Origin of the sequence: Cohnella sp. (genome assembly GCF_041641335.1) — a bacterium.
Taxonomy (GTDB): domain Bacteria; phylum Bacillota; class Bacilli; order Paenibacillales; family Paenibacillaceae; genus Cohnella.
Genome location: NZ_JBEPYQ010000015.1, coordinates 1 through 90,883, shown reverse-complemented (window position 1 = coordinate 90,883; position 90,883 = coordinate 1). Strand labels below are relative to the sequence as shown.

74 protein-coding genes, 1 rRNA gene and 2 pseudogenes are annotated in these 90,883 nt (G+C 57.9%); 68 read left to right on the top strand and 9 right to left on the bottom strand.

Annotation, left to right across the window (positions count from 1 at the left end):
* The 6 genes from rrf to ACESLM_RS07100 form a co-directional block, all read left to right on the top strand.
* Positions 1 to 95, top strand: a 5S ribosomal RNA gene (gene rrf, locus ACESLM_RS07125); the annotation flags it as partial.
* Between the two features lie 221 nt (positions 96 to 316).
* Entirely contained in the window at positions 317 to 1,690 is a 1,374-nt protein-coding gene (locus ACESLM_RS07120) for an ABC transporter substrate-binding protein (protein WP_372630865.1), read from the top strand.
* A gap of 108 nt (positions 1,691 to 1,798) precedes the next feature.
* Entirely contained in the window at positions 1,799 to 2,566 is a 768-nt protein-coding gene (locus ACESLM_RS07115; protein ID WP_372630864.1) for a polysaccharide deacetylase family protein, read from the top strand.
* Between the two features lie 164 nt (positions 2,567 to 2,730).
* Entirely contained in the window at positions 2,731 to 4,182 is a 1,452-nt protein-coding gene (locus ACESLM_RS07110) for an ABC transporter substrate-binding protein (RefSeq protein WP_372630863.1), read from the top strand.
* A 184-nt stretch (positions 4,183 to 4,366) separates the two neighbouring features.
* Positions 4,367 to 4,804 carry an NfeD family protein gene (locus tag ACESLM_RS07105; protein WP_372630862.1) on the top strand — a complete coding sequence of 146 codons (438 nt, stop codon included), beginning with the start codon at positions 4,367 to 4,369 and terminating at the stop codon, positions 4,802 to 4,804.
* Positions 4,801 to 5,724: an SPFH domain-containing protein gene (locus tag ACESLM_RS07100; protein ID WP_372630861.1), complete on the top strand. Its 924-nt coding sequence runs from the start codon at positions 4,801 to 4,803 to the stop codon at positions 5,722 to 5,724. The genes ACESLM_RS07105 and ACESLM_RS07100 overlap by 4 nt, the downstream gene beginning before the upstream one ends.
* A gap of 62 nt (positions 5,725 to 5,786) precedes the next feature.
* On the opposite strand, the gene ACESLM_RS07095 is transcribed toward ACESLM_RS07100, so the two are convergent.
* Positions 5,787 to 6,302 (bottom strand): C40 family peptidase, encoded by a 516-nt coding sequence (locus ACESLM_RS07095; RefSeq protein ID WP_372630860.1) that lies wholly within the window; start codon positions 6,300 to 6,302, stop codon positions 5,787 to 5,789.
* A gap of 241 nt (positions 6,303 to 6,543) precedes the next feature.
* Between ACESLM_RS07095 and ACESLM_RS07090 the strand changes: the two genes are divergently transcribed.
* The 11 genes from ACESLM_RS07090 to ACESLM_RS07040 all read left to right on the top strand — a co-directional run bounded on the left by ACESLM_RS07090 (position 6,544) and on the right by ACESLM_RS07040 (position 17,397).
* On the top strand, positions 6,544 to 7,155 hold the full coding sequence (locus ACESLM_RS07090) for a guanylate kinase (protein WP_372630859.1): 612 nt from the start codon (positions 6,544 to 6,546) through the stop codon (positions 7,153 to 7,155).
* 147 nt (positions 7,156 to 7,302) lie between these two features.
* Positions 7,303 to 8,448, top strand: a complete 1,146-nt coding sequence (locus ACESLM_RS07085) for a nucleotide-binding protein (protein WP_372630858.1) — start codon at positions 7,303 to 7,305, stop codon at positions 8,446 to 8,448.
* Complete coding sequence (locus tag ACESLM_RS07080) at positions 8,411 to 9,652, top strand: TadA family conjugal transfer-associated ATPase (protein WP_372630857.1); 1,242 nt, start codon at positions 8,411 to 8,413, stop codon at positions 9,650 to 9,652. Before ACESLM_RS07085 ends, ACESLM_RS07080 begins: the two co-directional genes overlap by 38 nt.
* Entirely contained in the window at positions 9,649 to 10,389 is a 741-nt protein-coding gene (locus tag ACESLM_RS07075; RefSeq protein ID WP_372630856.1) for a type II secretion system F family protein, read from the top strand. Before ACESLM_RS07080 ends, ACESLM_RS07075 begins: the two co-directional genes overlap by 4 nt.
* A complete protein-coding gene (locus ACESLM_RS07070; protein WP_372630855.1) occupies positions 10,386 to 11,234 on the top strand; it encodes a type II secretion system F family protein in 849 nt (282 codons plus the stop codon). The genes ACESLM_RS07075 and ACESLM_RS07070 overlap by 4 nt, the downstream gene beginning before the upstream one ends.
* Positions 11,235 to 11,268: 34 nt before the next feature.
* Positions 11,269 to 11,469 (top strand): Flp1 family type IVb pilin, encoded by a 201-nt coding sequence (locus ACESLM_RS07065; RefSeq protein WP_372630854.1) that lies wholly within the window; start codon positions 11,269 to 11,271, stop codon positions 11,467 to 11,469.
* Between the two features lie 37 nt (positions 11,470 to 11,506).
* Entirely contained in the window at positions 11,507 to 12,193 is a 687-nt protein-coding gene (locus tag ACESLM_RS07060) for a hypothetical protein (protein WP_372630853.1), read from the top strand.
* Positions 12,190 to 14,388 carry a hypothetical protein gene (locus tag ACESLM_RS07055; protein WP_372630852.1) on the top strand — a complete coding sequence of 733 codons (2,199 nt, stop codon included), beginning with the start codon at positions 12,190 to 12,192 and terminating at the stop codon, positions 14,386 to 14,388. The genes ACESLM_RS07060 and ACESLM_RS07055 overlap by 4 nt, the downstream gene beginning before the upstream one ends.
* Positions 14,351 to 15,328 (top strand): TadE/TadG family type IV pilus assembly protein, encoded by a 978-nt coding sequence (locus ACESLM_RS07050; protein WP_372630851.1) that lies wholly within the window; start codon positions 14,351 to 14,353, stop codon positions 15,326 to 15,328. Before ACESLM_RS07055 ends, ACESLM_RS07050 begins: the two co-directional genes overlap by 38 nt.
* Complete coding sequence (locus tag ACESLM_RS07045; RefSeq protein WP_372630850.1) at positions 15,325 to 15,810, top strand: A24 family peptidase; 486 nt, start codon at positions 15,325 to 15,327, stop codon at positions 15,808 to 15,810. Before ACESLM_RS07050 ends, ACESLM_RS07045 begins: the two co-directional genes overlap by 4 nt.
* 6 nt (positions 15,811 to 15,816) lie before the next feature.
* A complete protein-coding gene (locus ACESLM_RS07040; RefSeq protein ID WP_372630849.1) occupies positions 15,817 to 17,397 on the top strand; it encodes a DUF6382 and FHA domain-containing protein in 1,581 nt (526 codons plus the stop codon).
* 48 nt (positions 17,398 to 17,445) lie between these two features.
* Here the strand turns inward: ACESLM_RS07040 and ACESLM_RS07035 are convergent, their stop codons facing one another.
* The 3 genes from ACESLM_RS07035 to ACESLM_RS07025 all read right to left on the bottom strand — a co-directional run bounded on the left by ACESLM_RS07035 (position 17,446) and on the right by ACESLM_RS07025 (position 19,307).
* Entirely contained in the window at positions 17,446 to 18,351 is a 906-nt protein-coding gene (locus ACESLM_RS07035; RefSeq protein ID WP_372630848.1) for a TIGR01777 family oxidoreductase, read from the bottom strand.
* A 24-nt stretch (positions 18,352 to 18,375) separates the two neighbouring features.
* Positions 18,376 to 18,789 carry a hypothetical protein gene (locus ACESLM_RS07030; protein ID WP_372630847.1) on the bottom strand — a complete coding sequence of 138 codons (414 nt, stop codon included), beginning with the start codon at positions 18,787 to 18,789 and terminating at the stop codon, positions 18,376 to 18,378.
* An 83-nt stretch (positions 18,790 to 18,872) separates the two neighbouring features.
* Entirely contained in the window at positions 18,873 to 19,307 is a 435-nt protein-coding gene (locus tag ACESLM_RS07025) for a DUF2621 family protein (protein WP_094045160.1), read from the bottom strand.
* Positions 19,308 to 19,443: 136 nt separating this feature from the next.
* Between ACESLM_RS07025 and ACESLM_RS07020 the strand changes: the two genes are divergently transcribed.
* The 5 genes from ACESLM_RS07020 to ACESLM_RS07000 all read left to right on the top strand — a co-directional run bounded on the left by ACESLM_RS07020 (position 19,444) and on the right by ACESLM_RS07000 (position 24,918).
* Positions 19,444 to 20,565 carry a deoxyribonuclease IV gene (locus ACESLM_RS07020; protein WP_372630846.1) on the top strand — a complete coding sequence of 374 codons (1,122 nt, stop codon included), beginning with the start codon at positions 19,444 to 19,446 and terminating at the stop codon, positions 20,563 to 20,565.
* 51 nt (positions 20,566 to 20,616) lie between these two features.
* Positions 20,617 to 21,516 carry a formyltetrahydrofolate deformylase gene (purU, locus tag ACESLM_RS07015; protein ID WP_094045164.1) on the top strand — a complete coding sequence of 300 codons (900 nt, stop codon included), beginning with the start codon at positions 20,617 to 20,619 and terminating at the stop codon, positions 21,514 to 21,516.
* Positions 21,517 to 21,629: 113 nt separating this feature from the next.
* Positions 21,630 to 23,645, top strand: coding sequence for a transketolase (tkt, locus tag ACESLM_RS07010; RefSeq protein ID WP_372630845.1), 2,016 nt, complete (start codon positions 21,630 to 21,632; stop codon positions 23,643 to 23,645).
* A 26-nt stretch (positions 23,646 to 23,671) separates the two neighbouring features.
* A complete protein-coding gene (gene ppnP, locus ACESLM_RS07005) occupies positions 23,672 to 23,986 on the top strand; it encodes a pyrimidine/purine nucleoside phosphorylase (protein ID WP_372630844.1) in 315 nt (104 codons plus the stop codon).
* Positions 23,987 to 24,081: 95 nt separating this feature from the next.
* Complete coding sequence (locus tag ACESLM_RS07000; protein WP_372630842.1) at positions 24,082 to 24,918, top strand: YitT family protein; 837 nt, start codon at positions 24,082 to 24,084, stop codon at positions 24,916 to 24,918.
* Between the two features lie 68 nt (positions 24,919 to 24,986).
* On the opposite strand, the pseudogene ACESLM_RS06995 reads toward ACESLM_RS07000, so the two are convergent.
* Together ACESLM_RS06995 and ACESLM_RS06990 are read right to left on the bottom strand one after the other, a co-directional pair.
* Positions 24,987 to 25,307 (bottom strand): annotated as a pseudogene (locus ACESLM_RS06995) (PilZ domain-containing protein); the annotation flags it as partial.
* Positions 25,308 to 25,385: 78 nt separating this feature from the next.
* A pseudogene (locus ACESLM_RS06990) lies at positions 25,386 to 26,273 on the bottom strand (NAD(P)-dependent oxidoreductase); the annotation flags it as partial.
* 163 nt (positions 26,274 to 26,436) lie between these two features.
* On the opposite strand from ACESLM_RS06990, the gene ACESLM_RS06985 reads away from it, so the two are divergent.
* Complete coding sequence (locus tag ACESLM_RS06985; protein ID WP_372630841.1) at positions 26,437 to 27,333, top strand: SPFH domain-containing protein; 897 nt, start codon at positions 26,437 to 26,439, stop codon at positions 27,331 to 27,333.
* A 6-nt stretch (positions 27,334 to 27,339) separates the two neighbouring features.
* Positions 27,340 to 27,543 carry a type II toxin-antitoxin system antitoxin gene (locus ACESLM_RS06980; RefSeq protein ID WP_372630840.1) on the top strand — a complete coding sequence of 68 codons (204 nt, stop codon included), beginning with the start codon at positions 27,340 to 27,342 and terminating at the stop codon, positions 27,541 to 27,543.
* Positions 27,544 to 27,593: 50 nt separating this feature from the next.
* On the opposite strand, the gene ACESLM_RS06975 is transcribed toward ACESLM_RS06980, so the two are convergent.
* Positions 27,594 to 28,466, bottom strand: a complete 873-nt coding sequence (locus tag ACESLM_RS06975) for a helix-turn-helix domain-containing protein (RefSeq protein WP_372630839.1) — start codon at positions 28,464 to 28,466, stop codon at positions 27,594 to 27,596.
* A gap of 199 nt (positions 28,467 to 28,665) precedes the next feature.
* On the opposite strand from ACESLM_RS06975, the gene ACESLM_RS06970 reads away from it, so the two are divergent.
* The 21 genes from ACESLM_RS06970 to ACESLM_RS06870 all read left to right on the top strand — a co-directional run bounded on the left by ACESLM_RS06970 (position 28,666) and on the right by ACESLM_RS06870 (position 55,018).
* The gene (locus tag ACESLM_RS06970; RefSeq protein WP_372630838.1) at positions 28,666 to 30,375 is read left to right on the top strand and encodes a DUF4091 domain-containing protein; all 1,710 of its coding nucleotides are present in this window, start codon (positions 28,666 to 28,668) and stop codon (positions 30,373 to 30,375) included.
* A 39-nt stretch (positions 30,376 to 30,414) separates the two neighbouring features.
* The gene (locus ACESLM_RS06965; RefSeq protein ID WP_372630837.1) at positions 30,415 to 31,614 is read left to right on the top strand and encodes a Gfo/Idh/MocA family protein; all 1,200 of its coding nucleotides are present in this window, start codon (positions 30,415 to 30,417) and stop codon (positions 31,612 to 31,614) included.
* A gap of 5 nt (positions 31,615 to 31,619) precedes the next feature.
* Complete coding sequence (locus ACESLM_RS06960; RefSeq protein ID WP_372630836.1) at positions 31,620 to 31,883, top strand: hypothetical protein; 264 nt, start codon at positions 31,620 to 31,622, stop codon at positions 31,881 to 31,883.
* A gap of 465 nt (positions 31,884 to 32,348) precedes the next feature.
* The gene (locus tag ACESLM_RS06955; RefSeq protein ID WP_372630835.1) at positions 32,349 to 33,278 is read left to right on the top strand and encodes an aldo/keto reductase; all 930 of its coding nucleotides are present in this window, start codon (positions 32,349 to 32,351) and stop codon (positions 33,276 to 33,278) included.
* A complete protein-coding gene (locus ACESLM_RS06950; protein WP_372630834.1) occupies positions 33,275 to 34,039 on the top strand; it encodes a sugar phosphate isomerase/epimerase family protein in 765 nt (254 codons plus the stop codon). The genes ACESLM_RS06955 and ACESLM_RS06950 overlap by 4 nt, the downstream gene beginning before the upstream one ends.
* 50 nt (positions 34,040 to 34,089) lie before the next feature.
* Positions 34,090 to 37,221 carry an alpha-mannosidase gene (locus ACESLM_RS06945; protein WP_372630833.1) on the top strand — a complete coding sequence of 1,044 codons (3,132 nt, stop codon included), beginning with the start codon at positions 34,090 to 34,092 and terminating at the stop codon, positions 37,219 to 37,221.
* A gap of 8 nt (positions 37,222 to 37,229) precedes the next feature.
* Complete coding sequence (locus ACESLM_RS06940; RefSeq protein WP_372630832.1) at positions 37,230 to 38,525, top strand: glycoside hydrolase family 125 protein; 1,296 nt, start codon at positions 37,230 to 37,232, stop codon at positions 38,523 to 38,525.
* Positions 38,526 to 38,542: 17 nt separating this feature from the next.
* On the top strand, positions 38,543 to 39,274 hold the full coding sequence (locus tag ACESLM_RS06935) for a glycerophosphodiester phosphodiesterase (protein WP_372630831.1): 732 nt from the start codon (positions 38,543 to 38,545) through the stop codon (positions 39,272 to 39,274).
* A 384-nt stretch (positions 39,275 to 39,658) separates the two neighbouring features.
* On the top strand, positions 39,659 to 40,606 hold the full coding sequence (locus ACESLM_RS06930) for an ABC transporter permease (protein ID WP_372630830.1): 948 nt from the start codon (positions 39,659 to 39,661) through the stop codon (positions 40,604 to 40,606).
* 81 nt (positions 40,607 to 40,687) lie between these two features.
* A complete protein-coding gene (locus ACESLM_RS06925; protein WP_372630829.1) occupies positions 40,688 to 42,415 on the top strand; it encodes an extracellular solute-binding protein in 1,728 nt (575 codons plus the stop codon).
* Between the two features lie 102 nt (positions 42,416 to 42,517).
* Complete coding sequence (locus tag ACESLM_RS06920; protein WP_372630869.1) at positions 42,518 to 43,402, top strand: carbohydrate ABC transporter permease; 885 nt, start codon at positions 42,518 to 42,520, stop codon at positions 43,400 to 43,402.
* A 26-nt stretch (positions 43,403 to 43,428) separates the two neighbouring features.
* Positions 43,429 to 44,319, top strand: coding sequence for a CehA/McbA family metallohydrolase domain-containing protein (locus ACESLM_RS06915; RefSeq protein ID WP_372630828.1), 891 nt, complete (start codon positions 43,429 to 43,431; stop codon positions 44,317 to 44,319).
* 76 nt (positions 44,320 to 44,395) lie between these two features.
* Complete coding sequence (locus ACESLM_RS06910) at positions 44,396 to 45,424, top strand: LacI family DNA-binding transcriptional regulator (RefSeq protein WP_372630827.1); 1,029 nt, start codon at positions 44,396 to 44,398, stop codon at positions 45,422 to 45,424.
* 46 nt (positions 45,425 to 45,470) lie between these two features.
* Positions 45,471 to 46,430, top strand: coding sequence for a carbohydrate kinase family protein (locus ACESLM_RS06905; protein ID WP_372630826.1), 960 nt, complete (start codon positions 45,471 to 45,473; stop codon positions 46,428 to 46,430).
* 42 nt (positions 46,431 to 46,472) lie between these two features.
* Positions 46,473 to 47,426, top strand: coding sequence for a metallophosphoesterase family protein (locus tag ACESLM_RS06900; RefSeq protein ID WP_372630825.1), 954 nt, complete (start codon positions 46,473 to 46,475; stop codon positions 47,424 to 47,426).
* Positions 47,423 to 49,018 (top strand): leucyl aminopeptidase family protein, encoded by a 1,596-nt coding sequence (locus ACESLM_RS06895; protein ID WP_372630824.1) that lies wholly within the window; start codon positions 47,423 to 47,425, stop codon positions 49,016 to 49,018. Before ACESLM_RS06900 ends, ACESLM_RS06895 begins: the two co-directional genes overlap by 4 nt.
* Positions 49,019 to 49,042: 24 nt before the next feature.
* Positions 49,043 to 50,908: a 3D-(3,5/4)-trihydroxycyclohexane-1,2-dione acylhydrolase (decyclizing) gene (gene iolD, locus ACESLM_RS06890; RefSeq protein ID WP_372630823.1), complete on the top strand. Its 1,866-nt coding sequence runs from the start codon at positions 49,043 to 49,045 to the stop codon at positions 50,906 to 50,908.
* Position 50,909: 1 nt separating this feature from the next.
* Positions 50,910 to 51,926, top strand: a complete 1,017-nt coding sequence (gene iolC, locus ACESLM_RS06885; RefSeq protein ID WP_372630822.1) for a 5-dehydro-2-deoxygluconokinase — start codon at positions 50,910 to 50,912, stop codon at positions 51,924 to 51,926.
* A gap of 20 nt (positions 51,927 to 51,946) precedes the next feature.
* The gene (locus tag ACESLM_RS06880) at positions 51,947 to 53,416 is read left to right on the top strand and encodes a CoA-acylating methylmalonate-semialdehyde dehydrogenase (protein ID WP_372630868.1); all 1,470 of its coding nucleotides are present in this window, start codon (positions 51,947 to 51,949) and stop codon (positions 53,414 to 53,416) included.
* A 40-nt stretch (positions 53,417 to 53,456) separates the two neighbouring features.
* A complete protein-coding gene (gene iolB / locus ACESLM_RS06875) occupies positions 53,457 to 54,269 on the top strand; it encodes a 5-deoxy-glucuronate isomerase (protein ID WP_372630821.1) in 813 nt (270 codons plus the stop codon).
* Positions 54,245 to 55,018 (top strand): alpha/beta hydrolase, encoded by a 774-nt coding sequence (locus ACESLM_RS06870; protein WP_372630820.1) that lies wholly within the window; start codon positions 54,245 to 54,247, stop codon positions 55,016 to 55,018. The genes iolB and ACESLM_RS06870 overlap by 25 nt, the downstream gene beginning before the upstream one ends.
* 62 nt (positions 55,019 to 55,080) lie before the next feature.
* Here the strand turns inward: ACESLM_RS06870 and ACESLM_RS06865 are convergent, their stop codons facing one another.
* Positions 55,081 to 56,589 carry a response regulator gene (locus ACESLM_RS06865; protein WP_372630819.1) on the bottom strand — a complete coding sequence of 503 codons (1,509 nt, stop codon included), beginning with the start codon at positions 56,587 to 56,589 and terminating at the stop codon, positions 55,081 to 55,083.
* Between the two features lie 5 nt (positions 56,590 to 56,594).
* Positions 56,595 to 58,307, bottom strand: a complete 1,713-nt coding sequence (locus ACESLM_RS06860) for a cache domain-containing sensor histidine kinase (protein WP_372630818.1) — start codon at positions 58,305 to 58,307, stop codon at positions 56,595 to 56,597.
* 206 nt (positions 58,308 to 58,513) lie between these two features.
* On the opposite strand from ACESLM_RS06860, the gene ACESLM_RS06855 reads away from it, so the two are divergent.
* The 23 genes from ACESLM_RS06855 to ACESLM_RS06745 all read left to right on the top strand — a co-directional run bounded on the left by ACESLM_RS06855 (position 58,514) and on the right by ACESLM_RS06745 (position 90,730).
* On the top strand, positions 58,514 to 59,854 hold the full coding sequence (locus ACESLM_RS06855; RefSeq protein WP_372630817.1) for an ABC transporter substrate-binding protein: 1,341 nt from the start codon (positions 58,514 to 58,516) through the stop codon (positions 59,852 to 59,854).
* A gap of 199 nt (positions 59,855 to 60,053) precedes the next feature.
* The gene (locus ACESLM_RS06850) at positions 60,054 to 60,893 is read left to right on the top strand and encodes a carbohydrate ABC transporter permease (protein ID WP_372630867.1); all 840 of its coding nucleotides are present in this window, start codon (positions 60,054 to 60,056) and stop codon (positions 60,891 to 60,893) included.
* Positions 60,890 to 61,699, top strand: coding sequence for a carbohydrate ABC transporter permease (locus tag ACESLM_RS06845; protein WP_372630816.1), 810 nt, complete (start codon positions 60,890 to 60,892; stop codon positions 61,697 to 61,699). The genes ACESLM_RS06850 and ACESLM_RS06845 overlap by 4 nt, the downstream gene beginning before the upstream one ends.
* Positions 61,700 to 61,853: 154 nt before the next feature.
* A complete protein-coding gene (locus tag ACESLM_RS06840) occupies positions 61,854 to 70,001 on the top strand; it encodes an NPCBM/NEW2 domain-containing protein (RefSeq protein WP_372630815.1) in 8,148 nt (2,715 codons plus the stop codon).
* Between the two features lie 222 nt (positions 70,002 to 70,223).
* Entirely contained in the window at positions 70,224 to 71,573 is a 1,350-nt protein-coding gene (locus ACESLM_RS06835; protein ID WP_372630814.1) for a glucose-6-phosphate isomerase, read from the top strand.
* A 91-nt stretch (positions 71,574 to 71,664) separates the two neighbouring features.
* Positions 71,665 to 72,618 carry a hypothetical protein gene (locus ACESLM_RS06830; protein WP_372630813.1) on the top strand — a complete coding sequence of 318 codons (954 nt, stop codon included), beginning with the start codon at positions 71,665 to 71,667 and terminating at the stop codon, positions 72,616 to 72,618.
* Positions 72,619 to 72,661: 43 nt separating this feature from the next.
* Positions 72,662 to 73,453 (top strand): tyrosine-protein phosphatase, encoded by a 792-nt coding sequence (locus ACESLM_RS06825; protein ID WP_372630812.1) that lies wholly within the window; start codon positions 72,662 to 72,664, stop codon positions 73,451 to 73,453.
* A gap of 674 nt (positions 73,454 to 74,127) precedes the next feature.
* Complete coding sequence (locus ACESLM_RS06820) at positions 74,128 to 74,466, top strand: hypothetical protein (RefSeq protein WP_372630811.1); 339 nt, start codon at positions 74,128 to 74,130, stop codon at positions 74,464 to 74,466.
* Positions 74,467 to 74,641: 175 nt separating this feature from the next.
* Entirely contained in the window at positions 74,642 to 75,391 is a 750-nt protein-coding gene (locus tag ACESLM_RS06815) for a YveK family protein (RefSeq protein ID WP_372630810.1), read from the top strand.
* Positions 75,378 to 76,064, top strand: coding sequence for a CpsD/CapB family tyrosine-protein kinase (locus tag ACESLM_RS06810; protein ID WP_372630809.1), 687 nt, complete (start codon positions 75,378 to 75,380; stop codon positions 76,062 to 76,064). The genes ACESLM_RS06815 and ACESLM_RS06810 overlap by 14 nt, the downstream gene beginning before the upstream one ends.
* Positions 76,065 to 76,495: 431 nt before the next feature.
* The gene (galU, locus tag ACESLM_RS06805; RefSeq protein WP_372630808.1) at positions 76,496 to 77,401 is read left to right on the top strand and encodes a UTP--glucose-1-phosphate uridylyltransferase GalU; all 906 of its coding nucleotides are present in this window, start codon (positions 76,496 to 76,498) and stop codon (positions 77,399 to 77,401) included.
* Between the two features lie 32 nt (positions 77,402 to 77,433).
* The gene (locus tag ACESLM_RS06800) at positions 77,434 to 78,090 is read left to right on the top strand and encodes a sugar transferase (protein WP_372630866.1); all 657 of its coding nucleotides are present in this window, start codon (positions 77,434 to 77,436) and stop codon (positions 78,088 to 78,090) included.
* 21 nt (positions 78,091 to 78,111) lie between these two features.
* Positions 78,112 to 79,230, top strand: coding sequence for a glycosyltransferase family 4 protein (locus tag ACESLM_RS06795; RefSeq protein WP_372630807.1), 1,119 nt, complete (start codon positions 78,112 to 78,114; stop codon positions 79,228 to 79,230).
* A 30-nt stretch (positions 79,231 to 79,260) separates the two neighbouring features.
* Positions 79,261 to 80,607 (top strand): hypothetical protein, encoded by a 1,347-nt coding sequence (locus tag ACESLM_RS06790; protein WP_372630806.1) that lies wholly within the window; start codon positions 79,261 to 79,263, stop codon positions 80,605 to 80,607.
* The gene (locus ACESLM_RS06785) at positions 80,604 to 81,761 is read left to right on the top strand and encodes a glycosyltransferase family 4 protein (RefSeq protein WP_372630805.1); all 1,158 of its coding nucleotides are present in this window, start codon (positions 80,604 to 80,606) and stop codon (positions 81,759 to 81,761) included. The genes ACESLM_RS06790 and ACESLM_RS06785 overlap by 4 nt, the downstream gene beginning before the upstream one ends.
* Positions 81,762 to 81,775: 14 nt before the next feature.
* Positions 81,776 to 82,897 carry a glycosyltransferase gene (locus tag ACESLM_RS06780; RefSeq protein ID WP_372630804.1) on the top strand — a complete coding sequence of 374 codons (1,122 nt, stop codon included), beginning with the start codon at positions 81,776 to 81,778 and terminating at the stop codon, positions 82,895 to 82,897.
* Positions 82,898 to 82,900: 3 nt separating this feature from the next.
* Positions 82,901 to 83,491 carry a DapH/DapD/GlmU-related protein gene (locus tag ACESLM_RS06775; protein WP_372630803.1) on the top strand — a complete coding sequence of 197 codons (591 nt, stop codon included), beginning with the start codon at positions 82,901 to 82,903 and terminating at the stop codon, positions 83,489 to 83,491.
* Positions 83,488 to 84,525: a glycosyltransferase family 4 protein gene (locus tag ACESLM_RS06770; protein ID WP_372630802.1), complete on the top strand. Its 1,038-nt coding sequence runs from the start codon at positions 83,488 to 83,490 to the stop codon at positions 84,523 to 84,525. Before ACESLM_RS06775 ends, ACESLM_RS06770 begins: the two co-directional genes overlap by 4 nt.
* Positions 84,522 to 85,421 (top strand): glycosyltransferase family 2 protein, encoded by a 900-nt coding sequence (locus tag ACESLM_RS06765; RefSeq protein WP_372630801.1) that lies wholly within the window; start codon positions 84,522 to 84,524, stop codon positions 85,419 to 85,421. Before ACESLM_RS06770 ends, ACESLM_RS06765 begins: the two co-directional genes overlap by 4 nt.
* A 4-nt stretch (positions 85,422 to 85,425) precedes the next feature.
* A complete protein-coding gene (locus tag ACESLM_RS06760) occupies positions 85,426 to 86,796 on the top strand; it encodes a lipopolysaccharide biosynthesis protein (protein ID WP_372630800.1) in 1,371 nt (456 codons plus the stop codon).
* Positions 86,786 to 87,733, top strand: coding sequence for a polysaccharide pyruvyl transferase family protein (locus ACESLM_RS06755; RefSeq protein ID WP_372630799.1), 948 nt, complete (start codon positions 86,786 to 86,788; stop codon positions 87,731 to 87,733). Before ACESLM_RS06760 ends, ACESLM_RS06755 begins: the two co-directional genes overlap by 11 nt.
* Complete coding sequence (locus ACESLM_RS06750; RefSeq protein ID WP_372630798.1) at positions 87,730 to 89,154, top strand: sugar phosphate nucleotidyltransferase; 1,425 nt, start codon at positions 87,730 to 87,732, stop codon at positions 89,152 to 89,154. The genes ACESLM_RS06755 and ACESLM_RS06750 overlap by 4 nt, the downstream gene beginning before the upstream one ends.
* Before the next feature lie 235 nt (positions 89,155 to 89,389).
* Positions 89,390 to 90,730, top strand: coding sequence for a UDP-glucose dehydrogenase family protein (locus ACESLM_RS06745; protein WP_372630797.1), 1,341 nt, complete (start codon positions 89,390 to 89,392; stop codon positions 90,728 to 90,730).
* Positions 90,731 to 90,883: the final 153 nt, after the last annotated feature.

Here is a 90,883-nt window from a genome sequence, read left to right as displayed (position 1 = left end):
TTCCACGCGTACCCATCCCGAACACGACCGTTAAGCCCTCCAGCGCCGATGGTACTTGGACCGCAGGGTCCTGGGAGAGTAGGACGTCGCCAGGCCAAGAAGAAGCACCCTTAACCGGGTGCTTTTTGCGTTAGTGGCGTTTATTGCGAGCCGGAAAGTGTGATACAATCGATCGATTTTTTATACATTCCTTCTGACTTCCCCAAAACAGCCGAAACAATGGAATTTTTGTTATATAGTAGGGGGAGCCGAAGGGGAGAATCGATTTAATCCTCCTGACGCGCGGGAATTGCCGATTAAGACGGGGGGAAACGCAATGATAAAAAAGGCAGGCACGGGTATTTTAGCTGCGGCATTAGCGTTTGGAACATTCGGATGCAGCGGAAGCGGAGAAGGAGGCGGCGATTGGGAGCCGCTGGATAGGAACACGGAAACGAAGCTTAAAGTGATGTACTGGAGCATGGAGCAGTTTCAACGGGAATACGGAATGCTGTTCCAGAACGAATTTCCCAATGTAGAAATCGAAGTCGTGAGCAGACAAGGAAAATTCAATGACACGTCCAAATCCAGAGAGCAAATTTTTAACGAGCTTGTGGATAAGGAGCAGCCTGATGTCCTGTTCCTGTTCGAACACGAATATGAAAGCATGGCGAGGAACGGAAAACTGCTGGATCTCGACGTTCCGATCCAGATGAGTTCGTACGATATGGAAGGATACAATCCGGCGATCCTTTCCCTGCTTCGCAACGAGGGCGACGGCAAGCTGTACGGGCTTAGTCCCTTTTTCACGAGCGAAGCGCTTTTCTACAATATCGATCTGTTCAACAAATATAATATCGAGCTTCCACGGGATTCGATGACGTGGGACGAAGTATTCGAGCTGGCGAAGAGGTTTCCGACGGACGGTGACGAGAAGAGCAGAATTTACGGATTTACGATAGACGGTTTCATGCATCCTCTGTTCAGTACGCTCAAAATCGGAGCTGCACAAAATCTGCGCGTATTCAATACGGAAGCAACCGAAGCCCAATTGAACAGCGAAGCATGGCGCAAAGTATTCGAAACCGTAGTGGGGGCCGTTAAATCGGGCGCATTTTATCTGCCGACGGAAGAGGAGCAACACAAGCAGATGAGAATGCTGGAAGACGATCGCTTCGTCACGGGCCGGTCGGCAATGACCTTCCAGCCTCCGCATCAGGTCGGCGCGCTCCTAAATGCTAAGAACTCCCTCAAGGACGTTACACCGGTTAACTGGGGGCTAGTCACCGCACCGGTCGATCCCAACAATCGTACGCAGAGCGGCTCATACAATTATAGCGCGGTTTTCGCGATCAATTCGCAATCCAGAAATGCCAAAGTGGCTTGGGAATTCATCAAGTATGCGAACTCGGCGGATTATGCCCAGATCAGGGCGAATTCAAGCAACGGCGAGTTATTCAGCCGAACGGAATTCAATCGTCCTCAGGACGAACGGGATATGACCGCATTTTTCAAGCTGGAACCGAAGGCGGAGCTCCGCAGCGAGTTCAAGAACCTTCCGGAGGGATTGGACTGGACCGTAAGAGAGCTGATGGCCCGGGAGCTTACGGCAGTGGTAAACGACAAAAAAACATTGGATGAAGCGATCAGGACGATGCAGGAGGAAGCGGAAGCGACGCTCGTCAACATGAAAGCCAATCAGGAAAAATAAATAGCTCAGCTTTCTTTAGCCAAGCTGTTCACGGGAGCGATCGGAACTCATATTTGTTGAACAAAACCTCCATACTATCCCTGTAATGCACAGGAGCGGAGGGAGCGCATGTCCGTATTCAAAACGGCAACGCTGATCGGAGTTTGCGTGTCGGCGGCGGTCGCTTGCGGGTACAATCAGGCGCAGGCGCAGCCGCACAAAAAGACGAGGGCATACTACGAAGAGCGGGAAGAAGTCGTATGGGAAGTGCCGATGAAGGAGAAGTTGATCGCCCTGACGTTCGACGACGGTCCCAACCCCGTCACGACTCCGAAAATTCTCGATTTGCTCGCGGCGAACGACGCCAAATCGACCTTTTTCGTAGTCGGCAAACGGATGGATCGGTATCCGGACGTCGTAAGGAGAGAAGCGAAGGAAGGTCATGAAGTCGCGAATCATACATACAATCATCTGTATCTGAACCATCGGATCAGCCAGCAGCGGCTGGAAGATGAGCTTAGCCGGACCGAAAAGCAGATCGTGAGCCTGACCGGGAAGCACAGCCTATGGTTCAGGCCGCCGGGAGGTTTCTTCAACGATTCCGTCGTTCGGATCGCGCGCGAGCGCGGCTATACGATGGTGTTATGGTCATGGCATCAGGATACGAAGGATTGGAGCTCTCCCGGAACGCGCAAAATCGTCGACAGGGTGCTGAAGAACGTCCGTAACGGCGATATCGTTTTGTTTCACGATCATGTCGAAGGGTCGATGCAGACGGTTCAAGCGCTGGAGACGATTCTTCCGGAGCTGAGGAGGCGCGGTTACAGGATGGTGACCGTGTCCGAATTGATTCAGCATAAAAAATCGAATCCGTTGTTGGGAAAACCGCAATCCTGAATAAGAACGAGCCTGCCCCGTTACGGCAGGTTCATTTTTTTATACTCTGAATCGATTTTTTACACTTAGGCATTAGATTTAGAAAATTTATGAAAATTTTAAGGAATTGACATCCAAAATTCGATATGATGGGGATGAGTGCTATCTACATAGGGGGTTGTTCCGTGAAAAAATACTTGGTTACATTACTGAGCCTCATGCTGGTGCTCGGCTTGTTAAGCGCATGCGGCGGAGGAGGCAAGAAGGAGGGGGAACTGGCACCTCTCGGCAAAGATGAAGAAGCGAAAATCAAGGTTATGTTCTGGGACAGCAATTATTTCTTTCAGGAATACGGAAATATGTTTGCGACGCAATTTCCCAATGTCGAAATCGAAGTCGCCAATATGCAGTCGATGTACAGCCAAGACGCTACGGAAACGATGGAGGAACGGTTCAACAAATTTCTGGACGAGCATAAGCCCGACGTGCTTCTGCTTCAAGGCGGGGAGTACGAGAAGCTGGCCCAGGACGGCAAGCTGTTCGCGCTCGATTCTGTCATCGAGCAGGACAAATTCGAGACGGAAGGCATTCATCCGGCTATTTTGAAGATGCTGCGGGAGCAGGGAGGCGGCAAGTTATACGGCCTGTCTCCGGAATTCTCCAGTTCGGCGCTGTTTTACAATGTCGATTTGTTCAAAAAACATGGCGTAGAACCGCCGAAGGATTCGATGAGCTGGGAAGAAGTGTTCGAGCTGGCCAAGCGTTTTCCGACGGACGGAGACAAAGATTCCAAAGTGTATGGACTATCGATGGACTCCTACTCCAGCCTCTCTAACCTGATCCAGATGATCGGCTCGGGGCAGGAGCTTAGAATGCTGAGCGCGGACGGTTCCTCGTTCAATATCGAAACGGATTCGTGGAGAAAAGTATTCCAGTCGGCGATCGATGCGGCGAAGTCGGGAGCGCTGTACGTGCCGACGGAGGAGGACAGATCGTTCAATTTCACGACGATGGAAGAAATGTATCAGAGAAATCTGTTCGTGATGGGCAGGTCGGCCATGGCGGTAAAAAGCAGCTATGAGGTTCAGCAGATTATCCAGGCCAAAGAGCAGCTCAAAAATGTAACCCCCGTCAACTGGGGGATCGTCACGGCGCCGGTCGACCCGAACAATCGGAATCAGAGCAGCTACTTCAGCTTGGGCAGCATCTTCGCGGTAAGCTCCAGCTCCGCGAATCCCCGCGCCGCATGGGAGTTCATCAAGTATATTAACGGAGATCCGTTCGCCAAGCTCAAGTCCAAATCGCTCTACGGCAGCCTGCTGAGCCGCACGAAACATAATCCGGACAAGGACGGTCGCAGCATGGAGCCGTTCTATAAGCTGGAACCGAAGGCCAATACGAACAACGAGTATACGAAAGCGCCGATCAATTTCTTCGGTGCGCTGAGCGCTCTGGTCGAGGCGGAAGTCGACGCTGCGCTGAACGACAAGAAGACGGTGGAGGAAGCGCTAGAGGCGATTCAGGAGAAAGGAGAAGCCGAATTGCTGAAGGCGAGGAAGGCGGCCGAGGAAGCAAGTCCGTCTCCGTCGGCTTCGTCCGCGAGTTCCGAATCGGAATCCCCGTCCCCGTCCCAATAGCGGCAGGAGACGGCGTACGGAATCCAAGAGAAGGGCTGCTGCGCGCAATGCATACGGACGGTTGTTTCAGGTATCCTCGGATCCTTGGAACAGCCGCTTTTTATTTTCCGAAAAGGGATTCGGCCGGTCATAACGCATGAACGCGACCGTACATATGTAAGAAGGGGAGAAAGGGGAGAGGGCGATGGAATGGTGGGCGATCTGGCTCATTGCGGCCGGGCTGTTGCTGATTGCCGAGCTGCTGACGCTGACCTATTACATGCTGTGGCTAAGCGCGGGAGCCGTGGTTGCGGCCGTCGTATCCTTGTTGGCGCCGGACGACTTTTTGCTCCAATCGTTGATCGGCGGGGTAGCCGCTCTCGCGCTAACGGGCTTGACCAAACCGCTGACGAGAAGGTTCAAGGTAGGGAAGGGTTTCCGCGATGCGCATGAGGATTTGGTCGGCAAACAAGGCGTCGTGATCGCGAAGATTTCCCCGGATCGTCCCGGCATCGTCAAGGTCGGTTCCGAAACGTGGAGCGCGGCTTCCAAGGAGGAGCTCGACCCGGATGAACGGGTAACCGTCGTCGGACGAAGCTCGACCGTACTCGAAGTTCAAAAAACGGGAGGTAATCCTGAATGATGTACGTCGTATTTTTAATCGTCATCGTGATCGTATTGGTCGTGGTGCTGTCGATCAAGATCGTGCCGCAGCAGAGGGTCGGTGTGGTCGAGAGATTGGGGAAATTCAACCGGCTGCTGACGCCCGGCGTGAATGTGCTCGTTCCGTTCATCGACAACGTTCGCGTATTCCACGACCTGAGAATCCAGCAAGCGAACGTGCCGCCGCAGACGGTCATTACCAAGGACAACGTCCAGGTGCAGATCGACACGATTATTTTCTACCAGATCGTCGCTCCGGAGCAGGCTACATATGGAATTTCCGATTATGTGTACGGAGTGCGCAACATTACGACCGCTACGCTTCGTCAAATAATAGGGAACATGGAATTGGACGAGACGTTGTCGGGAAGGGAACGAATTTCTTCCAACATTCGCCTGGCGCTGGACGAAGCGACCGAGAAATGGGGCGTTCGCATCGAGCGGGTCGAAGTGCTGGATATCAAACCGCCCGGCGACATTCAGGAAGCGATGGATAAGCAGATGAAGGCGGAGCGGAACAAGCGCGCGATCGTTCTGGAAGCGGAAGCGGCGAAGCAGGATTTGATATTGCGGTCCGAAGGGGATAAGCAGAGTAAAATCTTGAAGGCGGAAGGCGAGAAAGAGGCGCGCATTCGCCAAGCGGAAGGCTTGCGGCAGGCGCAGGAACTGGAGGCGCTGGGAGAGGCGAAGGCGATTCTGGCGGTGGCCGAGGCCGAGAAAGCGAGAATCGAGATGCTGCGGGCGGCGGGGCTCGACGAGAAAGTGCTGGCCTACCGCTCGTTCGAAGCGCTCGGGGAAATCGCCAAAGGACCGGCGAACAAGGTGTTCCTCCCTTCAAGCGTCGCGGAAACGCTGGGAAGCTTGGGAGCGATGGGCGACTTGTTCAAGTCTAAGGGGTAAGGAGGAAAAGGAGCTGTCCGCGGTTATGTAAAGCAGGATTCAGGACAGCTCCGTCCGTCCGGTTAGAGCACTCTTCTCGCTGTAATATAACGTTTGGAGTAGCTGCTCAATTTGCTGACGATAACGCCGTTGACGCTGCCGCCGATCGTGTTATGGATGAATTGCCCGTTGCCGATGTAGATGCCGACGTGATTGACTCTGCCCGGCTTGGATACGCTGAAGAAGACGAGATCGCCTTTTTTCAGATTGCTTTTGGACACGTAGACGCCTTGCTTGCTCTGCGCTTGGGAGCCCCACTTCAGGTTGACGCCTTGCTTGGCGAACACGTATTTCGTGAAGGAAGAGCAGTCGAACCACAGTTTGGAAGGATTGTTGACTCCAAATTTGTATTTGACTTTGCCTTTAAGCTGCTGGGCTGCGGAAATGACCGCATTCGCTTTCTGGGTCGACGTCGCGCTTGCCGACACCGTGGTCGCCGCATGAGCGGACGGTTGTTCCAGCGCGCCAATGCCCGTCGCAAGGACCGCGAAGCAGGTCGCGCCGATTGCGATTTTCTTGAGCCGTTGTCCGAAGTTCATGTAAGTTCCTCCTGAAGTTGTTCTAGATGACAAAATGGAGTATATCATGTTGCTTGTCCCTGTATTGAGAAATTAAGGGCATCTTAATATTGGGAATATGTGCCGTCTGCCGTCCCCCCGTCTTCGCGTTCGCAATAAGCGTTCAAATCGATCGCTTTAGCGATTGACGGTTCGAGGTTTCGTCTTCTATAATTAATAATTATCGGATAATTCTGTATATTTTAAGGGATGAACCGTTTCCATGAGGAAGGAGTGGATGCGCGTGCGGATGCGCGAAACGAATCGGAATCGAATCTTCGTCTTTACCGGACCGGACGGTTCCGGAAGAAAATCGGTTGCGGAAGCGGTCGGCCAAACCTTCGGCATGGAGAAGATCGTTTCTTACGCGACCAGGCCTCCCAGACCGGGGGAAGTGAACGGACAGGATTACGTATTCGTCAACCATGACGAATACCGGGAGCTGGAGCAGCGGGGCGAATTTCTCGAAAGCGTGGAAATCGACGGTCAGTTGTACGGCATTCGCAGCGCGGATATCGAAAGCAAGCTGGATCAGCACGATTCCGTCTATCTGATCTTGAATCATGAAGGCGCTAGCATTCTTAAACATATTTACGGGGATAAAGCGGTACGCCTGTTTCTCTACGTGGACCGGAGGACGGCGGAGGATCGTCAGCGCAATCTGGGGCTGCCGGAAGAGGTCATCGCCAAGCATCTGGGGCACTATGAACGGGAGCTGGGCTATCGCGCCTCCTGCGAGCACGCATACGAGAACTACGATCTGGCTCAGACGACCTACGAGATTACGAACACGCTGGAAACTTATTTGCAGCGGGATCTGGTCGACAAGGATTGAGCGTACTCGGAAACGCCCGTTGACGAGAATGGAAGGACATGGTATTGTAAGGCTACAAATCAATAAGCGAAAGCGGAAGCACCGCAAATTTCGACGCGTTATGCGTCGGGGTTTGCGGTTTTTTGTTTTCCGGGAAGGAGGCGGACGATGGTAAAGAGGATCGTGTTGGCGGCGGAGGAGCGAGAGTACGTCGCCAAGCTGGCAGAGTACTTGCGGGAGGAGGAGAAGGATTGGGAGGTGGCCGCTTACACGCATGTCGGAGCGTTGAAAATGGAATTGCAGAGTGGCGGGAAAATCGACGCGCTGATCGGAGAACTGGAGATGGTGAGACGTGCGCTGGCCGACGGAGGGAAAGCCGGCAAAATTATCGTTCTGGCGGACGGGAACGAAGGCGGGGAAGAGGATTGGGAGAAGCTTGTCCGCTATCAGCCTCTGCCGGCTCTGCTGAGCGGCATCCGAGGAGTGCTTGGGATGGAAGGGGCCAAGCTGGAAGGGGGATGTCAGGTGTGGACGGTATTTTCGGCCTCGGGAGGCGTCGGCAAGACGACAGCGGCGTTAAACCTTGTTCGTCAAGCGGGGGAAAGGAGGCTGCGCGTTCTCTATCTCAATCTCGAGGAGTTGAACGCGACATCGCTTCTGTTCGGCAGCGGGGAGCCGGACGCCTTATCCAGCCTCCTCTACGCTCTGCAGGCGCGTCCCGAGCAGTGGGACGAGCTGTCGCGGCGGCTGTGCCGGCATCAGTCGCAATTGCGGGCCGATTATATCGACGCTCCGGAGCATCCCGGGGAGAGGCTCGCCCTTGTTCCGGAGATTACGGCAGACCTGCTCGACAAGCTGAAACAGGCGAACCGGTACGATGTCATCGTCGTCGACCCCGATTCCGGCGCGGGGGAGTGGCATCGCAGCCTTCTTCAGCGGAGCGACCGGATCGTCTGGCTGACGCTGGACGACGCGCAAGGTTTGCTGAAGGCAGAGAAGCTGCTTCGCTACTGGGAGCCCCGTTTGGAAGGAGCGGCGCTCCATCCGACGTTCGTCATGAACCGGGCGGCGGGAGCAAGGCCCGTTAATCGCTGGACGCTGCCGGGAACGGAACCGGCGCTTACGCTTCCGTACATTCCGCAGTGGAAGGCGGTCGACCAGCCGGGAAGGCTGCTCTCGTCGCCTGCATACTCCGGGGCGGTTGAACGGCTTCTGGACATCCTGGGGGCGGGAACCGGCGGTTCGTCTGCGGAGCGCAGGAGGAGGGGAGAAGGACATGGCGGACAGCGGGCTCACGATCGAGGAGTTGGTTGAACTCCGGAACGCCGTTCGCGCCCGTATGACTTGGGACGATTCGATCACGGACGACGACTTGCGGAAGCTGATCGAAGACGAGCTGTTTCGCGGAGAGCGGGCAAGGCGAATGACGGCGGGAGAGCGCAAGGCCGCGGTGATGCGTCTATATCACTCGTTTCGAGGCTTGGATGCGCTTCAGCCGCTGCTGGAAGACCAGGAGATAACGGAAATCATGATCAATTCCCATAGAGAGATTTTTATCGAGAAGAGAGGGGAGTTAAGAGCGGTCGATCTTGGATTCGAGAGCAACGAGAGGCTGGAGGATCTCATTCAGAGCATAGTCGGGCGGGTGAACCGCATTGTCAACGAAGCTTCTCCGATCGTGGACGCGCGGCTTCCCGACGGCTCGCGGGTGCATGTCGTTCTTCCTCCGATCGCATTGAAGGGGCCGACCGTGACGATCCGTCGGTTCCCGCACCAGCCGCTTGGCATCGAAGATTTGATCGCCAAGGACGCGATCTCGAGGGAGGCGGCCGAATTTCTGCGGGACATGGTAAGGGCCAAATACAACTTATTTGTCAGCGGTGGCACCGGCTCGGGCAAGACGACGTTCCTCAACGCTTTGTCTCAGTGGATTCCCTCTCACGAAAGAGTCATTACAATCGAAGACGCCGCAGAGCTGCAGCTTCGCGGGATAGCCAATCTCGTCTCGCTGGAGACGCGCAACGCGAACAGCGAAGGCAAAGGGCAATTGGGCATTCGCGAGCTGATTCGGGCGTCGCTGCGGATGAGGCCCAACCGGATCATCGTCGGCGAAGTTCGCGGCGGGGAGGCGCTCGATATGCTGCAGGCGATGAATACCGGTCATGAAGGCTCGCTGTCCACGGGGCACGCGAACGGCGCCAAGGACATGATCTCAAGGCTGGAGACGATGGTGCTGAGCGGAGCGGATTTGCCGGTGCCCGTAGTCCGCCAGCAGATGGCTTCGGCGCTCGATATTGTCGTTCATTTGAGCCGCTTCCGGGATTCCAGCCGACGCGTAGCCGAAATATGCGAAGTGACGGGAATCGAGCAAGGCGAAGTTCGATTGAACACGCTGTTTCGCTTCGAGGAGGAAAGGGAGCGGGACGGCCGCATTGTCGGAAGCTTGCGCAGAGTCGCTCCGCTTCGCGATACGGGCAAGCTGCGCCATGCCGGACTGCTGAAGGAGGAAAGGGGATGACGGATTATTCGGTCTATCGTCTCAGCGCGAAGGAGAAGGCGTGGGCGATCTTCGTCGGCTGCACGGCCTGTTACGCGATCATATGGGTACTGTACCGGCATCCGGGTATCGCAGCCGTCGCCGCTCCGCTCGGGCTACTGTACCCAAGGCATTATGCTATCAGCCTATGTCGGCGGCGCAAGGATAAGCTGAGACAGCAGTTCAAGGACGCTCTGCAGGCACTGACCTCCTTGCTGTCCGCAGGCAGGTCCGTCGAGAACGCCTTCATGGCTCTCGAGAGCGACTTGGTGCTGCTGATCGGCGACAGCCGCTCCGATCTGATCAGAGAGCTGAGGGCGATCGTCAATCGGCTGAGCAACGGAGAGCAGCTTGAAACCGGCTTGCAGGACTTTGCGGCGCGATCCGACTTAGAGGAGGTGAGGAATTTTGCGGAAGCGATCGCGATTTGCAAGAGATCGGGAGGGGACCTCGTGGAAGTGGTCAGAAGAACATCGCTGCTCATTTCCGAGAAGATGGACGTCGAGCTGGAAGTGTCGGTACTGATCGCGCAGAAGAGATTCGAAGCGAGAATCATGATGGCGATGCCCTTCGCGTTCGTCGGAATACTTGGCTTTCTGGCTGCCGATTACATGCAGCCGATGAGAGAAGGGATGGGGATCGTCGTGCTGACGGTTTGTTTGCTCTTGTTGGCGCTTTGCAGTTGGTGGATGATGCGCATTATGGATATCAAGCTATGAGCGGATGGCTGATTCAGATCGTCTGCGCGGCGCTCCTCGTTGCCTACGCCTGCCTTGTCGCGATGTCCTGGCGCGATCTGAGAGGGCAGCGGATCAGACTGCGTACAGATCCGTTTGCGGTTGTGCTGCGGATTCCCACCGTTCAGAGAAGGGTGCTGCCGCTGCTAGATAGGGCGCGCGTCTCGTTGGCTTTGTTGAACGGAGGCTCCTGTTCGGAAAACAAGCTGATCGATTGGGCGGCTGAGGGAGCGGGACTTGCCTATGCGGCGCTGACGGGCATGAGTGTGTTGGCTTGGGCGGCGGATACGCCGGAGTTGCTCGCCGTCGGGGGGCTGCTCGGAGGAATGTTGCCCCTCCTGCGGATGAAGGAGCTTGCCGGACAAGTCGGCAAGCGCCGCCAGAGCATGGTTACGGAGCTGCCGGAGCTGTTAAGCAAGCTGCTGCTGATGGTGAACGCGGGAGAGAACGTCATGCGCGCTTTGGCCCGATCGGCCGAGAAGAGGAGAGCCGCCTCCGACGACAATCCTCTGTACGCGGAGCTGAGAGCGGCGATCGAGAGCATGAAGCGAGGAGAAAGCTTGGCGGCGGCGCTCGAAGAATGGGGAAGAAGATGCGCGATTCCCGAGGCCAAACTGTTCGCGACGACCGTGCTGATCAACGCGAGAAGAGGCGGGGATGCGTTCATTCCCGCGCTGCGGGAGTTGACCAGGCAGATGTGGGAGAAGAGGAAGGCGATCGCGAGAACGATGGGCGAGCAAGCCTCTTCGAGGCTGGCGTTTCCGTTGACAATCGTGTTTCTGTTGATCATGGTCATGGTCGGAGCTCCGGCCGTATTCATGATGTGAGAGATCAAACTGACGAATAGAAAGGATGATAGGAATGATCGGATTTTTGTATCGGTACGGACTTAACGCTTTTCGCGCCTTGCGCGACGACGAAGAGGGAATCGGGACGCTGGAGCTGGTGTTGATCGTGGCGGTGCTGATCGCTATCGTGCTCGTGTTCCGGGAAGAGATTATCGGATTTCTGAAAAGCTTGATGGAAAAAGTTGAGACCAAATCGGATGAAGTATTCGATTAACCTAAGCGAGAGAGAGCACTCGGGGAGCGGACGGGGAATGAAGGACTCGTCCGGTACGTTTACGCTCGAAGCGTCGATGCTGCTTCCCTGGGTGATGATGCTGACGTTTATGCTGCTCTTATTTGCCTTGTACATCTCGCAAGGGGCGCTGGTGTACTATAGTTCGTCCGTCATGACGGAGCGCGCCGCGTTCGGCTGGTCGAACTCATCTTCCGACCCGCTCACGGGCGGGTATCCCGCAGGCGAATACGATGGCCTATACTGGCGTCTGACCGACGATGCCCTCGTGCAGAGTCTGTTCGGACTCGCCTCGGGAGAAGCGGGAATACGAGTGGAGGTCTACCCGGGCATGGCGCCGGGGGAGGGAGGCTCCGCCGAGGACAAGCTTAAGAGCGCGGCTTATGCCGCTTCCGCCAAGCACCGCGTCGGCTCTGGGGAGCTGGGCTATCGGAACTTCAGCATTAAGCGCGAGATCGATGCGGAGCTCGTCAGCTCTTGGTTCTCGGTGCCGCTTGCCCGGTTCAAGGGAGGGGGGCCGGCCGATGCGAAGGTGTCCGCGCTCGTCGTGGAACCGGCGGAATTCGTCCGCTCGTTCGATCTGGTTCGCTACTACGCGGCCAAGCTGCGCAACGCCCCGGAAGGGAAGGAGAAATATCGCTCCCAGGCCGGCGAAGTCTTGAACAAGCGCAAATCGGCGCTCGGGAAAGGGGGGGCTGGGGGATGAAAAAGGCGCGGCGACAGGGGACGTCGGGATCCGTTTCCGTCTACTTCATAGCGGCGACGGCCTCGCTGTTCCTGCTGACCTCCCTGCTCATCGATTTCGCCCGCATTGCGGCTTTCCGCAAGCAGGCGGAGCTGTCGGTCAAGTCCGGCGTTCGTTCGGCGATGTCGTCGTTCGACCCGCTCATTTACGCCAGATACGGATTGTTTATACGGGGAGGGGAAGCCGCGAACGACGTATTCCGGACAACGCTGGAAGGAAACTCTCCGTCGGGGGATGGGGAAGCGTTTCCGTTCCTGGATACGCGCTGGGAACAGGCGGAGGTGACCGAGAGCCGGCCGCTTGCCGCCCACGACGTCTTCCGCAGGCAAGTTCTCGAAGAAATGAAGTACAAGGCGCCGATCGATCTTACGGTCGAGGTTGCTGCGCGCTTCAAAGGGTTGTCGGGCACGATGAAGGAAGCGACCCGCACGGTGGACCTGCTGGAGAAGATGCGCAAAGCCTACGATCGCAGGGAGAAGGCGTTCGACGACGCGTACGACAGCCAGAAGGAGCACGGCGCGAAGGCGGAACGGAAGGCCGAATCCGCTCTCGGCTCGGCGGGAGGAGTGGCAGGGGGCTACGACGACTATGTCTCGAAGAGAGAGGAGGACAAGTCGCGAAGGGAATCCCTTAGGGGGTGGGAGGAGGAGAAGAGCGCAAGGCTGGACAGCGGCGAAGTTCCGGAAGAGATCGAGAAGAGCAGGCCGGAAGGTCCGCGTTACGAGGCCGAAGTCGCCGCATACGAGTCTCGTGCCGTCTTGGCGGCGAGGGAGCTCGGGAAGGCGGCCGATGAAGCGCGAGCGGACTCCGAGGGCTTCGAATTCAAGGCGAAGGAGGCGCTGGGCAAAGCCAAGAGAGCGAACGAGGAGATGATGTCCATCGTGGAGCATTCGCGCGGCGCGGCCGGACCTATCGGCGGGGCGACCGAAGAAGCGATGGAAGCCGAGCATCGGCAAACGATGGAGGAGCTTCGCAGGTCCGCGGAAGATTTGATTTTGCCACCTTCTTTCTTCGAAGAGTACGAAGCCGAGATCGACCGGCAGTACTCGCAAGGGTTGTCGCTGGCAGGCGAGCTCGGCTCCTTGTCGTCCTTAATCGGCTCAGTTCCAGGTTCAACTGGAATGGGAGCGGCGTTAAGCGCAGCGGAAGCGCGGGCGAGAGAACGTCTTTCCGAGTTCTCCGGCGACTATGGGCCGGGAGGAAGAGTCGTTGCGAAGCGGCTGGAAATTTTGGTATCCCGTCGATCCTACGACGAGGAGCGCAAGCAGGAGGAGAGCAGGGCGGCATCCGAGTGGAGGAGCGCGGGGAACTTTCTCGGTTCGTTCTCCGGAAGATTAGGCTTGGACCAGGAGAAGGCAAGTTTCGAGCGGACGAGCGTGCTGTATGCAGCCAACCGGGAGTGGAATCGCGCCGAAGAGGAGGCCGGTCGAGCGCAAAGAAGCGGAGATTCTTCCCAGGGGAGAGACGAGGCGATGTCTTCGGTCAACGGTTTGCTGGACTTGCTGGAAGGAGCGGTGACGGGAGCGAGGGATCAGCTTTATTTCTCCGAGTATGCGCTTGGAAGATTGACGCATTTCGCTCCGTCGTCGGCGAAGGAATTGCTGGCCGGAGGGGAGGTTTCCCTGGATGTTCACAGCCAGGAGACCGAATACATCCTTTACGGACTGAACCATCCTTCCGGCAACATCGCGGCGGCGTACGGGGAAATTTTCGCTTTTCGCCTCGCGGTCCGAACGATGGAGGGGCTGATCGAGTGCCGGACGATGGGACATCCCTTGCTCGTCCTGGCCGCAGCCCTCGTCTACGGAATTACGCAAGCGATGGCGGATATGGGAGCTTTGCTAAGCGCCGGCAAAATCCAACTGTCGAAATACTTGAAGGCGGATACGTATTACACCGATTATTTGCGGCTGTTTCTTTTGCTGCATGGCGGGGGCGCGAATTCGACGGCAAGAACGATCGCGCTGATGGAGCACGCTTCCGGTCTCGATTTTCGCGGCGCCTACACGTATGCGAGCGGGGAAGGGACGGCAACGGTCCGATTGTGGTTTTTTCCCGGCTTGCTTAAGGCGATGGGGAAGGTTGGGAACCTGGGCGGATCGATAAAGGGGAATCGCTATGAGGCGACGTATATCGCGGATCATTCCTACGTATAGACGGCCGCGATCGGACCGGTCCGGGTCTGGCAGCGTGACGCTGGAGAGCGCGCTCGTCATGCCGATCTTCCTGCTGTTTATTCTGTTTTTGATCTTTCTCGCGCAGACGGCGGTCATCTCCATGGCGCTTCACGGCGCATTGTCGCAGACGGCGAGGCAGGCGGCTGCCGCATGGTATCCGGTGGCGCTGGCGACGGACAAAGCGAGAGGGTCGGAACTGAACCGGCAGATCGAGCAGTGGAACGACAAATGGCTAAGCGTAGCCGATTCGTTGCGCGAATACGGACAGTGGCTGCCCGCTCCGATGAACGAGTGGGCGGAGCGGGCTTCGAACGTATCGTTGTCGGTGGAGGAGCATGCCGCCAAGCTTGCGTTCGGAGAACTGATGAAGCAGTTCGCGGATCGGCGCGTGCTGAAGCTGTCCGACGTTCGGCTGACTTCCGTCGGACTTCCGGACGTTGAGGACCGCGCCGACGCTTACGTGACCTTGGAGGCGGAATATACGCTGCCGATGCGGGTTCCGTTCCTGGGGCGGAGGCTTGTCCTCCGTGAATCGGCCAGAGAGCGGGCGTGGATCGGCGGAAGTCCTTCGACCTCCCGACAAACCGAGGATGAAGGGGCCGGAGATCCGTTCGAGGTTTCGTTCGTGTCGCTCGAGCCGAACCCGGTGAAGCCGGGGCGCAAGGCGACGCTTGTCATACGGACGGCGCCTGGAGCCGTCGTCGATCTGTCCATCCTGTACAAGAGCGGCCCGAGCCAAGCGAAAAATCTCGGAAGAGCGACCGCCGACGCATCGGGACTGGCATCGTGGACATGGCACGTTTCCGGAAGGACGACGCCCGGCCAATGGGGCATGCAAGTATCGAACGGGGAAGGCGGAGTCTGGCAGCATTCGTTCGATGTCGCGGGCAAGACCGCGAACGAGGAGGAGAAGCGTTGAACTGGGGAGAGTGGCTCGTTGCCGGGACGTTGTTGGCCGCGGCTTGCTGGACGGATTTGCGCAGCATGCGGATTCCGAACGCGCTGAATGCCGTCTTCGCGGCGGGCGGTTTGGCGTATCAATTTATCGCGTATGGAGGAAGCGGATTGGCCTGGGCTTGTATCGGGTCGCTGTGCGGCATCGTGCCGCTGTACGCGATGAACCGTCTGGGCGGCATCGGCGGCGGAGACGTCAAATGGTTCGGGGCGTTCGGCACTTGGGCGGGGCCCGCGCTGACTTTCGAGCTGCTGCTGGTCTCCGTGCTGGTCGGGGGAGGAATCGCTTGCGGAATTTTGGCGCTGAGGGCGCCCGGCTTGCGAACGCTGGGAAAGAAGCTGAAGTGGCCATGGGGAGAGCATCCGGCAAGCGGGGGAAGGAAAGCGAAGTTTCCTTTTATGCTGGCGGTTGCTCCCGGATTTCTGATTTTACTGGGGAAGGGATAGAAGCGAATGAAGGCATTGCCGCTATCGGTAAGGTTCGAGCAGCGCAGAGGACATATCATGGTCGTGGAACGCGATCCGCCGTTGTCGCGCAGCGAGATCAACGAGACGCAGCTGCGCATGCTTCAGCGCTGCGAAGTGCGTTCGCTGCTTCCGCTTGAAGTGGAAGAGTGCGACGGCCGGGTCTCGCTAAGGTATTCTTTGGCCGGAACGCGGATGCTGTCGGAGGCGATGCGGGCATCCTGGTGGTCGATGAGCGAGATGATGGAGGCGTTGTGCAAGCTTGCGGATACGCTGGAGGAGTGCAGGTTGATTATGCTGGATGTCGAGCGGGTCCGGCTGCAGGACGAATTCATCTTCGCGGGGAACGAAGTTCAGGATTTGCGTTTTACTTATTTGCCTCTCGTTCTGCCTTCGCCCAATTGGAAAGACGATCTGGAGCGGTTGATCGTCAGATGGATGATGCGCGTGAAGGAGCCGGACGGGCCGATCTTCCAGCAAGTTTTGCGGTTGGTGTCCGGCGCGGAATTCGTGCCGTCGGCATTGGGGCGATTAGGCAGGGCATATTTGGCCGAAGCGTCTGGAGGAGCTGCATTTCCTTCTGCCAGCGTTCGCAAGGAGGAGCCTGGCGCTCCGCCTGTCCTATGGCCGAAGGCGGCAGCGCTTCAACAGGCCGAAGAAAATAAGCCGAGAAGCCGTTCGTGGGATCTTCTGCAGCCGGCTACCGAAGATCCGCAGCCGGTGTCCGAGCTTTGGGGAGAGCCGTCGCAGCATCGATACGACTCGGTAAGACAGAGGGACGAGGAGAACTCTGAAGAAGTTGGCGGCGGCGAACGATTCGATCCTGCCCGCTGGCGAATCATCGTCGTCTGCTCGGCATTGCTGTTGCTGGCAGCGGCTTGGAAGTTCGTGTACCTGGAACGGCCGGGCCAGCAGCAACTGCTGCTCTGCGTCTGCTTGACCTTGATCGCCGGAGCGGCGGCTATTCTGTTCTGGAATGGTCCGCCTATGCGGCTTGGACCGTTTCGTCGGGGAGAGGCATCTACCGAACCGGGACCGAGAGAGATCGAAGCCGCCTTCCGCAATCGATATGCGGCGAACGAAGCAAACGGAGCCGGCCCGGAATGGTCGCCTCCGGGGTTTGCGGCGGCAGCCAAGCCGCAGGAGCGGGATACGGGAGGCCCCCGTATTCCGGAGAGCGGCACGAATACGCCGGAGACGACGTGGATCTCCGGACAGGAGCGGACCGCTTTGCTGGATCGGCAGTCTTCACCGGAACCGGAACCGTATTGCTTGGTGTGGAAGTCGAAACACGAGCAGTTTCGAATCCCTCTGAGCGGCGATTCCCTCGTCATCGGACGATCCGAAGAGGCGGCCGACCATGTGGACGAGACGGACGGGATTTCTCGCTCCCATGTCGAGTTCGTGAAGGTGTCCGAACAGTGGAAGGTGAAAGACCTGGGCTCGCGCAACGGATCGCGGCTTAACAACAAGCCGATGGCTCCCTATGAGCTGTATGCGCTTCAGCCGGGAGATTGCCTGACGCTGGCTTGTTCGCAGTACCGTTTTCAACTGGCTGAGGGGGGCTAACCGTAACCGTCGTACAACGAAACTCCCGGATCGAGATAAAGAAAAGCCCTAGCGGGACAAGTCCCGCAGGGCCTCTTCGAGTTTAGGGAAGGCGAACTTGAATCCGTGATCGAGCAGCTTGCGGGGCATCGCCTTCTGCCCGGTCAGCACGAGCGTGCTCATCTCGCCGAGGGCGCCGCGCAGCAGGAAGCCCGGAACCGGGAACCAGTGCGGACGCTTCATGGCTTTGCCGAGCGCCCTGCCGAATTCGTCGTTGGATACCGGGTCGGGAGCGACCGCGTTCACGGGACCTTCGATCGACTTGTTATCCAGGCAGAACAAGATCAGGGAGACCATGTCCTGCAGATGAATCCAAGGCAGACCTTGCTTGCCGTCGCCTATGCGTCCCCCTCCGAACAGCCGGTACGGCAGCCGGATCAGCGGGAAAGCCCCGCCTTCCCGGGCGCAGACGAGCCCGATGCGCAGCTTGACGAGCCGCTTCGCGGGAATCAGATCCGCTGCCGCTTCCCAGCGGACGACGGTCTCGCCGAGGAAGTCGGCGGGCAGAGCGGGGGACGATTCGTCGAAGACTTGTTCGCCGGAGTGGCCGTACAGCGAAATTCCGGAAGCGTTCACGACGACTTCCGGCGGATAGCGCATGCGCTTCACGTGCTCGGCGATCCGTTCCGCGGCCTGCTCCCGGGAGCGGACGATCCGCTCCTTGGCCTTGTCGGTCCAACGCTGATTAATCGTTTCCCCGGTAAGGTTGACGATGCCGTCAAAACCCGACAGGCGATCGGGATCGGCGTCCCATTCTTCCCATGTCACGTAGCGAGGGTGGGGAAGCGCGCTGTCGTAGGGCGCGGCGGCCGTCTTCTTCCTCGTGACGATCCACACTTCGTCCCCTCTCGACAGCAGGGCGTGCGTTAAAGCTTTGCCGATAAACCCGGTTCCTCCGCACAGCAACAAGCGCATGCCGCGCCCCCTCCTCGGTAACGGTTATTCCTTGTCGATGGAGACGATCGTTTTCTGCTCGACCGTGCCCGCGTCTCCGTCTATTTTCTCAACGATATATTGGAATTTGACGGGAGTGTCCGGGTCCCAGGAGTCGACTTTCTCGGCGATTTCCGGGGTGACCTGGAATCCCGTCGGACCTTGCTCGGTCTCGATTTCAACGGAGTGGCTATCTTGAAGGCCAACGTATTTTCCCTTAGCTTCGATCCGTTCCGGAGAAGCGGACGGGCTCGGATTGTCCGAGTCGGGCGTCGGGCTCGCGGACGGACTGGCCGAGGCGGAGGGGCTGGCGGACGGAGAGGAACTCGTATTGTCGTTGCCGCTGCAAGCTGTCCCAATCAACGCCAGAGCCAACATGGCGGCTCCCAGTGTCATCGTCGTTCGGTTGCGTTTTTTCATCGTGTTGATGCACCTCCTAAGAGGTTAGACGAAGAATGTCGGCAAAGGTTTCGGTTTTTTCCGAACCTTCGCGGCGGATACGATTATTTCAGCAGGTGGCTGTAGGCGGAATAGTCGATTTGTTTCTTCTCCAGGAAGCTGATGAGACTCTTATGGTCGCGAGCCGGAGTCGCGCGTATGTAGCCCTCGATGCAGTGTTCTTTCGTCACTTCGGACGCGCCGCTCTCCACGGCAATCTGCCCGATCTTGGCTGCGATGGAATGGCTTGCAATATCGCGGAATGGAGTCGGAACCGGAGACACGAGCGTCTGCAGCATTTCCTTGGACTCGGGAGTCCACAGATCGCGGCTTCGTTCCACCCAATAATTTTGCCAATCGAGCTTGGATTTCCCGTCTCTCTGCGGGAGCACCTTGAGGAATTTGCGGAACATGAAGAAGCCGCCTATGCTCATGAACAAGACGAGCACGACCGTCCAGAACGCGATGAAATAAATAAACCAAGTTGGGGTCTCACCCATAACGATCACCTCATCTTGAAATTATACCGCATTCCTAGATTTATTTCGACGTTCGCGATACAATAGGGAAATAATTGCGACAACAAGCCCCGGACGTTCGGAAGGGGACGGAACGAATGGCGGGAGGAGCCGGAAAATGTTAAAAATCGGATCGCATGTTTCTTTCTCGGACAAGGGTTTGCTAACGGCCACGAAGGAGGCGTCCTCCTACGGATCGAGCACTTTCATGATTTATACGGGCGCGCCGCAGAACACTCGAAGGAAGCCGATCGAGGATCTGTACATTCCGCAGGGCAAGGAAGCGATGGCGGAAGCCGGCATCGGAGAGATCGTCGTGCATGCGCCTTATATCGTGAATCTGGGTTCTTATAAGGAAGATACTTATCGGTTGGCGGTCGATTTCCTTCAGGAGGAGATTCGCCGGACGCACAGCATCGGCGTCAAGAACATCGTGCTGCACCCCGGCGCGTATACGGAGAAGGACCCCGAATACGGCATCGCGCGCATTGCCGAAGGGCTGAACGAGGTGCTGGAAGGGACCAAGGAGACGGACGTGAACATCGCGCTCGAGACGATGGCAGGCAAAGGCACCGAGATCGGCCGCTCCTTCGAGGAGCTGGCGCAGATCATCGAGCGCGTCCGGCTGAACGAGCGTTTGACCGTCTGCATGGATACTTGCCACATTCACGATGCCGGCTACGATATCGTGGGCGACATCGACGGCGTGCTGCGCAAATTCGACGACATCGTCGGCCTTGACCGGATCGCGGTCGTGCACGTCAACGACAGCAAAAATCCGCTCGGAGCGGCGAAGGACCGTCATGCCCCGATCGGCTCCGGCTGGATCGGATACGAGGGGATCGCGGGAGTTGTCGGCCACGAGCTCTTGAAGGGCAAGCCTTTTATTCTCGAGACGCCGTGGATCGGCAAGAACGAACGCCCGATGTACGAAGCGGAGATCGCGATGCTCAGAGGGGACGCCGAAGAGAGATTCGGAGGCGAGTTCATGGTCGACGTCGAACGGCTGCACCATTTCTTCGATAAAGTCGGCATCGATTCCCGCCTGTACGTGCTGAGCACGTGGGAACTGCTGAAGTCCGACGCCAAAGCGAGAAAAGCCGACCCTCGCGAACCGATGGAGCGGCTGTACGATATGCTGCTGGAAAATCGCGTGTTCCCCGAAGATTACAGCGAAGAAGCAGTAAACCATCGCTTGCTCGCTTACTTGGCGGGCGAAGAGTGGCTGTCCCAACAATAACTTTCCTGCCTGGCTGCAGGCAGCGTCCATAAGAGAGGTAGAAGAAGAACGATGAGTCACACTTACCAGACGCAAGGAAACAAACGGCAGGATGACAAGAGCGTGCGGGCCCGCATGCTCATCTCCTGCCCGGACAAGGCGGGAATCGTCGCGGCGGTGTCCCAGTTCCTGTACGAGCAAGGAGCGAATATCGTCCAGTCGGATCAGTATACGATGGACCCGGAGGGCGGCATGTTCTTCATGCGGATCGAGTTCGATCTGCAGGAACTTGAGCAGCGCCTGCCTTCGCTTCAAGAGGATTTCACCCGCGTCGCCGACCGCTTCTCGATGAGATGGAGCGTCTTCCGCGCGGCACGCCGCAAGAGAATCGCGGTGTTCGTCTCCAAGGAGGACCACTGCTTGCTGGAGCTGCTCTGGCAATGGCAGGCCGGAGACCTCGACGCGGAGATCAGCATGGTCATCAGCAACCACGAGGACATGAGAGGCATCGTAGAATCGTTCGGAATTCCGTATCACTACGTGCCGGTCACGCCGGATACGAAAGCCGAAGCCGAGCAGAAGCAGCGCGAATTGACCGCCGGCAAGGTGGACCTGATCGTGCTCGCCCGCTACATGCAGATCGTGTCCCCGAAATTCATCGAGCAGTACCACAACCGGATCATTAACATCCATCACTCCTTCCTTCCGGCGTTCGTCGGGGGCAAGCCTTACCAGCAAGCTTACAATCGCGGGGTTAAGCTGATCGGGGCAACGGCACACTATGTAACGGAAGAGCTGGACGGAGGCCCGATCATCGAGCAGGACATCCAGCGCGTCAGCCATCGCGACAACGTCACCGAGCTAAAGCGGATCGGACGCCACATCGAGAGAATCGTTCTGGCCCGCGCCGTGAAGTGGCATGTGGAAGACAGGCTGCTCGTCTATCAAAACAAAACCGTCGTGTTCGTGTAAGCCGATGTGCCATTAACGAAATTCGCGTGTTACAATCAATCGAGCGCAAACCGTACGACTGCGGCGCAATCGCCGGCAGCGTACGCGAATAGACAAGAGGAGGGCTCTGTTTCATGACAGCCAGCACGAAAACGATCGATCAATTATCCGTAACGACGATCCGCACGCTTTCCATCGACGCGATCGAGAAAGCGAAGTCCGGCCACCCGGGCATGCCGATGGGAGCCGCCCCGATGGGGTATCAATTGTTCGCCAAATCGATGAAGCACAATCCGTCCAACCCGCAATGGATCGACCGCGACCGTTTCGTTCTGTCCGCGGGCCATGGCTCGATGCTGCTCTACTCCCTGCTGCACTTGAGCGGGTACGATCTTCCGATCGAAGAGTTGAAGAACTTCCGTCAATGGGGCTCCCTGACTCCGGGGCATCCCGAATTCGGCCATACGGCCGGTGTAGACGCGACGACAGGCCCGTTGGGCCAAGGCATCGCGATGGCTGTCGGCATGGCGATGGCGGAAGCGCAGCTGTCCGCTACGTATAACCGCGACGGCTTCGAGGTTATTAATCACTTTACATACTCCATCTGCGGAGACGGCGATTTGTCCGAGGGCGTCGCATCGGAAGCCGCTTCGATGGCCGGCCATCTGAAGCTGGGCAAGCTGGTCGTCCTGTACGATTCCAACGATATTTCGCTCGACGGCGAGCTTAGCCTGTCGTTCTCCGAGAACGTCGGCCAGCGCTTCGAAGCGTACGGCTGGCAATATCTTCGCGTAGAGGACGGCAACGATCTCGACGCGCTGAGCAAGGCGATCGAAGTCGCGCAAGCGGAGCTGGGCAAGCCGACGCTGATCGAAGTGAAGACGGTCATCGGCTACGGCTCCCCGAACAAGGGAGGCAAGGGCGGTCATGCAGGTCCGCACGGTTCCCCGCTCGGAACGGACGAAGCGAAGCTGACGAAGTCGTTCTACGAATGGCCTCACGAGGAATTCCACGTGCCCGAGGAAGTACGCGCTCATTTCGCGGCGATCAAGCAAGCGGGCGAACAGGCGAATGCGGCTTGGGAAGCTCAATTCGCCAAGTACAAAGCCGCTCATCCCGAGCTTGCTGCACAATTCGAGCAGGCGTTGTCCGGCACGCTCCCGGAAGGCTGGGACGCGGATCTGCCGGCGTATTCCACGGAGGACAAGCCGCTGTCTACGCGCGTCGCTTCCGGCAACGCGATCAACGGCCTGGCCAAGAACGTGCCTTATCTCGTAGGCGGCTCCGCCGACCTGGAAAGCTCGACAATGACGCATATGAAGGGACTGTCCGTCTATAAGCCGGGCAGCTACGACGGCCGCAACATCTACTTCGGCATTCGCGAATTCGCGATGGCCGCGGCGATGAACGGAATTATGCTGCACGGGGGCTTGAAAGTGTTCGGCGGCACGTTCTTCGTGTTCACCGATTACCTGCGTCCGGCCGTTCGTCTGGCGGCTCTGATGGGCTTGCCGGTCATATATGTTCTGACGCACGACAGCATCGCGGTCGGCGAAGACGGTCCGACGCACGAGCCGATCGAGCAGCTTGCTTCGATCCGCATCATTCCGAACTTGACGGTTATCCGTCCGGCCGACGGGAACGAGACTTCCGCGGCATGGGCATACGCGCTGCAGAACCGCGACAATCCGGTCGCGCTCGTACTAACTCGCCAAAACCTGCCGATCCTCGAAGGCACGGCAGCTTCCGCCCGCGACAATATCGCCAAGGGCGGCTACGTGATCTCCGAAGCGGCGAACGGCCAGCCTCAAGGCATTCTGATCGCGACGGGCTCCGAGGTGCAGCTGGCGGTCGCTTCCCAGAAAGCGCTGGCCGAGCAGGGCATCCACGTTCGCGTCGTGAGCCTGCCGAGCTTCGATCTGTTCGAGAAGCAGGACGCGAGCTACAAGGAAAGCGTGCTGCCGAAGGCGATCAAAGCCCGTCTGGCGATCGAGATGGCGCATCCGTTCGGATGGGAGCGTTACGTCGGCGATAACGGAGCGGTGCTGGGCATCTCTACGTTCGGAGCTTCCGCGCCGGGAGACCGCGTCATTAAAGAGTACGGATTTACGGTCGACAACGTCGTTGCCGAGTTCAAGAAATTGGTATAAACAGACAAGGGAGCTGGAGAGAAACGATGTCGCAGTTCAACAACGTATCCGTAGTCAAGAAAGCCAACGTGTATTTCGAAGGCAAGGTCACGAGCCGGGCGGTTCTGTTCGAGGACGGAACCAGGGTCACTCTGGGCATCATGCTCCCGGGCGAATACGAATTCGGCACGGCGCAGAAGGAAATCATGGATATTCAAGCGGGAGAGCTTTCCGTGCTGCTTCCGGGCAGCGACGAATGGCTGGACATCTCCGAGCCGACGAAGTTCGAAGTGCCGGCCAACTCCAGCTTTAAGCTCAAGGTCAAGACGGTAACGGATTACATTTGCTCGTATCTCGACTGAGCGAATTCCGTTAACGCCGGACAACCACTGCCGCCGAAGCAAGCGGCGGTGGTTGTTTTGCGTGAGCGCCGGATTCGGGTGTGGAGGCTTTAATGATGAAAAAGAGGCTGTTGGATTTCGTCATGCTCGCGGCGGGGGCGCTTCTGTTCGCGCTCTCGATCAATCTGTTCGCGATCCCGAACGAGTTCGGCGAAGGCGGCGTAACCGGGGTCACGATCATCCTCTATTATTTGTACGGGTGGTCGCCAGGCCTCGTTAGCCTGATTCTGAATTCGTTCCTGCTTATTGTCGGGTATAAATTCCTCGACCGAACGACCGTGGCGTATACGGTAATTACCGTGCTGCTGCTGTCCCTGTTTCTGTATTTGACGGAAGGTATGCGCATCGAGTCCCACGAGATCGTCGTGAACGCGATTTTCGGAGGGGTGATCGGCGGAGCGGGCATCGGCATTATCGTCCGGGCGGGCGGAACGACGGCCGGCTCGGTCATTCTGGCGCGGATCGCGCACAAGTACCTCGATTGGAACGTCAGCTATGCGCTGCTGTTCTTCGACCTGCTCGTCGTGTTCGGATCGTACTTCATTATCGGAGCCCAGGCGGTCATGCTGACGGTCGTCATGCTGTACATCGCGACGAAGGTGATGGATTTCATCATCGAAGGGCTTAATCCGAAGAAGGCGGTCACGATCATTTCTACGGAGCATGCGAAGATCGCCGACCAGGTCAATACGCTGATGGATCGGGGAGTGACGGTGCTGCACGGCCACGGATACTATACGAAGGCCGAGAAGCAGATTTTGTACATCGTCATCAGCAAGCAGGAGCTGAGCATGCTCAAGCGCATCGTGAAGGCGATCGACAAGAACGCGTTCATCACCATTCACGACGTACGCGACGTGTTCGGGGAAGGGTTTATCGAATTGTCCAAATAATTCCCATCGGGGGAAGCGCGGCAGGGCCGACAACCGTATGTCGGCCCTGCCGCGGGAGAACAAGCCGGTCAGCCTTGACCGGCGATATAATCTTGAAGCTGAAGGCGCTGATACAGCGGCAGGCCCGACAGAAGGCAGCCGTACTTGAAGGCGCCTTTCTTGCGTTCGATTCGAATGATCCGAGCGGTCATCGGCGGAAGCTGCGATTCCTGCAGGAAATGGATGACGATAAACATATCGTTCTCCAGCGGAAATTCCGATTCGATCTGGAGGCCGTCCTCCGACAGGTCGAGCAGGCGGCCGCGAACGGATTGACCGCGGAAGCCTCCGTCGCCTTCCCATTGATAGACGGACATCATAAGCGGAATGTCCAGCGGAACCCGCGTTTTCTTGCGGCGGTCCGATCCTTCCGATTGGGTCGGAGCATCCGCCGGAAGCGCGGCTTCGAGAGCCGCCGCGGAAGGTTCGCCGATCTTCCGGCCGATCCAGCTCTCGTACACGCGCGCAAGAGCCGCAAGATCGAGCTCGCCGTATCCGGCGGCTTGTCCGAGCTGGAACAGGCTCTTGGCGGACTCGAGCATCGGGGTCGAGACGCCGAGCGTGTCGGTTAGAACCGACGACAGCTTCAAGTCCTTCAGCATGAGCTCCAGCGAGAACTGTACGCTGTAGTCCTCCTCGATGATTTTCCTTCCTTTCAGATCCGCTTGTTTGCTGGCCGCTCCGCCTCCTTGCACGACGCGGAGGAAAGCGGATGCGTCGATGCCGCTCTTGGCGGCGATCGCCATGCCTTCGATCAAGCCCGCGGCGTTGATGCCGACGATCGTGTTATGGGCGAGCTTGGCGTTCGCGCCGCTGCCGCTCGGTCCCATATAGATTACTTCCCGCCCCATGGCCAGCAGCAGCTCCTCATGCTCGGCAACCGTCTTCCGGTCTCCTCCCGCCATGAAGAGCAGCGTGCCTTCGATGGCGGCCGGCTTGCTGCCGGTGACCGGCGCGTCGATGAAATCGCTGAACCGGTTCGCGGCTTCGGAGGCGAGCCGCCTGGCAAGCGCCGGAGAGATCGTGCTGCTGTCGATGATTGCCGTGCCGGGCTTCAACGCTTGAAACAGCCCGTTGTCTCCGAAGTACACTTCTTCGATCGCCTGATCGTTGCTGATCATCGTGATGACGACGTCGACGCGCTTGGCAATCTCGACGGGAGTAGCGGCGACGTCGGCTCCGAGTTCAACCAGGCGGTCGGCTTTGCCCGGAGTGCGGTTGTAGATGAGGACGGGATAATCTTTGCGCAGCAGATTGGCGGCCATCGGCTCTCCCATCGTGCCGAGGCCGATAAATCCGATCGATTTCATCTGAATCGTCTCCTTGTTCGATGTATGTCTCTATTATCCCGTTCTTTCGCCGTTAGCGGAAGAGTTCGACTGCAATTCGCCAAAATTCTTTTCGCGAGGGTGGAAATTGAATTCCATAAGTGATATCATATAAATATCAAATAAATATTAGATGTGGAGAGGTGACCCTATGACGACAACGAAAGCTTGGCATGTGAACGGATTTCTGGCGCTGCTGCTGGCGTTGGCATCTATTGTCGGAAGCGTGGTTCTGTTCGTCAATGCCGGCTCGGAGACGAGCGGCTTCCCGGGCGTTGAGCCTGAAGTAAACGGCTGGTTCATTGTCGGGGGAATTGCGCTGATACTCGTGTTCATCGTTTTGCTGACCTCGCTGACGATCGTGCAGCCCAATCAGGCGAAAATCATTACGTTTTTCGGACGGTACAAGGGGACGATTACGGAGAGCGGCCTATGGCTGGTCATCCCTTTTACGGGCAAGACGAAAGTATCGCTGAAGGTGCGAAACTTCAACAGCCAGACGCTGAAGGTGAACGACGCGGAAGGCAATCCGATCGAGATCGGCTGCGTCGTCGTGTTCAAGGTCGTCGATACGGCGAAGGCGGTATTCGACGTCGACAACTACAGCAAGTTCGTGGAAGTGCAGAGCGAGACGGCGATCCGCCATATCGCGGCTCATTACGCCTACGACACGTTCAACGACGAGCAGAAGACTTCGCTTAGAGGGAACGCGGACGAGGTATCGCAGGAGTTGACGCGCGAGCTGCAAACCCGGCTTTCCCTTGCGGGCGTCCAGGTGCTCGAGACGCGGCTTACCCATCTGGCGTACGCGCCCGAGATTGCCAGCGCGATGCTGCAGCGGCAGCAGGCGATCGCGATTATCGCGGCGAGACAGAAGATCGTGGAAGGGGCCGTGACGATGGTGGAATCCGCGCTCCAGCAGCTGAAGGACAACGGAATCGAGCTGGACGGGGAACGTCGCGCAGCAATGATCAACAATCTAATGGTCACGATCGTATCCGACCGGGCGGCGACGCCCGTGATCAACACGGGTACGATGTACGGGTAACGTGCGATGGCGAGGGAAAAGAAGGCGTTCCCGCTGCGGCTGGACGCCGAAATTCACCGCGCGGTGGAGAGGTGGGCGGAGGAGGAGTTTCGCAGCGTGAACGGGCATATCGAGTATCTGCTTCGCGAGGCGCTGCGCAGGGCCGGAAGACTCCCGACGGGGAACCGGCAAGCGCCGCCGGACTCTTCTCCGGACAATACGGACCAATAAATCGGAGCCTGCTTGCATCCATCGGGGATGGCAAGCGGGCTCCTCTTTTGTTAATCCAAATAGACGGTATCGTAAGGGTGCTCGATCGTGAGTCGCCGGAATTCTCCGGGCGTCAGCTTCAAATAGTGGCGGAAGATTTTGCCGAAATAGCTTGGGCTGTCGAACCCGCAACGGGCTCCGACCGACTGGATGCTGGCGTCGGTTCTTCGCAGCATCGTCACCGCGGCTTCGACTCTTCTTCGCTGAAGATAGGCTAGCGGCGAGTCGTTCTCCTTCCGCTGGAACAGCCTGCACAGGTAGGAGCGGGAGACGCCGCAGTGCGCCGCGATGTCTTCGAGCGAGAGCGGACGCGCGAAATTGTCGCGCATGAATCTTTTCGCCTGGCGGATCGCCGGATGCATGCCCGTTTCCTTGGCGGCGTAATTCGCGTCCGGGCGAAGAAGGGAGAGCAGCCACCTGTACAGCAGAACGGAAAGCTCCGCCGGATCCGACAATCGATCGACGGATACGGCGCGGTACATCTCCCAGAAAAGCGCGAGCGGCTGGGATTCGGCCGACAGCCGGACGACCGGCCCCTGCTTCTCGACGATTCTGTCCCACATGCGAAGCACGTCTTCCCCGCAGGCGTTCAGCCAGATGAAGGCCCAGGGCTGCGTGCCGTCCGGCGGGTAGTAGTACCGCTGCTCGCTCGGCACCCGGACGAGAAAGCCGCTCCCGACCGGAACTTCCCAGGTCTGTCCGTTCGTATCGACGCGGCCCTCCCCGCTTAACGTGTATTGGAATATCACGTGCCCCTTGTCGCTGCGGACCCGACAATCGTTGCCGTAGCCGGCTTCGGCGTCCGTCGTCCAGCCGAGCGAGTCGAGCGTCATATAAGGCAAAGCTTCGGAAGGGCGAAAGGCGAATGATCCCGGCTGCAGCATGATGAATTCTCCCGGATAACATTTTTTTATTCATTATACTATATGAACCGAAATATAAGGGATATTTCATTTTCGATTCCTACCATTGAGGTCAATATCGTTATAGAAAAGTGGAATATGTTCAGATTGTCGCCGGTATACCCGCTTGATAAGATAGAGCCATCTTCAATATGTGATCCACGAAGGAGCCTTGATGGGAATGACAGATCATCAACCGCAGTTTCAAACACGCTGTATCAGCTCGCTGGCGAAAGTGTTCGCCGACGAGGCTTTGTCGGAAGCGCCCCGCAATCGCGGGACGGCGCTATGGTCGGAGACGTATGCTTTTCAGGTCGCCTATCGTTCCGCCAGCTCCCTCTATCCGCTGCGCGTCGTCGTATCGTCCGAACTCGCGCCGTGGACGATCGTGCGTTCCGTCGGCTTGTCCCCTTCCGAGCTGCCAACGTTCGCGTATTCGGACGATTATGTGCTGAGAAAGACGCCGGGCTTGTATCCGGATCCGCTGTATCCGCTTCCCGAGGCCGGCTTGCGCGCCTATCCGGGGCAGTGGAGAGCGCTGTGGGTTACGGTCGAGCTGCCGACAAGAGCGGCATGGGAAGCGGCGGCAGGTTGTTCCGATTCCGGGGACGTTCGTACGTTTGGGCTGGACATCCGGTTCGAGGACGAAGCCGGAACGTCTCTGGGCAGCGAGCGATTCGTATTGAACGTTCTCCCTGCCGAACTGCCTGAGCAAAGACTTATTCATACAGAGTGGATGCACTGCGATTGCTTGGCCGTCTACTATAAAACGGAAATTTTCGGAGAGAAGCATTGGGAACTGATCGAGCGCTACGTGGAAAACGCGGTTCGGCACGGCATGAACATGCTGCTCACGCCGCTGTTTACGCCTCCTCTGGATACGGAGATCGGAGGGGAGCGGCCGACCGTCCAGCTCATCGACGTCGAGCGGACGCCTGAGGGGGAATACCGCTTCGGATTCGGCAAGCTGCTCAGATGGGTGGAGATGTGCGACCGCGCAGGCATTCGCTATCTGGAATTCTCCCATCTGTTCACCCAGTGGGGAGCGAAGCACGCGCCCAAGATCGTGGCGACGGTTACCGAAGGCGGAGAGACACGGGAGCAGCGGATTTTCGGCTGGGAGACGGATGCGGCCGGCGAGTCCTACCGCCACTTCCTGTCCCGGTTCCTGCCTGCGCTTGACGGCTTCATTCGCGAGCATAAGCTGGAGGACAGAAGCTACTTCCACGTCTCCGACGAGCCGAACCTGGAGCAGCTTGAAGATTATCGGAGAGCGAGCGCCATTCTGAAGGAGCACCTGGGGGCGTATCCTTTTATCGAAGCATTGTCGGATTACGGCTTCTACGAGCAAGGCCTCGTGCCGGTTCCGATTCCGGCCAACGATCACATTGACAAGTTTCTGGAGAACGGGGTTCCAGGGCTGTGGACGTATTATTGCTGCGGGCAATCGGTCGACGTGTCTAACCGTTTCTTCAACATGCCGTCGGCGCGCAATCGGATTTTGGGTTATCAGCTCTACAAGTACGGCATCAAGGGTTTCTTGCAGTGGGGCTTTAACTTTTGGCATACGCAGCATTCCCGGGAAGCGATCGATCCGTACCGGGTGACGGACGCAGGAGGCGCGTTCCCTTCCGGCGACGCGTTCGCCGTGTACCCCGGAGAGGAAGGTCCGATCGATTCGATTCGCTGGGAAGTGTTCCGCGAAGCGCTGCAGGATCTGAGAGCCTGCGAGCTGCTTGAATCGCTGGCGGGACGCCAGGAAGTGCTGGAACTGCTCGACGCGGGATTGCCGGATCAGATCACGTTCCGCAATTATCCTCGGGAGGCGTCCTGGCTGCTGGCCAAACGGGCGGAGATTAACGAACGGATTGCCAAGCGGGTTGGCGCATAAGCGTCTTCTCGGTCATAGTTCAGGGAGGAGAATGCAAGAATGAAAGAGAAAGTGATAATCGGTATGATCGGACTGGGGGCGCGCGGCGCCTCTCTGCTGGAAATGATCGTTCGCAACGCGAAAGACGTCGAGGTCGCGGCAGTATGCGATCTGTACGAGGATCGACGGGAAGCGGCTGCGGATTTGGTTGAGAAGGCGGGAGGCAAACGTCCTGTCGCGGTTGCGCGGTACGAGGACGTATTGGCGTTGGCCGACATCGACGCCGTCGTGATCGGCGCTTCCTGGGCGGCCCATCTCGACATCGCCATCGCAGCGATGGAGGCCGGCAAATACGTCGCCAGCGAAGTCGGCGGAGCGTATTCGGTTCAAGAATGCTGGAAGCTGGTTGAAACGTACGAGAGAACGAAAACGCCGGTTATGCTGATGGAAAACTGCTGTTACGGAAGAGAAGAGCTGATGGTGCTGAACATGGTGAAGCAGGGCGTCTTCGGGGAGATCGTCCACTGCGCCGGAGGTTACCATCACGATCTTCGCGGAGAAATCGCGGGCGGGGAGGAAAATCGGCACTACCGGCTGAACGAGTACATTCATCGCAATTGCGAAAACTATCCGACCCACGAGATCGGTCCGATCGCGCGGGTGCTGGATATTAACCGCGGCAACCGGATGATATCTCTCGTATCGGTGGCTTCCAAGGCAAGCGGGATGAAGGATTACATCAAGCGGGAGAAGGGCGGGGAGCATACTCTGGCGAACGTCGAGTTCGCGCAGGGCGATATCGTGACAACCGTCATTCGCTGCGCCCGCGGCGAGACGATCACGATTACGCTCGATACGACGCTGCCGAGATCGTATTCCCGGGGCTTCACGGTCAGAGGGACGAGAGGCATGTACATGGAGGACAATCAATCCATTTTCATAGACGGGCAGCACGATGAGTGCCACTTCGATTGGAAGGGCCAGTGGGGCAACGCGGAGAGCTACTATGAGCAATACGACCACCCGATCTGGAAAAAATTCGTCGAGGACGGCGTCAAAGGCGGCCACGGAGGCATGGACTGGCTCGTGTTCGAGGATTTCTTCGATTGCGCGAAAAACGGCAAGCCGACTCCGATCGATGTCTACGATATGGCGGTATGGATGAGCATCTCCGCGCTGTCCGAGGAATCGATCGCCTTGGGCGGGCATCCGGTTGCGTTTCCGGACTTTACGAACGGCAAGTGGACGACGAGGCGTTAGGAGGCATGTGCCATTCCTGGCTGCTCTATCCGGGGCTGGCGGACATTCGGCCTCCGGATTCCAACATCGTCAAATTCCAGCGCTTCTTCCATGTCTACGACGTGGACCCTAGTACGCGGGAAGCGGAGCAGCGCATCTTCATCCGGACGTCGGACGATCCGTCCGATTACGAAGCCGGCACGTCCTTGCAGAGGAGTGCCAAGGCCTACCTGGCATCCGGCCGCAAACTCGGCACCGGCTCGGGAATTTCGCTCGGGCTCCTCCGCTGAGATTGCGCCTCGTATGCGTCAAGCCCGCCCGAGCGGTGAAGCCCGGGCGAGTTTTGGCGTACTTATTTGCCGACTTCCTCCGTGACCTCGTCGATAGAGTCGCCGTGCGAGCTAATCCGCCGACTTCCTCCGTGACCTCGTCGATAGAACCGTCACGCGAGCTAATCCGCCAACTTCCTCCCGTTCCCCGGCCAATAAAGCCGCCGTACGAGCTTATCTCCCGACACCCAGTTCTCAGCGGAGAGGGGAGGGCGGCCTGCGCATTGCCTGAACATCATTAGAAATTTTCTTCTTGTCTTTCGTGAATACGGTAGACTATAATACTGGTTATAGTCTTGAAAGCGTTTATTCTGGAATCGATACCATATTCAACGGGTATCGATAAAAATATGAATCTGGAATCGATACCATACGCAACGCTGTGCCGCATCACAATTACGCACATCACACCAGGAGGGGAATCGAATGAAGTTCATCGAGGTGAACGGGATCAAGCTGTCTCGGCTCATGATCGGCACGGGCGACATCAGGAAATGGGACAGTACGGAGATGTTGGATCAGTTTGCGGCCGCGGGAGGAACGGCGATCGATACGGCCCATCAATACCGGGAGGCCGAGAAGATCGTCGGACAATGGCTGCGGGAGACGGGGAACCGCGACAAGATGGTCATTATGACGAAGGGCGCCCACCACGACGACGGCAGTCCGGGAGCGCGGGTTACGCCGGAAGCGATCCGGAAGGATCTGTCGGAAAGCCTGGAACGGCTCGGCACCGACCGCATCGACCTGTACGCGCTGCATCGGGACGATCCCTCCGTTGCGGTAGGCCCGATCGTCGAGGAGCTTAATCGGCAGCTCGAAGACGGGCGAGTGCGCGCGATCGGCGCTTCGAACTGGACTTATTTGCGAATTAAGGAAGCGAACGAATACGCCGCGACCCATGGTTTGTGCGGATTTATGTTCAACAGCGTCAATCTGAGCTTGGCGAAGGCGAACGAACCCCGATGGGAAGGCTGCGTGTCCGCGGACGAAGCGACAAGCGACTGGCACAAGGCGAATCGACTGCCCTTGCTGTCCTGGTCGGCGCAGGCGGGAGGTTTCTTCTCCGGTCTCTTCTCGCCCGAGGATCGTTCCAATGCGGAGATGGTCAGAGTCTACTACAGCGAAGACAATTGGGAGCGATATCGCAGAGCGGTCAAGCTGGCCGCGGAGAAACAGGTGACGCCGAACCAGATCGCCCTGTCGTTCGTGCTGAGCCGTCCGTTTCCGACCGGTGCCATTATCGGTCCGCGCAGCGAATCCGAGCTGAATGATTCGTTGCAGGCGATGAACATCGAGCTGACCCGGGAGCAAACGGATTGGTTGAACCTGGAGAGAGAGGAGCTGGCGGAATGAGAGAGAAGCTTGCGGCGCAGCTGTTCACGGTGCGTAACGAACTGAAGCGCGACTTTCCCGGAACGCTGAGAGAGCTGAAGGAGATGGGCTGGGCGGCCGTTCAGATCGACGGGCTGCACGGCAATGACCCAAAGGACATCGCGGCGGTCATGCGGGAACTCGGGCTTAAGGCGGCGGGCATGCATGTCGGGCTGGAACGAATGAAGAATGATCTGGAAGCCGTTCTGGAAGAAGGTCGGCTGTTCGACACGAAGGACGTCATCTGCCATTCGCTGCCGGAAAGGCTGCAGAACGAAGCGGGCTACCGCTCCGTGCGAAGCGATTTGCTCGCCGTCTCGGCCAAGGTTTCGCCGCTCGGCTTCCGGGTCGGCTACCATAATCACGATTTCGAATTCCATACCGGGATAGACGGGAAGTACGCTCTGGACTACGTGCTGGAACCGGACGCCGAACGCCCGATCTACGCGGAGATCGATACTTACTGGGTCAAGAAGGCGGACTTGGACCCGCTCGAATATATAAGCAAATACGCGGGCCGCATGCCGATCCTTCACCTCAAGGACATGACGGGGGACGACAGGCGTTACTTCGCGGAAATCGGCAGCGGCGTCATTGACTTCGCCCCGATCGTCCGCTGGGGAGAGGCAAACGGCGTCGAATGGTACGCCGTCGAGCAGGATTATTGTCCGGGCAGCCCGCTCGACAGTCTGGCCAGCAGCTTGGAATACTTGACCAAGAAAATGCCGTCGATCGAAGGGTGAGCGGCGCAGAGCTGTTACTCGATCCCGTCGAATGGAGAGGAGCTTGAACAATGCTGCTAACGGAAGCGAAAATCAAAGAACGGCTGCAGGAGCTGGAGGCGACGAGATATCGGGACGCGATCGCTATCGAGGCTTTCCGATGGACCGAGGACGAGAGCGGTGAAATCGCTCCCAAGCCTCCCCAAGAGGAAGGAAACGCGACGATTCGCCTCGGAGAAACCTGGGTCGGACGGGACAGATACGCCTGGCTGTCGCATAACGCGGCAATTCCGCCGCAATGGGCAGGGCGTAAAGTGCTCGGACGGTTCGATTTCGGCGAGACGGGAGGGGGCAACAACTCCGGATTCGAATCGCTGTTTTACTTGAACGGAGCGTCGTACCAAGGCGTCGATTCCAACCATAAGGAAGTGTTCTTCCCGCAGGAGACGATCGGTTCGGAAATCAGGATCGACATTCGGCTCTGGTCGGGACTGGAGGGCGGAGGCCCGCCTAAGCCGCGCAAGCATACGATCCAGGTGGCCGAGCTGTGCTGGCTGGACGAAGCGTCGGACGACTACTACTATACGGCACGGGCGGCGCTCGAGACGATCAAGACGCTCGACGCCAACCATCCGGACCGCGTCCGGCTCGTGAACGCGCTCGATCGTTCGTTGCTTCGGATCGATTGGTCCTACCCGCGCTCGGAAGCGTTTTACGCCTCCGTGGGCGAGGCGCGCGATTCGCTCCGCGCCGATCTGGCCGCGATCGAGAAGCATTCGCGCGTTACGGTCACCTGCATCGGCCATACGCACATCGACGTGGCGTGGCTGTGGCGTCTGAAGCACACCCGCGAGAAATGCGCCCGCTCGTTCTCGACCGTCTTGCGCCTGATGGAGATGTTCCCGGATTACGTTTTCCTGCAAACGCAGCCTCAGCTCTACGAATACGTAAAGAACGATTTTCCCGACCTCTACGAGAAAATCAAGGAGCGCGTCAAGGAAGGGCGCTGGGAAGCGGCCGGGGGCATGTGGCTGGAAGCCGACTGCAACTTGACGTCGGGCGAATCGCTCGTGCGCCAGCTCCTGTTCGGAACCCGTCTGTTCCGCGAAGAATTCGGCTCGGAGTGCCGCTATCTGTGGCTTCCGGACGTATTCGGCTACAGCTGGGCGCTTCCGCAAATTTTGAAGAAATCGGGCATCGATACGTTCATGACGACGAAGATCAGCTGGAGCCAGTTCAACCGGATGCCCCACGACACGTTCCGCTGGCGCGGTATAGACGGCTCCGAGGTGCTCACCCATTTCATTACGACGCCGGACGAGCACGACAGCCCTTATTACACGTACAACGGGGTCGTCGAAGCGCAAATGGTCAAGGGGATCTGGGACAACTACCGCGACAAAAACATCAACGAAGAGCTGCTGTTGTCGTACGGTTACGGCGACGGAGGCGGGGGCGTCAACCGCGAAATGCTGGAGATGCGCCGCAGGCTGGATGAGATGCCGGGTCTGCCACACGTCAAAACCGGCACGGCGGACGCCTACTTCCAAGGGCTGCAGCAGCGCGTCGCCGAAACCGACCAATACGTCCATACTTGGGACGGCGAGCTGTACCTGGAATTCCACAGAGGCACGTACACGAGCCAGGCCTACAACAAGCGGATGAACCGCAAGCTGGAGCTGGGCTGCCGCGAGACGGAATGGCTCGGAGCTTACGCCAGCTTGCTGAACGGCGATTGGTCCGCGTACCGTCAACCCGACTTGAACGAAAGCTGGAAAATCATTTTGCGCAATCAGTTCCACGATATTATTCCGGGCTCCTCGATCAAGGAAGTATATGAGGACAGCACGAAGGAATACGCGGCGGCGGAGCGGAAGGTTGGTGCGGCCTGGACGCATGCGGCGGACGCCGTTGTTGCGCCGAAGGCGGGAACGGTGACGGTGTTCAACTCCTCGCCGTGGACGCGCGACGACTTGGCGGAGATCGCGATGCCGGAAGGCACGGGCGGCGGAAAATGGACAGACGCGCAAGGCCGGGCGCTTCCCGCGGAGCGTCGCGGAGATCGGTGGACCGTGCAGGTCGAGGCGCCGGCGATGGGGCATGCGACGATCGCATTCCAGCCTTCCACGGAACAAGAGCCGATTGGGGCTCCCTTCGTTTACGGACCTTCCGGCATCGATACGCCGCATTACCGGATCGAATGGAACGAAGCCGGTCAACTGACCGGACTGTGGGACAAGGCCGCCGGGAAACAGGTGCTGGCGGATGGAGAACGCGGCAACGTGCTGCAAGTATTCGAGGACAAGCCGCTCATGTTCGACGCGTGGGACATCGACATCTACTATCAGCAGAAAATGCGCGAGGTGAGCGACTTAAGATCGGCGGAGCTGATTCATGCCGGCCCGCTCTCGGCCTCCGTTCGCTTCGTTTGGAACTATATGAATTCCACGATCTCGCAGATGATGCAAGTGTACGCCGAGTCCAGGCGCATCGACTTCGCGACCGAGGTCGACTGGCAGGAGCGCCAACAGCTTCTGAAGGCGGCGTTCCCGGTTGCCGTGCGTTCGACGGAGGCGACCTACGACATCCAATTCGGCAATGTCAAGCGCCCGACGCATTGGAATACGAGCTGGGATTGGGCGAGGTTCGAATCGGTCGGCCACCAATGGGCGGATCTGTCCGAGCGCGGTTACGGCGTCAGCCTGCTGAACGATTGCAAATACGGCTACGATATCAAAGGAAATACGATGCGCCTGAGCTTGATCAAATCGGCGATCGAGCCCGATCCCGACGCGGATCGAGGACGCCACGTCTTCACTTACGCGCTGCTGCCCCATCAAGGAGACTGGTACGAGGGCGGCACCGTCAAGGAAGCGTGGGCGCTCAACAATCCGCTTCGGACGAGCCCTGGCGCGATGAACGCCGCTTCGTCTTCGCTGCTGCGCGTTTCTTCCGATCGCGTCATGATCGACGCGGTCAAGAAGGCGGAGGATTCCGACAGCCTGATCGTCAGGCTGCACGACTACTCCGGCATGCGGGATCGCGTAACGCTGACCAGCGACCTGAACGTCGTCTCCTGGCAGGAGTGCGATCTGTTGGAGCGGCCCATCGACGAGCCGCAAGCCGGTCACCTCGTCGAATTCAACCTGCTGCCGTACGAGATCAGAACGTTTAAGCTCGACTTCAGGGCAGAGAAGGAGTGAGGCACGCAATGAATGACGATTACGGCCGTTATCCCGAAGCGATGCGGCGGTTGTTCGCGGAGGCGGACGGGAGGCTCGCCGCGCGTCCGCAGCTGCGGGACATGTTCAAGCGTTGCTTCGCGAACACGCTGGAGACGACAACCAAACGGCTGGAGGACGGTTCGACGTTCGTCATAACCGGCGATATTCCCGCCATGTGGCTTCGCGATTCCAGCGCCCAGGTGCGCCATTACGTGCCGCTCGCAGCAGAGGACGCGGAGCTTCGCGTCCTGATCGAAGGGGTCATCCGCAGACAGATGATGTATATCGGCATCGACCCTTACGCCAACGCGTTTAACGAGAGCGCGAATGATGAGCGGTACGACGAGGATGACACCGATCTTAGCCCGTGGGTATGGGAGCGCAAATACGAGATCGATTCGCTCTGTTATCCCTTACAGCTGAGCTATTTGTACTGGAAGGCGACGGGACGGACCGCTATGTTCGACGAACAATACCGCTCCGCCGTCCGCCGCATCCTGCAGCTATGGGAGACGGAGCAGCATCATGGGGCTCAATCCTCCTACCGCTTCCAACGGTTCGATTGCCCGCCGACCGATACGCTCCGCAACGGGGGACGAGGCATGCCGGTCAACTGTACCGGCATGACCTGGTCGGGCTTCCGGCCAAGCGACGACGCGTGCACGTTCGGGTATTTGCTTCCCGCCAATATGTTCGCGACCGTCGTTCTCGGCTACGTCGCCGAAATCGCGGACCAAGTGTATCGGGACGAGAGGCTGAAGCGAAAGGCTGAATTGCTGAAGGAAGAGATCGAATTCGGCATCGAGACGTACGGCACGGTCATTCACCCGAAATACGGGAAGATGTACGCCTACGAGACGGACGGCTACGGCAATCATCGTCTGATGGACGACGCGAATGTGCCCAGCCTGCTGTCGATTCCGTATCTCGGGTACAGGCCCGCGGACGACGAAGTATACCGCAATACGAGAAATTTTGTTCTCAGCGCGGACAATCCGTATTATTATGAAGGCAAGGCCGCTAGCGGAATCGGCAGCCCGCATACTCCGGATCGTTACATTTGGCATATCGCCCTCTCGATGCAGGGGTTGACGGCGCAAGATCCGAAGGAAGCGATGCGGCTGCTCGATACGCTGCTGGCTACCGATGCGGACACCGGGGTTATGCACGAAGGTTTTCACGCCGACGATCCTCACCGATATACGAGACCGTGGTTCGCGTGGTCGAACAGTCTGTTCGCCGAATTCGTGCACGGCTTAATGCGGCAAGGAGCATTCGATTGACGAAGGGAAGGTTATCTATGCGCCGAACGATGGTTGCAGCCCATACGGGCTGCGGAATTCATCCCGACAATACGATCGCTTCGTTCCTGGAAGGAATGGAGCTGGGCGCGGATATCGTCGAGGTGGACGTGCGCGCGACCCGAGAGGGGCGCGCCGTCCTGCTCCATGACGATTCGCCTTATTTGCGCACCTGCGACTACGAACAATTGAATGAACCGGCTGTCCGGCTGAAGCTTGATCCGATCTATGCGGAGCATGAAGTCGGCAGCTTGGAGCAAGTGCTGAGGCTGTCGGCGCCGCATGGAACGAAGCTGAACCTGGATCTGAAATCGCCCGACAGCATCGAGCCGGCAGTTAAGCTGATCCGCGAGTTCGAAGCGCAGAGCCGGGCGTTCATTACCGGCTGCTCGGATCGGATGACGGAGCTGTATCCGGACATTCAAGTGATGAGGAACACGCCCGACGCGCTGACGATGGAACAGATGGAGCGTTACGGCGATTTCGCGGAGTCCTTATGTTCGGATGCGCTTCGCGCCGGATACGCGGGATTGAACATGAACGGCTTCACTTGCCTGCCGCCGATCGTGAAGCGGGCGCACGCCGCCGGATTAAAGGTCTGGGTATATACGATCAACGATCGGCCGCTGATGGAATGGTTCCTTGGCATGGGCGTGGACGCCATCACGACAAGGGAGCCGAAGCGGTTGCAGGAGCTGGTCGCCGGCGGAGAAAATGCAAAACGGCTATAGCCAACAGCCCGAATATCTGCTATAATATATCTATGGTAAGCGCTTTCTCATAAGGTTGAGATTTTTTTATTCGTTAACATGGTAACGATTCCAGAACGGATTGGCGAGGAGCGTTGCACAGCCGGAGGGCGAGGCCGGATTGTTGAATAACTCGCCGATTTTAACACAAGATTTTCATTCGGTTAATCCGATAGGGTTGTTCGGACCGTTCAAACCGGCTATGATCGACTTGCGATCATTCGTTGCAGGAGCAAGACGTTCCAGCAAGCGCTCGAGAAATGGTTGATTACATAAAGGAGGAGGATCGGACAACGGATAAATCGCGGATTAGCGTCGATTATGGAAACGATACCAGATAATCTCGGAAAGAAGGTGATTCCTTCAATGAAGCAAACGAATATCGCGCCGGCGCTGCAAAGTCCGAAGCGCAAGCTCTGGAAGGATATGTTGAAGCACCGGTACCTATACTTCATGCTGCTGCCTTGTATCGTTTTCTTTATCGTCTTCTCCTACATTCCGATGGGCGGGCTGCTTCTGGCCTTCAAGGACTATAAGTTTAACAAAGGCATTCTGGGAAGCCCGTGGATCGGCTTGGATTACTTCCAGACGTTCTTCAATTCCTACCAGAGCGGAATGTTGATCAAGAACACGCTCATCATCAGCGGAATGAAGCTGTTCCTGTACTTGCCGTTCCCGATCATCCTCGCCCTAATGTTCAACGAGGTAAGGAGCAAATGGTTCAAGAACGTATCGCAGAGCATTCTTTACTTGCCGCACTTCATTTCCTGGGTTGTCGTCGTCGGTCTGATCCAGCGGATTCTTGCTCCCGACACCGGCCTGCTCAACCAGTTCATTTCAGGCGCGGGCGGCGACGGAAGCACGTTTTACATGATGGAACCGGAATATTTCTACCAGATCATGTTCGGAAGCCATCTGTGGAAGTCGATCGGCTGGGATTCGATCATCTATATGGCCGCGATCGCGGGAGTGAATCCCGACATGTACGAAGCGGCCAAGATCGATGGAGCCGGCAAGCTGCGGGAAGTGTGGAGCATCACGCTGCCGTCGATTACGCCGACCATCGTTATTCTGTTCATTCTGTCGCTGGGCAACATTTTGTCGGCCGGGTTCGATCAGCTGTACTTGCTTCGTACTCCGGGCAACATGCATCTTGCAGACATCCTGGATACCTATATTATTCAGATTGGCTTGCAGGGAGGGCAATACGGCTACGCGACCGCTGTCGGGATGATGCAGGGCATTATCGGTTTGATTCTAGTCGTAATCGCCAATAAAATCTCCCGCAAAGTTTCCGACACCGCTTTATGGTAACGATTCCATGCGGAACTGTTTTCGGTGAAAAACGTCCCAGACGTATTTCATAAAACAAACTATCGAAAAGGGGAAATACGCGTGAACAAGAAATGGGCAAAGTTTTTGGTGCTTCCTTTGATGGCGGCTATGCTGCTTGCAGGCTGCTCCAACAGCAACAACGGCGGCAACGCCTCCGGGAATGCAAGCGGCGGCGCTTCGGTCGCTCCGGAAGACAGACCGGCGACCTGGATCGCCGACCGTAAAATTAAAGGGCTCGTGTTCATGGGTACCGACGATTACACGGAAGACATGAATCCGGAGATCAAAGCCGAAATCAAAAAAAGAACGGGCATCGACTTCGAGATCGAAATCATGAAAGCCAGCAAATCGATTGACGGACTCGTTGCGGGTATTGCGGCCAACGACTTGCCGGATTTCATCGCGTTCTACCTGAACAACAGCGGACGTCCTGAAATGCAGGTCGTGCTGAAAGCGGCGCGCGAAGGCATTTTCACCGACCTTGCTCCGCTCATGAAGGATACGCAAGTTTACAGCAAATATTTGCAGGACGATTATTTGCCCAGCGATACGAAATACGGCGTGATGTTCCGTCCGGAATTCGACGGTTCCGCTTATTTCATTCATATGAACATCAATCGTCAAGGCGGTTACGATTCCCGGAAATACGTCGGCGGACCGTACATTCGCAAGGATATCGCGGACGCGCTGGGCGTCGATCCGCGCACGATCAAGACGACGGACCAACTGTACGAATTGGCCAAGAAAATCAAAGCCGGCGGATTCAAGGACAGCAACGGCAAAGACGTAGTGCCGATTGGCCCGAACTACTGGGGCGGCCAGGAAATCGGACGTCTGTTCGCCGATCTGGAGTGGGGAGAGGACGGTCAGTGGATTCGTCCGGACGACGAGGGCAAGGTGCTCCACGAGGCGCAAACCCCGAACGTGCTCAAGAAAGTCGAATATGTTCAGAAGCTGCTCGCGGAAAAGCTGATTCACCCGGAATTTTTCACCGTGGACGAGACGCAGTCAACGGAAGGCGCGCTTAACGGCACTTGGGGAATTATTGCCAATATGCACAACTATCAAGATTTCAATCAGGATATGCACTACTTGCCGCTCGGTCCTTTGAACGGCCTGGACGGCGAGTTTCAAATGCAGGTTGCGTTCAAATCGGGCTACTCGGCGTGGGCGATTCCGGCTACGACGAAAAAACCGGAAGAAGTGATGCAGTTCGCCGATTACTTGGCCAGCCGCGAAGGCAAGCTGTTGTGGATGTACGGCCTGGAGGGCCGCGACTACACGATGGGCGCAGACGGATTCCCGCTTGTGAAGCAAGAAGTCATCGATCTGAAAGCAACCGATTCGAATGCAGCGAAGGCGCTGGGCTTCGGCGGCGTAAGAAACTGGTGGGGCGAGCTGCTGGGCAGCACCGACATCGACAAGATGGCCGACTTCGGCGAGATGGAATACGGCGAGAAGCTGCAGGAAGCAACAAGCCAAGGCGCTTTGGAAATCGCGAAATATTGGGATTGGGACGCGAAGCGTCAGCAAGCCAACGTCTTTGACGCCTATTCGCCGAACGCTTTCTTGGGCGAATTCAGCAAGGGCGCGGAGCTGAAAGCCGCGTTCGACAATTACAGAGACAGCCTGGTCAAGGCCTACTACAGCAAATCGCTCGACAACGCGAAGCAAGTACTGGACAGCGCTCTGAAGCAAATGCAAGCAGCAGGCCTGGACGACTATCTGAAGCTGATCGAGCAGAAAAACGCGGATCCGCACACGAAGGTATCGTTCCGCGCGTTCTAGTCGGATTTCTCGCAATCCATCAAGCAGGGCGGTTTTATCCGGTCGGATGAAACCGCCTGCCTTTCCAGAGGAGGGGAGTCAGTGGTAAACGAATTTTATAAGATGAGCGCAGGCGAGAAAATATTCAAAGTCGTCAACTACTTGCTGATTATCGCGCTGTGCTTGTCGGTCATCCTTCCTTTTCTGAATATTACGGCCCTGGCGTTTAATCCGGGCAAAGACGCGGAAAGAGGCGGGATTTTCTTCTGGCCGCGCATCTGGTCGCTGGAAAACTTCGAGAAGGTGTTCGAGGCGTCGAACATCGCGACCGCGTTCGGAATCTCCATATTCCGCACGTTCGTCGGCACGATAGCGAGCGTATTTCTGACGGCGATGGCCGCTTACGCGCTGAAGAGCAGGACGCTTCCCGGCGGGAAGTTCCTGATGATGTTTGTATTTTTCACGATGCTGTTCAGCGGAGGAATTATCCCGTATTACATGCTGTTGAAAACGATCCATCTGACAAACAACATTTGGGTGTACGTTATCCCAAGCTTATATAGCGCCTGGAACCTGATCATTTTCCGCACGTTCTTCCAGCAGATTCACCCGAGTCTGGAAGAGTCTGCGCGCATCGACGGCTATAACGATTTCTCGATTTTCGTCCGCATCATCATGCCTCTGAGCCGTCCGGTTATTGCCGTCATCGGGCTGTTCAGCGCGGTAAATCACTGGAACGACTGGTTTACCGGCGCTTTCTACGTTCGTTCGGCGGACCTGCGCCCGCTGTCCACGCTAATGCAGGAAATGCTGATGAGCACGGAGGCGATGCGGGAAACGCTGGAGCAGGCGGCGGGTTCGTACAAAATGATCGAACGCATCCAGGTGACGGGCAACTCTCTGAAAATGGCCATGATCATCGTCGTCGTCACACCGATCGTAATCATCTATCCTTTCGTACAGCGTTATTTCGCCAAAGGGATCATGATCGGTTCAATGAAGGAGTAGTTGGGAGAGAATGGGAGAGGGCGACTATGAAAATACGGAATCCTTATGCAGGAAAGGGAACGTGGCTCAAGGGAAGTTTCCACAACCATACGACGAACAGCGACGGCTGGTTTCCATTGGAGACGGTGTACAAAATGTACGGCGGCTACGACTTCCTCGGCATTTCAGATCACGATAAAATCACGAAGCACAAGGGAGATCGGGAGATTCCGACCGTATTCGAAGCGATCGAGGTCAGCAGCCGGCAAACCCATATGCTCCTCGTCCAACCGCCGCATCAGATCATGGAAGGCTACAGCAACGAGTTCACGATCGAAAACTATCAGCGCTTCGTGGATCTGACGGCAGACAACGGCGGCTTCGCGGTGCTCGTGCATCCGAACCGTTTTTTCTCGAACTACTGGAAGCTGGAGGATATGCTCGCGATGGATCGCTATCTCGGAGTGGAAGTGTACAACGGCGACGGCAATCCGGAATACGACATCGCCTTTGACAAGTGGGACGCGATTCTCTCCGCAGGCCGCACGGTATGGGGCTTCGGCAATGACGATTCTCACGTGTACGGACAGGAGAAGCGGGCATGGAACGTGGTAAGGGCCGAAGAAAATACGACCGAGGCGATTATCCGCTCGATCAAGACCGGCAACTTCTACGTCTCGACGGGGTACGGCTTCGAAGACATTCGGGTCGAAGACGATACGATAGCGGTCGATCTCCGTTCGAACGAGCTGCTGGACAAAATGTACAAGTACGTGACGTTCTTCGGCAAGGACGGCAAGGTGCTCAAGGAAACGACGGGCCGGATTTCGCAGGCGCGGTACGAATGCCAGGGCGACGAAGGTTACGTGCGCGTCGCAGCGTATCTGGAAGGCGGTTATTCCGCGTTCTCTCAGCCTTTATTCGTAAAAAAGGAATAATCAGACAGGATATGGCGGACGTTACGGCGAATTGAGCTTGTTGGATGTTTTTTCAGTCATTGACGAGGTGAACGAGATGCAGGTAAAAATTAAAGACGTGGCCAAAAAGGCGGGCGTATCCGTAACGACCGTGTCCAGGGTGCTGAACGGGGAGAAATACGTCAAAGACGATCTCAAAGCCAAGGTGAACCGGGTCATCGAAGAACTGGGATACGCTCCGAGTCAAATCGCCCGCAGTTTGGTGCGCAAAAAAACGAACCTCATCGGAGTCATCGTCCCTGATCTAACGTCCAGCTTCTATTCGACGATTCTGAGCAGCATCGAGGAGCGGGCGAGCGCCAACAATTACAATCTGCTCGTCTGCAACATCAGCGAAGATATCGACAAAGAGTACAAGTACTTAAACGTATTCCAGGAGATGCGGGTCGAGGGCATTATCATCATGCACGAGAAAATCAACGAGCAAATCCGCGCTTTCATTCATAAAATCAATACGCCGGTCATATTCTCCAGCGTTAAGCCGATGGACCAGAAATTCATCTCGGTCATCGTCGACGATTACGCCGCCGCTTACGAGGCGACCCGTTATTTGATCGAGCAGGGGCATGAGACGATCGGATTTATCGGCGGGGACATGAGGGACGTGACGTCCGGCCAGAACCGGTACAGCGGCTACCGCAACGCGATGTCGGACTTTAACAAGAAGCTCGTGTTCGAGCATATCCGGTTCGGCGATTACAAGGTACAGAGCGGTTACGATCAGATGAAGGAAATGCTGAGCGCCGGCAATCCGCCTTCCGCGGTATTCGCGGTCAGCGACGACATGGCCGTCGGCGCCATGAACTGCATCCGGGATCACGACTTGCAGGTGCCGGAAGACATTGCGGTCATCGGTTTCGACGGAAGCCAATTGACCGAGCTTGTGCGCCCCACGCTGACTTCGATGGAGCAGCCGATCCACCAGATGGGCAAGGTGACGATGGACGTGCTGCTGAAGCTGATCGCCGGCGATACGCCTCCAGAAGGCGACGTTGTGCTGGAGCATCGCCTGGTCGTTCGCGAGAGCTCGCGCAGCCGGTCCGAACAGGCAGAAGAGAAAAGTTGAACATGGAATAGGAAAAAGCAAGCAAGCCAACGGGGAAGTGAAAACTGTGAAACCATATGACGCAATCGTAATCGGCGATGCCAACATCGATCTGGTCGTCGCGGGGTGCGAGCAAATTCCCGGACCCGGACAGGAGGTATTCGTCCCCAATATGACGCTGCACGTCGGCGGGGGGGCGGCCTTGTTCAGCCTGGCGCTGGCCAAGCTCGGATTAAAAATCGCATTCAACGGGATTCTCGGGGAAGACGGTTTCGGACAATTCGTCCGGAATCAATTTTCTCTTTATGGAATCGATACCAGATATATTCGCTCCAGCAGGAAGAACAACACCGGAATTTCCATCGCCATCAACCCGGAGAAGGACCGCTCCTTCATTACTTACGCGGGCACCAATTCGGAGATCAGTCTGAAGGAGCTGGACATGGACAGCGTCGCTTCGGGGCGGCACGTTCATCTGACAGGCTACCGCGGCAGCTACAATCATCGGGAATACGTGGACATGACGCGGAAAATCAAGGCGCTGGGGCTGACGACTTCGCTCGACGTAGGGTGGGACGACACCGGGGAGTGGTATGACGGGATCTTCGAGCTGATGGGCGAGGTTGACGTCTTCTTCATGAACGAAGTCGAGGCGAAGAACTATACGGGGCGCTCGTCCATGGAGGAATGTCTGCGGGAGCTGTCCCGGCACAGCCGCCATATCGTGCTCAAGCTCGGCTCCAAGGGGGCCGTCGCGGCGGTCGGCGGAACGACGACGTATCGCTCCGGCTTTCCGGTAACCGTCAAGGATACGACCGGTGCGGGGGATTCGTTCAACGCCGGGTACATTTACGGATTTCTGTCCGGACTCGGCACGGATCAGTGTCTGCTGTACGCGAACGCTTGCGGCGCGATGTCGGTCAGCCAGTACGGGGGGAATACGGGAACCCCGGACGGACCGGCTCTGGAGCAATTCGTTGCGGAGAAAATCGGTTATACGACGGACAGTTGGCAAGTTGTGCTCTGAATAGGCGGCGAGAAGGGTTCCAGACGAGGAGGAGGAGAACGCATGAGCGTCGATTTGAAATTCAACGAGCAAGGTACGTTCAAGATCGTGCAGTTTACGGATATGCATTTCGGGGACGACAAGGAGGAGGATCGCGTCAAGGACGGCAAGACGGCTGCGCTCATCGAACGGATTATATCGGAGGAGAAGCCGGATTTGATCGTGCTGACGGGCGATATGATCTGGAGCCACGGCGTTCCCGATCCGAAGGCGAGCTTCCGGCGAGCGATCGCTCCGGTCGTCGCTTCCGGTCTGCCTTGGGCAGCCGTGTTCGGCAATCACGACGCCGAAGCGGGCGTGACGCGGGAAGAGCTGCTGGACATCCAGCAGCAATACGAGACATGCCTTTCCGTTGCCGGCCCGGCTGACATCCATGGGACCGGCAATTATGTATTAACGGTGCGGGGAAGCGGCGCCGAAGGGGGTGCGGAGGCTTTGGCGCTGTACTTCTTCGATTCGGGCATCAACGCCCCGGAACCGATCGGCGGGTACGCCTGGATTCACCCCGATCAGGTGAATTGGTATACGCGGCAAGCCCGGCAGCTGGCGGAACGGGCGGGGACGGGAATAGGGGCAGGAGCAGGAGCAGGAGAAGAAGCAGGTTTTCCGCTTCCAGCGCTCGCGTTCTTCCACATTCCGGTGCCGGAATACGACGAGGTATGGAACGCCGGGCAGGCGACGGGCACGAAGGAAGAGAAGGTCGAGTGTCCGAAGATCAACACCGGGCTGTTCGGCGCGATGGTTCATATGGGCGACGTGATGGGCGCGTTCGTCGGACACGACCATGACAACGATTATTGCGGGACTTTGCACGGCATCCGCCTCTGTTACGGGCGAGTGACGGGCTACAACTGCTACGGCAAGCTGCAGCGCGGCGCGCGAGTCATTCGGCTGACGGAAGGCAAGCGGGATTTCGAGACGTGGATCGTCGAGGCGGACGGAGGAATCGGGCGATGAACTTCGAGCTCGTCGAGGCGTGGAGTGCGGGAGCCGCGAACTTCTTGGACCTGGCAAGCGTTGCGGGCGATACAGACGTCGGGAGCGCAGCGGGGGTTGCGGATGTCGCGGGCGTTCGGAGAGCGGATGCCGCAATCGTCGGAAGCGATGCAGGTGCTGCTCGGGCAGCAGACGCCGGGTTCGATACGCTGGTCGTTCCCGTCTTCGCGGAAAGCTTGCGGCGGATGCCGGAAGGGCTGGCATCGCCGAAGCTGCTTCCCCGCATGGCGGACAGGTACGCTACGACATGGATGTACGGATCGGGCGGACAGCCTGACGTGCTGCTCCTCGGCATGGGCGAGGCGGCTAAGTATGGCCCTGATACGCTGCGGGACGCGGCAGGGGAAGCAGGACGCGCGCTGCTGCGGGAAGAGCGGAGGACAGCCGTCGTGACGTTCGCGGCGCTGGCTTCCGTAGACTCGTCCTGCGGCCGGGAGCCGGATAACGTCGAAGCGTGGGTAGAAGGAGCGCTGCTCGGCGCTTATTCCTTCGACAAGTATAAGAAGGACGCCAAGGCGCGGGAGGGTGTGACTTTCCGGCTTGCGGTCGGCGACGGCACGGAGTTTGCGGCAGCGGTTCGTATCGGGAGGGTGCGGGCCGAGAGCACGATGTGGGCGCGCGATCTGACCAACGAGCCGCCGAACCGGCTGCGTCCCCGCGATCTGGCGGCAAGAGCGCAGGAGCGGTTTTCGGACACGCAGGCGCAGGTGACCGTCTACGAGGGAGAACAGTTGGAGCGGATGGGCTTTGCCGGTGTCGCTGCGGTCGGCAGGGGCAGCGAGCATCCGCCCGTGTTTATCGAGGTGCGCTACTACACTGACCCGTCGAAGCCTCTGGTCGCGTTGATCGGAAAAGGCATCACCTTCGATACGGGAGGGATCAGCCTCAAGCGCGACAACGATATCAGCGATATGCGCATGGATATGGCCGGCGCTGCAGCTGTGCTCGCCGCGGTGGACATTCTCGTGCGCAGCGGAGCGGCCGTCAACGTGGCGGCGCTCGTGCCTGCGGCGGAGAACAGCCCTTCGGGACGGGCTCTGCTGCCCGGGGAAGTGATTGCCTACGCGAACGGCTTAACCGTACAAGTCGGCAACACCGATTCGGAAGGGCGGCTCGTCCTTGCGGATGCTCTGATTCGTGCCCATCGCATCGGCGCGGAGCAGGCTGTCGACGCCGCGACGCTGACCTATTCCGTCGTCGGCGCGCTCGGCTCCAAAGTGGCGGGCATTCTCGGCGACGATGAGCTGGTACGGGACGTTCGGGCCGCGGGAGAGCCGTTCGGCGAACGCCTCTGGCAGCTTCCGCTCGTCGACGAATATGAGTCCTATCTTGACAGCGATTACGCCGATACGAGCAACATCAGCCGAGTGGGCGAGGCCAGTGCGATTACGGCCGCTTTGTTTTTACGCAAGTTCGTGCATCCTTCGCTGAGATGGGCGCATATCGATATGAGCGGCACGAAGGAAGCGCCGTCCGCCAAGGGTCAGAACGCGGTCGGGGCGACCGGCTTCGGCGCGCGGTTGCTGGCCGAGTATGTCGCGAAGAGGAACTAAGCGGATGGGAGGCAGGAGGAGGAAATGAAAACGATACGTTTAACGATGGCGCAGGCGCTGCTGGCCTTCTTGGACAATCAGTATGTGTCCGTCGACGGACGCGAAATCAAGTTCGTACGCGGCGTCATGGGCATTTTCGGTCACGGCAACGTGACCGGCATAGGGGAGGCGCTGGAACGCCGGCCGGGAGAATTGCAGTACGTGCAAGGCAAGAACGAGCAAGGCATGGCGCACGCGGCGACGGCGTTCGCCAAGCAGAACAACCGCACGCAAATCTACGCTTGCACCTCGTCCATTGGACCGGGAGCGCTGAACATGGCGACGGCCGCGGCGACGGCAACGGTCAACCGGATTCCGGTGCTGCTGCTGCCCGGCGACAACTTCGCCTCGCGGCAACCGGACCCGGTGCTTCAGCAGTTGGAGGTTGCTTCCGACTATACGATGTCGGCGGTGGATGCGTTTAAGCCGGTCAGCCGATACTGGGACCGAATCGTTCGTCCGGAGCAGCTGATGACGGCCGTTCTTCAGGCGATGAGAGTGCTGACCGACCCGGCGGATACGGGAGCGGTTACGCTGGCTCTGCCGCAGGATGTGCAGGCTGAAGCTTACGACTACCCGGCCGATTTTTTCGCCAAGCGGGTTCACCGCATCGATCGGCGGCCCCCGTCGAAGGACGCAGTGAAGCGCGCGGCCGAGCTGGTCGCGGAGGCGAAGCGTCCGCTCATTGTTGCGGGCGGGGGCGTACACTACTCAGGCGCGACCCGGGAACTGCTCGGGTTCGCGGAGGCTTTCGGCATTCCGGTCGCGGAGACGCAGGCGGGCAAGAGCGCCATGCCGTGGAATCATCCGCTGAACATGGGGGCGCTTGGCGTAACCGGCTCGCTGTCAGCCAATCTTCTAGCGAAGGAAGCGGATTTGGTTATCGGCGTCGGGACGCGATATTCCGACTTTACGACGTCGTCCAAGTCGGCGTTTCGCCCCGGAGAGGTTAAGGTGCTTAACTTGAACGTGAACGGCGCGGATGCGGCCAAGCTGGACGGAGAAGCGATGACGGCGGATGCTCGCGAAGGACTGCTCGCTTTGCGCGAGGAGCTGGAGAGGCGAGGCTATCGGGCGCAATACGCGGAAGGAGAGTTAGATCGGCGAAAGGACGTGTGGGACCGGGAAGTCGACCGGCTGTACGGGGACGCGCATCCCCATGGTTTGTCCCAGACGAGAGCGCTCGGCATCATCAACGAGACGATCGACCCGTCGGCGGTCGTCGTCTGCGCGGCGGGCAGCCTTCCGGGCGACCTGCACCGCTTATGGCGCTCGTCCGAACCCAAGACCTATCACATGGAATACGGTTTTTCCTGCATGGGGTACGAGGTCAGCGGCGCTTTCGGCGTCGCGCTCGCCGAGCCGGACCGAGAAGTCTATGCGCTCGTCGGCGACGGAGGTTATTTGATGCTGCACTCCGAGCTCGTGACAAGCTTGCAGGAAAACCGGAAAATCACCGTCCTGTTGTTCGACAACCACGGCTTTCAGTGCATTCACAACCTGCAGCGCGGTCACGGCAGCGACGGCTTCGGCAATGAGTTCCGCTATCGCTCTCCGCAAACCGGGCGGCTGACGGGGGACTACATGCCGATCGATTTCGCGGCGCACGCCCGCAGTCTCGGCGCAAATGCGTATAAGGCGACGACACCGGAGGAATTGAAGGAGGCGCTGCTTCGCGCGAAAGCCGAGACCGTGTCGACGCTGATCGAAATTCCGGTCGTGCCCGGAACGAATACGTCCGGCTACGAATCGTGGTGGCGCGTCGACGTTCCGGAGGTGTCCGTGTCGGACAAGGTAACGGAAGCCCATAGGGAGATGCAAGCGAAAATCCGGGAAGCGGGGTCTTACTGATATGAGCGGCATGACTTTCGACCATTCGAAGAAGACGGATTTCGTCGCCATCGGCCGGTTGTGCATCGACTTGAACGCCAACGAGATTAACCGTCCGATGGAGCTTACGTCCACGTTCACCAAATACGTCGGCGGGTCGCCGGCCAACATCGCCGTCGGCATGGCTCGGCTGGGAATGCGGGCCGGATTCGTCGGCAAGGTAGCCGACGATCAGATGGGACGGTTCATCACCGGATATCTGGAACGCTGCGGAATCGAGACTTCCGGCGTGACGACGGACCGGACGGGAGCAGTGACGGGGCTCGCGTTCACCGAGATCAAGAGTCCGGCCGAATGCAGTATTCTGATGTACCGGGACAATGTCGCCGATCTGAAGCTTCGGCCCGAGGAGGTTCCGGAGGCGCTGATCGCCGGGACGAAAATGCTGCTCATTTCCGGCACGGCGCTGGCCGCCAGCCCTTCGCGGGAAGCGGTGTTCCTGGCGATCGAATACGCGCGTAGGCACGGCGCCGCGGTCGCCTTCGATCTGGATTACCGGCCGTACACTTGGTCGACGGAGGCCGAGACGGCCGTCTACTACAATCTGGCGGCGGAGAAATGCGACATTATCGTCGGCACGAGGGAAGAGTTTGACATGATGGAGCGGTTTGAGCGCAATCCGGAGCGTCTGGACGGGATCACGGCGGCCAAGTGGTTCAATCACGCCGCGCGGATCGTCGTCATCAAGCACGGCAAGGACGGTTCCATCGCCTATACGGAGGACGGAGCTTCACATCGCGCGGTCAGCTATCCGGCGAACGTCGTCAAGACGTTCGGTGCAGGCGACTCGTATGCGGCCGGATTCCTGTACGGATTGATGCAGGGCTGGGACATCTCGCGCTGCATGTCGTTCGGAAGCGCGGCCGCGTGCATCGTCATCTCCAGCCACAGCTGCTCCGAAGCCATGCCTTCGGCCGAGCAGGTTCACGACTACATCGCGCGCTGCGAGCGCGGGGAGATCACAGCTTCCCAGATATAGAGGAGAGAGGAATGAAACCGATGACCAAGGTTACGGAATCCGCGGGCGCCGAGGCGCTTCGCAACTATATCGGCGGAAGATGGAAGCCGTCGGTGTCCGGAGTATCGGAGCCGGTGTACAATCCGGCGACGGGGGAAGTAATCGCAAGCGTGCCGATCTCGACGAAGGACGAGGTCGATGCGGCGGTTCGCGCAGCGCAGGAGGCGTTCCGGACATGGAGCCGCACGCCGGTGCCGCGGCGCGCACGCGTGTTGTTCAAATACCAGCAGCTGCTCGTGGAGCGCTGGGAAGAGCTGGCGCGCATCATTACGCGGGAGAACGGCAAGAGCTACGCGGAAGCCTATGGGGAAGTGCAGCGCGGCATCGAATGCGTCGAGTTCGCAGCTGGCGCGCCGACCCTCATGATGGGCAAGCAGCTTCCGGACATCGCCTCGAACATGGAGTCGGGTATGTACCGCTATCCGATCGGCGTCGTAGGCGGGATTACGCCGTTTAATTTCCCGATGATGGTGCCTTGCTGGATGTTCCCGCTGGCGATCGCCTGCGGCAATGCGTTCGTGCTGAAGCCGTCGGAGCGGACTCCGCTGCTGGCGCAGCGGCTGGCCGAGCTGTTCGCGGAAGCGGGCTTGCCGGACGGCGTGCTCAATCTCGTTCATGGAGCGCGCGACGTCGTCAACGGCATTCTTGAGCATCCCGGCATCGCGGCTGTCTCGTTCGTCGGTTCGCAGCCGGTGGCGGAGTACGTCTACAAGACAGCCACCGCGAATGGCAAGCGGGTTCAGGCGCTGGCCGGAGCCAAAAACCATTCGATCGTCATGCCGGACGCCGATCTCGATGCAGCTGTCACGCAAATCGTCAACGCAGCGTTCGGCTCCGCAGGGGAGCGATGTATGGCTTGTGCGGTCGTCGTGGCCGTCGGGGATATCGCCGACCGTCTCGTCGACAAGCTTAAGCAGGCTGCGGATGCGATTACGATTGGCAACGGCTTGGAGGAGGGGGTGTTTCTCGGGCCGGTTATCCGGGACTCCCATAAGGAGAGAACGCTTGGCTATATCGAGGCTGGCGAGCGCGAAGGGGCTAAGCTGCTGCGGGACGGACGCGAGGACGCCGCTGCTGGCGGAGAGGGCTATTTTGTCGGTCCGACGATTTTCGATGACGTCAAGAGCGAGATGAGCATCTGGCGCGATGAAATTTTTGCTCCGGTTTTGTCGGTCATGCGGGCGGAGTCGCTGGATCAGGCCATCGAGATCGCTAACGGCTCGGATTTCGCCAACGGCGCTTGTCTGTTCACCGTAAACGGAAGCCACGTAAGGCAATTCCGCGAGACGATCGACGCCGGCATGCTTGGCATTAACGTCGGCGTTCCCGCTCCTATGGCGTTTTTCCCGTTCTCGGGCTGGAAAAAGTCGTTCTACGGCGATCTTCATGCCAACGGGCCTGACGGGGTAGAGTTTTACACGCGGAAGAAAATGGTGACCGCTCGATGGTAAGATTGGGAGCCGTCGCACAGGATCGGGGAGGGAATGTCGATTGAGCAAGCTGATCGTAACGCCGGAGTCTACGCCTGATGCGCACGGACGCGTCCTGGCCGTCACCCCGGCTTCGGCGGGCTGGAAATATGTCGGGTTCGAGGTGTTTCGCCTGCTGCCGGGTCAGACGCTGAGCCGGAGTACGGGCGACAACGAGGCTTGCCTCGTTCTGCTGAGCGGCAGAGCGGACGTTAGGACAAATCGTGAGATCTGGGTAGGCATCGGGCAGCGGATGAGCGTATTCGAGAAAATACCGCCGTATTCCGTGTATGTGCCCGCAGACGATACGTACGAAGTTACGGCTTTGACGGAGCTGGAGCTGGCCGTATGCCTCGCACCCGGTACGACGCGTCTTCCCGCTCGACTCATCGAGCCTGTCGATGTCGGAGTAGAGCTTCGCGGCAGCGGCTCTACCGAGCGGCTGATTCATCATATATTGCCCGAGTCGGAAGCGGCCGACAGCCTGCTTGTCGTAGAGGTGTTTACTCCGGACGGTCACTGGTCCAGCTATCCGCCGCACAAGCACGACCGCGACGCGCTGCCGGATGAATCGCTGCTGGAGGAGACGTACTACTACCATGTGCAGCCCGAGCAGGGCTTTGCCGTGCAGCGCGTCTACACCGACGATTTGGCGCTGAACGAGACGTTGGCCGTGCGCGACGGCGAGGTTGTGCTTGTACCGAAGGGGTATCATCCGGTATCTGCGCCTCCCGGCTACGAGGTGTACTACTTGAACGTAATGGCCGGGCCGGTTCGCACATGGAAATTCCACAACGATCCCGCCCACGCATGGCTGATGCCGCCGCGCAAATGAGAACGGAAACGATCTCTCTTCGCGGTCGCCCGGAAGTCGAGTTGACGGCCTATTTGCTGGACCCTTCGTCGGAGCTGCGCAACGCGGTTCTTCGGCCGGCGGTGCTCGTGTTTCCGGGCGGGGGCTATCGAGGCCTCTCTGACCGCGAAGCCGAGCCGGTCGCCATGGCATATTTGGCGGAAGGCTATCAAGCGTTCGTGCTGCGCTATTCCGTGCGAACCGAGTTTCCCGAACCGCTGTTTGACGCGGAGGAGGCGCTTAGTGTCATCCGCAAGAGGGGCGCAGAGTGGGGCGTGGATCCGGAGCGAATCGCGGCGATGGACGAGATGGGCATTCCGTTCGAGGCGCATATTTTCCAAAACGGCGGCCACGGCCTATCGCTGGCAAAGGCGCATACGTCGGGCGGCTACCGCTCGAACGTTAACTTGCGATTCGCCGAATGGTTTGCGCTCAGCGTCGGATGGCTGCGCGAGGTGCTGGGAGATTTCTCGTCCGATGAGGACAATTCCGTTCCGAAGGCGCGAGACACGGGCCGCTATGGCATCGATGTGGCTATGGGCGGAATGCTGGCGCGGCAGGAATGCCGCGCGGCCATTTTGGAGTTTTTTCCACAGTTGAGCGATAAGAAGCAGGCGGCCAGAGCTTCTTCTTATTCTCTCAGCATCGTTAACGAAGCGCTTCCCGTTCCTCACCCGGCCGACCGGATGAAGGAGCTGGACCGCAGTTTGCGGCAAATTGCGCTGCAATGAACCGTTGTTGAACCTCATGGATCTCGCTAGGGCTGTTCCAATGCATGTTGGAGAAGCCTTTTTTAACTCATTTCCTTTCCTTGACCGACTCTTTCGCGGATTTCGGACGGATAGCAGCCGTAATGCTCATGAAAAAGCTTCGTGAAATGCCGGGTGCTGAAATAGCCGACCGCTTGGGCGACCTCGTGCACCTTGATGCCGGACTTCGTCAACAGCAGCTCCTTCGCTTTCAGCATGCGCGTATTCGTTAAATATTTTACAAAAGTAACGCCATGCCGTTTACGGAACAGCGTGCTTAAATAGTTTGGCGTCACGTTAAATTCTCCAGCCAAGGTTCCAATCGCAATATCTTCCATATAACGCTTATCGACGAAATCGGCCACTTTCTGAATGACGTCCGTCTTATCTGTCTGCATTGAAGTTCCGGACTCGGACAGCAGCTTGTCTCCTTGATTGTGAAGACAATGGAACCATTGAGTCGGGGACATGTCCGCCCGCACCTCGGAGCCGATGGATTCGGCCAAATAGCGGCAAGCATGACGAAACGGGACGACATCCCGAAAGAACGAATCGCAATTCAGCTTTTTCAGGGCGGCGACTTTCTGCAGATAGCTTACATAATCTTTTGATCGAAACAGATTGATCAATTGCTCAAGGCCCTCAGCGACGTACAGTCTATCTGGCTTATCGCCCTCGGCTCGAAGCTGAAGGGCTGTCAACGGATCGTGAAACGGAAAAAACGCGCGCAGCGGGGACAGTGCCCGCAGCTCCTCGGTTCTCCTAAGCAATGCGGATAAATCCTCGCATACTCCGGTTTTCGCGACATGGACGGCAAGATTGGAATTGCGACTTAAGACGGAATACGCTTGCCGTTCAATAGCCTCGAACAGCGTTTCATAGCCATTACGCTCGCGGGACATGGCCCAATAGATAGAGAGCGAATCGGGCTCCGGACTGACGATTGCGCTTCGAACCTCTTTGAATTCCGTCTTCTTCGCTATTGACTGCTGTATATCCGCAGCCAATCGTTGGAGAACGTCTATCTCGTTCGGCTTCGAATCGGGATTGCAGAGGTACAGAGTCGTTCCGGACAAACGGTAAGCGTCGAAGCCTGCAGCATCCGCGACCTTCTGTGATCCCAAGAGGCGAAAGCGCATGGTCATCCAATGCTCGAACTCGTAGTTCAAGTAATAAGCGGATTTATTTTGTTCTTCGATCGCCTCAAGTACGCACTTCTCCACTTCCTCGGGATCGGCGGGCTTTAGCAGGTAGCGGCTCGCGCCCAAACGAATGGCCTCCTGGGCGTATTTGAATTCGGAAAAGCCGGTCAGGATCACCCAGCTTGCGCCCGAGGCATGCGCTTTGCCTTGGCGTATCGCTTCCAGGCCGTCCATCTTCGGCATGCGGATATCAACAAAAATCAAGTCCGGCGATGTTGTCCGCGCCAGTTCTAGCAATTCTTCTCCATTACGGGCTTCGCCCACGATTCGAATCGGAAGCGGCAATTCTTCCAGCATGCTTCTTAAGCTTGAACGGATCAATCTTTCGTCGTCGGCGAGAATGACGTTCATTCTTTTCACTCTCCTAGAGGAATCTCGATGATGGCGGCAGTGCCCTGTCCGGGACAGCTTTCCAGCCTGAACGCAGCGTACGGGTAATGCATTTTCAAACGTGCCTCGACATTGCTGAGGCCGATCCGGGACGAAGCGGATCCGGCCCCGGTATCGAAACCTACGCCGTCATCCCGGACCGAAATACGGGCGATGCGGAGGCCGTCTTTGACGGTCGATTGCGCGGTAACCTCGATGTGATTGTACTTATCGTCGGGCTCGACGCCATGAATGATCGCGTTCTCGACAAGCGGCTGGATCAGCATTTTCGGAATTGAGAGGGTGGCCAGCGATTCGTCGTATTCGATGCGTACGGAGAGTTTCTCCTGGAAGCGGAGCTGCTGCAGAACGCCGTATCTTTCGAGAAACCGGAATTCCCTCTCGATTGTCGACTGCTGGTTTTCCTCCAGACTGTAGCGCATCATCGAACTAAGTGACAGAATCGCCTTCTCCAGTTCTTTGCTTTTGCCTTCCCGATTCAAGCCGATGAAGCCGTTTAGCGTGTTGTATAGAAAATGGGGCTGAATCTGCGATTGCAGCGCCCGATACTCCGCGTTGTTCTGGGCGATCTTCATTCTTAGTTCCTGGTTGATCAATTCGTCAAGCCGGGAAATCATGTTGTTCAAGGAAATGCCAAGCTGGGCGATCTCGTCCCGTCCTCTTGCAAGAAACCTTTCGGACATATCTCCTTTTTTCACTTTGTTCATGATGGAGTTCATTTTTTTGAACGGCTTGACGATCCAACGGGAGAAATAGAGGAAAACGCCCAGTGTAACGAGCAGAGCCCCGGCAGACAGCAGCAATGCGATGACATAAATCCAGCGAACTTTGGAATTGAGTTCTTCATTGGACAAGAATACGACGATTTTCCAATCCGCAGGGGCGATCGAGCGCGAAATCCCCGTAAAGGCAGCGCTTGAATAACTGTCGCCGTGCTTGAAGCTGGCGAGCCCCGCGCGCAGTTCATCCGGCAACGAGTTGTTGGCATACAGCACCTGTTGGTTCTGGTCGAGAATCACGACGGTGGAAGAGACGTTAAACGCGATGTCCTTGGCGATTTTCTCCAAAATCTTTTTGTCGGCATCCGCAACGATGACAGCCAGAGGTTTTCTCGTGTCAGGGTCCCTGATCAGCCGGGCGACGGAGAACACCTGCGGCGCCTTCGAGTTCGACAAGTAGTTCTGCGCGTGCAAGCTGGTAAATACAGCGTTGCCGTTCGCCTCCACCGCGGCCTGAAACCACTCTTCCTGTTGAAAAGGAAAATCGTTCACGAGGTCGAACTGACTGTACTTGCTCGTCAAGTACGGACGCCCATCGTTCGGAATGATGATCGTGCTCAGAATGTCCGGACGCGTGTTAATCAAGTAGTTCGGCAGCGTTCCGGTCAAGGCTCGATCCGTCTCCAAACGAATGTAGGCATTCGCCGTCTCGTATCGATTATTGGCTTTGATTTTCAGCGCGGTCATGACATCGTCGCTCAGGTAAGGAGAGGTGGACAGGCGGTCCAGATCGTCTAAATAAGTTTCGATATTTCGAGAAAGCGCATTCAAAGTTCCGCTTGTCAACGTCTGCGTCTCTTTCGATAGCAATCCTTGAATATAGTAAGGCAGCGCGAATGCCGAAATGACGAAAGGCACCACGATGAACAGCAAATAAAGAAGCGTAAGTTTAAATCTCAACGTCTGAAAAAGCCTCATAGGAATCTTCCTTTCTTATTTAATAAACATAGCCCGATCCGCTGCAAGGGTCAACGTATATTCGGACTAGTGTAGAAAAGAGCGCTTTCATTGTAGATTTGCATCATGTCGAAGAGGGGCCGAACGATTTATGATAAGGTTCGTAAGGAGAGAATCCTACAACACACCGACCACATAGGGGGATGGACATGAAAAAAACGAAACTGCTTTTGCTCGCCGGCTCTCTGATGCTCACTTCGGCACTCGCGGCTTGCGGGTCGAACAACGGTAACGGTTCGGCTTCTTCATCGCCGAGCGCATCCGTAGCCGAATCGCCAAGCGCTTCTCCGAGTGAATCGGCATCCGCGGAAACAGGAAGCGGCAAGCCGGTCACGCTGAACGTCATGACGAACATCAACGATCAGCAAGCCAAAGTGCTGGAGGATATTGCAAGGGCTTTCGAGCAGGAAAATCCGGATATTAATGTCGAATTTTCCGCTCCGGGAGCGGAGTACGAGAACATTATGAAAGTTAAAATGGCGTCTAACGCAATGCCGGACGTCTTCTCCACTCACGGATGGTCGAAAATTCGCTATGCCGATTATTTGGCGGATCTGAAAGACGAAGCTTGGGTAAGCCAGATCGACGAGGCGATTAAGCCGGCAGTAACCGACGAATCCGGCAAAGTGTACGTTCTCCCGATGGATCAGGACAAATCCGGTCCAGTTTACAATGCAGATGTGCTGGAGAAGTTCGGCATTGCGGTTCCTAAAACTTGGGATGAAATGATTCAAGCGGCCGAAACGATCAAGACGAAGAGCAACGGGGAAGTCACGGCTTTCCATATCGGCGGAGCCGACTCCTGGCCGATCGGACAATTTTTCGATTTCTTCGCTACTCCGGCATTCATCAGCGCGGAGAAAAACAATGCGAGCCAGTTCCTGGATGGCACGTTCGATTGGGCTCAATTCGACAAGCTGCCGCAAATGTTCCTTGATATGCAGACGAGAGGGTATTTGAACAAAGACGTTCTGACCGCCAAGTATACGGATTCCGCGAAAGCGTTTGCTGAAGGTAAAGCCGCTTTCGGGATTTACGGACCTTATCTGATTGACGAAGCGAAGAAAATCAACCCGAACCTCAAGGGCGGCCTGATGCCGATTCCGTCCATCGCGGCGGGCGACCAGCCTACGCTGGCCGGCGGTGAGAAATCAACCTGGGGGGTCTGGAAAGATTCTCCGAACCTCGAAGCGGCCAAGAAGTTTGTCGCTTTCTACGCCAAGCCGGAAAACGTTGCGAAGGTCGCAACGTCGCAAATTTTGCCACCGGGTCTCAAAGGCGTCACCATCGACGCTGGAGAGTTAACCGACGATTTCGAACAGTACAAAGACCTGCGCGTCATTCCTTATTTCGATCGCGTCTACCTGCCTAACGGAATGTGGGACGTCATGTGCAAGAACGGCCAAGACCTGCTGGCCGGCGGAATCACCGTTCGCGAGTATTCCGAAAATATGAAACTGGAATACGAGCGCTTGCGTTCAGCCCAGTAATCGGAGGAGGTCCGGGGCCGTCCCCGATGCGGCTTTACAGCTGCCGGCGGCCGACCTCGGACTTAAAGACGATGAGACAGGGATTGGAGGAGAAGGAACCATGCCGTCATCACCCGCAATAGAACGTACCGCAACGAAAACGGCGGCGAATCAAGGTTTCGTCCGCAAGTATTTTCAATCGGCTTCTGCCTTGAATCTGATGTATTTGCCGGCTTTGGTTCTGTTCGGCGTATTTATCCTGTACCCGCTCGCCAAAGGGGTCCAAATCTCTTTTACGAACTGGAACGGGTATTCCCAGGATTATGCTTGGATTGGCTGGAAAAAGTACGAGCTGATGTTCCAGGATAAGAAAATTATTACGACTTTCAAGAACACATTGATCTATGGACTAGGGAGCACGCTGCTGCAAAATCTGCTTGGCCTAGCCTACGCTTTGTTCCTGGATCGGAAAATTCGCGGCCTGGGATTCGTCCGGACGATCGTGTACATGCCGGTTATCATTAGCCCGCTCATTATGGGATATATTTTCTACTTCATGTTTCAGTACGACGGAGGGGCGTTAAACGACCTGGTCGTCTTGCTCGGCAAGGAGCCCGTAGATTGGCTGGCGAACGGTCCCCGGGCGGTCTGGATCATTACATTCATCAACACCTACCAGTATATGGGGATTGCAATGATCATCTACCTTGGGGGGCTGCAATCGATCTCCAAGGAGTATTACGAGGCCGCGCAGATCGAAGGGGCAGGCTGGCTGTCGCAATTCGCCAACGTGACGTGGCCCTTGCTCGCTCCGGCGATCACCGTCAACGTCGTGCTAAATATCATCGGCGGCCTGAAGCTGTTCGACGTGATCGTAGCGCTCACGAACGGCGGTCCCGGTTACGCCTCGCAGTCGCTGTCCACGATGATGTACAATCTGTACTTTGCTAGACAGGACGCAGGTTACGCGGCGGCGCTAGGCAACGTAATGTTCCTCGTCATCTGCTTCATCAGTCTGTTCGTCCTGTTCGGGCTGCGGAGAAGAGAGGTGCGGGCATGAGCCGAATCGCCGGCCGCCTGCTTCTGGCGGCGATCGTAGCCCTCCATCTCGTGCCATTTTATTTGCTGCTCAATCTTTCTTTCAAACCAATCACCGATACGAGCAGCAAGTGGCGACCTTCGGAGGCTTTTTCCTTCGACAACTTCGCAAGCGCATGGACGGAGGCTCACTTGTCGCGGGCGCTGTCGAGCAACTTGATCATAACGATCGGAGCGATTGTGCTAGTCGTATTGATCGGCTCGTTCGCCGCGTACCCTCTTGCCCGTCACCGGACGCGCTGGAACAATTTTATCTACATGCTCAGCATTTCCTGTTTGATCGTGCCGGGCTTGACGATTCTCGTTCCTCTGTACAAATTCATGGTCGACATCGGAGGAATGAATCAATACTGGGCTGTTATCCTGGTTCAGGTGACATTCGCGCTTCCGCTCTCGATCTTCCTGATGACGGGGTTCATGGGCACCGTTCCGAAGGAGCTGGACGAAGCGGCGCTTATCGACGGCTGCAGTCGGTTCTCGATCTTCTTCCGGATCGTGATGCCGCTTCTGAAGCCGATCGTTGCGACGCTCGTCATCGTGCTGGGCGTGCAGATCTGGAACGATTATCAGTTCTCGGTGTTTTTCCTGCAGAAACCGAGCGTGCAGACGATTCCCGTCGCATTGTCCGGATTTATTACGCAGTACCATAGCAACATCAACTGGGTCGCGGCGGGCTGCCTCATCGCGATGCTGCCGATGACGTTAACGTACTTGTTCCTGCAAAAGTATTTCATTAAAGGGATGGCGGACGGGGCGGTCAAGGGCTAAGCGGCCTCTTTCGAGAGACAAGGCCGGTCGGACCGTGAATAGGCAGGGAAATTGCCGATTTCGCGGTATTCGACTGGCTGAGAGTTTTGTGGCCCCTTCAAGGAAAACGCTTACAATTATTAAGGCTTACATTCATTGGTGAGGAGAGTGTCGTATGAAGAAGTGGCTAGCGTTAATCCTGACTTTCGCACTTCTGCTTCCGGGGGGCCTGTCGGGGGTTCCCGGAGCCAAAGCGGCGGGAACGGAAACAGCCGTTTATTTGAGCGATCTGAACTGGATTTCGGCGACGTCCGGATGGGATAAGCATCCCGTTCAGAAGGACAAAAACGTGAACTCCGGGTCGATCAGGCTCGTCGGAGGAGCGACGTACGCCAAAGGGCTTGGCACGCACGCGAATTCGGAGATCGTTTACTCGCTTGGGGGCGGATATTCCCGATTTCAGGCGATCGCCGGACTGGACGCTTCCAAATCCGCCGGAAGCGTGACCTTCGCCGTCTACGGCGACAACACGGAGCTGTTCAACAGCGGCAAGCTGACGGCAAGCAACCCGTCGGCGCCGATCGATATCCCGGTCGCCGGCGTACAGACGCTTCGGTTGCTCGCGACCGACTCCGGCGACGGCATCTCGAACGACTGGGCGAACTGGGCCGACGCACGGCTGATTCAAGTCCGAACGGCCGCATCCATGCTGTCCGAGCTTCGGATCGACGACGTTCCGATCTCCGGATTCGCCCAGGACGTATTCGATTACGCAGTTGAAGTCGAAGAAGGCGGACCGGTGCCAACAGTGACCGCGACGGCGCTGGATCCCAACGCTGTAGTGACGGTTCAGCCGGCTGCCTCCGTGCCCGGAACAACGATAATTACGGTCGCGAACGGGACGGAAACGTCGATCTACAAAATCGCCTTTAAGCTGAAAAACGTCGTCTATTTAAGCGATCTCTCCTGGACTTCCGCGACAAGCGGATGGAAAACGGTCCAGAAGGATTTGAACATTGGCGGCGGCCCGATGACGATGATGGGCAAGACGTATGCGAAAGGCTTGGGCACGCACGCCAACTCCGTCATCCGGTACGACTTGAATGGCCAGTACAGCCGGTTCAAGGCCGATGTCGGCATCGGCCGAGCGGATACGCCGCAATCGTCGGTTGAATTTTTCGTCAAATGCGACGGACGGGTTTGTTATTACAGCGGGGTCATGTCGAACGAGCATCCAGACGTTCAGAAGATCGACATCCCGGTGGAGGGCGTCAACTCCCTGGAGCTTACGGTTACGGACGCCAACGATACAAACAACAGCGACTGGGGGAACTGGGCCGACGCGCGTTTGGAGAAGGCGGAGCCTACAGGAACGCTGCTCAGCGGGATCTCCGTGAATGGGGCGCCTTTGGCGGGATTCCTTCGGGGAGTGAAGGAGTACGACGTCGAGCTGCCGACGGGAACGACGGTTGTCCCGACAGTAACGGTCGTGCAGGAGGATCCGGAAGCGTCCGTTCAGATCGTTCCCGCGGACTCGCTGCCCGGAACGACAACGATAACGATAACTAAGGGAGAACGCTCTACGACCTATTCGGTTCATTTTACGCTGCTGGATCCGGGGCTGAAAACGGTGGAGCTCTCCGCCGACAAAATCGAAATCAATCCGCTCTTGAATCCGGGAGAGGTTGCACGGTTATTGGTCAAAGCCGTGAACGGAGACGGAAGCGAAGTCAATCTGAACGATCCGGGCGTACAGGTTGAATATACGATTGAATCGACCTACAAGAGCAGCGAAGCCGAAGTCGCCACTGTCGACGCGAGCGGTATCGTGCATCCGGTTAAAGACCCTTCCGGCCAATGGGTGGGCGGCGTGGCGAAGGTCAAAGCGAAGGTGACCGCCGACGGCAAAACGAAGGAAGATACGATGAACGTCATCGTTCGTCCGTTCTATATCGATTACAGCAAGACGCTCGTCATGAAGTATTTTCTCGCCCGGGACGGCGCCGTCAGCTTGACGCTCGATCAGGCGCTAGAGGCGACAAAGAAAATCGACAGCCTTACGCGGGGCATTCCGAAGATCGTCTACCTAGTCGGCTGGCAGTTCGAAGGCCACGATTCGAAGTATCCGGCTTGGAGCGAAGTCAACAAGGGGCTGAAAAGGCCTCAAGACGCGACGGCCGAGGATAGCCTGATCTGGCTGATGGAAGAGGCGAAGAAGTACAACACGACGATCAGCCTGCATCTGAACATGACGACCGCGTTCCCGGACAGTCCGCTGTGGGATACGTACGTCGCAGCCGATCTGATCGGCAAGGTCGGAGCGGCGGATGCCGGTACGTACAACGGTAACGTCGTGAAAGAAGGCGATTATACGATCTACGGCGGAAGCTACGCGATCTCGTATTATCGCGATTGGAACTCCGGGCTGCTGCAGCAGCGGATCCAGGATCTGATCAAGATGCTTCCTCCGCTGAAGGATGGACGGACGATTCACTCGGACGCCTTCCATCTCGTGATTCCAAGCTCGACCAATCCGACCGGCAAAAACCTGAAGCTGAGCGGATGGCATCAGGCGCGAGAAGGGTATACGAATGCCGACGAAGTGAAAACGATGCGTAAGATCTACCAATATTGGCGCGATCAAGGCTTCGACCTGACATCTGAATTCGTCGATAGCTATCGGAACGCGGAGGGCATTGCGGAGACGTTCGTCGGCCTGCAGCCGATGGCCTGGCACTTCCGGGGCATCGCCGCATCCAGAGAATGGTCGCTTAACGTTCCGGCCAGCCTCTACACCGGGGGCGACGGGCAAGACGCCCGCTACGGGTTCTCGATGCTCGGAGAAGGCCGGGTTAAGGAGAACAATCTGACCGCTTTGAACGGCTTTCTGCAAGACTTCGCGCTGAATACGCTCCCTTGGTATTACTTGAATCGATTGGAGCGGCTGTCGGACGACGGAATGACGGTACGTTTTTCCGGCGGCGTCCAGAGCTACATGGACGGGGACAAAGTCACGATTAAGCAAGGAGACAAAGTGCTGCGAAGCGGAGACGACGTGTTCCTCCCAGCGCTGTGGTCCGGAACGGACAAAGAGATCATTGCCTACAGTAAAGCGGGTTACGCATCGAAAGTATGGTCGCTCCCCGACGAGTGGTCGGGCGTTACGAGCGTGGACATTTACAAGCTGACGGTGGCCGGTCTTGTCGCGGAACAAAGCAACGTTGCTGTCGCTGACGGCAAACTGGCGTTGACACTCGCGGCGGACAGCGGAGTCTCGATCGTTCCTGCGGGAACGGACGTGAACGCCGTCACAGGAGTTGCGCTTGACAAGGAGCATGTCGACTTGCGGGCGAGTGAGACGATCCGCCTCAACGCAACGGTCCAGCCTTTGAACGCGGTTAACCGGGACATCGTATGGACATCTGTCGATCCTTCGATCGCGACGGTCGATTCGAACGGCATCGTAACGGCCGTTACGGAAGGGCAGACGCTGATCACCGCAACGACGTCGGACGGACGTCATAGCCGAACTTCGGTCGTCCGCGTCGAGCTGCCGCAGGTTGCCGCGCCGAAGGCCGACGTCCTGTCCAAGACGTATTACGAAGCCAAGACGGTGACGCTTTCAACGGATACTCCGGGGGCTTCGATCCGTTATACGATCGGCGGGGCCGAGCCAAACGAGGCGAGCACGCTGTATACGGGGCCCATCCAACTGCCCCAGGGTATCACCGTCATCCGGGCGATCGCCGTCAAAGAGGGCATGAAATCTAGCGATTTCGCTTCTTTCGCTTATCAGATCCAGCTTCCTACCGATACGGCGGAAGTCGTCGCCCAAGGTCTGACAACAATTGCGGCTCCGGCTGCGAATGCCGTCCGGCTGGTCTTGCCTGCCGTGCCGGCCGGATTCACGGTAGCCGTTAAGAGCTCGGACAAACCGGACGTCATCGCTTTGGACGGTACGATCGTACCTCCGTCCGCGAGCACGACGGTGAATCTGGTTCTCGAAGTGACCCGGACTTCCGACGGCACGAAGGCTTCGACCGGAAACCTGAGCGTTGTCGTTCCCGCTAAGGAAAACAGAATTACGCTGCAATCCTCCAACGCGTTATTGAACGATACGTTCGCATGGGCCACGGGGCAGGCGTTAAGCTTCGTGCAGACGGGCAAGAAAGGGCCGGTCAACGTCAATAACGGAGGAGGCCAACCGGGACCGTTCGAATATATTCCTTCGTACTGGGCGGGATACAAGCATCGGACGGCATTCTACAGCCGGGACTTCGTTCATCAGGCGCCGGGCGCTCATATGATCGGCCTTGAGAACGAGAACCTGAGCATGTTCCGGACTTTCGCCAAAGGGATGACCGAGGCGAGGAAATGGTACACCTTGTGGGCCTATAACTTCGACGGTTCGAATTATACGATCGACTGGAGAAGCGATACGAACTTCGTGCGGGAAGTACCGGCTCAGTTCGAGCTCGTAGAGAAAGCCTACAAACAATATTTGTGGACCGGCAACGACGCCTATATCAACGATCCCGACCTGTGGAATTTCTATACGAAGGTCGTGACGGATTACATCGCGTTGCACGATACGAACGGCAACGGCATCGCGGAAGGAACCGGAAAAGGGATCTTCTCCGGGGCGGCGAGCTATAACGAAAGAAGCGACGAGCCGATCATCGAAGCGGGCGACGGTATCGGTTCGCAGTACCAGGCTATCCTGGCTTACGCGAACATGCTCAAAGCGAAAGGCCTGGCGACTGAGGCGGAAGCGGCATTCTCTCGGGCGGAAGCGTTGAAGAGCTACTTTAACGAAGAGTGGAGCGTCAAGCCGGGAGACGAATCCGGGAATTACGCCCGGGCCCTTAACGTCGACAATGTTACCAAGTATACCGATTTCGGCAAGGAGAACAGCTGGTTCATGCCGATGAAGCTCATTACGGAGCCGGGCAAGAAAAACGCGGACTATCTGGATTACATTTCCGAGCAGATCGGAGACGGCTTGAAATATGCAAACCCTACCGCGAGGGCCACGCTAGATAAGCCGAATTCTCCGGCCAACATCGAAGCCTATTCCTACTTGCCGGATACTTTCTATCCGTATAACCGGGTGAACGAAGGATGGAAATGGCTCAAGTTCCTGATGCAAACGAAGGATTACCGCCATGAACAGGCTAGCAGAGGAACTTTGACGAACGGGGAATATCCGGAAATCTCGTATACGATCATAGGCAACGTCATCGAAGGGGTGATGGGCATCGAGCCGAACGCTCCGAAGCATGAGGTTGCCACCGCCCCAAGGCTTGCCGGCGAAGTTCCAGATGTGCGCGTGGAGCATCTAGCTCTTGGGGACCACCTGATCGGCGTGGCGCACACGGGGAACGCCAAGACGGAGCTCAGCCATGAACAAGGCTCGCAGCCGCTGGCTTGGGAAGCGCGTTTCTACGGGAACTTCCCGACGATCCGCGTGAACGGAGTCGAACGTCCGGCACAGCATAAAACAGTCAACGGCGTCAAAGTCAGCTATGCCGTAACAACTGTGGAAGCCGGATTGTCCGTCGTGGCGGAAGCGCTCGCTACAGGAACAGCGGAGAAAGCGGCCGTTCCTTCCAGCGATCGTCCATCGGGCAGCTACGATACGACGTTGAGAATCGAGCTGACGTCGGCGACTCCGGGCACGGAAATCTATTATACGCTGGATGGATCAATGCCAACGAGGGATTCGCTGCGCTATACAGGAGCGTTTATCCTGCAACGAACGGCCGATTTGAAGGTATTCGCCGCAAGCGAAACGATGCTGGACAGCGAGTTTGCGACTTATTCGTATCAGATCAATGCGCAGACCGTCATCGGCCCGCAAGCCGATCGAAACCCTGGCACGTATAGCGAGCCGATTTCGATCGAGTTAAGTACCGCGACGGAAGGGGCGGAAATCTATTACACGACGGACGGCACGACGCCGACCCGGAACGCAACGAAGTACGAAGGTCCGATCGAGATCGCGCGCACGACGACGATCAAAGCCATCGCGCTGAAGGAAGGCTGGGCGGACAGCGCCGTATCCGTCTTGACGTACGCGATCGTCCTGCCGAAAGCGGAAGCACCGACCGGGAACATGCCGTCCGGTCGCTACGATAGCCCCGTCGTCTTGACGATGGAGTCCGGCTTGGAGGGCGCTGAAATTTACTACACGACTGACGGTTCAGTCCCTACTACCGCGAGCGAGCGGTATTCAGGCCCGATCGCAATATCCGCGACCACTCAAATCAAAGCGATCGCGGCCAAATACGGCTACGAGAACAGCGCGGCGGTTACGTTCGCTTACTTGATCGTCCCGGATACGCTTCCGGATCCGGCCGACGAACCGGCTTACTTGTCCGATATGGAATGGGTAAGCGCGACGAGCGGTTGGTCGGGGCGTCCTCCGCTGAAGGATCGCGCGATCAACGGCAGCAGCACCAAAATCAAAATTAAAGGCCAAACTTTTGAAAAAGGGATCGGAACCCATGCGACTTCGGAGATCGTCTACGAGCTGGGAGGCAAGTACGGATTGTTCAAGGCAGTGATCGGCATCGACGACGTGAAAAACGTCTTGAACTCTCCGAGCACGATGTGGTTCGAGGTACTTGGAGACGGGGTATCCCTCTACAAGAGCCCGACCCTGGAAGCTGTCGGCGGCCCGGTGGCCGGCATCCCGATCGAAGTTGACATTACGGGGGTTAACGTTCTGACCCTTGTCGTGAACGATGCGGGCACGCCGGTTAACAATCCGACGAATAGCGATCATGCAGACTGGGCAGACGCCCGTATTATCCCAAGAGAGCGCAGCGCTGCAGAAGTCGCAAAAGCGATCGCATCGATCGCGGCTCCGGCGAAGGATGCGATTGTCCTGACGCTGCCGAACGTACCGACGGGCTTCGAGATCGCCATTGAGTCGTCGAGCAATACTAGCGTGATCGCGTTGGATGGCAAAGTAACGCCTCCGGGTAAAGAAACCCTCGTAACGCTTGTACTGGAAGTGACGAATACCGCCGACGGTTCGAAAGCGAGTACCGCTCCGTTAACCGTCGCTGTTCCGGCAAGAACGGATACTTCGCCGGGTAACGGAAATAACGGCAACAATGGTAACAATGGTAACAACGGCAATAACGGCAACAATGGCAATAATGGAAATAATGGTAACGGGAATGGCAACGGCAAGCCGAAAAATCCCCATGCGGTCCAAGAGTCCGAGCTGACCTCTCCTGTAGGGAAAGAGGCCGTCATCGTGACGGCACCGGCTTCGGCGGACGCGATTGTCGTTCCGGCGAACGCCGCGGCAAAGCTGGGGGATCGCCAGATTCTGATCCGAAGCGGCGATCTTGCGATCGGTTTCACCGGAGAAATGGCCGAATATTGGCTGGCGCAGCTGCCTGCTTCCGAGCGGAGCGAAGCGAAGCTGGTCCTGGAAATCGAACCGCTCGCGGAATCGTCTGTCAAGGCGCTGCTGGCCAAGGAGCAAGCGAAAGGAAACGCGCACTGGAAAGCGTCGGGCTCCGTCTTCGAGCTCTCGTTAGTTCTGGAATCGAAAGACGGCAAAACCGCAGTTCCGTTATCTCGGCTTGACAAGCCGATTACGATTCGAATGAAAGTGGACTCTTCCGTCGATGCCGATCTTGCAGCCATCTATTACATCGCGGACGAAGGAACGCTGAACTATATCGGCGGAGAACCCGTAAACGGATATTTGGTTGCGGAAGTTTCCCATTTCAGCAAATACGCGGTACTGGAAATGAAAAAACAGTATCTCGACGTTCCAGCCGGCCATTGGGCCGAAGCGGCGATTCGCAGAATGGCGGCGAGGGGCATCGTGCAAGGAGTAAGCGAGGAAGCGTTCGCTCCGAGCAAGGTTATTACCCGCGCGGAATTCGCTGCGTTGCTCATTCGGAGCCTTGGCTTGAAGGATAATTCCCGGAGAGCCGATTTTGCGGACGTTTCGGAAAAGGCATGGTATTTCGATGCCGTGTCCATAGCGAGTGCTGCGGGCCTTATTCAAGGGAAAACAGCGGCCCGATTCGATCCGAACGGGGTCATTACTCGCCAGGAAATGGCGGTTATGATAGACAGGGCCGCTGCATTAATCAAGGATACGAGAGGAAGCGCGATTTCCAGTCTCCCATTCGCAGATCAAGCTGACGTGGCCGTTTGGGCCTCGGATTCCGTAAGCTCGGCCGTCTCTCTCGGGCTGATGAACGGAACGGGCGGCGGCAACTTCAGGCCGGAGGCGACTTCGACCCGCGCCGAAGCCGTCATGGTCATTGACCGATTACATGGAATGAAGTGATGTTCAAGGAAACGGCCGATTCCGGCATAGCGGAGTCGGCCGTTTCTTTTTGAAATTAAGCCATGGACGTCCGAACAAAGCAGGAAGCGGTAACCGGGGACACGGCAATCTTCATCAAACCTTCATCGAAGTTCGCTTGTATGAAGTTCAATAATTCAGTATCCTATAGCTAATATGCATGACCCATGACCTTCCAGGGTCGAGAGAGAAAGGGAGATGGCAATGAGCAAAACCATTCAGTTCGACTATTCCAAAGCACTGCAATTCGTCGGTCAACATGAGATAGACAATCTGGCGCCGGCCGTCAAGCTGGCTCACGAGCAATTACATAACGGAACGGGAGCGGGGTCCGACTACCTGGGCTGGATTAATCTGCCGTTCGATTACGACAAGGAAGAGTTCGCCCGCATCCAGAGCGCGGCGAAGAAGATCCAATCCGATTCGGACGCGCTGATCGTCATCGGCATCGGCGGCTCCTACCTCGGTGCGCGCGCCGCGATCGAGATGCTGCAGCACTCTTTCTACAATACGTTGTCGAAAGAGCAGCGCAAAACTCCGCAAATTTTCTACGCAGGAAACAACATCAGCTCCACTTATGTCACGCACCTGCTGCAAGCGCTCGAAGGCAAAAACTGGTCGATCAACGTCATCTCCAAGTCGGGCACGACGACCGAGCCGGCAATCGCTTTCCGCATTTTCCGCGAAGCGCTGGAGAACCAATACGGTAAAGAAGAAGCCCGCAAGCGCATCTACGCAACGACGGACAAAGCCCGCGGAGCGCTCAAGGTGCTTGCCACCGAGGAAGGCTACGAATCGTTCGTCATCCCGGACGACGTCGGAGGCCGCTACTCCGTGCTGACGGCTGTCGGCTTGCTGCCGATTGCCACCGCCGGCATCGACATCGAAGCGATGATGAAGGGCGCGCAAGACGCCGCTACCGCTTATAACAACCCGAACCTGAGCGAGAACCAGGCGTACCAATACGCGGCCGTCCGCAACGCGCTGTACCGCAAAGGCAAGACGGTCGAAATTCTCGTCAACTACGAGCCGGGACTGCACTTCGTCTCCGAATGGTGGAAGCAGCTGTACGGCGAGAGCGAAGGCAAAGACTACAAAGGCATCTACCCGGCTTCCGTCGACTTCTCCACGGATCTGCACTCGATGGGGCAGTTTATCCAAGAGGGCAATCGGATCATCTTCGAAACGGTGCTCCAGGTAGGCGAAGTGTCCGAGCAGATCACGATCCAGAAGAGCGAAGACGACCTGGACGGCTTGAACTTCCTGGCGGGCCAGACGCTCGACTTCGTCAACAAGAAGGCGTTCCTCGGAACGCTGCTCGCGCACACCGACGGCAACGTGCCGAACCTGATCGTCAACCTGCCGGACATGAGCCCGTATACGTTCGGCTACATGGTCTACTTCTTCGAGATCGCTTGCGGCGTCAGCGGCTACCTGCTCGGCGTTAACCCGTTCGACCAACCGGGCGTCGAAGCGTACAAGAAGAACATGTTCGCGCTGCTCGGCAAGCCGGGCTTCGAAGAACAGAAGAAAGCGCTGGAAGCAAGACTGTAATCGAATGTAAAATAAGAAGAGCGCCTCCGGGCGCTCTTTTTTCAAAAGCGGACAAAATGCCGTATAGAGCTGCGGTTAAAGGAGAAAATCGATGGAACGTTCGTCTGTATTGCCGGTTGTAAGAGGAGGCGGCGTCGTATGGTTGGCTGTCGCTGCGGTTCTCGTCGCTCTATGGGTCGGATCGCTGAATCCGTGGCTGACCTCTGCGGCAAGTTGGGCTGCGGTAGCGGCGGGATGGGTCATCGTAAAAAGGATCAAGGGCACAATCCATTCGTCGGATGCTTGGGGCGCGTTGGCCGCTCTGGCATTACTGGCCGCATTCGCATGGGCGTGCAGCGAGGCTTTCGTCCAGTTGAGGCCTAGACTGTTTAATCCTTTCGGACCGATGTTGGAGCCGTTAATCGAGGGCCGGGGTTGGATCGTCGCCGTTGCGCTAGGGCTTCTTGTCGCGGCGATCGGCGGCGCATGGCTGCTGTCGTCCGCAATTTCCTGCGCCGCGGCGGGTGCCGGCTTCCGGGTTCACGCAATCGTTGCCCGAGCTTTCCGGCATTTGAAGCGTAGCCGGGCAGCCGGCTCGTTCGCCGCAGCCGCAGGAGGCATGACCGTCGCAGCTGCCATGATCGGCGCCCATGCGGAGACGCCTTGGCGAATCGTCGCAGGATTGGCAGCGGCCTATGCGCAGATCTATTGGTTTGCGTTGGCTGAACGCCGCAAGCCCGAATCCGGGCATGCGGCTTCGGGCAACGTGAGAGAAGCGAGAGCGGTTCGGAGAACGAGAAGAGTCGTGCTGGGTTCCTTAATTGCGCTTCACGCCATTTTTGTAACCTTCTATGTTTCGTTATTCGGCGCGTTCTACGGTTGGACTTGGAAGATTCCCGCCCTCTATGTTTTAATCTGGTTCGGAGGAGCTGTCTGGGCTTTGATCGCTTGGTTGTTTGCGCTATCGAGAATCGTGTACGCGATCGTCATGATTCTGCTCGGATTGGCATGCGCGCTGCTCCTGGGGACGATCGTCGGTTCGTACGATTGGGATGCGCTGGTCTGAGTCCGATTACTGAATAACCTCTTAGAGGGGAGCGAAGAGCGGAATGATCGATATACATACGCATATTTTGCCCGGTCTGGACGACGGGGCGTCGGACTGGAACGATACGTTGAGCATGGCCCGGGCCGCCGCCGCGGACGGCATCTCGACGATTATCGCAACGCCTCACCACGCGAACGGGCGTTACGATAACCCGGCGGCGGCCATCAGGGAACACGTATCCCGAATCAACGAACGGTTGGCGGAGGCCGGCGTGCCCGTCACGATCGCGGCGGGGCAAGAGATCCGCGTGCACGACGATCTGCTGGACGCGTGGCACCGGGGAGAGCTGCTGACGCTGGCGGGTTCCGATTACGTGCTGATCGAAATGCCATTCTCCCATATCCCCAAACAAATGGAGGAACTGCTTCACGAGCTAAGCGTCCTGAACCTTCGGCCGATTATCGCTCATCCCGAGCGCAACGCGGAAATTGCCAAGCGGCCCGGCCGGCTCGTGGAGCTGATCGAGCTCGGCGCCTATGCGCAGATGACGACGCATTCGCTGCTGGGCGGATTCGGCAGGCAGATCCAGAGAGCCGCATGGGAACTGTGCGAGAGCGGACTCGTTCATCTCGTGTCGTCGGACGCCCACGATACCGGGCGAAGGGGGTTCTGTTTGAGCGAGGCGTACGAGGCGATTCGCGCGCGGCAGGGAGAGCCGTGGGAAGCCTACTACAAGTATAATGCGCGCTGCGTCGCGGACAACAACCCCTTCGGAAGCCGGCCGGTGGTATCGCGTTCCGGGGACAACGCGCTTCGGCGGATGATCTCCTATTTGACCGGGCGAAGGGGGTAACTGGACCGAAATTAATGCTGAAGATGCAAATCCGACGGCCGAGCGACCGGGACTCGCCGAAGCGAAACGGTCGACACAGGGCGACTTAATATGAAAATATTTAATGAATAAACAAAATAAGGATATTGTTCATCGGCAAAATGACCAAATATTTTAGATCCATGCACAACTGAAAGCGATTGCATCTTCACGATGAAATCGGCGGTCAAAACGTTGCATCCCTTCGTAAAATGGTTTTATCTTCCTACTCTGTTTCCAATGACGGCCCTAAGTCCCCCTTTTGCCCCGATTCCAACCGCCTTCTCCGGCCGCTCGCCGTCCGAACAATCGACATAGACATTCGAAATCCCTGATTATACAAGGTCGAACGGTGGCGGGATCGTCTCCGGGCCGCGGGTCTAAAGTCTGTATAGACCTCTGGAGAGTAGAGCGCTTCCATGGATTGAAACGACCACCACGCACGCCCGAAAACGCGAACTCCTCCATGCGAAGGCCCCGCAAAAATGAGCAGGAATGGCTAATCGGCATCATGTCTTTAATCCCTCTTGAAATTTTATTTTCTATGTCATACTAAATTACAAGTCGCGGCAGTAACCGCTCAACGACGACTCGGACGACTACACGGGTAGAGGAGAAAAGTTCAAAACTTCTACGGCAAGCGAAGGTGATTGAAGATGAACGTTTCGAATCCGGCGCAGAAGCAAGAGAAGCTGAAGCGGTTTTTGGACATGCTCTCGCGGGACGCTTCTCTGAGCCGCCGTCACGATTCCGCAAGCGCGTGGTCGTGGGAAGAGCTTCTATCCTACACCGGGTACGATCCCGGGGACGGAACGATCGACGTGGCCGAGCTGGTTTCTCTCACGCTGGGAAAGCTGGGCATCGACGCCGACACGAAAGCGATGATGGAACACGTTCTGAACGGAGGAACGGTCGGGGAATTTATTAACGCCTCTTGGCACAAACCCGACTCGACCGGCATGGACGGCTCCCACGAGGCTTGCGGCGGGGGCTGAACGCAGCACGGGAGTTCGCGAATCGAATATGACGGCCGGATGGAGCGGCGCTTCGTCCGGATTATTTTGGCCCAAAAGTTCTCGTTTTGAATAATAAAATTCTAATCTTATTCTAATTGAACTAATTTTCAGGCCTGGAGAGCGCGAGAACATTAAGAGCGACGGAGGAAACGAGATGGAATTGAAACAATACTGGCTCATCGTCAAAAAAAGGCTGCTGCTGATCGCTCTGATCGCGACCGTCGTCTGCTTGAGCGTCGGCATCTATTCCTACTACTTCATCACGCCGCAGTATCAGGCTTCGGCCAAGCTGATCGTCAACCAGTACAAGGACAGCAGCTCGCTGCTTCCAAGCATCGACGTCGGCTCCATCAACTCCACGATCGGCCTCATCAAAACCTACAAAGAGATTATACGGACGCCGCGCATCATGAAAAGCGTCAGCAAGGATTACCCCGAGCTGAATATGTCCTACGGCGAGCTGATCGGCAAGGTCAGCGTAAGCTCGGTGAACGAAACGCAGGTCATGTCGATCTCCGTCCGCGACCATTCGTACGAGCGGGCGGCCAAGGCGGCAAACGCGGTTGCGGTCGTCTTTCAGAAATCGGTTCCCGAGCTGATGAAGGTCGACAACGTATCCGTCCTGGATTTCGCAGATCCGAAGGAAGCGCATGGCCCGGTCGCTCCGAATCCGAAAATGAACGTCGCCGTCGCCTTCCTTCTGTCGCTCATGCTCGGCGTCGGCATTGCTTTCCTGCTGGAATATTTGGACGACACGATCAAGACGGAAGAGGACATCGAAGCGCTGTTCCAAGTGCCGGTGCTGACCGCGATTCCGAGGTTCAAGGAGAAGGACGCGGCCGAGCGCGGCGGAGGCAAAGTGCAGATGCGGACGAACGGGAGGGAAAATCATGTCTCGTTATAAGTGGAGCGTCATTACCGATGCGAATCCTAAATCCCCGATTTCCGAAGGGTACCGGATGCTGAGAACCAACGTCGAGTATTCGGCGATCGACCAGACGCTGCAAGTCATTATGGTCACCTCCTCCAAGCCGGGGGAAGGCAAGAGCACGACGTGCGCGAATCTGGCCGTCGCGTTCGCCCAGACGAGCAAGAAGGTGCTGCTGATCGACGCGGATCTGCGCAAGCCGTCGCAGCATCAGCTGTTCGGCAAGTCGAACCGGATCGGCCTCACGACCGCCCTGTTCCGGCAGAAAGAGCTTGAAGACGTGATCCAGCAGACGAACACCGACGATCTGGCGATCATTCCCGCCGGTCCGACGCCGCCGAATCCGTCGGAATTGCTCGCTTCCAAGCGGATGGCCGCGCTGCTGGAGACCGCGAGGGAACGGTACGACGTCGTCATTATCGACACGCCTCCGCTCATGTACGTGACGGACGCGCAGATCGCGGCCGCCCAGAGCGACGGCGTCATCCTCGTCGTCGAAGCGGGCAAGGTGAAGAAGGACGTCGCTCTCAGAGCGAAAGCGTCGCTGGACCACGTGAAGGCCAGATTGATCGGCGTCGTGCTCAATAACGTTCCGCGCAAGCACTCGGATACCTATTACTACTATTACGGCGACCGCAACGATGCCTGATCGAAGGTGTCCGGCCCGGATCGCAAGCGCGTTAGGTAATGTCTCCTGCACCTCTATCACCGGAGGCACTCGGTCATGCTGTGGGTCAGCCGACCTTAGACGTATATCGTCAAGGGTATGACGTGAGGAAGGGTTCGATGCCCTAATAGGAAGTTCAAAAAGTCCAATTTTGATCACGAAGAGGTTCGGGGAAGCGGATTCGGCGTCGAATCTTGAATTCAGCCGGTTCTTCCGGTACTCACGTAGCTTCCACTACGCTCCGCTCCTCATCAACGGTCTTCATCCAACCTTCTCGGTGCTGAAAATCGAACTTTTTGAACCCTGATTGGTAAGGAAGTTCAAAAAGTCCAATTTTGATCACGAAGAGGTTCGGGGAAGCGGATTCGGCGTCGAATACACAGACATAAATCAAAAGGATAGGTGAGATCAAAATGGAGAGAGTGAAAAAAGCGATTATACCCGCCGCCGGTCTAGGCACCCGTTTTTTGCCGGCCACGAAAGCGATGCCCAAAGAGATGCTTCCCATTGTTGATAAGCCGACCATCCAATATATCGTCGAGGAAGCGATCGAATCCGGCGTCGAGGACATTATCGTCGTCACCGGCAAAGGCAAACGGGCGATCGAAGACCATTTCGACATCGCGTTCGAGCTGGAACACACGCTGGAGGAGAAAGGGAAGCTGGACATTCTGGAGAAGGTCCGCAAATCCTCCCAGGTCAATCTGCACTATATCCGGCAAAAGGAGCCCAAAGGGCTCGGACACGCCGTATGGTGCGCGCGCAATTTCATCGGCGACGAGCCGTTCGCGGTGCTGCTCGGGGACGACATCGTCGAGGCCGACATTCCCTGTACCCGGCAGTTGATCGAGCAGTACGAGCGTACGGGACGTTCGATCATCGGCGTACAGACGGTGGGCGTCGATCAGACGCATCGCTACGGCATCGTCGATCCGGGCGAGAGGACGGATCAGTTGTACCGGGTCAACCGCTTCGTGGAGAAGCCGCCGCAAGGACAAGCTCCCTCCAACCTGGCGATTATGGGCCGTTACGTGCTGACGCCCGACATTTTCGAGTATTTGGGCCGTCACGAGCGGGGAGCGGGCGGAGAAATTCAGCTGACCGACGCGATTCAGAAGCTGAACGAGGAACGGGGCGTTTACGCGTACGATTTTCAAGGCGTCCGGTACGACGTGGGCGAGAAAATCGGCTTTATCATGACGACGATCAACTTCGCGCTGCGCAATCATGAGTTAAGGCACGTACTGTTGACCGAACTGGAGGAGATCATGGAACGCGAGCTGGTGCAGCAATTGATTGCGGGAAGGGGAGATACCTGATGAATATCGGTCCGCATTACCGGAGCGAAGCGATGGATTATCGTCCGAACGTCCTGCGGGAGCGGGAGGCGCGGCGAACGTTCTCCCTCTATTCCGCGATGAAGCGGACCGTCGATCTGCTCGGTTCGCTGGCGGGATTGGCGCTGGCAAGTCCGGTGCTGGCCGTCGCCGCCGCGCTGATCAAGTGGGAGGACCCGCAAGGTCCGGTTATTTTCAGCCAGACGAGAATCGGCAAGGACGGGAAGCCCTTCCGCATGTACAAGCTTCGCTCGATGTACACCGACGCGGAGGACAAGCTGAAGGAGCTGCTCGACCGCAACGAGATCAACGGCGCCATGTTCAAAATGAGGGAAGATCCGCGCGTGACGAGGGTCGGCAGGTTCATTCGCAAGACGAGCATCGACGAGCTGCCGCAGTTGATCAACGTGATCAAAGGAGAAATGTCGCTCGTTGGTCCCCGGCCGCCTCTGGCCAGGGAAGTGGCGGAATACACGGAGCGCGACAAGAAGCGGCTGTCGGTCACGCCGGGCTGCACGGGATTGTGGCAGGTAAGCGGGAGGAGCAGCCTCAGCTTTAAGGAAATGGTCGAGCTGGACATCGCCTACATCGAGAAGAGGTGCCTCTGGCTGGACATCAAAATCATGCTGAGAACGTTCAAAGCCGTCGCGGGTTCCCGGGACGCATTCTAAACAGACAACGGAGGCGATACGATGGCGAAAATCCTTCATCTGTCGGAGTTCACGAAGGGCGGCGTCGAAACCCACCTCAACGAGGTGCTGAAGCACCAGGCCGGCCGCCACGACATTTATTTGATGGCCTCGGAGCATAATTCCAACCCGCATTCGCTTCAGATCAGTCCCGAACGTCTCATTCTGTACCCTTATCGGAGGAAGCCGGCCTATTTTCTTAAAGCGATGAGGGAGATTCGGAAAAAAGTCAACGAGCTTGAGCCGGATATCGTGCACGTACACGGAACGTTCGCGGGCGTTTTTCTGCGAACGTTGTTTTTTTTCAGGAGGAAGCGTCCCGTCGTCGTGTACTGCTCGCACGGCTGGGCGTTTCTGATGGACACGAAGTCCTGGAAGCGCAAGCTGTTCGCGTGGGCGGAGAAGCTCCTGGCCCTGCGCACGGACGCCATCATCCACATCTCGAAGCACGAATACGCGATGGCGATGAATGTCGGGCTGCCGCAGCGCAAATCGGTCGTCGTATACAACGGCGTGTCGGGTGCGTCCGCCGCCGCGGAGACCGCGCCGCTTCCCGTTAAGCCGGACAAGATCAACCTGCTCTTCGTCGGGCGTTTCGACCGGCAGAAAGGGCTGGATCTTCTGCTCGACGTGTTTAACGAGCAGCAGCTGTCGCACATCGACCTGTACTTGGCCGGCGATTCCGTGCTGAAACAGGGCGAGCACCGGTATCCGGACAACGCGATTCGGCTCGGCTGGGTGGAAAATTCGGAAATCGACCGTTACATGAAGGCGTGCGACGCGGTGATCGTTCCGTCCCGTTGGGAAGGGTTCGGCATCGTCGCGATCGAGGCGCTGCGCAACGGCAAGCCGGTCATCGCCAGCAACCGGGGCGCGCTTCCTGAGATCGTTCGGCACGGCGTGAACGGGTACGTGTTCGATTTCGGGCGCAAGGAGCAGCTTGCCGATCTTCTGCGAACGCTGGACAAGCAAGAGCTGGCGGAGCTGGGGCGGGCCGGCGAGCGCATTTTCAACGAGAAATTTCATTCCGGCCTCATGAACCGGCAGATCGAACGGCTGTACGACGCGGTTCTGAGCGGGCCGGACGAACGGTATTCCGCAACCGTCAAGAAATACGTGTAAGCGCGGGAGTGGAGAGCAGGTGAATGGAACATGCGCAACGATCCGGCGATGCCCGGGGGCGCGGACGGCAAAACCGGCGGCAACCAGATGCTCTGGGCGCTGTATCTCGTGTTTTTGCTGCTTCTGACCGTCTATCAGGATTTTCCTTTAGTCCATGTTATCGGCGAAATCGGCCGATCACCGATCGTCTTGCTGCTGCCGCTGTTCGTCGTCTGCGAGGCGGCGATGCTGGCCAAGCATAAGCGGGTCGTGCACGGATCGAAGCTGCAGCGGTATTTGCTCTTTTTTATCGTTTATTTGAGCTTTATCAGCGTCGCTTACGTGCTGGCGCAATTTCTGCAAGGCAGCTACAGCTTCGGGCAGGAGAACCTGCTGGGCAAGGCGATCAAGGTGCTGATCTATTTCGTGCTGATCTTGCTCTACGTCAGGCATATGCAGCTGCTGTTCGCGAAGATCGGCAGCCGGCGCGTGCTCTGCGCCTGCTTCTTCGCCGTCGTCGCTCTGCTGGCGGCGATCATGATCGTGGAGCTGGCGAGCATTCCGAACGCGCTGGCTTCGCTGCACGCGGGGAGCCAGCCTTACTGGCGGGTCAGGCTGCTCACCTCGGAGAGCAGCACGACCGGCACGATCGTCGTCGTCTATTCGGCGATTCTCGTCTATTTGACCCGGGATTTGAGCGGACCGGCCAAGGCGCTGTCCATGGGGTTCGTCGCCGCTTTTTTCCTGTTTTATTTGTTCGTGACGGGCTCGAAGGGATTCCTGATCGTCGCTCTGCTGACGATCGTCGTCACGATGGCGAAATTTCTAGATTTTCGGAAGAAGAGAAACTTCCTTCTGCTTCTGGCGGCCGCGGGAACGATGTATTTGTTCGTTTCCCATTTCTCCGCCGGCGTGCTGGGCTCGCTGAGCAACGACATCGAGAACTACACGTCGTCCTATACGAGAATGGGCACGATTCTCATCGCGCTGGCCACCGTCGCCCATCATCCGCTAGGCGTGGGGACGGGAGCTTACTTGATGTATTTCGATCAGTACGTGGACGGGGCGATCGGCGTGATGTCGAGGTTTTATTACGATACGTTCGGCATCGGCCAGATCAACGCGGGGGAGCTGCTGCAGTATTCCGGTACGGACCGCAACGTGGGCGTGAAATCGGGCTTTTTCCAATGGGTCATGTTCGGAGGAATCGCGGCCGTCGTCTTCTTCTATCTGCTGGCCGCAAGTTTGCTGCGGAAGGCGAAGACCAGTTCGATCCTGTTCCCCGCCTTGGTTTTCGTGCTGCTGTCCCTGCTGTTCGTCGCGCTGGAGATCAAATACGAAATCTGGCTGTTTTTCGCTTTTATCAGTTATGCCACGACAAGGAGGGCGGAGACATGAAAATATTGCTCGTGTGCAGCGATTTCCCGTATCCTCCGAACCACGGCCTCAGAGTCGATACGTGGGGAAGGATCAAGGCGCTCGCCGAGCTCGGCTGCAAGCTGCACCTCGTCGTATGCGGCAAGCAGCGGCCGGGCGACGCGGACATCCAGGCCGTCGGCGATTACGTCGAGGAGATCGTGCTCTGCCCGCGCAGGAGCAGGCTCGCGGACGCGCTCCGGCTCGTCCCGATGCAGGCTCAGTCGAGAGCCGAGCTGGGCCGCATTCCGCTGGCGGACGATTACGATTACGTGCTGCTCGAGGGCGACTACGTGTACCCGATCCTGAACAATCCGCGGATCAGGCGCGAGAGGGCGATTCTGCGGGTGCACAACGACGAGGCGGTCTATTTCAAGGCGCTGGCGAGGAGCGCCACAAGCCTGCTGCACAAGCTGTACTATCGGATGGAGAGCGGCAAGTTCGCGGCGCTGCAAAGGAAGATGCGGACGAGGATCGACAAGTATCTGTTCATCTCCAGCAAGGAGTTCGAACGGTTCCGCGCGCTCGATCCGGCGGCCCAAAGCCTGTTCCTGCCGCCCCCGGTCGACGGGGAGGCGTTCCGGGCCGGCTCGTTCCGGACGCGGCACGTCGTGTTCGTCGGATCGCTGTTCATGCCCAACAACCGGGAAGCGATCGAATGGTATTTGACCCGCATTCATCCGGGGCTGCTGGACGTGCCGGGCTACAAGTTCGTCTTGGCCGGCAACAGCCGCAACCAGGGCCTGGGCTGGTTAGAGGCGCACGATCTGACGAATGTGGAAGTGCACGACACGCCGGCCAGTCTGGACGACATCTACGCGAACGGTTATCTGTTCGTCAATCCGATGCGCAACGGAGCGGGCGTGAAGCTGAAGACGATCGAAGCGATCCAGAACGGGCTGCCGGTCGTCACGACCTCGGTCGGGTGCGAAGGCACCGGACTGATCGACGGCGAGCATATGCTGCTGGCCGACGAGCCGCGCCATTTTCTCGGACATATCAAGACGCTGCTGGCCGATCCGGCCAAGGCCCAGGCTTTGCTGGAGGCTTCTCAGCATTTTATACGCGGACAGTACGACCACAAGGAAGTTCTCAAAAGGTATCTGCAATCGTTAAACGCCAAGTTATCAAGCTAAGCGGGGGAATGCGAATGGACAGGAGCAGAACGAACGTCTTGTTCGTGACCCATGCGGACAAGAAAGGAGGCGCGGAGCAGAGCCTGATCCACCTGATCAATTATTTGGACACGTCCAAATACCGGATCTACTTGCTCTGTCCCGGCGACGCCTCTTATTTGCACGAGATTCGGACGGAGTACGAGCTTTTTCCGCTGCGGCTCAACAGCATCAAGAAGAGACTCGGCTTCGGTTACGTGGACACCGTGCTGCGCATGCGGGCGTTCGTGAAGAAAAAACGGATCGACATCATCCATGCCAACGGCTGGCGCGCCCCGTGGTACGCGGCTCCGCTGAAGTTCATGGCAAGCAGCAAGCTCGTCTGGCATCACAGGGACTACACCCATCTGCGCATGTTCAATCGGGTGCTGCCTCGGTTTTTCGATCAGGTAATCTGCATTTCGCGCTTCGTCGCCAGCTCCGTTCAGGGCGGCAACAAGACGATCATCTACAACGGCGTCGATCCGGAGACGGCGCGAATGCCGAAGAGCCGCGCGTTCATGGAGGACGATACGCTCGTCATCGGGACGTTCGGCCGGATCGTGGAATGGAAGAGATACGATCTCGTCATCGAAGCCGTCAAGAGGCTTGCCGACGACAAAGCCTACAACTGGAAGCTGCTGATCGTGGGCGACGCGTCCGTCGACGGTTCGGAGAGCTACTATGCCGAGCTGGTGCAAAAGGTTCGCGACTACGGGCTGGAGGAGAACGTCGTCTTCTACGGCTATAGCCCGAGACCGCTCGACGTGATGAAGGAGTGCGATCTGACGATCAATTTTTCGCGGAACGAGCCGTTCGGAAGAGTCATTATCGAGTCGATGCTCGTGCGCACGCCGGTCATCGTATCGGATTCCGGGGGCGCGCCGGAAATCGTCGAAGAGACGAAGGGAGGCTGGATCGTCAAGGACGGGGACGTCGAAGCGCTGTACCGGACGATCCGGCTCGTGTACAGCAAAGCCGTCGATTATCAGGAGCTTGCCGAACGGGGGTACGATGCCGTCATGAGCGAGTTCAATATGAACGCGATCGCCAGAAAGGTAGAGACGGCCTACCGTTCGCTGCTGGCCGCGGGCGGCGCGGCGGAGACGGCGGGGTAACGCATGGGTATCCCGTTCCGTCAGATTCGCGTCGGCAAGCTGCTCGCCGTGCTGAAGGGCGCCGTCGTATTCCCGGTCAAGGCCGATTCGACCGGCCGTCTGGGCCGGATCGCCGGCAAGCTGTCGATCTCGAACAAAGGAGAGCTCATTCTCGGACGAAGCGTCTCCTTCCATGCCAAGCCGTTCCCGTCGTCCATCTCGGTTGGCAAGGGAGCGAGGCTGTGGATCGGCGACAACGTCTTTTGCAATTACGGGCTGGACATCGGCTGCACGGCCTCGATCCGGATCGGCAGCCATACGATCATCGGCCCGATGGTCAATCTGATCGACGCAAACTTCCATCCGGTGGACGCGAACGACCGTTCCGGGAGCCTGCCGATCGTCGTCGGGGACAACGTCTGGATCGGCAGAGGCTGCATCGTATTGCCCGGAGTCACGATCGGGGCGGGCAGCGTGATCGCCGCGGGAAGCGTCGTGACGCGGAGCATTCCCGCGAACGTGCTGGCGGGCGGCGTTCCGGCCAAGGTCATTCGCGAGCTGACCGTGCCGGAGGGGTGGATTCGCAGGAGCGAGCAAGGAGCGTATACGAGATGAAAGTATGGATGTGGCCGAAGTACAGCGAGTTGAATTTGTATAACAATCTATTGACGGATTCGCTGTGCGGCGCGGGAGTGGAAGTGATGGACCTGACGCACGGGAGGCTTGCGCTGCGGGTCGCCCGGGCAAAGCCGGGAGACGTCGTCCACGTGCACTGGATGCACCACGCCTACCAGAATCGCAATCCGCTGCTGTTCGCCGCCAAGTCGGCGCTTCTCCTGGCGACGCTGCTCGTTCTGAAGGCGAAGCGGGTGAGGCTGATCTGGACGCTGCACAATCTGTATCCGCATGAAGTGAAATACCGGCGGATGGAGCGCGCGATGCGAACGCTGATCTGCCGGTTCTGCTCCGGGCTGATCGTCGCGTCGGAAGCGGCCAAGCGGCAGGCGATGGCGGAATTCGGCGTGCCGGCCGGCAAGCTGACCGTCGTGAAGCACGGCCACTACGCGGACGCATACCCGTCGAACGGCACGAACTTCAGGAGGCGGTACGGCATCGGAGAAGACGCCGAAGTCTATCTGTTCCTCGGAGCCATCAAAGCCTACAAGGGCGTTGAAGAACTGATTGAAGCTTATCGCGCGATCAAGACGGACAACTCCTCCCTGATTATCGCAGGCAAGGCGGATCGGGAGATGGAGGCGTACCTTCGCAGCGCGAAGGATATCGCGAGCCTCGTTCTGGATTTGCGTTTTATCCCCAACGAAGAGGTGGCCGACCTGATCGGAGCCGCCGATGTCATGGTGATGCCCTACAAAGAGATTACGACATCGGGCTCCGCGATTCTCGGCCTGAGCTTCAGGAAGCTGATCGTCATGCCGGACAACGGCTTTATCGACGAATATTTCGAGGAAGGCATGGTCGTCCGCTACGATCCCGGCGTCGCCGGCGGTTTGGCGGCCGCGATGGAGACGGCCATGCGAAGCGTCAAGGAAGGGAGGTCGCCGGATTACGACCGGGCGCTGCGCGAGCTCGAATGGGACGCGATCGCCCAGCGGATCAAAAACGTGTATCAAGGGCGGGATGAACGATGAAGGTAACGGTAGCCATCTGCACGCACAACCGGGCGAAGGATACGGCGGAAGCGATCGGCAGCGTGCTGGTTCAGGACTTCGACAAGAAGGAGCTCGAGATCGTCGTCGTGGACAACGGCTCGACGGACGGGACGGCGGAGACGGTCAACGGCTTGCGGCAGCGGCACGGCGAGCGAATCCGCTACGTGTTCGAGCCGAAGCTGGGGCTGTCGACGGCCCGCAACCGGGCGATCCGCGAGGCGAAGGGAGAATGGATTCTGTTTCTCGACGACGACGCGCTGGCGGGAAGCCAGTGGGTGCGGCATATCGTCGATGTCTTCGAGCGCGATCCGGCGATCGGCTGCGTCGGAGGCAAAATCGATCCGCTATGGGAAGGGGAGGAGCCGAGCTGGATTCCAACGGAATACCGGTCGGTGTTCACCATTCTCGATTACTCCGGCGTCGTCGTGGAGATGCCTGCGCCCGCGATTCCTTACGGCGCGAACGTCGCGTTCCGCAGAAGCGTATTCGAGGACATCGAGCCGTTCCGCGAGGATCTCGGCAGAGTCGGCCGCAATCTGCTGTCGAGCGAGGAGAGCGAGCTCATCGCCCGGCTTCGCGCCAAATACAAAGTTTACTACACGCCCTACGCCTCGGTCAGGCATAAAGTCGCCAAGGAACGCACGACGAGGAAGTGGTTTCTGAAGCGGATGTTCTGGCAAGGAGTAAGCGACGCGGTCAAGCGGCGGGAGGCGGGCGCGACGGCCGTCCTGAAGCATAGCGTCCGCATGGTCCAGGCGATCGGAACATCGCTGCTGTCGATTTTCCAATATCAAAGATTTATCCGGCAGATCGTGAAGGTATGTTACCGTAACGGGGCGCTGGTCGGCGTTCTTCGCTATGGCGGCAGGAGCTAAGCCGATGGCTCAGCAGCTCGCGGCCGGGAGAGCGTGGAAGGGCGGCGGACTCGTCCGGACGATGCTGCGCACGAGCGCGACCAACTTCCTGATGATGGCGATCGCCACGCTGACGTCGATCGTGACCGCGCGCATGTTCGGCGTCGTCGGCAAGGGCGAGCTGTCCGCCATCCTGTTCTGGCCGACGCTGCTAGCGGGACTGGTCGGCTTCGGGCTTCCGACCTCGCTCATCTACAACCTGAAGCAATCGCAAGCCGCCGGCGGGGGCGAGCTTGTCCGGGCGGGCTTTCTCTTCCAGATCCCGGTCAGCCTCGTCGCGGGATTCGTCGCCTGGCAGGGGCTTCCGATCTGGCTTGCGGACTATCCCGAGCCGGTCGTGCGGGCGGCCCGCTGGTTTACGGCGCTGATGCTGCCGACGATTCTCGCGGCCAATCTGATAGCCGCCCTGGCACAGAGCGCGAATCGCTTCAACGTCTACAACGGCGTGCGGCTGTTCGGTCCGCTGCTGAATCTGCTCGGCTTGCTCGCGCTGTGGACGGCGGGCCATCTCAGCCTCGTCTCCGCCGCGGCCGTGTTTCTGGGGACGAGCGTGCTCGTCCTCCTCTGGTCGCTGTACGGCATGAGAGACGCGCTGCGGATCGATTGGTTCCGCAAGCTGCGGAATACGTCGGCCGCCAAGGCGCTGTTCGGATACGGCAGCAAAGTGTTCGGAGTGGAGCTGCTCGGCACCTTGTATTCCCAATTCGACAAGCTCGTCATCCTCTCGATGCTGACCGCCAAGGAGCTGGGCCTGTACACCGTCGTCTACGCGCTGTCCCGCGTCTTTAACGTCGTGCAGACCGCCGTCTCCAGCGTCGTTTTCCCGAGGGTGACCGGTTTGGATAAGGCCCGAATCGTGGAGACGGTCGGACGGGCGTTCCGGCTGTCCCTGCTCGTCATGGCGATCGTGCTCGTACCCAGCTTGTTCATCGGACGGTTCCTGATGGGGCTTCTATTCGGCGAACCGTTCCTGGAAGCCGCAGGCGCCTTCTATCTGCTGTCCGTCGAATGCATTATCGGCGGCGGCTCGTGGATTCTCGCTTCGGCTTTTAACGCGGCGGGACGTCCCGGACTCGTGCTCGTCAGACAGGCGATATCGCTGGCGGCTACGATCGGTTTGTTTTTTATTTTCACCCCGCTGTACGGTTTGAACGGTATCGCTCTCGCGCTGTTGATCGGGGCCGTGATCCGTTTGACCGTTACGCTGGTCGCGATGCGAATGGCGTTCGGCGTCAAGGCGGGCAGCTTGCTGTTCGACAAGAACGACCTGATCATTCTGCTCGGGCGGCTTAAAGAGAGAGTGCGGAGCAAAGGAGAGAGCGGACATGCCAACTGAACGAAAGGCTCATCCGATGGACGGGCTGAAGGAGCGGCTTAGCCAGATTTTGCAGGCGATTCCTCCCGGCTCGAGCATCTACTACATCGACTACCCCGTGTACAATAACGGCGGCGATCTGCTGATTATGAAAGGGGCGGAGGCGTTCTTCCGGGACAACGGCATTCGCGTGAAGGCGCGGTACAGCGTGCTCGACTTTCCGGACAGGCTGAGCATTCCGGGCGACCAGATTATCGTGCTGCAGGGCGGGGGCAACTTCGGGGACCTGTATCCGGTGCACCAGAGGCTGCGGGAGAAAATCGTGGCCGAGTATCCGTTTCATCGCATCGTCATTTTGCCGCAGACGATTTTCTACAGGGAGGAGGAGCAGTTCGACCGGACGGCGCGCGTGTTCAACCGGCACAGGGACGTCCATCTGTTCGTCCGCGATCCGTCGTCTTATGCGACGGCGGCCAAGAAGTTCGATCGCTGCTCCATCTACTTGTCGCCCGACATGGCGCACCAACTGTGGCCGATCCGGCCGGCGGTCAGCCCGGGCAAGGAGCTGCTCTGCTTTTTCCGCACCGACATGGAGCGCACGGGGGAGCAGGGACGACTGGAGGCGGATGCGCACGGCGACTATTTGGACTGGGGCTCCCTGTACAACAGGGTGGAGAGAAAGTCGATTGCGATGATCGGGAAAATGATGGCCAGGGGCGGCGGGACGCTGCCGCTTCATGCGATCTGGGGCAGGTACAGCGATTATTTGGTGGAGAAGGCGATCAAGCGCTTCAGCGCGTATCGGCGGGTGCAAACGTCCAGGCTGCACGGGCATATCCTGTCGTGCCTGATGGACAAGCCCAACGGCCTGCTCGACAATTCGTACGGCAAAAATTCCGGCTATTATCACACTTGGACGAGCGGAATTCCTACCGCAAGATTGGAGGCTATGCGATGAAAATCGTTCTTCTGTCCGGCGGCTCCGGCAAGCGGCTCTGGCCTCTGTCGAACGAGTCGCGCTCGAAGCAGTTTTTGAAGGTGCTGAAAAACGAGCGGGGCGAACGGGAATCGATGGTTCAGCGAGTATGGAGGCAGCTTGGGGCGGCCGGCCTCCGCGGCGACGCGGTGATCGCGACCGGGAGGTCGCAGACGGAGATGATCCAGAGCCAGCTCGGCAGCGAGGTAGAGCTCGTCGTCGAGCCGGAGCGGAGGGATACGTTTCCCGCGATCGCCTTGGCCGCCGTTTATTTGTACTCGGTCAAGGGCGTCGGTTTGGATGAGACGGTCGTCGTCATGCCGGTCGATCCGTATGTGGAGGAATCGTTTTTTGTCAGGACGAGGGAGCTTGATCCCATCTTGCGGCAATCGGGCGCCGATCTGGCGCTTATGGGCGTGAAGCCGACGTTCCCTTCGGAGAAATACGGCTATATCGTGCCCGAGCCGGAGGACGGAGGGATGCCGGATAAGCCGTTCGTCGGCGTCAGCAGCTTTAAGGAAAAACCCCGCCTAGAAGAAGCGGCAGCAATGATCGAACGGGCTGCGCTTTGGAACTGCGGGGTTTTCGCGTTTAAGCTCGATTTCCTGATCAACATCCTGATCGCCTACGAGCTGCCGATCCAGTACGACGAGATGCAGAAGCAATACGGCAGACTGCCGAAAATCAGCTTCGACTACGAGATCGTGGAACGGAGCCGGCAGATCGTGGCGCTCCCGTACGAGGGGGATTGGAAGGATCTCGGCACGTGGAACACGTTGACCGAGGAGATCGACAGTCCGCTCACCGGCAATGGAACGATCGCGGGAGATTCGCGCAATACGCACGTCGTCAACGAGCTGGACATTCCGATCACGCTGCTGAATCTGTCCGACGTCGTCGTCGCGGCCAGCCCGGACGGAATTCTGGTGGCGGACAAGGCGTCCAGCCCGCTGATTAAGGAGGTGATGAAGCATTCGGAGCAGCGTCCGATGTACGAGGAGCGGCGTTGGGGCGGCTACCGGGTGCTCGATTACTTGAAGTATGCGGACGGGACGGAGGTGCTGACGAAGCGCATTCGCGTCGCGCCCGGTCGCAATCTGAGCTATCAGTATCACGAGCTCCGGGACGAGGTGTGGACGATCGCTTCCGGCCGCGGGGAGATGGTGCTCGGCGGCAGGAGGTTTCCGGTGAAGCCGGGTGACGTCGTGAAGATTCCGCGAACCTGCAAGCACAGCCTGAGGGCGGAGGCGGGGGAGGAGTTGGATGTCATCGAGGTGCAGACCGGGTCCGAGCTGATCGAGGAGGACATCGTCCGGCTCGCGTTCGACTGGGACGAGATTCTGCAGATTTGCGCGGCGGAAGGAGCGCTGGGGCTTCTGCGCGAGGGGCTGTCCCCTAATTAACGGCGTACAAGATGATCGATGAAAAGGGTGGGCATCTATCTCCTGGAGACTGCCTCATACGTTCCTGAAATCACCTCTTAACGGGTTTACCCTTTCAGATTTCAGGATCGTATAGCAGCGGAAGGAGATAGATGCCCATGATCAATCATACATCGATAATCGTTCGGTACGACTTACTTTACTTAGGGGACAGCCCCTTTCGGCACGACTTCATAATTAGAGGAGAGTTGCGCGTATGAACATTACGATAATCGGCACCGGCTACGTCGGACTCGTATCGGGGGCTTGCTACGCGGAATTGGGCCATCAGGTCGTCTGCGTCGACAAGGACCCGGAGAAGATCGCCATTCTGAACTCCGGCGGCGTGCCGATCTACGAGCCGGGCCTCAAGGAACTGGCCGCCAAAGGCCGGCTCGCGGGCCATCTCGTCTTCACGACCGACCTGGCGTCCGCGGTGCGCAGCTCCGACATTATTATGATCGCCGTCGGCACGCCGCCGTTGCCGAGCGGGGAAGCGAACCTCGCCTATATCGACCAGGCGGCGATCGAAATCGCGGAAGCGATGAACGGCTACAAAATCGTGGTCGTCAAGAGCACCGTTCCGGTCGGCACGAACGAGCGCCTGGCCAAGCTGATGCGTTCGCGCACGATCATGCGCTTCGACAGCGTTTCGCTCCCGGAGTTTCTGCGCGAAGGCTCGGCGATCGAGGATACGCTTAAGCCCGACCGGATCATCGTCGGGGCGAAATGCGACAGCGCCGCAGATTTGATGATCCGGCTGCACGAGCCGCTGACCGAGCAGATCGTCGTGACCGATATCCGCAGCGCGGAAATGATCAAGTACGCGTCGAACGCGTTTCTCGCCACGAAAATTTCCTTCATCAACGAGATCGCCAACATCTGCGAGAAGGTCGGCGCGGACGTGACGAGAGTAGCGGAGGGCATGGGCTACGACAAGCGGATCGGGCCGTCGTTTTTGAAGGCGGGCATCGGCTATGGGGGCTCCTGTTTTCCGAAGGATACGCGCGCGTTGATCCAGATCGCCGGACACGTCGATTACGAGTTCAAACTGCTCCGCTCCGTCGTGGAGGTCAATCAGGATCAGCGATTTAACGTCATCCGCAAGCTGGAGACGATCTTTGGCGGCGATCTGCCGGGCAAGACGATCGGCGTGTGGGGGCTGGCGTTTAAGCCGAATACCGACGACGTGCGGGATTCGCCTGCGCTCGAAATTATGCGGCATCTGGTCGATCGGGGCGTGAAGGCGAAAGCGTACGATCCGATCGCGACGGCCAACTTTCGGGCGATGTTCGGAAAGGAGGGGGTTCAATGGTGCGATAAGGCGGAGGAAGCGGCGCAGGGAGCGGACGCTTTGATTGTGCTGACGGAATGGGACGAGTTTGCCGGCGTCGACTTGGCGCGGCTCCAGCGGGTGCTGAAGCAGCCCATTCTGATCGACGGGCGCAACCTGTTCAAGGAGGAGCACCTTGCCGGAACGGACTTCGCCTACTATTCCGTCGGCCGTCCCAGCTTAAGCAAGGGCGTGAAGGAACGGATGCCGGTTCTTCAATTTTAGAGATGAGGTGAAGGAAATGAAGCTTGGCAATAAGATCACGCTATCGGCGCTTGCGGCCGCAATGGCCGTAACCTCGATAGGCGGGGGACCGCTCGGAGACAAAGGAGGGGAGGCTAGGATCGGCTGGCTGCAAACGGCGTATGCCGAGGAGTT

What these genes read in the sequence shown, in the direction of transcription:
- ACESLM_RS07120 (WP_372630865.1), top strand. Translation starts at nt 317, where the DNA reads ATGATAAAAAAGGCAGGCACGGGTATTTTAGCTGCGGCATTAGCGTTT.
- ACESLM_RS07115 (WP_372630864.1), top strand. Translation starts at nt 1,799, where the DNA reads ATGTCCGTATTCAAAACGGCAACGCTGATCGGAGTTTGCGTGTCGGCG.
- ACESLM_RS07105 (WP_372630862.1), top strand. Translation starts at nt 4,367, where the DNA reads ATGGAATGGTGGGCGATCTGGCTCATTGCGGCCGGGCTGTTGCTGATT.
- ACESLM_RS07100 (WP_372630861.1), top strand. Translation starts at nt 4,801, where the DNA reads ATGATGTACGTCGTATTTTTAATCGTCATCGTGATCGTATTGGTCGTG.
- ACESLM_RS07095 (WP_372630860.1), bottom strand. Translation starts at nt 6,302, where the DNA reads ATGAACTTCGGACAACGGCTCAAGAAAATCGCAATCGGCGCGACCTGC.
- ACESLM_RS07090 (WP_372630859.1), top strand. Translation starts at nt 6,544, where the DNA reads ATGAGGAAGGAGTGGATGCGCGTGCGGATGCGCGAAACGAATCGGAAT.
- ACESLM_RS07085 (WP_372630858.1), top strand. Translation starts at nt 7,303, where the DNA reads ATGGTAAAGAGGATCGTGTTGGCGGCGGAGGAGCGAGAGTACGTCGCC.
- ACESLM_RS07080 (WP_372630857.1), top strand. Translation starts at nt 8,411, where the DNA reads ATGGCGGACAGCGGGCTCACGATCGAGGAGTTGGTTGAACTCCGGAAC.
- ACESLM_RS07075 (WP_372630856.1), top strand. Translation starts at nt 9,649, where the DNA reads ATGACGGATTATTCGGTCTATCGTCTCAGCGCGAAGGAGAAGGCGTGG.
- ACESLM_RS07070 (WP_372630855.1), top strand. Translation starts at nt 10,386, where the DNA reads ATGAGCGGATGGCTGATTCAGATCGTCTGCGCGGCGCTCCTCGTTGCC.
- ACESLM_RS07065 (WP_372630854.1), top strand. Translation starts at nt 11,269, where the DNA reads ATGATCGGATTTTTGTATCGGTACGGACTTAACGCTTTTCGCGCCTTG.
- ACESLM_RS07060 (WP_372630853.1), top strand. Translation starts at nt 11,507, where the DNA reads ATGAAGGACTCGTCCGGTACGTTTACGCTCGAAGCGTCGATGCTGCTT.
- ACESLM_RS07055 (WP_372630852.1), top strand. Translation starts at nt 12,190, where the DNA reads ATGAAAAAGGCGCGGCGACAGGGGACGTCGGGATCCGTTTCCGTCTAC.
- ACESLM_RS07050 (WP_372630851.1), top strand. Translation starts at nt 14,351, where the DNA reads ATGAGGCGACGTATATCGCGGATCATTCCTACGTATAGACGGCCGCGA.
- ACESLM_RS07040 (WP_372630849.1), top strand. Translation starts at nt 15,817, where the DNA reads ATGAAGGCATTGCCGCTATCGGTAAGGTTCGAGCAGCGCAGAGGACAT.
- ACESLM_RS07035 (WP_372630848.1), bottom strand. Translation starts at nt 18,351, where the DNA reads ATGCGCTTGTTGCTGTGCGGAGGAACCGGGTTTATCGGCAAAGCTTTA.
- ACESLM_RS07030 (WP_372630847.1), bottom strand. Translation starts at nt 18,789, where the DNA reads ATGAAAAAACGCAACCGAACGACGATGACACTGGGAGCCGCCATGTTG.
- ACESLM_RS07025 (WP_094045160.1), bottom strand. Translation starts at nt 19,307, where the DNA reads ATGGGTGAGACCCCAACTTGGTTTATTTATTTCATCGCGTTCTGGACG.
- ACESLM_RS07020 (WP_372630846.1), top strand. Translation starts at nt 19,444, where the DNA reads ATGTTAAAAATCGGATCGCATGTTTCTTTCTCGGACAAGGGTTTGCTA.
- purU (WP_094045164.1), top strand. Translation starts at nt 20,617, where the DNA reads ATGAGTCACACTTACCAGACGCAAGGAAACAAACGGCAGGATGACAAG.
- tkt (WP_372630845.1), top strand. Translation starts at nt 21,630, where the DNA reads ATGACAGCCAGCACGAAAACGATCGATCAATTATCCGTAACGACGATC.
- ppnP (WP_372630844.1), top strand. Translation starts at nt 23,672, where the DNA reads ATGTCGCAGTTCAACAACGTATCCGTAGTCAAGAAAGCCAACGTGTAT.
- ACESLM_RS07000 (WP_372630842.1), top strand. Translation starts at nt 24,082, where the DNA reads ATGAAAAAGAGGCTGTTGGATTTCGTCATGCTCGCGGCGGGGGCGCTT.
- ACESLM_RS06985 (WP_372630841.1), top strand. Translation starts at nt 26,437, where the DNA reads ATGACGACAACGAAAGCTTGGCATGTGAACGGATTTCTGGCGCTGCTG.
- ACESLM_RS06980 (WP_372630840.1), top strand. Translation starts at nt 27,340, where the DNA reads ATGGCGAGGGAAAAGAAGGCGTTCCCGCTGCGGCTGGACGCCGAAATT.
- ACESLM_RS06975 (WP_372630839.1), bottom strand. Translation starts at nt 28,466, where the DNA reads ATGCTGCAGCCGGGATCATTCGCCTTTCGCCCTTCCGAAGCTTTGCCT.
- ACESLM_RS06970 (WP_372630838.1), top strand. Translation starts at nt 28,666, where the DNA reads ATGACAGATCATCAACCGCAGTTTCAAACACGCTGTATCAGCTCGCTG.
- ACESLM_RS06965 (WP_372630837.1), top strand. Translation starts at nt 30,415, where the DNA reads ATGAAAGAGAAAGTGATAATCGGTATGATCGGACTGGGGGCGCGCGGC.
- ACESLM_RS06960 (WP_372630836.1), top strand. Translation starts at nt 31,620, where the DNA reads ATGTGCCATTCCTGGCTGCTCTATCCGGGGCTGGCGGACATTCGGCCT.
- ACESLM_RS06955 (WP_372630835.1), top strand. Translation starts at nt 32,349, where the DNA reads ATGAAGTTCATCGAGGTGAACGGGATCAAGCTGTCTCGGCTCATGATC.
- ACESLM_RS06950 (WP_372630834.1), top strand. Translation starts at nt 33,275, where the DNA reads ATGAGAGAGAAGCTTGCGGCGCAGCTGTTCACGGTGCGTAACGAACTG.
- ACESLM_RS06945 (WP_372630833.1), top strand. Translation starts at nt 34,090, where the DNA reads ATGCTGCTAACGGAAGCGAAAATCAAAGAACGGCTGCAGGAGCTGGAG.
- ACESLM_RS06940 (WP_372630832.1), top strand. Translation starts at nt 37,230, where the DNA reads ATGAATGACGATTACGGCCGTTATCCCGAAGCGATGCGGCGGTTGTTC.
- ACESLM_RS06935 (WP_372630831.1), top strand. Translation starts at nt 38,543, where the DNA reads ATGCGCCGAACGATGGTTGCAGCCCATACGGGCTGCGGAATTCATCCC.
- ACESLM_RS06930 (WP_372630830.1), top strand. Translation starts at nt 39,659, where the DNA reads ATGAAGCAAACGAATATCGCGCCGGCGCTGCAAAGTCCGAAGCGCAAG.
- ACESLM_RS06920 (WP_372630869.1), top strand. Translation starts at nt 42,518, where the DNA reads ATGAGCGCAGGCGAGAAAATATTCAAAGTCGTCAACTACTTGCTGATT.
- ACESLM_RS06915 (WP_372630828.1), top strand. Translation starts at nt 43,429, where the DNA reads ATGAAAATACGGAATCCTTATGCAGGAAAGGGAACGTGGCTCAAGGGA.
- ACESLM_RS06910 (WP_372630827.1), top strand. Translation starts at nt 44,396, where the DNA reads ATGCAGGTAAAAATTAAAGACGTGGCCAAAAAGGCGGGCGTATCCGTA.
- ACESLM_RS06900 (WP_372630825.1), top strand. Translation starts at nt 46,473, where the DNA reads ATGAGCGTCGATTTGAAATTCAACGAGCAAGGTACGTTCAAGATCGTG.
- ACESLM_RS06895 (WP_372630824.1), top strand. Translation starts at nt 47,423, where the DNA reads ATGAACTTCGAGCTCGTCGAGGCGTGGAGTGCGGGAGCCGCGAACTTC.
- iolD (WP_372630823.1), top strand. Translation starts at nt 49,043, where the DNA reads ATGAAAACGATACGTTTAACGATGGCGCAGGCGCTGCTGGCCTTCTTG.
- iolC (WP_372630822.1), top strand. Translation starts at nt 50,910, where the DNA reads ATGAGCGGCATGACTTTCGACCATTCGAAGAAGACGGATTTCGTCGCC.
- ACESLM_RS06880 (WP_372630868.1), top strand. Translation starts at nt 51,947, where the DNA reads ATGACCAAGGTTACGGAATCCGCGGGCGCCGAGGCGCTTCGCAACTAT.
- ACESLM_RS06870 (WP_372630820.1), top strand. Translation starts at nt 54,245, where the DNA reads ATGGCTGATGCCGCCGCGCAAATGAGAACGGAAACGATCTCTCTTCGC.
- ACESLM_RS06865 (WP_372630819.1), bottom strand. Translation starts at nt 56,589, where the DNA reads ATGAACGTCATTCTCGCCGACGACGAAAGATTGATCCGTTCAAGCTTA.
- ACESLM_RS06855 (WP_372630817.1), top strand. Translation starts at nt 58,514, where the DNA reads ATGAAAAAAACGAAACTGCTTTTGCTCGCCGGCTCTCTGATGCTCACT.
- ACESLM_RS06850 (WP_372630867.1), top strand. Translation starts at nt 60,054, where the DNA reads ATGTATTTGCCGGCTTTGGTTCTGTTCGGCGTATTTATCCTGTACCCG.
- ACESLM_RS06845 (WP_372630816.1), top strand. Translation starts at nt 60,890, where the DNA reads ATGAGCCGAATCGCCGGCCGCCTGCTTCTGGCGGCGATCGTAGCCCTC.
- ACESLM_RS06840 (WP_372630815.1), top strand. Translation starts at nt 61,854, where the DNA reads ATGAAGAAGTGGCTAGCGTTAATCCTGACTTTCGCACTTCTGCTTCCG.
- ACESLM_RS06835 (WP_372630814.1), top strand. Translation starts at nt 70,224, where the DNA reads ATGAGCAAAACCATTCAGTTCGACTATTCCAAAGCACTGCAATTCGTC.
- ACESLM_RS06830 (WP_372630813.1), top strand. Translation starts at nt 71,665, where the DNA reads ATGGAACGTTCGTCTGTATTGCCGGTTGTAAGAGGAGGCGGCGTCGTA.
- ACESLM_RS06825 (WP_372630812.1), top strand. Translation starts at nt 72,662, where the DNA reads ATGATCGATATACATACGCATATTTTGCCCGGTCTGGACGACGGGGCG.
- ACESLM_RS06820 (WP_372630811.1), top strand. Translation starts at nt 74,128, where the DNA reads ATGAACGTTTCGAATCCGGCGCAGAAGCAAGAGAAGCTGAAGCGGTTT.
- ACESLM_RS06815 (WP_372630810.1), top strand. Translation starts at nt 74,642, where the DNA reads ATGGAATTGAAACAATACTGGCTCATCGTCAAAAAAAGGCTGCTGCTG.
- ACESLM_RS06810 (WP_372630809.1), top strand. Translation starts at nt 75,378, where the DNA reads ATGTCTCGTTATAAGTGGAGCGTCATTACCGATGCGAATCCTAAATCC.
- galU (WP_372630808.1), top strand. Translation starts at nt 76,496, where the DNA reads ATGGAGAGAGTGAAAAAAGCGATTATACCCGCCGCCGGTCTAGGCACC.
- ACESLM_RS06800 (WP_372630866.1), top strand. Translation starts at nt 77,434, where the DNA reads ATGGATTATCGTCCGAACGTCCTGCGGGAGCGGGAGGCGCGGCGAACG.
- ACESLM_RS06795 (WP_372630807.1), top strand. Translation starts at nt 78,112, where the DNA reads ATGGCGAAAATCCTTCATCTGTCGGAGTTCACGAAGGGCGGCGTCGAA.
- ACESLM_RS06790 (WP_372630806.1), top strand. Translation starts at nt 79,261, where the DNA reads ATGCGCAACGATCCGGCGATGCCCGGGGGCGCGGACGGCAAAACCGGC.
- ACESLM_RS06785 (WP_372630805.1), top strand. Translation starts at nt 80,604, where the DNA reads ATGAAAATATTGCTCGTGTGCAGCGATTTCCCGTATCCTCCGAACCAC.
- ACESLM_RS06780 (WP_372630804.1), top strand. Translation starts at nt 81,776, where the DNA reads ATGGACAGGAGCAGAACGAACGTCTTGTTCGTGACCCATGCGGACAAG.
- ACESLM_RS06775 (WP_372630803.1), top strand. Translation starts at nt 82,901, where the DNA reads ATGGGTATCCCGTTCCGTCAGATTCGCGTCGGCAAGCTGCTCGCCGTG.
- ACESLM_RS06770 (WP_372630802.1), top strand. Translation starts at nt 83,488, where the DNA reads ATGAAAGTATGGATGTGGCCGAAGTACAGCGAGTTGAATTTGTATAAC.
- ACESLM_RS06765 (WP_372630801.1), top strand. Translation starts at nt 84,522, where the DNA reads ATGAAGGTAACGGTAGCCATCTGCACGCACAACCGGGCGAAGGATACG.
- ACESLM_RS06760 (WP_372630800.1), top strand. Translation starts at nt 85,426, where the DNA reads ATGGCTCAGCAGCTCGCGGCCGGGAGAGCGTGGAAGGGCGGCGGACTC.
- ACESLM_RS06755 (WP_372630799.1), top strand. Translation starts at nt 86,786, where the DNA reads ATGCCAACTGAACGAAAGGCTCATCCGATGGACGGGCTGAAGGAGCGG.
- ACESLM_RS06750 (WP_372630798.1), top strand. Translation starts at nt 87,730, where the DNA reads ATGAAAATCGTTCTTCTGTCCGGCGGCTCCGGCAAGCGGCTCTGGCCT.
- ACESLM_RS06745 (WP_372630797.1), top strand. Translation starts at nt 89,390, where the DNA reads ATGAACATTACGATAATCGGCACCGGCTACGTCGGACTCGTATCGGGG.